95 protein-coding genes and 7 tRNA genes (1 of these 102 cut by a window edge) are annotated in these 115,343 nt (G+C 41.6%); 54 read left to right on the top strand and 48 right to left on the bottom strand.

What is annotated here, in order from left to right:
- A protein-coding gene (gene recN, locus F994_RS09165; protein WP_004650033.1) for a DNA repair protein RecN crosses the window boundary here: on the bottom strand, window positions 1-848 show its 5' portion. Its footprint begins 814 nt before the window's first position; 848 of the gene's 1,662 nt are visible here — the first part of the coding sequence; the start codon lies at window positions 846-848; its stop codon lies beyond the left edge, outside the window.
- A 581-nt stretch (window positions 849-1,429) separates the two neighbouring features.
- On the opposite strand from recN, the gene ppnP reads away from it, so the two are divergent.
- The 3 genes from ppnP to F994_RS09150 all read left to right on the top strand — a co-directional run bounded on the left by ppnP (window position 1,430) and on the right by F994_RS09150 (window position 3,586).
- Window positions 1,430-1,753, top strand: a complete 324-nt coding sequence (gene ppnP / locus F994_RS09160) for a pyrimidine/purine nucleoside phosphorylase (RefSeq protein WP_004650032.1) — start codon at window positions 1,430-1,432, stop codon at window positions 1,751-1,753.
- A 131-nt stretch (window positions 1,754-1,884) separates the two neighbouring features.
- Window positions 1,885-2,634 carry a 23S rRNA (guanosine(2251)-2'-O)-methyltransferase RlmB gene (gene rlmB, locus F994_RS09155; protein ID WP_004650031.1) on the top strand — a complete coding sequence of 250 codons (750 nt, stop codon included), beginning with the start codon at window positions 1,885-1,887 and terminating at the stop codon, window positions 2,632-2,634.
- Window positions 2,635-2,668: 34 nt separating this feature from the next.
- A complete protein-coding gene (locus F994_RS09150; protein WP_004650030.1) occupies window positions 2,669-3,586 on the top strand; it encodes a DMT family transporter in 918 nt (305 codons plus the stop codon).
- A 15-nt stretch (window positions 3,587-3,601) separates the two neighbouring features.
- Here the strand turns inward: F994_RS09150 and coaE are convergent, their stop codons facing one another.
- From coaE to pilB, 4 genes are read right to left on the bottom strand one after another with little or no spacing between them, the layout of a single operon-like run.
- Window positions 3,602-4,192 carry a dephospho-CoA kinase gene (gene coaE / locus F994_RS09145; RefSeq protein WP_004650029.1) on the bottom strand — a complete coding sequence of 197 codons (591 nt, stop codon included), beginning with the start codon at window positions 4,190-4,192 and terminating at the stop codon, window positions 3,602-3,604.
- Window positions 4,193-4,206: 14 nt separating this feature from the next.
- Window positions 4,207-5,067 (bottom strand): prepilin peptidase, encoded by an 861-nt coding sequence (locus F994_RS17950; protein WP_004650027.1) that lies wholly within the window; start codon window positions 5,065-5,067, stop codon window positions 4,207-4,209.
- The gene (locus tag F994_RS09135) at window positions 5,067-6,293 is read right to left on the bottom strand and encodes a type II secretion system F family protein (protein WP_004650026.1); all 1,227 of its coding nucleotides are present in this window, start codon (window positions 6,291-6,293) and stop codon (window positions 5,067-5,069) included. Before F994_RS09135 ends, F994_RS17950 begins: the two co-directional genes overlap by 1 nt.
- 29 nt (window positions 6,294-6,322) lie before the next feature.
- Window positions 6,323-8,038, bottom strand: coding sequence for a type IV-A pilus assembly ATPase PilB (gene pilB / locus F994_RS09130; protein WP_004650025.1), 1,716 nt, complete (start codon window positions 8,036-8,038; stop codon window positions 6,323-6,325).
- Window positions 8,039-8,318: 280 nt separating this feature from the next.
- Here pilB and tpiA point away from each other — a divergent pair, with 280 nt between their 5' ends.
- The 10 genes from tpiA (at window position 8,319) to F994_RS09080 (ending at window position 15,426) form a co-directional block, all read left to right on the top strand.
- The gene (gene tpiA, locus F994_RS09125; protein WP_004650024.1) at window positions 8,319-9,110 is read left to right on the top strand and encodes a triose-phosphate isomerase; all 792 of its coding nucleotides are present in this window, start codon (window positions 8,319-8,321) and stop codon (window positions 9,108-9,110) included.
- A gap of 13 nt (window positions 9,111-9,123) precedes the next feature.
- A complete protein-coding gene (gene secG / locus F994_RS09120; protein ID WP_004650022.1) occupies window positions 9,124-9,453 on the top strand; it encodes a preprotein translocase subunit SecG in 330 nt (109 codons plus the stop codon).
- A gap of 53 nt (window positions 9,454-9,506) precedes the next feature.
- A tRNA-Leu gene (locus F994_RS09115) sits at window positions 9,507-9,591 on the top strand.
- Window positions 9,592-9,637: 46 nt separating this feature from the next.
- Window positions 9,638-9,714, top strand: a tRNA-Met gene (locus F994_RS09110).
- A gap of 72 nt (window positions 9,715-9,786) precedes the next feature.
- Window positions 9,787-9,863: transfer RNA gene (locus tag F994_RS09105), tRNA-Met, on the top strand.
- 91 nt (window positions 9,864-9,954) lie between these two features.
- Window positions 9,955-10,031 (top strand) — tRNA-Met (locus F994_RS09100).
- A gap of 211 nt (window positions 10,032-10,242) precedes the next feature.
- The gene (rimP, locus tag F994_RS09095; RefSeq protein ID WP_004650021.1) at window positions 10,243-10,767 is read left to right on the top strand and encodes a ribosome maturation factor RimP; all 525 of its coding nucleotides are present in this window, start codon (window positions 10,243-10,245) and stop codon (window positions 10,765-10,767) included.
- A gap of 39 nt (window positions 10,768-10,806) precedes the next feature.
- A complete protein-coding gene (gene nusA, locus F994_RS09090) occupies window positions 10,807-12,291 on the top strand; it encodes a transcription termination factor NusA (protein WP_004650020.1) in 1,485 nt (494 codons plus the stop codon).
- A gap of 10 nt (window positions 12,292-12,301) precedes the next feature.
- Complete coding sequence (gene infB, locus F994_RS09085; RefSeq protein WP_004650019.1) at window positions 12,302-15,022, top strand: translation initiation factor IF-2; 2,721 nt, start codon at window positions 12,302-12,304, stop codon at window positions 15,020-15,022.
- A complete protein-coding gene (locus F994_RS09080; RefSeq protein ID WP_004650018.1) occupies window positions 15,022-15,426 on the top strand; it encodes a ribosome-binding factor A in 405 nt (134 codons plus the stop codon). Before infB ends, F994_RS09080 begins: the two co-directional genes overlap by 1 nt.
- Before the next feature lie 320 nt (window positions 15,427-15,746).
- On the opposite strand, the gene F994_RS09075 is transcribed toward F994_RS09080, so the two are convergent.
- The 14 genes from F994_RS09075 to F994_RS09010 all read right to left on the bottom strand — a co-directional run bounded on the left by F994_RS09075 (window position 15,747) and on the right by F994_RS09010 (window position 31,645).
- Window positions 15,747-16,124, bottom strand: a complete 378-nt coding sequence (locus F994_RS09075) for a Na+/H+ antiporter subunit G (RefSeq protein WP_004650016.1) — start codon at window positions 16,122-16,124, stop codon at window positions 15,747-15,749.
- A gap of 11 nt (window positions 16,125-16,135) precedes the next feature.
- Window positions 16,136-16,411 (bottom strand): monovalent cation/H+ antiporter subunit F, encoded by a 276-nt coding sequence (locus tag F994_RS09070; RefSeq protein ID WP_004650015.1) that lies wholly within the window; start codon window positions 16,409-16,411, stop codon window positions 16,136-16,138.
- Window positions 16,408-16,929, bottom strand: a complete 522-nt coding sequence (locus F994_RS09065; protein WP_004650014.1) for a Na+/H+ antiporter subunit E — start codon at window positions 16,927-16,929, stop codon at window positions 16,408-16,410. The genes F994_RS09070 and F994_RS09065 overlap by 4 nt, the downstream gene beginning before the upstream one ends.
- Window positions 16,930-16,931: 2 nt before the next feature.
- Window positions 16,932-18,740 (bottom strand): monovalent cation/H+ antiporter subunit D, encoded by a 1,809-nt coding sequence (locus F994_RS09060; RefSeq protein ID WP_004650013.1) that lies wholly within the window; start codon window positions 18,738-18,740, stop codon window positions 16,932-16,934.
- Window positions 18,740-19,105: a Na+/H+ antiporter subunit C gene (locus F994_RS09055; protein ID WP_004650012.1), complete on the bottom strand. Its 366-nt coding sequence runs from the start codon at window positions 19,103-19,105 to the stop codon at window positions 18,740-18,742. Before F994_RS09055 ends, F994_RS09060 begins: the two co-directional genes overlap by 1 nt.
- 1 nt (window position 19,106) lies before the next feature.
- Window positions 19,107-21,950: a monovalent cation/H+ antiporter subunit A gene (locus F994_RS09050; RefSeq protein ID WP_004650011.1), complete on the bottom strand. Its 2,844-nt coding sequence runs from the start codon at window positions 21,948-21,950 to the stop codon at window positions 19,107-19,109.
- A 364-nt stretch (window positions 21,951-22,314) separates the two neighbouring features.
- Entirely contained in the window at window positions 22,315-23,682 is a 1,368-nt protein-coding gene (locus F994_RS09045; RefSeq protein WP_004650010.1) for an AAA family ATPase, read from the bottom strand.
- Between the two features lie 30 nt (window positions 23,683-23,712).
- Entirely contained in the window at window positions 23,713-25,218 is a 1,506-nt protein-coding gene (locus F994_RS09040; RefSeq protein WP_034696991.1) for a UvrD-helicase domain-containing protein, read from the bottom strand.
- 10 nt (window positions 25,219-25,228) lie between these two features.
- Window positions 25,229-26,011 (bottom strand): bifunctional phosphoribosyl-AMP cyclohydrolase/phosphoribosyl-ATP diphosphatase HisIE, encoded by a 783-nt coding sequence (hisIE, locus tag F994_RS09035; RefSeq protein ID WP_004650007.1) that lies wholly within the window; start codon window positions 26,009-26,011, stop codon window positions 25,229-25,231.
- Between the two features lie 251 nt (window positions 26,012-26,262).
- On the bottom strand, window positions 26,263-27,342 hold the full coding sequence (locus tag F994_RS09030) for a patatin-like phospholipase family protein (RefSeq protein ID WP_034696965.1): 1,080 nt from the start codon (window positions 27,340-27,342) through the stop codon (window positions 26,263-26,265).
- A 161-nt stretch (window positions 27,343-27,503) separates the two neighbouring features.
- The gene (locus F994_RS09025) at window positions 27,504-29,123 is read right to left on the bottom strand and encodes an ABC1 kinase family protein (protein ID WP_004650005.1); all 1,620 of its coding nucleotides are present in this window, start codon (window positions 29,121-29,123) and stop codon (window positions 27,504-27,506) included.
- Between the two features lie 12 nt (window positions 29,124-29,135).
- Complete coding sequence (locus F994_RS09020; RefSeq protein ID WP_004650004.1) at window positions 29,136-29,816, bottom strand: ubiquinone biosynthesis accessory factor UbiJ; 681 nt, start codon at window positions 29,814-29,816, stop codon at window positions 29,136-29,138.
- A gap of 11 nt (window positions 29,817-29,827) precedes the next feature.
- On the bottom strand, window positions 29,828-30,772 hold the full coding sequence (gene ubiE / locus F994_RS09015; protein ID WP_004650003.1) for a bifunctional demethylmenaquinone methyltransferase/2-methoxy-6-polyprenyl-1,4-benzoquinol methylase UbiE: 945 nt from the start codon (window positions 30,770-30,772) through the stop codon (window positions 29,828-29,830).
- A gap of 162 nt (window positions 30,773-30,934) precedes the next feature.
- Window positions 30,935-31,645 (bottom strand): DUF8198 family protein, encoded by a 711-nt coding sequence (locus F994_RS09010; protein ID WP_004650002.1) that lies wholly within the window; start codon window positions 31,643-31,645, stop codon window positions 30,935-30,937.
- Between the two features lie 205 nt (window positions 31,646-31,850).
- On the opposite strand from F994_RS09010, the gene pap reads away from it, so the two are divergent.
- A complete protein-coding gene (gene pap, locus F994_RS09005) occupies window positions 31,851-33,287 on the top strand; it encodes a polyphosphate:AMP phosphotransferase (RefSeq protein WP_004650001.1) in 1,437 nt (478 codons plus the stop codon).
- A 58-nt stretch (window positions 33,288-33,345) separates the two neighbouring features.
- On the opposite strand, the gene F994_RS09000 is transcribed toward pap, so the two are convergent.
- Complete coding sequence (locus tag F994_RS09000; RefSeq protein ID WP_004650000.1) at window positions 33,346-33,852, bottom strand: hypothetical protein; 507 nt, start codon at window positions 33,850-33,852, stop codon at window positions 33,346-33,348.
- Window positions 33,853-34,059: 207 nt separating this feature from the next.
- Between F994_RS09000 and F994_RS08995 the strand changes: the two genes are divergently transcribed.
- The 3 genes from F994_RS08995 to recD are packed head-to-tail and all read left to right on the top strand — an operon-like array spanning window position 34,060 to window position 43,287.
- On the top strand, window positions 34,060-37,752 hold the full coding sequence (locus F994_RS08995; RefSeq protein ID WP_004649999.1) for an exodeoxyribonuclease V subunit gamma: 3,693 nt from the start codon (window positions 34,060-34,062) through the stop codon (window positions 37,750-37,752).
- Between the two features lie 6 nt (window positions 37,753-37,758).
- On the top strand, window positions 37,759-41,469 hold the full coding sequence (locus tag F994_RS08990) for a UvrD-helicase domain-containing protein (protein ID WP_004649997.1): 3,711 nt from the start codon (window positions 37,759-37,761) through the stop codon (window positions 41,467-41,469).
- A 54-nt stretch (window positions 41,470-41,523) separates the two neighbouring features.
- Window positions 41,524-43,287: an exodeoxyribonuclease V subunit alpha gene (gene recD, locus F994_RS08985; protein WP_004649996.1), complete on the top strand. Its 1,764-nt coding sequence runs from the start codon at window positions 41,524-41,526 to the stop codon at window positions 43,285-43,287.
- 679 nt (window positions 43,288-43,966) lie between these two features.
- Here recD and F994_RS08980 read toward each other — a convergent pair.
- Window positions 43,967-45,265 carry a serine hydrolase domain-containing protein gene (locus tag F994_RS08980; protein WP_004649995.1) on the bottom strand — a complete coding sequence of 433 codons (1,299 nt, stop codon included), beginning with the start codon at window positions 45,263-45,265 and terminating at the stop codon, window positions 43,967-43,969.
- 243 nt (window positions 45,266-45,508) lie between these two features.
- Between F994_RS08980 and rpsO the strand changes: the two genes are divergently transcribed.
- The 3 genes from rpsO to F994_RS08965 all read left to right on the top strand — a co-directional run bounded on the left by rpsO (window position 45,509) and on the right by F994_RS08965 (window position 49,557).
- Window positions 45,509-45,778 (top strand): 30S ribosomal protein S15, encoded by a 270-nt coding sequence (rpsO, locus tag F994_RS08975; RefSeq protein ID WP_004649994.1) that lies wholly within the window; start codon window positions 45,509-45,511, stop codon window positions 45,776-45,778.
- A gap of 260 nt (window positions 45,779-46,038) precedes the next feature.
- Window positions 46,039-48,126: a polyribonucleotide nucleotidyltransferase gene (pnp, locus tag F994_RS08970; RefSeq protein WP_171065335.1), complete on the top strand. Its 2,088-nt coding sequence runs from the start codon at window positions 46,039-46,041 to the stop codon at window positions 48,124-48,126.
- A gap of 195 nt (window positions 48,127-48,321) precedes the next feature.
- Window positions 48,322-49,557 carry a magnesium transporter CorA family protein gene (locus F994_RS08965; protein WP_004649992.1) on the top strand — a complete coding sequence of 412 codons (1,236 nt, stop codon included), beginning with the start codon at window positions 48,322-48,324 and terminating at the stop codon, window positions 49,555-49,557.
- A gap of 95 nt (window positions 49,558-49,652) precedes the next feature.
- Here F994_RS08965 and F994_RS08960 read toward each other — a convergent pair whose 3' ends face one another.
- The 6 genes from F994_RS08960 to F994_RS08935 form a co-directional block, all read right to left on the bottom strand.
- A complete protein-coding gene (locus F994_RS08960; RefSeq protein WP_004649991.1) occupies window positions 49,653-49,919 on the bottom strand; it encodes an HP1242/YdcH family protein in 267 nt (88 codons plus the stop codon).
- Between the two features lie 95 nt (window positions 49,920-50,014).
- A complete protein-coding gene (locus tag F994_RS08955) occupies window positions 50,015-50,353 on the bottom strand; it encodes a chaperone modulator CbpM (protein WP_004649989.1) in 339 nt (112 codons plus the stop codon).
- A gap of 10 nt (window positions 50,354-50,363) precedes the next feature.
- Entirely contained in the window at window positions 50,364-51,332 is a 969-nt protein-coding gene (locus F994_RS08950; protein WP_004649988.1) for a DnaJ C-terminal domain-containing protein, read from the bottom strand.
- 232 nt (window positions 51,333-51,564) lie between these two features.
- Entirely contained in the window at window positions 51,565-52,440 is an 876-nt protein-coding gene (gene hslO / locus F994_RS08945) for an Hsp33 family molecular chaperone HslO (RefSeq protein ID WP_004649987.1), read from the bottom strand.
- A gap of 50 nt (window positions 52,441-52,490) precedes the next feature.
- Window positions 52,491-54,332 carry a monovalent cation:proton antiporter-2 (CPA2) family protein gene (locus tag F994_RS08940; RefSeq protein WP_004649986.1) on the bottom strand — a complete coding sequence of 614 codons (1,842 nt, stop codon included), beginning with the start codon at window positions 54,330-54,332 and terminating at the stop codon, window positions 52,491-52,493.
- A gap of 59 nt (window positions 54,333-54,391) precedes the next feature.
- Complete coding sequence (locus F994_RS08935) at window positions 54,392-56,614, bottom strand: primosomal protein N' (protein WP_004649985.1); 2,223 nt, start codon at window positions 56,612-56,614, stop codon at window positions 54,392-54,394.
- A gap of 152 nt (window positions 56,615-56,766) precedes the next feature.
- Between F994_RS08935 and gspF the strand changes: the two genes are divergently transcribed.
- The 3 genes from gspF (at window position 56,767) to F994_RS08920 (ending at window position 59,068) form a co-directional block, all read left to right on the top strand.
- On the top strand, window positions 56,767-57,972 hold the full coding sequence (gspF, locus tag F994_RS08930) for a type II secretion system inner membrane protein GspF (protein ID WP_004649984.1): 1,206 nt from the start codon (window positions 56,767-56,769) through the stop codon (window positions 57,970-57,972).
- A gap of 39 nt (window positions 57,973-58,011) precedes the next feature.
- Window positions 58,012-58,449, top strand: a complete 438-nt coding sequence (gene gspG / locus F994_RS08925; RefSeq protein WP_004649983.1) for a type II secretion system major pseudopilin GspG — start codon at window positions 58,012-58,014, stop codon at window positions 58,447-58,449.
- 283 nt (window positions 58,450-58,732) lie between these two features.
- On the top strand, window positions 58,733-59,068 hold the full coding sequence (locus F994_RS08920; RefSeq protein ID WP_004649982.1) for a hypothetical protein: 336 nt from the start codon (window positions 58,733-58,735) through the stop codon (window positions 59,066-59,068).
- 209 nt (window positions 59,069-59,277) lie between these two features.
- Here F994_RS08920 and lnt read toward each other — a convergent pair whose 3' ends face one another.
- Entirely contained in the window at window positions 59,278-60,837 is a 1,560-nt protein-coding gene (lnt, locus tag F994_RS08915; RefSeq protein ID WP_004649981.1) for an apolipoprotein N-acyltransferase, read from the bottom strand.
- Window positions 60,834-61,673 carry an HlyC/CorC family transporter gene (locus F994_RS08910; protein ID WP_004649979.1) on the bottom strand — a complete coding sequence of 280 codons (840 nt, stop codon included), beginning with the start codon at window positions 61,671-61,673 and terminating at the stop codon, window positions 60,834-60,836. The genes lnt and F994_RS08910 overlap by 4 nt, the downstream gene beginning before the upstream one ends.
- Window positions 61,674-61,874: 201 nt before the next feature.
- On the opposite strand from F994_RS08910, the gene tusA reads away from it, so the two are divergent.
- On the top strand, window positions 61,875-62,132 hold the full coding sequence (gene tusA, locus F994_RS08905) for a sulfurtransferase TusA (RefSeq protein WP_004649978.1): 258 nt from the start codon (window positions 61,875-61,877) through the stop codon (window positions 62,130-62,132).
- Window positions 62,133-62,181: 49 nt separating this feature from the next.
- Here the strand turns inward: tusA and F994_RS08900 are convergent, their stop codons facing one another.
- Both F994_RS08900 and F994_RS08895 read right to left on the bottom strand, forming a co-directional pair.
- A complete protein-coding gene (locus tag F994_RS08900; RefSeq protein WP_004649977.1) occupies window positions 62,182-64,038 on the bottom strand; it encodes an ATP-binding protein in 1,857 nt (618 codons plus the stop codon).
- Between the two features lie 70 nt (window positions 64,039-64,108).
- Window positions 64,109-65,821: an electron transfer flavoprotein-ubiquinone oxidoreductase gene (locus F994_RS08895; protein WP_004649976.1), complete on the bottom strand. Its 1,713-nt coding sequence runs from the start codon at window positions 65,819-65,821 to the stop codon at window positions 64,109-64,111.
- A 190-nt stretch (window positions 65,822-66,011) separates the two neighbouring features.
- Here F994_RS08895 and F994_RS08890 point away from each other — a divergent pair, with 190 nt between their 5' ends.
- The 5 genes from F994_RS08890 to F994_RS08870 all read left to right on the top strand — a co-directional run bounded on the left by F994_RS08890 (window position 66,012) and on the right by F994_RS08870 (window position 70,467).
- Entirely contained in the window at window positions 66,012-66,638 is a 627-nt protein-coding gene (locus F994_RS08890) for a DUF1285 domain-containing protein (protein ID WP_004649975.1), read from the top strand.
- A 47-nt stretch (window positions 66,639-66,685) separates the two neighbouring features.
- A complete protein-coding gene (gene murI, locus F994_RS08885) occupies window positions 66,686-67,558 on the top strand; it encodes a glutamate racemase (RefSeq protein WP_004649974.1) in 873 nt (290 codons plus the stop codon).
- Window positions 67,559-67,691: 133 nt separating this feature from the next.
- On the top strand, window positions 67,692-68,720 hold the full coding sequence (locus F994_RS08880) for a DUF4062 domain-containing protein (protein WP_004649973.1): 1,029 nt from the start codon (window positions 67,692-67,694) through the stop codon (window positions 68,718-68,720).
- A 67-nt stretch (window positions 68,721-68,787) separates the two neighbouring features.
- Window positions 68,788-69,801, top strand: a complete 1,014-nt coding sequence (hemH, locus tag F994_RS08875) for a ferrochelatase (RefSeq protein ID WP_004649972.1) — start codon at window positions 68,788-68,790, stop codon at window positions 69,799-69,801.
- 21 nt (window positions 69,802-69,822) lie between these two features.
- Window positions 69,823-70,467 (top strand): MBL fold metallo-hydrolase, encoded by a 645-nt coding sequence (locus tag F994_RS08870; protein ID WP_004649970.1) that lies wholly within the window; start codon window positions 69,823-69,825, stop codon window positions 70,465-70,467.
- Window positions 70,468-71,054: 587 nt separating this feature from the next.
- Here F994_RS08870 and F994_RS08860 read toward each other — a convergent pair.
- Window positions 71,055-71,240: a DNA gyrase inhibitor YacG gene (locus F994_RS08860; RefSeq protein ID WP_004649968.1), complete on the bottom strand. Its 186-nt coding sequence runs from the start codon at window positions 71,238-71,240 to the stop codon at window positions 71,055-71,057.
- An 84-nt stretch (window positions 71,241-71,324) separates the two neighbouring features.
- On the opposite strand from F994_RS08860, the gene F994_RS08855 reads away from it, so the two are divergent.
- The 3 genes from F994_RS08855 (at window position 71,325) to F994_RS08845 (ending at window position 73,693) form a co-directional block, all read left to right on the top strand.
- The gene (locus tag F994_RS08855) at window positions 71,325-71,999 is read left to right on the top strand and encodes a class I SAM-dependent methyltransferase (RefSeq protein ID WP_171065333.1); all 675 of its coding nucleotides are present in this window, start codon (window positions 71,325-71,327) and stop codon (window positions 71,997-71,999) included.
- Between the two features lie 7 nt (window positions 72,000-72,006).
- Window positions 72,007-73,209, top strand: coding sequence for a TIGR03862 family flavoprotein (locus F994_RS08850; RefSeq protein ID WP_004649966.1), 1,203 nt, complete (start codon window positions 72,007-72,009; stop codon window positions 73,207-73,209).
- Between the two features lie 73 nt (window positions 73,210-73,282).
- The gene (locus F994_RS08845; RefSeq protein WP_004649965.1) at window positions 73,283-73,693 is read left to right on the top strand and encodes a GFA family protein; all 411 of its coding nucleotides are present in this window, start codon (window positions 73,283-73,285) and stop codon (window positions 73,691-73,693) included.
- 398 nt (window positions 73,694-74,091) lie between these two features.
- Here F994_RS08845 and F994_RS08840 read toward each other — a convergent pair whose 3' ends face one another.
- Window positions 74,092-74,673 carry a hypothetical protein gene (locus F994_RS08840; protein ID WP_004649964.1) on the bottom strand — a complete coding sequence of 194 codons (582 nt, stop codon included), beginning with the start codon at window positions 74,671-74,673 and terminating at the stop codon, window positions 74,092-74,094.
- 10 nt (window positions 74,674-74,683) lie between these two features.
- Window positions 74,684-75,466 (bottom strand): class I SAM-dependent methyltransferase, encoded by a 783-nt coding sequence (locus tag F994_RS08835; protein ID WP_004649963.1) that lies wholly within the window; start codon window positions 75,464-75,466, stop codon window positions 74,684-74,686.
- 122 nt (window positions 75,467-75,588) lie between these two features.
- Here F994_RS08835 and F994_RS08830 point away from each other — a divergent pair, with 122 nt between their 5' ends.
- Entirely contained in the window at window positions 75,589-76,860 is a 1,272-nt protein-coding gene (locus F994_RS08830) for a hypothetical protein (RefSeq protein ID WP_004649962.1), read from the top strand.
- Between the two features lie 664 nt (window positions 76,861-77,524).
- Entirely contained in the window at window positions 77,525-78,478 is a 954-nt protein-coding gene (locus F994_RS08820; RefSeq protein ID WP_004649959.1) for a 2-hydroxyacid dehydrogenase, read from the top strand.
- Between the two features lie 47 nt (window positions 78,479-78,525).
- On the opposite strand, the gene F994_RS08815 is transcribed toward F994_RS08820, so the two are convergent.
- The 5 genes from F994_RS08815 to glyQ form a co-directional block, all read right to left on the bottom strand.
- On the bottom strand, window positions 78,526-79,023 hold the full coding sequence (locus F994_RS08815) for a hypothetical protein (RefSeq protein ID WP_004649958.1): 498 nt from the start codon (window positions 79,021-79,023) through the stop codon (window positions 78,526-78,528).
- Between the two features lie 207 nt (window positions 79,024-79,230).
- Window positions 79,231-79,620, bottom strand: a complete 390-nt coding sequence (locus tag F994_RS08810; RefSeq protein WP_004649957.1) for a hypothetical protein — start codon at window positions 79,618-79,620, stop codon at window positions 79,231-79,233.
- A 76-nt stretch (window positions 79,621-79,696) separates the two neighbouring features.
- A complete protein-coding gene (locus F994_RS08805; RefSeq protein ID WP_004649956.1) occupies window positions 79,697-80,686 on the bottom strand; it encodes a DUF4062 domain-containing protein in 990 nt (329 codons plus the stop codon).
- Between the two features lie 69 nt (window positions 80,687-80,755).
- Window positions 80,756-82,825 (bottom strand): glycine--tRNA ligase subunit beta, encoded by a 2,070-nt coding sequence (gene glyS, locus F994_RS08800; RefSeq protein WP_004649955.1) that lies wholly within the window; start codon window positions 82,823-82,825, stop codon window positions 80,756-80,758.
- On the bottom strand, window positions 82,825-83,808 hold the full coding sequence (glyQ, locus tag F994_RS08795) for a glycine--tRNA ligase subunit alpha (protein ID WP_004649954.1): 984 nt from the start codon (window positions 83,806-83,808) through the stop codon (window positions 82,825-82,827). The genes glyS and glyQ overlap by 1 nt, the downstream gene beginning before the upstream one ends.
- A gap of 314 nt (window positions 83,809-84,122) precedes the next feature.
- Between glyQ and F994_RS08790 the strand changes: the two genes are divergently transcribed.
- Window positions 84,123-84,929 (top strand): transglutaminase-like domain-containing protein, encoded by an 807-nt coding sequence (locus F994_RS08790; RefSeq protein WP_004649953.1) that lies wholly within the window; start codon window positions 84,123-84,125, stop codon window positions 84,927-84,929.
- Between the two features lie 261 nt (window positions 84,930-85,190).
- Window positions 85,191-86,294: an HPP family protein gene (locus tag F994_RS08785; protein WP_004649952.1), complete on the top strand. Its 1,104-nt coding sequence runs from the start codon at window positions 85,191-85,193 to the stop codon at window positions 86,292-86,294.
- 64 nt (window positions 86,295-86,358) lie between these two features.
- Here F994_RS08785 and F994_RS08780 read toward each other — a convergent pair whose 3' ends face one another.
- Window positions 86,359-86,628, bottom strand: a complete 270-nt coding sequence (locus tag F994_RS08780; RefSeq protein ID WP_004649951.1) for a PspC domain-containing protein — start codon at window positions 86,626-86,628, stop codon at window positions 86,359-86,361.
- Window positions 86,629-86,940: 312 nt separating this feature from the next.
- Here F994_RS08780 and F994_RS08775 point away from each other — a divergent pair, with 312 nt between their 5' ends.
- Window positions 86,941-87,567, top strand: a complete 627-nt coding sequence (locus F994_RS08775; protein ID WP_004649950.1) for a hypothetical protein — start codon at window positions 86,941-86,943, stop codon at window positions 87,565-87,567.
- A gap of 83 nt (window positions 87,568-87,650) precedes the next feature.
- Here the strand turns inward: F994_RS08775 and F994_RS08770 are convergent.
- The 5 genes from F994_RS08770 to F994_RS08750 all read right to left on the bottom strand — a co-directional run bounded on the left by F994_RS08770 (window position 87,651) and on the right by F994_RS08750 (window position 93,695).
- Window positions 87,651-87,726 (bottom strand) — tRNA-Lys (locus F994_RS08770).
- 152 nt (window positions 87,727-87,878) lie between these two features.
- A tRNA-Lys gene (locus F994_RS08765) sits at window positions 87,879-87,954 on the bottom strand.
- A 22-nt stretch (window positions 87,955-87,976) separates the two neighbouring features.
- Window positions 87,977-88,052, bottom strand: a tRNA-Lys gene (locus F994_RS08760).
- 187 nt (window positions 88,053-88,239) lie between these two features.
- Window positions 88,240-90,078, bottom strand: coding sequence for a long-chain-acyl-CoA synthetase (locus tag F994_RS08755; RefSeq protein ID WP_004649948.1), 1,839 nt, complete (start codon window positions 90,076-90,078; stop codon window positions 88,240-88,242).
- A gap of 173 nt (window positions 90,079-90,251) precedes the next feature.
- A complete protein-coding gene (locus F994_RS08750; RefSeq protein ID WP_004649947.1) occupies window positions 90,252-93,695 on the bottom strand; it encodes an Rne/Rng family ribonuclease in 3,444 nt (1,147 codons plus the stop codon).
- Window positions 93,696-94,454: 759 nt separating this feature from the next.
- Between F994_RS08750 and F994_RS08745 the strand changes: the two genes are divergently transcribed.
- The 9 genes from F994_RS08745 (at window position 94,455) to F994_RS08705 (ending at window position 104,384) form a co-directional block, all read left to right on the top strand.
- A complete protein-coding gene (locus F994_RS08745; protein WP_004649946.1) occupies window positions 94,455-95,390 on the top strand; it encodes an RluA family pseudouridine synthase in 936 nt (311 codons plus the stop codon).
- Between the two features lie 151 nt (window positions 95,391-95,541).
- Window positions 95,542-96,210, top strand: a complete 669-nt coding sequence (locus tag F994_RS08740; protein WP_004649945.1) for an HAD-IA family hydrolase — start codon at window positions 95,542-95,544, stop codon at window positions 96,208-96,210.
- Between the two features lie 74 nt (window positions 96,211-96,284).
- A complete protein-coding gene (locus F994_RS08735; RefSeq protein WP_004649944.1) occupies window positions 96,285-96,998 on the top strand; it encodes a helix-turn-helix transcriptional regulator in 714 nt (237 codons plus the stop codon).
- Between the two features lie 49 nt (window positions 96,999-97,047).
- Window positions 97,048-97,653, top strand: a complete 606-nt coding sequence (locus F994_RS08730; protein ID WP_004649943.1) for a glutathione S-transferase family protein — start codon at window positions 97,048-97,050, stop codon at window positions 97,651-97,653.
- A gap of 737 nt (window positions 97,654-98,390) precedes the next feature.
- A complete protein-coding gene (locus tag F994_RS08725) occupies window positions 98,391-99,200 on the top strand; it encodes a fumarylacetoacetate hydrolase family protein (RefSeq protein ID WP_004649942.1) in 810 nt (269 codons plus the stop codon).
- A 37-nt stretch (window positions 99,201-99,237) separates the two neighbouring features.
- Window positions 99,238-100,146 carry an acetaldehyde dehydrogenase (acetylating) gene (locus tag F994_RS08720; RefSeq protein ID WP_004649941.1) on the top strand — a complete coding sequence of 303 codons (909 nt, stop codon included), beginning with the start codon at window positions 99,238-99,240 and terminating at the stop codon, window positions 100,144-100,146.
- A gap of 11 nt (window positions 100,147-100,157) precedes the next feature.
- Window positions 100,158-101,177 (top strand): 4-hydroxy-2-oxovalerate aldolase, encoded by a 1,020-nt coding sequence (dmpG, locus tag F994_RS08715; protein ID WP_004649939.1) that lies wholly within the window; start codon window positions 100,158-100,160, stop codon window positions 101,175-101,177.
- Window positions 101,178-102,004: 827 nt separating this feature from the next.
- Window positions 102,005-103,243 (top strand): OprD family outer membrane porin, encoded by a 1,239-nt coding sequence (locus F994_RS08710; protein WP_004649938.1) that lies wholly within the window; start codon window positions 102,005-102,007, stop codon window positions 103,241-103,243.
- Window positions 103,244-103,526: 283 nt separating this feature from the next.
- Complete coding sequence (locus F994_RS08705; RefSeq protein ID WP_004649937.1) at window positions 103,527-104,384, top strand: alpha/beta fold hydrolase; 858 nt, start codon at window positions 103,527-103,529, stop codon at window positions 104,382-104,384.
- A gap of 166 nt (window positions 104,385-104,550) precedes the next feature.
- Here the strand turns inward: F994_RS08705 and F994_RS08700 are convergent, their stop codons facing one another.
- Window positions 104,551-105,228 carry a DUF1345 domain-containing protein gene (locus tag F994_RS08700; RefSeq protein ID WP_004649936.1) on the bottom strand — a complete coding sequence of 226 codons (678 nt, stop codon included), beginning with the start codon at window positions 105,226-105,228 and terminating at the stop codon, window positions 104,551-104,553.
- A gap of 279 nt (window positions 105,229-105,507) precedes the next feature.
- Window positions 105,508-106,416 (bottom strand): DNA-binding transcriptional regulator HcaR, encoded by a 909-nt coding sequence (gene hcaR, locus F994_RS08695; RefSeq protein ID WP_004649935.1) that lies wholly within the window; start codon window positions 106,414-106,416, stop codon window positions 105,508-105,510.
- 283 nt (window positions 106,417-106,699) lie between these two features.
- Here hcaR and hcaE point away from each other — a divergent pair, with 283 nt between their 5' ends.
- The 8 genes from hcaE to F994_RS08655 all read left to right on the top strand — a co-directional run bounded on the left by hcaE (window position 106,700) and on the right by F994_RS08655 (window position 114,741).
- Complete coding sequence (hcaE, locus tag F994_RS08690; RefSeq protein ID WP_004649934.1) at window positions 106,700-108,067, top strand: 3-phenylpropionate/cinnamic acid dioxygenase subunit alpha; 1,368 nt, start codon at window positions 106,700-106,702, stop codon at window positions 108,065-108,067.
- Entirely contained in the window at window positions 108,064-108,582 is a 519-nt protein-coding gene (gene hcaF, locus F994_RS08685; RefSeq protein ID WP_004649933.1) for a 3-phenylpropionate/cinnamic acid dioxygenase subunit beta, read from the top strand. The genes hcaE and hcaF overlap by 4 nt, the downstream gene beginning before the upstream one ends.
- Entirely contained in the window at window positions 108,582-108,908 is a 327-nt protein-coding gene (gene hcaC / locus F994_RS08680) for a 3-phenylpropionate/cinnamic acid dioxygenase ferredoxin subunit (protein ID WP_004649932.1), read from the top strand. Before hcaF ends, hcaC begins: the two co-directional genes overlap by 1 nt.
- A 2-nt stretch (window positions 108,909-108,910) precedes the next feature.
- A complete protein-coding gene (gene hcaB / locus F994_RS08675; protein WP_004649931.1) occupies window positions 108,911-109,726 on the top strand; it encodes a 3-phenylpropionate-dihydrodiol/cinnamic acid-dihydrodiol dehydrogenase in 816 nt (271 codons plus the stop codon).
- Between the two features lie 408 nt (window positions 109,727-110,134).
- Window positions 110,135-111,100: a 3-carboxyethylcatechol 2,3-dioxygenase gene (locus F994_RS08670; RefSeq protein ID WP_004649929.1), complete on the top strand. Its 966-nt coding sequence runs from the start codon at window positions 110,135-110,137 to the stop codon at window positions 111,098-111,100.
- A gap of 12 nt (window positions 111,101-111,112) precedes the next feature.
- Window positions 111,113-112,357, top strand: a complete 1,245-nt coding sequence (hcaD, locus tag F994_RS08665; protein WP_004649928.1) for a 3-phenylpropionate/cinnamic acid dioxygenase ferredoxin--NAD(+) reductase subunit — start codon at window positions 111,113-111,115, stop codon at window positions 112,355-112,357.
- 312 nt (window positions 112,358-112,669) lie between these two features.
- Window positions 112,670-113,608, top strand: a complete 939-nt coding sequence (locus F994_RS08660; RefSeq protein WP_004649927.1) for a cation diffusion facilitator family transporter — start codon at window positions 112,670-112,672, stop codon at window positions 113,606-113,608.
- A gap of 77 nt (window positions 113,609-113,685) precedes the next feature.
- Window positions 113,686-114,741: an MBL fold metallo-hydrolase gene (locus F994_RS08655; RefSeq protein ID WP_004649926.1), complete on the top strand. Its 1,056-nt coding sequence runs from the start codon at window positions 113,686-113,688 to the stop codon at window positions 114,739-114,741.
- Window positions 114,742-114,754: 13 nt separating this feature from the next.
- On the opposite strand, the gene F994_RS08650 is transcribed toward F994_RS08655, so the two are convergent.
- Window positions 114,755-115,156 carry a DoxX-like family protein gene (locus tag F994_RS08650; protein ID WP_004649924.1) on the bottom strand — a complete coding sequence of 134 codons (402 nt, stop codon included), beginning with the start codon at window positions 115,154-115,156 and terminating at the stop codon, window positions 114,755-114,757.
- Window positions 115,157-115,343: the final 187 nt, after the last annotated feature.

The following is a 115,343-nucleotide window of genomic DNA, read 5'->3' as shown; positions in this document are numbered from 1 at the left end:
CGCAAATTCGCCGTGGCATCTTCAATTTCACTTTGTGCATTGAGTAACGAGTTATAAATTTCGGACAGTTGTTCGCTACGACCCGCATGCGATTCAAGGCGGCGAATAATGGTCGAGATATCTTGAGTGATGTTTTGCTCAGCTTCATCCAAAGCATCTAAACTATAGCTACAATCTTGCATGATATGTTCATGATGGCTTAAACGGTCGAACTCTTGTTCAATCTCTTTATAGTCAATTGGGGTAATTTCTTCGAGTTCTTCAAGCTGCAAGGCTAAAGTTTCGATGCGTTGTTGTCGTGTCGCCTGTGCATCTAAGGCCGCTTGATGCTGACGAATGTCTTTTTGCCATGTGCTATAGGCCTCTCGGACAGCCTGTGCAGGTTGGTAAAAGTTGCTGTAATGATCAAGCCAATGTTTCGGATAGGGTGGTTCGAGCAATTGTTGCTGGCTGTGCTGACTATACAGTTGCACCAGTAAACGTCCAATTTCTTTGAGTTCAGACAGACTACTTGGGCGACCATTAATCCACGCTTTGCTACGACCTGTAGCAAAAATCACTCGTCTTAAATGAATTTCACCCGATTCATCATCCAGCTCATGGTTTTTTAACCATTCGGCTTCTGCACTGTGCGCTTGATAACTAAAAATGGCGGTGACATCGGCTTTATCATGACCAAAACGGACGTAATTGGTATCCGTACGTTCGCCTAAACATGCCGAGAGGGCATCTAATAATAAAGATTTACCCGCACCTGTTTCACCCGTCAGGACATTGAAACCTTGTTCAATATCAATGGCTAAATGATCGGCTAAAGCAAAATTGATCAGAGTTAAATGTGTCAGCATAAACGCATCCGAGCTGCGAAAAGTTTTAATTTAAGATAGTGAAATTTTGTTTGGGTCACAAGACAACTTTTATTTTAAGATGACGTAAAACATCATTATTTTACCTGATATTGATGATAAAAATGAAACTACCTTTGTTTGAAGATACGCTATAAAAGCCACAGAGGTAAATTGAATTGCATTTTAGAGCCTATTTGATGGTTTTTTATGTGATCAAATAGAGTGAAAATACATCAATTTATTGATCAATCCATATTTTAGAGACGCTGTCAGAGCAAGAGCAATGATATTGTAATGTCGCTCTGTAGCAAAGGTTTGTAGCCATGATTGGGGTTCAATATTCTCGCTTGGGGAAGGCTCATTGACCTTTAGTCGAGGAAGTATAAAAACTTATTTGTGCTTCTGCTGCGCTTGTTTTAGACTCTCGCTAACAAATGGAAAAGCTTCTAAATATGGATATAGAAAAGTATCTATTTGGAAAATATTAATTTAGCTTTATGAACATCGATTGATTAGTTTAATGCTCAGCTTTAAACTACATCCATCAAAAATTATAAATGCGCATTATCTGGAGAATACGCATGTCAAATCAGTTTGATCACGTGTCTGTTATCAAAAAATCGAATGTTTATTTCGGTGGGCTATGTATTAGTCATACGGTTCAATTTGAAGATGGTACAAAAAAGACTTTAGGGGTCATTTTACCAACGGAACAAGCACTGACTTTTGAAACGCATGTCCCTGAACGTATGGAAATTATTTCAGGTGAATGTCGTGTACACATCGCAGATCGCACTGAAAGTGAATTATTTCGTGCTGGACAGTCTTTTTATGTCCCAGGCAATAGCCGTTTTAAAATTGAGACAGACGAAGTGCTCGATTATGTCTGCCATTTAGAAGGCTAAGTACAAGTCGTATTAAGGCAAAGAAATTTTAGCCTGAATCAGTTAAACTAGATTTAAGCATCAATCCTGTAAAGCCAGCTTTGCAGGATTTTTCTTTTTTGCATTGTATATATCTATTTTAGAGGCCGTTCATGGCAAAAACCGAATATTTTTATGGCGTTCACTCAGTGGAGTCATTACTTGAGCTTGAGCCAGAGCGTGTACTGACATTATTTACACTCAAAGGTCGTGACGATCAACGTTTGAAAAACGTTTTGGCTTTGGCAGATCCTTTTGGGATCAGCGTACAACAAGCCAGTCGTGAAAAATTGGAAAAATTGGCGGGTCAGCCTTTTCATCAGGGGGTGGTTGCCGCAGTTCGTCCGCATCCAACACTGAATGAACAAGATCTGGATGAATTGCTGAAGCAGAATCCTCAAGCCTTATTGCTTGCTTTAGATCAAGTGACAGATCCACATAACTTAGGTGCATGTATTCGTACAGCAGCAGCTATGGGTGTCGAAGCGGTGATTGTGGCGCGTGATCGTTCGGCAAGCTTAACCCCAACAGCACGTAAAATTGCTGCTGGTGGTGCAGAAAAAGTGAAGTTTATTCAAGTGACGAATTTGGCGCGTACTTTAGGCAACATTAAAGAAGAATTTAATGTTCGTGTGGTGGGTACGATGCTGGATGAAAAAGCTTTACCGGTAAATGAATTTGATTTTACTGGAACAGGTATTTGTGTGGTGATGGGTGCTGAAGATACAGGCTTACGTCCAATTACACAGTCACAATGTGACCAAACGGTTTATATCCCAATGGCGGGTAATTTACAGAGTTTGAATGTCAGTGTCGCAACAGGTATGGCTTTGTATGAAGCGTGCCGTCAACGTAATGTGTAATCCTTTTTGATTTAAAATTTAAAAGTTGTTGGTAATGTCTCCTCGGTCTCAAGGTTATGTCTTCGTTGTAATTACCATGTGTATTTGGGGAGGGTTTACCATTAGCTCTCGCTTAAGTGCACAGTGGGGAATTAGTGCGTGGGATATTACCGCATTACGTTTTGCTTTGGCATTTTGTATTTTAATGCCAATTCTGATCTATAAAAAAGACACCGCTTTTCTATGGAAAAAACAGCCTTTTCTTTTGGCAATGATTGGTGGTGTGGGTTATTGCCTGACATCTTATAGTGCTTTTCATTATGTACCCGCAGCACATGCAGCCATTTTTTTAAATGGTTGTCTTCCGTTGTGTACCGCAGTGGCTGCATTTCTGCTGTTTAAAGAACCCTTCGATAAGCATACATGGCTCAGTTTAGTCATTATGCTAAGCGCCATTAGTGCGATGAGCTTTTTAATGTACCGAGAAACAGGTGTGGCCTTTGGTTTTGGCGATATGTTGTTTTTCTTCAGTGCAATTTGGTGGGGTGTTTTCACCGTCTTATTGCGGCAATGGAAACTGTCCGCATGGCATTCCATGGCCGGCGTTGCGATTTGGTCTGCGGTTATTTATATCCCGATTTATTTGATTTTTCTTCCGAAAAATTTGACTGGGCCTGAGCCTATCCATTTGTTGATGCAAACAATTTTTCATGGTGTGTTTGTGGTGATTGTTGCAACAATAACCTATGTAGAGGCCATTAAACGACTCGGTGCATTTAAGACGGGAAGTATTGTGACACTGGCACCATTTATTGCAGCCATTCTCGCTGTACCCCTTTTGGGTGAGCCTTTAAGTCGAGCCATTATGTGCGGTTTGATTGGTATGGCAATCGGTGCTTTACAGCCGTGGCGTTGGGTCATGCATAAAGACAGTTTGCAGCAGCAACTGGATCAACAAAAAAAACAGTCTTAATCGACTGTTTTTGTTTTAGCGTTTTAAATAGCGTTGATGCAGTGTTTTTAAATGACGGTATAGGTGCTCAAGATGACCATCATTGAGCACAATATCATCGGCCAACTGTTGTTTTTGTTGGCGTGGCATTTGTGCCTGAATAATCTGATGAATTTGCTCAATGGATTGACCATCACGTTGGCTGGCACGTTGAATTTGTAATTCCTCGGTCGCATCAATCAATAAGGTATGATCAGTTAATTCATGTTGATTGGTTTCAAACAGCAGGGGTGAAACCAAAATGACATAGGGCGTTGTCGCGCTTTGCAGCTGATGAATAATCGACTGGCGAATTGCAGGGTGAGTAATGTGCTCTAGTGTTTGACGTGCATTTGGGTCTTTAAAAATATGCTCGCGTAAAGCTCGGCGATTCAGTTCACCATTTTCAAGTAAAACCCAATCACCAAAAGCGACATGAATTTTTTGCAAAGCGGGTTGGCCTTTTTCAACCACTTCACGCGCCACGATATCTGCATCAACAACAGTGATACCTTGGGTTTCAAACCATGTACTTGCAGCAGATTTTCCACTGCCAATGCCGCCTGTTAAACCCAAGATAAATGTCATAGATTTGCCTAAAATTATTGTCCTAAATATGCTTTCATAATTGGTTCACCCCAAATAAATGCAATCCAACCCGCAATGGCAATATAAGGGCCGAAGGCAAAAGGTTGATTTTCTTTACGTATTTTAAGCAAAACAATACCAATAATTGCACCAACTAAGGATGAAAGCAGCACAATCAATGGGAGCATTAAAGGTCCCATCCAAGCGCCTAAAGCAGCCAGCAGCTTGAAATCGCCATAGCCCATGCCTTCTTTACCGGTAATGATTTTAAACAGGTAATACACAATCCAAAGGCATAAAAAACCAATAATATAGCCCCAAATCGCAGAAGTGGGTGAGATATAAATGGCATAGCTATTAATGCCTAAACCCAGTGCTGCTAAGGTTAAGGTGTAACGGTCAGGCAGGAGCTGGGTATCAAAATCGATAAAGGTCAGTGCGATCAGCATCCACGTCAACAGTAACCCGAAGAGCATTTGTAGGGTTGGACCAAATACACTGACAATCACCAATGAAGCGAGTGCAGTCAGCAGCTCAATCAATGGGTAGCGTATGCTGATTGGATTTTGGCAAGAACCACATTTGCCACGTAACACTAACCAACTGATGACGGGAATATTTTGATACCAACGAATTTCAGTGCGGCATTTAGGACAAGTTGAAGCAGGTTTACTTAGGGTTAGTTTGGATTCATCAATAATCGCTTGCTCAGGATGAAGAAACATTTGGCAATCTTGTCGCCATTCTTGTTCCATCATTTTTGGCGTGCGATAGATAACGACATTGAGAAAACTACCAATACATAAGCTAAAAAGCCCAACGGCAATATACAGTGCGGTTGGGTTGTCTATAAAATAAGCGATCAATTCTTGCATTAAACCACAGAACCCATTTGGAAGATTGGGAGATACATGGCGATAACCAGACCACCGACCAGTACACCCAGTACGGCCATAATCAGCGGTTCCATCATCGAGGTTAAACCGTCAACAGCATTGTCCACTTCATTTTCAAAATGGGTGGCAACTTTGTCGAGCATTGAGTCGAGTGCACCTGACTCTTCACCAATCGCCACCATTTGTACTGCCATGGATGGAAATTTATTGGTGACGCGCATGGCAAATTGAAGTTGTTGGCCTGTTGCAACATCATCACGGATTTTAAGCACCGCTTCTTCATAAACGCAATTATTGGTCGCGCCAGCAGTCGATTCTAAGGCATCAATCAGTGGAACACCGGCAGCAAAAGTGGTGGCCAAGGTACGACTATAACGGGCAATAATTGCCTTATAGACTAGGTCACCAAAAATAGGCGCTTTCAGTGCTGCTTTATCGAGAAAATCACGGAATTTTTTACTGCGTTTTTTGGCTTCAAGGAAGCATGCAATAATGACACCAATCACAATAATTAAAATAAACCAGTATTTTTGCATCCATTCCGACATATTGACCACCATTTTAGTAAAGGCTGGAAGATCTGCGCCGAATGAACTGAATACATTTTGGAATACTGGAACAACTTTGACCATGAGAATAATGGTCACCACAAGTGCAACCACAATAACTGCTGCGGGATATTTCATGGCTTTTTTAATTTTTTGTTTCAGTAATTCGCTTTTTTCTTTGTAAATCGCGACACGGTCAAGCATGGTCTCTAAAGCACCAGACTGCTCACCCGATTCAACCAAGGAACAAAATAAATTATCAAAATATTGCGGATATTTGCGTAAGGCACCAGCAAAGGTATTCCCGCCTTCAACTTCCCCTTTAATGCCTAAGACTACTTCACGCATAGAGGGGTTTTCAAGACCTTCAGCGACAATTTCAAAACTTTGCACTAAAGGTACACCGGCTTTCATCATTGTTGCGAGCTGACGAGTAAAGATGGTGATGTCGAGTGTGGAGACCTTTTTTTTCATTAAACCTTCGAGAATATTTTTTCGTTTTTCTCGAATGGTCTTAATGGTAATTCCTTGCTTACGTAAAGTCACTTTCGCCAGTGCCATGTTACGTGCCGGTAATTCGCCCTTAAGTTTAGCCCCTTTACGATCAACTCCTTCATAACTGAAGGTTGGCATCATCTGTGCTTTTTTGACAGCCATGAATTTATCCTTATTTTTAAATACTTTATCTATTCGCTAGTCACACGATTAACTTCTTGAAGAGAAGTTACCCCCTGCATGACTTTCATTAATCCTGAACGACGTAAATTATTAAACCCCGATTTTTCCGATGCCGCTGCAATTTCAAGTGCATTGCCATCTTCCATAATAATTTTCGAAATTTCAGGTGTTACTTTCATTACTTCATAAATACCCACACGGCCTTTATAACCATCACGACATTCTGAACAGCCTACAGGTTGATAAACTTGAAAATCTGGATGCCTTAAATCTTCTTCTTGAAAGCCCATTTCCAATAAACTTAGGTTTGGAATATCTGAAGGAATTTTACATTGTGGGCATAAACGTCGAGCTAAACGCTGTGCAATGACTAAGTTTACAGAGGTTGCGATATTAAAGGAAGGTACACCCATATTTCTTAAGCGTGTAAGTGTTTCAGGCGCACTATTGGTATGGAGTGTGGACATCACCATATGTCCCGTCTGTGCGGCTTTAATGGCAATTTCTGCGGTTTCTAAATCTCGAATCTCACCGACCATCACAATATCTGGATCTTGGCGTAAAAATGATTTAAGGGCGGCAGAGAAGGTTAAGCCCACTTTAGCATTGACATTGACCTGATTAATTCCCTCTAGATTAATTTCGACGGGATCTTCGGCCGTTGAAATATTGGTATCTTCACGGTTGAGAATATTTAAGCCCGTATATAAAGAAACCGTTTTACCCGAACCTGTGGGACCTGTAATCAATAGCATGCCTTGAGGTTTGTCCAAAGCTTGCATAAACAATTCTTTTTGTGCAGGTTCATAACCGAGCGCATCAATCCCCAACATGGCACTGGATGGATCTAAAATACGCAGCACCAGTTTTTCACCAAATAGAGTGGGTAATGAGTTGACACGGAAGTCGATGGCTTTACTTTTTGAAAGTTTAAGTTTAATGCGTCCATCTTGAGGTAAACGTTTTTCAGAAATATCCATCTGAGACATGACTTTTAAACGCGAGGCTAAACGGGTGGCAAGCTGTAAAGGCGGGGTGGCAATGTGACGTAGTACGCCATCGACACGATAACGCACGCGATACATTTTCTCATACGGTTCAAAATGTAAGTCCGAAGCACCCATACGAATGGCATCAATCAGCAGTTTATTGATGTATTTGACAATCGGGGCTTCATCTTGTTGTTGCTCGTTGTCGTCATCATCATCTTTATTGCTAAGATCTTCTTGCTCTAGATTTAAATCGATATCATCATCAGAGAATTGAAAACTATCCGCTTCGGCAAAATTTTGTTCAATCAGTTTTTCTAGTTTTGGATGCTCAACAATAATCGCTTCAATGTTCATTTTACTATTGAAGCGTATCGCATCCATGGCATCGATATTGGTTGGATTGCTGGTGGCGACGTAGAGTAAGTTGCCGCGTTTAAAAATCGGTAAAATACGATGTTTGGTAATCAGTTTTTCGTCAATGCCTTCACGGATAATTTGTGCAGAATCATAGGTACTGAGATCAAAAAGTGGTTCGCCAAACTCTTGAGCGATTTTTTCTGCAATATCTAAAGACGAAATTTTTAATTGATCAATTAAAAAAGGAACAATATCTTGATTGGCTTTTTTTGCATTTAAGATCGCATTCTGCATATTTTCAGCAGAAATGAAGCCTTCTTCAACTAAACGTCGATTGAAACCGGTAAATCTAGGTGAACCTTTTAATGCTGTCATGCTTTAATATGCCTACGAAATCAATTTGTTTATAATTGGTATTTTTAAATTATACTTTTGTTCTATAAAAATACCATATCTTAAAATGTTGTCATCTACTTAATATCACATAAAACTTTGAACCAGTCGTATTTACAAGATGAAGTTTTTTTTCAGAATGTCGTGATGTATTTTGAAAAATAAGTTTGCTATAAAAAAGCCGTGCGAAAATTATCTAAAAAAGATTGAATTCCGTGTAGAATGTGCGCGGTTTAATGAATTGTTTTTAATAGGTTACTGTATGTCGGGTTCGGCTATTACTCCTTGGGTTGTCGGCAATTGGAAAATGAACCCAATGCACGCAGATGCCAAAGAGCTGTTAAGTGGTTTTAAAAAATTATTGCAAAATAATGAAATTAAAGAAGAAAATTGTCATATCGGTATTGCACCGAGTATGCTTGCTTTGACTCATGTTCAAGCGGAATTGGTAAGCTCAGTGCGTCCGATTTACACCGTTGCTCAGAATGTTTCTCGTATAGCGGGATTGGGCGCTTACACGGGTGAAGTGAGTGCTGAACTGTTGAAAGATCATCATATTGATTTTGTACTGATTGGTCATTCTGAACGTCGTGAAATCTTTAATGAAACAGCGCAAATACTGAATGAGAAAGTTAAAAATGCTTTAACTGCTGGATTAACCATTATTTATTGTGTAGGTGAAAGCCTAGAACAGCGTGAAAATGGCCAAGCAGAGCAGGTGGTATTGCAACAAATCTGTGATATTGCTGCGGTGGTTCAAGCCGAACAATGGCAAAAGATTGTGATTGCCTATGAGCCTATTTGGGCAATCGGTACGGGCAAAACAGCATCACCTGAAGATGCTCAAGCGATGCATGCTAAAATTCGCGAAGGTTTAACTCAAATCACACCATTTGGTGCAAGCATGGCTATTCTGTATGGCGGTAGTGTTAAAGCCGAAAATGCAGTAGAGTTGGCGACCTGTCCAGATATTAATGGTGCGCTGGTGGGTGGAGCATCTCTAAATGCAGCGTCTTTTTATGAAATTGCTCAAGCTTTTGCAAATACAAAATAATTAGGAGTTCAGCATGCAAACTTTTGTGCTGGTAGTACATATTATCTTAGCCATTTTAATGATTGTATTGATTCTGGTACAACATGGTAAGGGTGCAGATGCTGGCGCATCATTTGGTGGCGGCGGTGCTGCAACTGTATTTGGTGCGTCCGGTTCAGGTAACTTTTTAACGCGTTTGACTGCCGTTTTAACCGCACTGTTTTTTGTCACCAGTTTAACGCTAGCTGTATTTGCCAAAAAACAAACCACCGATGCTTATAGTTTGAAATCGGTACAAACCACCACGACTGCACCTGTAAATTCGAATGAAACTTCGCCAGTTGCACCGAAAACAGGCGAATAACCTGATTTAGTTCTTTCTTTTTGGAGATGATCCGACTAGAATGCGACACAGCTGCGGTGGTGGTGGAATTGGTAGACACGCTACCTTGAGGTGGTAGTGCTTTCGGGCGTGGGGGTTCAAGTCCCCCCTTCCGCACCAACTTGTAATCCAGAACATAAGTTGGTGTGTGCAGCAAATCTGTTGATGCGGGATGGAGCAGTCTGGTAGCTCGTCGGGCTCATAACCCGAAGGTCGTTGGTTCAAATCCAGCTCCCGCTACCAATACTATTTAGAGGCAAACTAAATAGGCGATTTAAATTAAATTTTAATCGTGATTGAATTTTTGCAGGTTGATGCGGGATGGAGCAGTCTGGTAGCTCGTCGGGCTCATAACCCGAAGGTCGTTGGTTCAAATCCAGCTCCCGCTACCATTTTTGATTAAGGTGCAACTTAATCAAGCAACCATTGAAGATTTTTTGATTGAAAATGTTCAGTGAATTGTATATAATTTTTGCACGTTGTTGCGGGATGGAGCAGTCTGGTAGCTCGTCGGGCTCATAACCCGAAGGTCGTTGGTTCAAATCCAGCTCCCGCTACCAAGTTTCTAAAAGGCTCACAAAAATGGTGGGCCTTTTTGCACAGTGGACTTTGGTTTTTCTGTGTACACAGGGGCGATTACGCCCTTTTTTATTGGCTATCGTGTAGTGTCGACATCCATTGGTCAAATTGTCATGTTTCACTACTAATATAGTTGAGTTAGTCTGAACCGGTCACAGCGACTATTGAATCGCACAACAATGACGAGAGTAAATGAAGCTATCAAATAAAACTCAAGCACTTCAAGACCTAATAACTCCTGCAGTGCAAGCTTGTAATGTAGATCTTTGGGGAATCGAATTTATTCCTCAAGGTAAACGTTCTTTATTGCGTATCTATATTGATAAAGCGAACGAAAATAACACGCAACCTATCATGAATGAAGATGGTGAGCTTGAGCAAGGTCAGGGTATTGGCGTACAAGACTGTGTTCGTGTAACCCAGCAAGTAGGTGCAATGCTTGACGTGCATGATCCAATTTCTGGTGAATACTCACTTGAAGTTTCTTCGCCGGGTTGGGATCGTCCATTCTTCCAACTTCACCAGATGCCAGCTTATATTGGAAAGCAAATTGCTTTACGTCTGATTAGTGCCGTAGAAAACCGTCGTAAATTTCAAGCAAAACTGATTGCTGTTGATCTTGAGAATGAGATCATTCAAGTTGAAGTTGAAAATCAACACGTACTTGAAATAGACAGTCATAATATCGACAAATCAAATTTGATCTACCAAGATTAATTCATTCAATAAATAAGAATCTGAACGAATAGGTGACTTATGGCTCGTGAAATTCTTACCGTAGTAGAAACGGTTAGTAACGAAAAAGGTGTAAGTCGTGATGCAATTTTTGAAGCACTTGAACAAGCTTTAGTTGCTGCGACTAAAAAGAAATTTTACGAAGGCACACACGCAGAAGAAGCACGTTTACGTGTAGAAATTGATCGTAAAACGGGTGATTACCGTACTTTCCGTCAATGGGAAGTGGTTGCTGATGAAGATCATGAAATGCCTGCATGTCAGGATGCAATCTCTGATTTAGATCCTGAACAATGGTCTATCGGTGATATTCGTGAACTTGAAGTTGAATCGATTGATTTTGGTCGAATTGCTGCACAAATTGCCAAACAAGTGATTGTGCAAAAAATTCGTGAAGCTGAGCGTGCTTTAGTTGCTGATGCATATGAATCTAAAGTCGGTGAGCTCATCTACGGTGAAGTGAAAAAACAAACCAAAGATGGCTTTATCATTGACTTAGGTGATAATGCTGAAGCATATCTTTCACGTGAAGAAATGATTCCGAAAGAAATTCTTCGTCCTAAACAACGTATGAACGCTATTCTATATAGCGTGAACCGTGAAGGTCGTGGTGCACAATTATTGTTGTCACGTGCGCGCCCTGAAATGCTAATGGCATTGATGAAGAAAGAGATTCCTGAAATTTCTGAAGAAATCATTGAAATTAAGGCCGCTGCCCGTCAACCGGGTGTTCGTGCTAAAATTGCTGTGAAAACAAACGATCATCGTATTGATCCTGTTGGTGCTTGTATTGGTATGCGTGGTACACGTATCCAAGCGGTGCAATCAGAGTTAAATGGTGAGCGTATTGATGTGGTGGTGTGGTCTGACGATCCAGCACAGTACATTGCCAGTGCTCTAGAGCCTGCTGATGTATCGAGCATTGTGATTGATGAAGATGCACATACTGCGGATATCATTTTCGCAGCTACTGATCAATTGGCTCGCGCGATTGGCTCGCAAGGTCAAAATGTCCGTTTAGCATCTGAATTAACAGGCTATAAACTGGATATGATGCTCGAAGAAGAGTTTTATGCGCGTCAACAAAATGAAGCTCAACAATATTTAGACATGTTTGTAAGTCGTTTAGATATTGAAGAAGATTTGGCAATGGCTTTGGTTGAAATGGGCTTTACTTCTTTGGAAGAGATTGCTTATGTTCCAGCTGAAACATTTGATGAAATTGAATTAGATGCTGAAATTGTTGAATTATTGCAAAGCCGTGCAAAAGAAATTACATTGGCTGATGCATTAAAACAACAAGAAAACATCCAAGATCCAAGTGCAGAACTTGTTGCAATGGACGGGATGACGCAGGAAATCGCGTACGCACTTGCGGCTCGCGGTGTGGTAACAGTAGATGATTTGGCAGACCAAGCGACTGACGATATTGAAGATATTGAAGGTTTAGGTGCTGAAAAAGCAGGCCAACTCATTATGAAAGCGCGCGAATCATGGTTTAACTAGGAGGAAATATATGACGGACAAGTCGATTAAAGAGTTAGCTCTCAGCGTAGCACGTCCAGTTGAGAAGCTCCTAGAGCAGGTTCGTGACGCAGGTTTACCGCAACGTAAAGCTGAAGATATTATTTCCACTGAACAACAAGATACCCTCGTTAACCATTTGAAGAAAGTTCATGGTCAAGACGATGGGCATGCAGGAAAAATCACGTTGAAACGTAAAACAACCAGTACGGCTAAAGTGGCAAGTACCTCAGGTAAGGCGAAGACAATTAACGTTGAAGTGCGTAAAAAGCATACTTTTGTTAAGCCGAATCCAGAACAAATTAAAGCAGAAGCTTTAGCGAAAGCAGAACAACAATCACAGACTGAATCTCAAGGTCGTGATCAAGTGCAACAAAATACACGTCCTGATTCTAGCGCGAATACTCAAGGTGCCTCTAAAGCGAAACAAGCTTTAGAAGCAATGCGTGCTGCTGCTCAGCAACAAACAGCGAAGCAAGAAGTTTCAAAAGCGGCCGTTGTAGTAACGCGTAAGTCAAATAACAAACCGATTGTTAAACAAGCGGTTAAAGTGACTGAAACAGCTGAACAAAAGAAACTTCGTGAAGCTCAGGCTGCACAATTAAAAGCAGTAGAAGAGGCAGCACGCCGTAAATCGGCTGAAGAAGGGCAGCAACGTACGCTTGAGCAAATGCGTCAAATGGCGTCTAAATACTCTGCTGAAGATACCACTGCAACGATTCGTGTTATTGATGATTCTCCACTTGCTGCTGGCCTTGTGGGTCAGGCATATGAAGATTCATTTGCGAAAGAAGACCGTGAAATTAAACGTGGTGGTAATACGACCAGCACACGTGCACCGAAGAAAGGTGGACGTCGTGGTCAGGAAGAGCAATCTTTCAACCATAACCAACATAAACGTGGTTTGAAAACCAGTCAGTCAAATAAACATGGCTTTGAAAAACCAGTTAAAAAACAAGTTTATGATGTTGAAATTGGTGAAACCATTGTTGTTGCTGATCTTGCAGCGAAAATGGCGATTAAAGTTCGTGAAGTTATCAAATCACTGATGAAAATGGGTGAGCTGGTTACGCAGAACCAAGCGATTGAGCAAGAAATTGCAGCGCTCGTGGTTGAAGAAATGGGTCATAACCCAGTTCTTGTATCTGATACACAAGCTGAAGATAACTTACTTGAAGCTGCTGAAGAAGCGCGTGGTGTTCAAACCACTCGTGCGCCAGTGGTAACCATCATGGGTCACGTTGACCATGGTAAGACATCACTTCTAGACCGTATCCGTCGCACTAAAGTCGCAGCGGGCGAGGCTGGTGGTATTACACAGCATATCGGTGCTTATCACGTTGAAACTGAGAAAGGTATTATTACTTTCCTCGATACACCGGGACATGCGGCGTTTACTTCAATGCGTTCACGTGGTGCCAAAGCGACTGATATCGTGGTCCTTGTTGTTGCAGCTGATGATGGTGTAATGCCACAAACAGCTGAAGCGATTGATCATGCACGTGCTGCGGGTACACCGATTATTGTTGCCATCAACAAAATGGACAAAGAATCTGCTGATCCAGATCGTGTATTAAATGAATTGACGGTTAAAGAAATCGTGCCTGAACAGTGGGGCGGTGACGTACCTGTTGCGATGGTTTCTGCACATTCGGGTCAAGGTATTGATGAACTTCTCGACCTTATTTTAATTCAATCTGAACTTCTTGAATTGAAAGCGTCTGAAGAAGGTGCTGCACAAGGTGTGGTAATTGAAGCACGTGTTGATAAAGACCGTGGTGCAGTTGCTTCTATTCTTGTACAAAACGGTACATTGAAAGTGGGTGATTTAGTCCTTGCTGGCGCATCTTACGGTCGTGTTCGTGCGATGGTCGATGAAAACGGCAAACGTATTAAATCAGCAGGTCCTTCAATTCCTGTCGAAATCCTTGGTCTTCCTGAAGCGCCAATGGCGGGTGATGAAGTTCTTGTGGTGAACGATGAGAAGAAAGCACGTGAAGTTGCTGATGCACGTATGTCTCGTGAACGTGAAAAACGTCTTGAGCGTCAAAGTGCAATGCGTCTTGAAAACATCATGGCATCTATGGGCAAGAAAGATGTGCCTTATGTCAATGTGGTGCTTAAAACTGATGTACGTGGTACGTTAGAAGCATTGACTGTTGCTTTGCAAGCATTGGCAACGGATGAAGTGCGTGTTCGTGTCATTGGTTCAGGTGTGGGTGCAATTACCGAGTCTGATGTTACCCTTGCTGAATCGTCTGAAGCTGTACTTCTAGGCTTTAACGTACGTGCTGATAATACTGCGCGTCAAAAAGCCGATGCAGATGGCATCGACATTCGTTACTACAGTATCATTTATGAATTGATTGATGATGTGAAAGCAGCAATGAGCGGTAAGCTTGCGCCTGAGCATCGTGAAACGATTCTGGGTGTAGCTCAAGTGCGTGAAGTGTTCCACTCAAGTAAGTTTGGTGCGGCTGCGGGCTGTATGGTACTTGAAGGCATGTTACACCGTAATAAACCGATTCGCGTATTACGTGATGACGTGGTGGTATTCCAAGGTGAGCTTGAATCTCTTCGTCGCTATAAAGAAGTGGTTGAAGAAGTTCGTGCCGGTATGGAATGTGGTCTTGCCGTGAAAGGTTATAAAGACATTAAAGTACTCGATAAAATCGAAGTCTATGATGTTCAATTGATTAAACGGAGTCTTTAATGGCGGGTAGTCAACGTCTTAAGCGAATGGCGGATACGGTACAACGTGAGTTGTCAGAACTGATCCGTCAAGAACTGAAAGATCCACGCTTAGGTGGTCTCGTGACCATCTCTGCGGTGAAAGTCAGCGCAGATTTAGGCTATGCAGAAGTTTACGTCACCGTTATGGGACGTGAACTGGGCGATGATCAAAGTGAAGCAGCAAATAAAGAAACTTTAGCCGTGTTAAATGGTGCTTCTGGTTTCTTGCGTCACGAATTGGGTCGTCGTATCAAGACACGTATTACGCCAAGATTGCGTTTTCATTATGACAAAACCAATGCATACGGTAACTATATGTTTGGTTTGATTGCTGAAGCAGTGAAGGATTTACCTCCTGAAGAAGCAAAAAAAGATGATGAATAATAATATAGCGTAAGTTATATGCAAAAAAGCCACCTTCGGGTGGCTTTTTTTATGGATGTATCTGTCCCATCCTAAATAAAGTAGATACTTTCTAAAGCTAAATGGTGAGCGTGTTATCGGCTTGGCTTTAAACAGGTTGTTGCTGCTCATCAAATTGGGCAAGATGAAAGACATGACAGGTAATATTGTCGATATTAAACATCAGATCAGTTTAACAATGATCAATTTGATAAGGCTTTATGCATGTGCTTGCGCAGAAGCATGAGAAATGTATTGATTTGAATTATAAAAAAGGAGCCGAAGCTCCTCAAGGATAAAGACTATTTTTTCTGATAGTGGCGGCGAACTCGCGAACGTTGCCAAGGGAGTGGTCGGTCTAAACTTTCAGGGACTTCGCCACTGGTGGAACGTAAACGTAAATGCAGGGCTGCTTGCGCCATCAGGTTGGCCGATACTGGTGCAGTAATAAAGGCGAATAAGGTAATCAGTATTTCAGCGAAACCAAAACGCCCATTAAAGGCAGCAAAAATAATGGCAGCAATTAAAAAACTACCCAGACCTAAAGTGCTTGATTTGGTTGGTGCATGTAGCCGCATAAATAAATCGGGCAGGCGCACCATGCCAATTCCGCCCACCAGTGTAAAGAAAGCACCAATCAATAAAAAAATTGAAACCAGAATTTCCATAACAAGTTGCATGATTTTTACTCCTAATCCACGACATGACCAGTGGTAAAGTAGCGCGCGAGGGCTGCCGTTGAGACAAAACCAAGCATGGCAACCAAGAGTGCCCCTTCAAAAAAGGAGGTGCTTGCCCAATAAATACCCAGAATGACAATTAAACAGGTGGCATTGAGAAAAAGAGTATCCAGAGCCAACAGCCGGTCAACAATAGAGGGGCCGACGACTAAACGAATCAGACAAAGGAACATTGAAATGGTGATGGCAACCATACATATGCCCAGCGTATAAGGCAAAATGCTCATGTGTCGTCTCCTGATTGCACGTTAAAAATCATCATTAGTGCTTTTTCATAACGAGTTTTAATGTCTTGTATGTCGATTTCTGTATTATCACTGCTTAATGCATGAACTAAAATATCGCCACGATCTTGGTCAATCCCCGCAGTGACCGTACCGGGGGTTGTGGTAATAATTAGAGCAAGCAAAACATTGACTTGTTCATGCTGGGAGTCTAACGGGACTCGAAACCATTTAGGATGCAGTTTATGCGTAGGGCCAAGAACTAATTTGGCCACTTTAATATTACAAATAATGATGTCCCAAAGCACCACAAAAAATAATTTGCATGCCAACAGCCAGTTGATATTTGGTGTACGGGTAGCAAAGGGATTGACTAAGCGTGGAATAAAAATTCCGAGCAGCACAGCCATCAGTAATGTGGTTGGGTCAATACTATGCGCAAGCATGATCCAGCTTAAAGCCACAATGACGGAAACAAATGGATGTGGCAGCCAGTTTTCCCAAAACGATGTTTTTTGCATAGTTAAGGCTCCATAGGTTTCAGTTTGGCATCATCTGGATGGGCCGGTTCTTGTACGATTTGTTGATTGATTTGGCGTTGTTTATATTCTGAAATATGTTCACCGTTTAAAGTGTTTTCAGAAATAACATAAGGAATCAGATGTGCATTTGGATCGAGCGTTTCACCGCCATATTTGGTTTCAGGTAAATTTTCTGGATCATACGGTTGTACGCTGATGGCCTGATTCAGATGATCCGTTTTCAAAATTCTGCTTTCATATAAAGCATTATTTTGTATTTGTTCAGCCGTTTTAAACATGTATTGCTGAATTGGGCTGGCACAGACCATATACAGAATTAAAGCTGAAAGCAGTAAATAAATGGTCTTGTCATTTCGAGCAGGGGCTTGATCTGGCAAGGCTTGATAGGCTTTATATTCTGCTGAATTTGGATTGTCTTCGGGTTGTGTGGCACGCCAGAACAGTACAAACCCGATGCGGGTAAAGGCAATAATACTGAGTAAACTGACAATTAACACCACAATAATAATCAGTAATTGATAAGGTGAATGCGATGTGGCTTGTAAGATAAAGACTTTACCTAAGAAGCCACTAAATGGAGGTAAACCTGCCATCATTAAAGCAATGACAAAGAAGGTTAATGAAACAACTCTCTGTTGTTTCATGTGCGGTGCAACTTTGAAATGATCTTTAAATGCCCCGCGTTGTGAGGTAATCCAACCAGAGAGCAAATAAAATGCAGCAGCAATTAGGGTGCTATGCACTAAATAATACAGTGCAGCGGCCCATGCCAAGGTATTAAACAGCGAAATGGCGATTAAGATGGTGCCGATAGACGACAGAATCATAAATCCGACGAAGCGGCGCAGTCGTTCTGCGCCAATTGCGCCAATTACACCATAGACTGAAGTAATGAGGCCGATCGGCAATAGCCAAGACACCAAAATGCTTTGACTTAAATGATCGTCAAATACCGTGCCATTAATCCGTAAAATGGCATAGATGCCCACTTTGGTCATAATGGTGAAAATCGCAGCGACGGGTGTGGTGGCAACGGCATAGGTTTTAGGCAGCCAGAAACCTACCGGTAGCATCGCGGCTTTAATGCCAAACACCACAAAGAGCAATAAGCCACCCGCCACGGCAAGCTTATGTTGATCGGGTTCTAAAAGCGGGATTAAGCGTGCTACATCGGCCATATTTAAACTGCCGACACTGCCGTAAATAATGCCGAGACCAATCAAAAAGAGCGCAGAAGCCAGTAAGTTAATGGTGACGTAATGAATGCCCAGTTGAAAACGTGCTTTGCCTTGTCCGTGTAAAAGTAGGACATAGGAGGCCATCAACAGGATTTCAAAGAACACAAATAAGTTGAATAAGTCACCTGTCAGGAATGCACCGCATAGACCCATCAATAAAAAATGGAACATGGCATGGAAATAACGTCCACGTGCATCCCACTCATGACTTGCATACCATAAAATTGGGGTGGCTAGGGCATACGTGAGGACAATCATCAGGGCAGAAAGTTGGTCTAGCACCAAGACAATTCCAAATGGTGCAGCCCATTCACCTAAATTGTAAACACTGATTTTCCCACTACTGGCGGAGATTAAATAAAGAATAGCCGTGGCTAAACCTAAAATTGAAGAAATGTAACTAATCCCACGACGCCAAGGTTGGCGCCAATCGTGTGCTAATGAGCCTGCGCCTGGATTACCAAGTAACACCAATAAAAAAGCAGTAAACGCTGGAATTAAAATGCTAAAAATTGGGGTATGTTCAGTCCAGAATTGGATGACAGCATTCATTAAGGCTCATCCTCACGTGGGTCAATAGGAATAATATCTTCTTTAGAGTCAACGTGATCGGTCCCTGTTTCATAACGACTGCGTAGCGCAAGTTGCACAATAAACGCAGTGGTGGCAAAACCAATCACAATGGCGGTTAACACCAAGGCTTGCGGTAGGGGATCGGTGACCTTGCTGGTTTCGGTAAGTACTGCGGGTGCATTGATTTTCAGCCGACCCATCGCAAACAGAAATAAGTTGACGGCATAGCCAATCATTGCCAGACCGAGGACCACGGGAAAAGTACGTGCCCGTAGAATTAAATAAATTCCCGTTGCTGTAAGTAGCCCAATGGCAGAGGCAAGTAAAAATTCTAAGCTGATCATTTTATTCCCCCTTCGGTACAATTGGACCGGTCATGCTGGAGTGACGCGAATCACCTAACACTGAAATCAACAGCATGGTTGCACCAACCACCGTGATATAAACCCCAAGATCAAACAGCGCAGCGGAGGGAAGATGCATTTCACCTAAAACAGGTGCAGAGACATAAATATGCGCGCTGGTCAGGAACGGACGCTCCCAGAACCAAGCCCCTAAGCCTGTGAGCCCAGCAATCACCAAACCTAAACCAATCCAGATTTCATATAAACGTCCTGATTGGGCTTTTAACATTTGCTCAGCTTGATCTTGACCCAGTGCAATGTATTGAATGACCAAAGCCAATGAGGTAATTAAACCGGCAATAAATCCGCCACCCGGTAAGTTATGTCCACGCAGGAAGATATACAAACTCACCACCAGTGCTAAAGGTAAAATCCATGAAGCGGTGATACGGAACATCAAGGGTGATGGATTAAAGCGATAGGTTAAACCTTGGGTAATGGTGGTGCCGTGCGCACGCATGCCATCCATTAAGCACAGAGCGCCAATCGCAGCAATACCCAGTACGGTAATCTCTCCAAAGGTATCGAAACCACGGAAGTCGACTAAAATGACATTGACCACATTGCTACCACCACCCAAAGGAATGGATTGCTGGATAAAGAACCATGAAATTGAATTGTGGTCACGGGTTAAAATCAGCCAAGCAATCCAACCAATACCGAGGCCAGCGCCAATCGCAATGAGGGCATCCCGCCAACGACGTGATCCACTCGATTCATAAGGGGTGAGTTGTGGCAATAAAGACAAACTCATCAACAGTAAAACGGTGGTGACGACATCGACGGTAATTTGCGTTAAAGCAAGGTCTGGTGCAGACAACGTCACGAACACCATGGTCACCACTAAGCCTATAGCACCACTAATCAGTACGGCTTTAATGCGTTCATGGTGGAACCACAACATCATCCAGCAGGCAGAGAACAAGAGTAACCACAGCACAATTGCAATGGCTGGGGCATGGGTTAGTTCACGCGTACCGGTGGTTAAACCTTGGTTGACTAGCGGCATGGCAACCAATGCAATAGTAAAAGCCACGATCCAGATTAAATAACTTTGCAGTGAACCATTTTCAGTTTTACGTTTGAACTGACGTGATTTCAGCAGTAAATGTTTTAAAAATAAATCGAATAACACGCGACCTTGGAATTTACCCAGCATTGGATCAAGGTTAATCTCACGAATAGTTCCGCCTTTGGCCAAAGCAAAGTAGAAGCACAACCCGCCTAAAAGTGCGATTGCACTCATCAGTAATGGCAGATTAAAACCATGCCAAAGGGCAAGGTGAGTACCAGTAAAATTTGGTAATTGTGTGCTGGCACGTGTGGTTGAATTAACAATGTTTTCAACCAAAAGGGCAGGCAGAAGTCCGACTAAAATACATAAAATGGCCAAAAAAGTCGCCGGTGCACGCATGCCAAAAGCAGGCTCATGTGCGTCTTTATTGGGCACAGCTTTGCCTAAAGGCCCGTCAAAGAATACGCCATGAACCAGTCGTACTGAATAGGTCACCGCAAAGATTCCGGCTAAGGTTGCTACAATAGCCGAGCCAATTAGTACTGGACCAGAAAGATGAGCCAAGAGTTCGGTAAAGAACATTTCTTTGGATAAAAAACCATTGGTCAGTGGTACACCCGCCATTGAGGCAGCAGTGATCATGGTTAAAGTGGCAGTGAACGGAAGTAGCTGCCAAACCCCACTGAGTTTACGTAAATCACGCGTCCCTGTTTCATGATCAATAATGCCGGCAATCATGAATAGGGCGGCTTTAAACGTCGCATGGTTAATAATATGGAAAATGGCTGCGGCAATGGCGAGAGGAGATCCAATCCCCAATAAGCAGACAATTAAACCTAAATGACTGATGGTTGAATAGGCCAATAAGCCTTTTAAATCTTCTTTGAAAATGGCAAAAAAGGCGGCCATACAGAGCGTAAATAAACCCACGAAGGTCACAATATTGTGATACAGCGCAGCACCGACAAAAATAGGCGAGAGTCTTGCAAGCAGAAAAATACCGGCTTTGACCATCGTTGCAGAGTGTAGATAGGCCGATACAGGCGTTGGCGCTGCCATGGCATTCGGTAGCCAAAAATGGAACGGGAACTGCGCACTTTTGGTAAATGCGCCGATTAAAATAAGCAATAAGGTCGGCACAAATAACGAATGACTTTGAATTTGCTCAGTCATGGTGAGAATTTGGTCAATTTGATAAGTCCCAGTGATTTGACCTAACAAAATGAAGCCACCCAGCATGGCTAAACCACCCATGCCGGTAATGGTCAGTGCCATACGTGAGCCACGCTGTGCGGCTTCATAATTACTCCAATAACCCACCAGCAGAAAAGAAGAAATACTGGTCAGCTCCCAAAAAATGAGCAGCAAAATTAAATTATTGGAGAGCGAGATGCCCAGCATGGATGCCATGAATAACATGAGCAATACATATAGCTTGCTCAGTGAATTCTTCGGACTTAAATAATAATAAGCGTAGATATAAATGAGTGTGCCGATACCGCTAATCAGCAAACAAAATAACAAACCTAAAGCATCCAAACGGAAACTTAATTCGATACCTAACTGAGGTAACCATGACCAACTTTGCGTGATCGTTGCGCCATTAAAAACATCTTTTGCTTGAGTCAGTAATAAGATGAGGCTGCTTAGACTGACCCCAATTGCCCCTAAGGCTGTTACCCCGCGCGAAAAATTTTTCAGCCACGAGACAAGGGTAGTGCCAAGTACTAACGGTAACAAGATAATAATCGGTAGCACACTCATATCCATTGTCGTGAATTAGGTTTATCAAAAACCTAAGGGTGAATGTTATCTTTCAAGGACTACAGGATCGCAAAGAGCAATCCAAACTTTTAAATCTTGAAAGCCAATCGGAGTTAAAAATATTGAAAAACAAGCTGTGTTGCGCAACTTGTAAAAAGTAATAGTAAAATCGGATTTTACTATAAAACTTCACATATCCTCGATCTTATTACATGAATAAAACAACATCAATTATTTTTGCGCATACGTAACATATTATATGCCCATCCCTACAATCTTGGTGTAGCATGCTTAAGCAGATGAAAATCAAGCACTCCACATTTTTACAAATTGAACTTTTTTGAGTGCAATTTAAGCGGTTAGGTTTGTGTTATGGCAAAGATTGCTGTGAAGAGGTGTCATCTTGCGCATTCATTAAATCGAGTAATTCATTTTGTTGCTCTGGGCTTAAATGCTGTTGGATGTGTTGCCATAGGCTTTGCGGTGTGACACTGTCTAATACGGGTTCAAGTAAACGATCGGTTTCCATCACTTCATCATTAAACGCCAAGTTTTCATAAATACGATCAAATTTGTCCTGTAACGGTTGCAGCTGCATATCAAAAATTTGTTTATTTTCAATTTTTAAGCATTGGTATTCGGCTGCATGTTCCAGTAATTCACTGCGATTACCTGTGGCAATAATTTGTAGCCGCGGAAAAGCCTGATGTAAGCGCGGTAAAATCACTTGAGCCGTATTTTGATCCAGTTGATGATCAATCGCATCGATCAGTAAAATGCCGTCGCCTTCAAGGCAGGGATATAAACTGTTCGGATTGAGTAAGCATAAACGCCGGACGATATCGCCGACCAAGGCAATCCAATTTTTCACGCTATTCGACAGTTGTTGATAGAGCATGCTTTTGCCTTGATAACGGACCATCAATTGTAATTTCGGTTGGTACTGTACAAAAAGATCTTCTAAAGCAGGAATGACTGTCGTTAAGGCTTGTTTTAATGCATCTAAATGGGGGCTATGCATCTGCTTTTGTGCATGAAATAAGTGCTGTAAAAAGTCAGGTTCTTTGTTTTTCTGAAGCGAGGGATTGGAGAGCAGTTGTTGAAACAATTGTGCGATCTGGGCATTTTCAATATCACTCACTTCACGCAACCACTCAAAAAAACGGCTAAAAGTGGTAAAGGGAATCGCTGAAATTTCATAAGCATGTGCGCTTTGAAAAATGAGAGGATTGTTCTTACTCAGAATATTCATTTCATTGACAAAGCGTTCTGCGGGATAATAAGCAATTAAGGGTAAGCCTTGGAGCTGATCATGTTTGATGGCATTTTGATACAGTTCGACTACGTTATCTAAGTGTTGGGTTTCGGCTTTGCTGCTGCCAATGCCATGACTATTTAAGGTTTTATACAGTTGCCAATCACAATAACAAGGCGCTTGGTCTTGTGCTTCACTGGATTCCGTTAAGCGACCAATATCATTGGGGATCTGCACCCGAATATCAATTTTGGATTGTAAGCGGGTCAACATAATGTCTTGATCAAGCATGACTACGCCTGCTGCACGTAAGTCTTTATAACGCGCTGCAAACCACGTCAGGGCTTGATAGGTGAATTTTAAAATGGTGGTTTTGCCAGCGCCTTGATCACCCATAATTAAGGTGATGGGTTGATCATTAAATTTCAGCTTGAGATCGGCAAAATGAAGGGTATGTTTGAGTTGAAGAGTATCGATTTTCATAAAACACCTACATTGCACAATGAGCTGAAATTATTCTCCCACAGCTTTACGCAACGATAAGGGCATTTGCTTTTTGAGTTGTTGCACCAAATCGTAAATGTGGTGAATATTTAAACTTACTTTAGCACGTGTGCAAGCCACGTAAAGCAATCTTAATTCTTCATCACTAATTTTATGGTCTTTTTCGTTGACCTTAAATTGATAGTCATCTTCGATATGTACACGGTCCCATTCCAAGCCTTTGGCTTTGTGGGCCGTTGAAATAATATAGTCGGCATGCTCAATTGGACTGATTTTAGCTAAGGCACGTTTCAGTGGATCTGTACCGTGATCATCCACCAATTTCACCAAAGGTTTAATGTCGCTGCCGTCATTGGTTTCACAATATTCATGTACATCATGCCATGAGTTAAACCAAGCAAGTTCAGGTACATCGGTCACTCGTTTGCCTTGTTTGAGCATACTTGCAGCATCGACAAAACGGTTCAGTTTGACATGATCAGCCTGCAAACTGACTTTATCGCCATGCACTAAACCGGCGAGCAATAACTCCATCGCTCGTGCATTGGTGCGACATAAAATGGCATCACGTTGTTTAGTATGCGGTTTATTGACCACTTTAGAATGCAGATGCGGATTGCCCAATAAAGGAACTGTTTCATTTAAAGCACCCAAAATGGCATTCGCATTCAATGCAATTTCTTCACCAAAACGGAAAGACGTGGTTAAGCGAGATTCAGGTAAAGGGAGCTGTTGCATGGCATTGACTGCACCGCGCCAAGCGTAAATTTGTTGATGGGCATCACCGACATAAATCACTTGGGTATTTCTTTGGCGCAGTAAAATGCCCAACATCAATGGGTCGGCATCTTGTGCTTCATCAAACAGGACATAATCGGTTGGAATATTCGGTTCAGACAATGCCCAAAGTTTCAGATAAATATCGTGACCAATCCCTGCTTGGTGGTTGGGATCAATCGATTCTAACCAGCGTCGTTCAATGGCGGGATAAAGATGCGTTTGTAATTCAGTAATATCATCGGGATGCAGCCAGCTTGGTGCTTGTAGATGGCGTGGTGCTGGATATTGCGAACTGGTGGAACAAAAATAACTCACCGCATTGGCGACCAGACTGGCCAAACGACTGGGCATCATCACATATTTTTCGTAACGTCCACCCATCATCCGGCGTAAGGTAATGGGCTGGAGTCGATATTCTTTGGCGATGAAACTCGGGCTTAAACGCGGCAGACGCAGTTTATCGGTCACGCCACGTGGCACGCTACGAAATGCCAGCGAGTGAAAGGTACGACAGTCGACATTGCGATGAAATTTACTTTGCGCCTCACTTGCAATGGCTTTATTAAATGCCAGATACATACCACGCCGTTCAGGCATGGCATCACTGATCATTTGCAAAGTTGTGGTTTTACCTGTGCCTGCATAAGCAATCACTTTAAAGGATTTGCCTAAACGCGCGTTGTCGATGGCAATGGCTTGCTCATAGGTGGCGCTTGGTTTTTTGGGATCAGACACAGTCATTGGCTTAGTGTTGACGATTGGCTTTTTCAACCAAGCCGGATAAGCCTTGGCGACGCGCGAGTTCGTTTAAAATTATTTGTGGTTCAATGTCGAAATAACCGAGCATCACAATGGTGTGAAACCATAGGTCAGCCACTTCATAAATTAAATCGTTTTTATTGTCTTCTTTCGGCTCAGCTTTAAAATCTTTGGCGGCAATAATGCTTTCAATACTTTCTTCGCCGACTTTTTCTAAGATTTTATTTAAGCCTTTATGATACAGCTTAGCCACATAAGATGAGTCTGGATTGGCTTTTTTGCGTTCTGCCATCATCTGACCTAAATAAGCCAAAATTTCAACCTGTTCAGATTGAGCCGTTGAAGCATTCATTGCCAGTGTATGTGGATTCGTCGATTTTTCCGCATAAATTTGGCTTGGATCTTTCAATTGGGCATCGACTATTTCCCAGCCATTTGCAGTCAATTTACGGTAGAAACACGATTCACGACCGGTATGGCAAGCAATGCCACCATGTTGTTCAATTTGCAACACAATCACATCGGCATCGCAGTCCAAACGGATTTCATGTACGGTTTGGAAATGCCCCGATTCTTCGCCTTTATGCCATAATTTTTGGCGTGAACGGGAAAAGTAAACCGCTTGATTTTTTTCAGCAGTTAAAGCCAAAGCCTCGCGGTTCATCCATGCAACCATCAGGATACGACCGGTTTGATGATGCTGTGCAATGGCAGGAATGAGACCTTGTTCGTTAAATTTTACTTCATCGAGCCATTGCAAATTGTTCATGATAATTTCACCAAAAATATGTTCAAAATTTAAAAGAGCGACTTAAAATCGCAACTCCATAGTGTACGTGATTAGCGACTGTTTGAGAAAAAAATATACACATGATCATCATCGAATGATCTGAATACGCATCTTATGTTTGATTTTAAAAGTAGCGTTATTTTATTTTTATAGCGCAAAATCAGTTAAACATCACCTGAATGAAGCTCGAATGAAAGCCTATGGTTAGATAGACTTCAGTTCGAGTTATTTTATAAATCCTGCATCACCTCAGGAAAATGTTGCTTTTCCACCAGCTCTAAAAATTCATCACCCAAACGCTGACTTTCAGCCACAGATTGGTTCCACATCTGAATGCGCTGTTTTTGATCTAAACCTTTTAAGGTGAAATCTTTACGATCGGGTAAACGTCCAAGGGGTAAGGATTGCAAATAGTCTTGCGAAGGCGAAAGCAATAAGGTTCGCGCCTGATTTTCAGGATTGGCTTTACGCTTTTTCAACATTTTGTCGAACCAACCGGGGGTAATGCTGTCGCTAAAGTGTGGATACAGCACAATGCCTTGACTCTCAAAGGGCAGGTCAATGTGATAGTCAATTAACCCCCCATCACGGTAACTGCCTTTTGGTGCATCTGGAATGTCACGAATAGCCGCCATGACACCGGGAATAGAGGCTGATGCCATTAACCAAGGGATGGCATTGTCCCGATTTAAGCTTTGATAATGGGTGACAAAGTCATCCTCTACTTTAAATTGCTGACCAGATGAGGGTTGGCTAATCACCCGTTGCATAAACAGACGATTGTGCTTACGACCCAGTGCATTACTGCCCATAATACCTGCCACAGAGGCAAGTAAGGGAAGGGCCAGATCACTTTGGAAAATGTGTTGGGCTTTAATTGAAATCACTGCAAGGTGATAGTCAGGATGATCAACCAGTTGTTGTTCTTGACCTTGAATCAGCTCAATCAACATGCCTTGGCAAATGTGAGCGACTTCCTGACGTGACATTTTTTTATGAAAGGAGAGGTTGGTATATAAATGAGATAAGCGTTCAGTGCCTTTTTTTGCACCCCAAGCCAAAATACTGGCAAAACGCCAACTGCCAATCGATGAACCTATCAAGGTTCTGCGCTGTGGAGCTTGGGCAAAAAAATCACCAAAAATGGCTTGGTCTAAACCTTGAATGCCAATGCCTTTTGGACCACCTGCCGCACCGGGAACAATGTCAACGTGCTGTGCATGTAAACCTTCTTTTTCAATCAGTTGGCGTGCAAGATGACCTGCACGAATCGTCAGAGAAGGGCGGTGTTTTTGCAGAATTTGCATCATGGCCTAGGATAAATATACAAGTGTGTTGTTATTTTAAGCTGCTAGGCTTTAGCGACAATGGCGATATTCATCACTTGTTGACTGATCAGTCATTCGATGGAAAACAGCCTGATCATTTTCATCATCAGGCTGCTGAATATTCAAAACTTATCAAAATTGGGTTATTTCGCGATGCGCCAAATGGCAAGGATGCTTGAGCATACAATCAGCAAAATGGATACATACCACGGTGCAATAATGGCAATGGCTAACAAAATCGCCATGACACTACCGAACATCCAACTACGTTTTTGCTGATGTTCCATTTGCAAACGCATGCTTTGGAGTTCATTGAGTTGTTTGGAGTGCCAAGCGGACTGATTTTTTAAACCATTGAGGCTGTCAATCATCAGGCTAGGTAGGTCTTGTGCACCGAGTAGCAGATCTGGAATTTGCTGACCCAGTTCTTTCATATTTTTGACTGGACTCATATTGGCTTTAATCCAATCGGTCAAAATCGGTTTCGCCAGTTTCCAGATATCCAGTTCTGGATACAGATCTGTGCCTAACCCTTCCACATGTACCAAGGTTTTTAACAACAGCATCAATTGTGGTGGAATTTCCAAATGGAAACGGCGTGCAATATCCATCACTTGAATTAAAATGCCGGCAAAATCCAGTTCATGCATCGGTTTTGAAACCATTGGCCCAACCGTACGACGCATTTCACGCGCTAAAGCATCTTGATCGGTGCCCGGTGGAATCCAACCTGCTTGATGCACCACCAGAATCAGTTGCATAAAGTTGCTGTTCATGACTGCAAGTAACATGCGTGCCACGGTCATTTGGTCGTGTTTAGACAACTCACCCATAATGGCGCAATCCAGTGCAATAAAGCGAGGATTGCTTGGGTTAATCGTTTCGACAAAGACGTTGCCGGGATGCATATCGGCATGGAAAAAGTTGTCACGAAACACTTGGGTGAAAAAGATGGTTAGCCCTTTTTCTGCCAATTCCGCACGATTCATGCCCATTTTATCAAAGGTCGCGATATCGGAAATCGGCACACCAGTGATCCGTTCCGCCACCATCACATCTTTGCTGTCCATATACACTTCAGGCACATACATCATGCTTGAGCCAGTGAAGTAGTGGCGCATACGGCGGGTATTGTCGGCTTCTAAAGTCAAATCCAATTCATTAAGAATAATTTGACGATAGTTCTGAATAATTTCAGATAAATGTAGTGCTCGTGCCGCTTCTAGACGTTTTTCTAACGCTGCACCGAGCCAATCCAGAATTTCAAAATCGTGTAAAATTTGCTGACGAATATTGGGGCGCGTGACTTTCACCACCACTTCACGGCCATCATGCAAGGCTGCAGTATGTACTTGCGCGATTGAAGCGGCGGCAAGCGGTTGCTCATCAAAACGAGCAAACAGGGTGTTTACATCGGCTTTTAAGGATTCCTGAATGCGCATTTTGGCAACATGGTTGTCAAACGGTTTGACGCGATCTTGTAATAACACCAATTGCTGTAACACTTCAGGTGCAATCAAATCACGGCGGGTAGAGAGCAACTGGCCAAGTTTAATTGCCAGCGGTCCCATTTCCTCTAAAGCGAGTTTCAGCTTGAGTGGATTTTTGCGCTCACGACTGGACCATGCCGCAGGGTGCATGCGAATCAGGCTTAACGCATGACGGGCTTTTTCAGGTAATTCTTCCGCAGGAAACAACGTGTCGAGTCTATAGTGCGCGGCGATGCGCCAAAGTTCGAGTAAACGTGAAACGTGCGGAATCATATATGTTATTACCTAATCTTGAGGTGAAGCAGAAGTTGCAGCTGCATCAATGTGTGCTTGAAGCTGTTGAATTTTGGCTTCAGTACGATCTAAATTTTGATTGAGAATACGCGTATCTTGATTTAAGTCATCCATCTGCCAGCGTGGGGCAAATACGGCTAAATCTTCTTTTAAGGCATCTTCAGCAAAGAACAAGTGACTTTGCAGTGAGCGTTTTAAATGTTGTGGTACGCGCTGAATTTTACCCAGTTCATGTGCAAGGCTTGGGCCAATCCAAGGACTTAAATGTGAGGCTAAATCAGGTTCGGCTTGTTGCATGATGCGTTGAATATCTTGCAACAAGTGATAGTCACCTTGCAGGGGGATATTACCGACATCATCCGCAAACAATAACTTTAAAAGTTCAACCACATTTTTAACCTGTAATGTGGCCGTCGCTTCAGAAAGCTGTTGATTTTGATCAAATGGACGTTGTTCAAAAATAGATGCTTTTTCACTTTGCCCTGTGACGGTAGGTTCAAGGCGAACTTTATTTTCATCAAAAAACACATCGACAGACAGTTGCGGGGCATCAATGACCACCCGCAACATTTTGCCTTGCAGTGCATTGAGCTGGATACGAGTAAGCGCATCCAAATCAATGACATAATGAATGAATCGTTCAACTGCACCCAGTGCCAGAATCGACCACATAGCGTCAACCCTTACAGTTTAAAGCCGCGGTGAACCGCAACAATACCACCGGTTAAGTTGTGGTAGTCACAGTTTTGGAAGCCTGCCTGTTCCATCATACCCTTGAGGGTACGTTGGTCGGGGTGCATGCGAATTGATTCTGCTAAGTATTTATAGCTTTCTGAGTCATTGGCAATGATTTTGCCCATGATTGGCAACGCCGTAAATGAATACAAATCATAAAGCTTAGAGAACGGTTCAAATACAGGTTTAGAGAATTCTAAAATCAGTAAACGACCGCCCGGCTTAAGTACACGGTACATGGCAGCAAGTGCTGCATCTTTATCGGTCACGTTACGTAAACCAAAGCTGATGGTCAGCAAGTCAAAACTGTTGTCTGCAAATGGCTCTAAGGTTTCAGCATTGGCTAAAACGAAATCGACATTGGTACAACCGGCATCGATTAAACGGTCACGACCCACATTAAGCATCGATTCATTGATGTCAGATAACACCACATGACCTGTAGGACCGACTTCACGGCTAAAGACTTTGGCTAAGTCACCTGTGCCGCCTGCAATATCTAAAACATGCTGACCACGACGCACGCCAGACATATTAATGGCAAAGCGTTTCCATAAACGGTGAATACCGAACGACATCAAGTCATTCATGATGTCGTATTTGCTGGCAACAGAATGGAACACTTCAGCCACTTTCTGTGCTTTATCATCACTGCTGACCGTTTGATAACCGAAGTGTGTAGTTGCACCGACATTGCCAGTATTGGCACCACGTGGCAGATTATATTTAGGTACTGAACCTGTAACAGGGGTATTTGTCAGCTGTTGTTGTAAGGATTGTTGCTGACCTTGAGCAGTACCTTGTGGAAGCGGTTCGGTTAAGAAAGGACTTACTTTGTCTGTATTTGGTGCCGACTCAGGGGTCGAAGTAGGCGTTTGATTTTCATTAGACATAGAGTCACTCCTAACATAAAAATAGGGTTAATGTTGCAGTGCATGCATGATGACAGATTCTAAGACGTTGTACAGCAATCAGCATGCAATTGTTATGAATAATATACAGAAATCTATTCTTTATTTTTATTCATAGTTCAATTTGTGATTTCCATAACAGCATCATTGATACTGAAATGGATTTGGATCGGCTGCATGAACTTGATGGATAATTTGGCGTTCAACCGCGGTAAAATCTTTGACAAATTTCTCTGCCGACTTTAACGGTTTCATCGCTAAAAAGCCATCCTGCATAAATTCATACATCACTTGAAAGTTGTATTTGCTGGCTGCACCTTTACACATTTTAAATGCGGTATAGACCATAAATGAGCGCATATATTTATCTAAGCTCAAGCCCAGTTGATCGAGTAAATCCAGCTGTTGAAGGCGTTGTTGTCCTTGATCCAGTTTAAGATAGGTCAAACGCATCATTTCATCGGTTAACTTTTCATGCGGATGGTAGTCTTTGAGCAATTGCATCGCGACTTGTTCATCCAACTGTACGGCTAAAATAGCCAAAGAAACGCCTGATGTGCCTGTTTTGATGGCATTTTCAGGAATCAGTTTTTCTGCTTTATGGGCATATTTCATTAAACGCGCAATTTGCCCCGCCAACGCGTCAAAATCTGAACCGCCATATAAGCGATTGAGAAAATACTCAGACATTAAAATATTGTGCTTTTCAGCAAACTGTCGCAAATGCGTGCTTTGCATGCGCGTTTTTTGCCACGCTTGCACGTCTTGTAAACGCTGAAAAATGTCAGGATTTTGATGGTAATTCAGTTGATAATATAACTCTAGTAAGTCATCCAATGCAGCCAGTTTTGACATCAAGCATCTCTATTATTTTTTAGATGGTTAAATCTTAGAGCGAGATGGGCAAACTCGCTATGACAATCTGTGATAAAAATGACTAAAGAGAAGTCAGTTTAATGTAGAAAGCAGCAATTTCACGCAACATAAAATGCATATTTTATGATTCAGCGTTGTTCTATGCTTGGATATACTGAAATAAATACAAAGATTTGGAAGCCATATGTCTACAGAAAAAACAGAAAAAATAGCAAAAACTGAAAATCAGCTGTTGGATGAAGCTGAATTGGCCTTGAATTTGATTGAAGCACAATATTTTCTAAAAAATAGCCGCGACCAAAAAAATGCCAAAAGTCTGGTGATTTTAGTCAACGGCATTGAATTGGCCGGTAAGGGCGAATCTGTTAAGCAGCTACGTGAATGGGTCGATCCGCGTTATTTACGCGTCAAAGCCGATGCACCGAATATATTTAAGCAAAATCAAACTTTTTGGCAACCGTATGCACCCTTTATTCCTGCTGAAGGGCAAATTATGGTGATGTTTGGCAATTGGTATAGCGATTTATTAATAACGGCTTTGCATGTGTCCAAACCATTAGATGAAACCCTGTTTGATGCCTATGTCGAGGACATGCGAACCTTTGAACAGGACCTAAAAAATAACCATGTTGATGTGGTGAAAGTCTGGTTTGACTTGTCATGGAAATCTTTGCAGAAACGACTGGACAATATGAAGCCGAGTGAAGTGCATTGGCATAAATTACATGGTTTAGATTGGCGCAATAAAAAGCAATATGACAATGTACAAAAACTGCGTCAGCGCTTTACCGATGATTGGATTGTGATTGATTGTGAAGATGAAAAACGACGTGATCAACAATTTGCCCAACATATTTTACGTGCTTTAGAGCATTGCCCAGAACATTTAAGCCAAAATAAAACCAAGTGGAAACAGGCGACCGTTCCTGAACCTTTATTAGCGCCAGCAAATAAGGCGGTCAATCAAGATAACTACAAAGCAGAATTTAAAAAACTGTCACTTAAAGTGGCTGAAGTCCTGCGCTTCGATGATCGTAAAGCGATTATTGTTTTTGAAGGGATGGATGCGGCGGGGAAAGGTGGCGCGATCAAGCGCATTGTGAAAAATCTTGATCCACGTGAATATGATATTCACACCATTGCGGCACCTGAGAAATATGAATTACGTCATCCCTATTTATGGCGTTTTTGGACCAAATTACAGACCGATGAAGATATTACCATTTTTGACCGTTCTTGGTATGGTCGGGTATTGGTCGAGCGGGTTGAAGGTTTTGCCAATGAAGTCGAATGGCAACGCGCTTATGAGGAAATTAATCGTTTTGAAAAAGATTTGGTCAACAGCCAAACCGTGGTAATTAAATTTTGGCTCGCCATTAGTAAAGATGAGCAGGAAGTACGTTTTAAAGCACGAGAAGAAACACCGCATAAACGCTTTAAAATTACCGCCGATGATTGGCGTAATCGTGAAAAATGGGACGCTTACTTAGACGCTGCCGCAGATATGTTTGAGCGAACTAGTACGGTGCATGCACCGTGGCATATTATTGCCACCAATGATAAATATATGGCGCGCTTAGAAGTGCTGCGAACCATTTTAAAACAGCTGAGAGCGGATTAAGCTCTCAGCAGCGAGATCATTCAGCCTTACTTAATGGTCAAGACTTATAATGGTTTGCTTAACCGACAAGCTGCGCATTTTGTTTTTTCTGAATGTCTTTGGCAAGGCTATAACAATCTTCCACATGCGCTGCCGCGACTTTTTTCATGACCATATAGCCTAAACTTGCGGCAATAATTTGCCCGCCTAGGGGAATGAATTTAGTCACTTGTTTGGTAATGACTTTGGCAGCAATATTGTTGAAGGAGCTTTTAACCGCAGTACGCGTAATCACCAGTCCTGAGAACTCGACACCACGTTTGCGCAGTTCATGCCAATGCACTTGTTTGGTTTCGGGGTCATAGACACTAATTTGTTCGGGTGCTAAACCAAAGCGCGCATTCACTTCTGGAATGAGTTGTGACAAAATTCCGACATCGATGACAACATCCAGAAATGGCACAGGTACGACCGCAGCACCCGCAGAAATGTAAGCGCGTTTTTGCACCAGTTCTAAGCATTCGGCACGAATGATGTCTAAATCTAATGCTGGGTCTATGGAGTCTGGAATTTTATCTATTTTCATAATCTAAATACCTTAAACTTCGTGTTGGTTTTTCTATTTAATGATTAGGGGCTGAAATGTCAAAAGACCCTATTAAGGTACGAATTTCAAAGCATTTTTGAATCGAACCGAAAGCTCAAAGTGACATAGACAGATGCAGATGTATAGTAAATAATTTTTATGCTTTTGTAGGCATTGTATTTTAAAAAAGAGTGGAGTAGATCATTCATGGCAATTCATGTGATTCAAAGTCAGCGTATTGATGTACTGGTTCATGCCATGTTGACGACCGTGAATAAGCCTGCTGCAACGCCTTTTCAGGTGCTGAAAACCCAACATTTTATTGTACCGTCACATGCAGTTGAAGCATGGTTAACGCAAAAATTAGCCGAACAAAAAGGCATTAGTGCCAATACCCAATTTCATCATCGTATTCGTGGTTTTCAATGGTCAGCTTATCAATGGGTGTTGGTCGAACAAAAAGAACAAGTCCGTAAAGCCAATATTCCACGGATTATTATTAAGTGGCGCATCTTTCAAGCCCTAAAAACTTTTATTCAAGCGGAACACAATCCTTTAACCACAGATCATCCTTTACATTCGATTGTACAGCGCATTTATGACAGTGCTGACCGTTTGGAGCAAGGGGTGGAAAAGCAGCTGAAAAAGCAAGGCATGCTGTATTGGGTGTCGGAACAAGTCTCGCGCTTGTTTAGTCATTACATGGAATATCGTGGGCATTGTCAGAAAAATTGCCCAGCCAATCTGTGCAACTGTCCAAGCAATTGGTTGCAGGCGTGGGGACAAAATAAACCACTGCCGATTGAACAGATGTTTTTTAAAACCAATAGCGAAATTTCTGAATTTACCTTGCATCAGGCCCATGAATTAGAAACATGGCAGCGTTGGTTATGGCAGGAAGTCTTTCATCAAGACTTTGAGCAAATGCAAAGTATTGATGCGATGTTTTGGGAAATTTTAGATGATCCTGAGACACGGCAAGCGGCTTTAAAAAAATTACCATCTCAGTTGGTGATTTTTACTTTGCTGGATTTGCCGCCCATGCAACTGGCATTTTTACGCCGTTTGGGGCAATACATTGATATTTATATTTTGCACTACAACCCTTCGCAAGAGTATTGGGCCGACAGTGTCGATCCCAACTGGAAAGCGCGTTACGACGTTGGGGTGAAAGAACGTTTTATTGTGAAAAACCCCAAAGCCAGTGATGCCGACATTACAAAATTCTTTCAGGAATTTACCTTAAATTTTAATGCAGAACAGCGTGAATCACGCCATCCGTTACTGACGCGTTTTGGTAAACAAGCGCGGGATCATTTTTCCTTGTTATCCAATTTATCTTCAGGTGAAGATGGCATTTGGGCAGATGCTTTTGTCGATGATTATGCAAACCATTTACTGGCTAAAGTACAGTCTGATGTGTTGTATTTGGTCGAACCGGAACAGCAGCAATATGTGTTGGATGAGCAGGATGATTCGATTCAGATTCATGTCTGTCATTCCAGTTTACGCCAGCTCGAAGTTTTAAAAGAACAACTGATTCATTGGTTGGCACAAGGCAGCAAAGATGCACCGCGCAGACCCAGCGATATTTTGGTTTTAAGCCCCAGTTTAAGTGAACTTGAACCTTTAATTCGTAGTGTGTTTGCACCACCACCGAGTGAACGCGATCTGATTCAGCAAAAAACAGGCAGTAGTCATCAACTGTCCAAAGACAGTATTTATGTGCCGATTAAAATTGCAGGGGTCACGCAGCTAGATGCACTGAATGCTTGGAAAGCCGTTCTGGGGCGTATTGAGTTAATTCAAGGGCGTTTTAGCATTGAAGATTTTGCCGATTGGCTCAGTCTGAATGCAACTCAACAATTATATGGCTTAGAAATCAATTCGATTGAGCGTATGACGGAGTTGTTGATTGATGCCGGTTTTAAACGTGGCTTAGATGCACAGCATTTACAGCGCAGTCTGTCCGCAGGTGACGAGGATTATCGCTTTAGTTTTAAATTTGCGCTCGATCGTTTGGCTTTGGGCGTTGCCATTCCTGAACATACTTTATTTCAAGGCACGCTCAGTTTTGCCAAAGTGTTACCGAGTGATTTTGAATTAATCGCCAAACTGATCCAGATTTATCAAGATGTTGATGCACGCCGCGACTGGATGACAGCGCATGAACAAGGCGAACGTGTGCCAGTTGAAACATGGCTGAAACGGCTGATGCAAGACATTACTGAATTTGAAAATGCTGGGGTCGAATCGTTAAGCAGTGTCTATAAAATTATTAAAAAACAACAACGCATGCTGACACTCGCCAGTTTTTATGATGAGCACGATCATCATGCCTTACGCGCGTTGAGTTTGCCATTACCGTACTTATTGGCTGAAATTAACAGTACTTTGGAAACACAATTGGAACATGCCGAACCGACGGGGCAAATTACCTTTAGTCAAATTGGTCAGATTCGTCCTGTGCCGTATAAACTGATTGTGATGCTCGGACTGGACAGTGGTAAATTTCCAAATCGTAGCCAACATTTGCCCTTTGATTTAATGGATTTGCTGAAACCGCAATTGGGCGATCGTTCACGCCTAGAAGATGACCAAGGTGCATTTTTAGATAACCTGCTTTTGGCACAGGAAAGTTTGTGGCTGTTTTATAACGGTTTTGATATTAACGATGGTGAAGTGCGTGATCCATCAACCGTGTTGCAGGAATTGATTCAACATCTGGCATTTATTGTGCAGTCGAAACAACCTGATGCAGCGATCAACCAAACCGTGAATATTCATGGGGTTGAAGTTCCTGAGCAACTACAATCGCTTTATCACGTGCATCCTTTATTGCCGTTTGATCCGGTTGGTTTTGAATCCATAAAGCCTGTGCGTTATCAGGACCAATGGTTCAGTGTGGCTGGGCAAATTCGTCATGCGACAGGGCAACGCTCGGCTTGGGTGAATACGCCATATCAACATCTACAACAAGACGTACAAGTATTGGATAGTCATCAGTGGATTCAGGATGTGACTTTTCCTGCACGCTTATATTTAAAAACCTTGGGCGTGGACAATTTACGCCCTGAAGAGCTACCCGCAGTGCAAGAACCGTTATTGCTGGATGGTTTAGGACGTTATGCCGTACGTCATTTTTTACAGCAGCATGAAGGTGAGGCAAAACCTGAATTATTGCTGGATCAGTTGCCGATTGGAAAATTGCAACACAGCAGTTGGCAAGTCAGTGTGTTAGAACAACAGCGGCTAAAAGATCGCTTATTCAGATATGCCTCTGAAACCACACCGACGACGCAGCAGGTCTGGAAGGTCAATGATCAGATTTATATGAACATTCGCCTACCGAAAAATAGTGCCGAACACTGGGTCAGTCTGGAAGCTTCGAGTGCGCGTGCCAAACGGCGTGCCAAAGTGTGGTTGGAGTATTTACTTTGGCTGGCTTACCTCAATATGGGCGAGGGCGGTGAAAAACTGACGCGAATAGTGGTGTTTAGTGACCGAACTATTTTATGTCAGGGGGTCAGTTCCAATCAGGCGCGGAAATGGATTGAGCACTGGTTAGCGGCGTGGAAATATGGACAAACTCAGCCTTTGGTTTTACCTGCGGCTTTGCTGCTAAAAGTTGCTGAAAAAGACAAAGCGCACGACTGGCAAGCCAATGATCAAAATCAAATGTGTATCGAAGATATGGACGTGATTTATAAAGATTGGCATGAGGATGGCAAATTTACCGGTTTTTCAGTTGCCGACAATGAAGCGACCAAAATGCACCGTGACTGGCAATTTATTTTACAGGAACAAGATGCCACCGCTTTGCTTGAACAGGCTTGCACACAATTTTCCTATCATTTATATCAGCCGGTCTTTTGGCATCAATCTGTGATTGAGGAATAAAACAGCATGAATCATCCTCAAACCTTAACAAAAATATCCTTCAACCCGATTGTCGATATGCAGTTTAAAGGATTGCACTGGATTGAAGCGTCGGCAGGCACAGGCAAAACCTTTACCTTATCCAGTTTGATGGTGCGGATTTTTCTCGGTGCTTATTTGCCGAATCAGGTGATTGCGACCACGTTTACCCGTAAAGCTGCCGCAGAGCTCAAAAACCGTATTCGGCTGCGTTTGCTTGAAACCTTACGCTATTTCGAAGGCTGTCAATCGCTCACTGAAGCTGAAATTCAAGCCAAAATTACAGGCGAAACGGATCCTTTATTGCAAAAGGTTTTGCAGGATTATGCTACGCGTGTGGATTATGCGCGCGAGCGTTTAAAACTGGTGCTTGATCAGCTGGATGAGCTATTTGTCGGCACATTGGACAGTTTTAGTCAAAAGTTATTGCGTGAATTTTCCTTTGAAAGTGGCAGAATTGAACGTGCTGATATTACCGATGATGCCAAGAGTTATACTCAACAATTAATTCACGATGTACTGCGGGAATGGATTCAACTGCAACCGCAAAATGTTGTCGATTATCTGTTGCTTAATCAAAAACTCAAATCACAAGAAGCTTATATCCCTGTGGTGGAAAATACCCTGAACTTTGCTTCGGCACAGTTTCAGGAAGTCACGCCGCCAGAACTGGATTTAACTCAGTTTGAACAATTGGTCGATGATTTTATTCAGCTTGATTTAAGTTTGATTCAAACCTTAAGTGAATATTATCAGCCAGAAGGACAATATCATGCCGTGATTGGGAAAAAATGGCGGACTGATGGCTTAATGCAACGGACTTTGTGTCAGGATTTGCCCGCTTTTATTCAGGCTTTGGCTGAGCAAGGCAGCTATGCTTTATTTGCGCCGCATTTCGAAAAAACACTGAAAAATCTGACCGATCTGGCGACTAAAAAAGTTTTAAATAAATGTGCTGAAGATGTGCTGAATCAGTTTGATCAGCATGTGCTGCTGCAAAGCTTACGCCGCTTTTGTGAAGCGTTGTCCAAACTCAGTGTAGATTTGGATGTACTGGATGCGTATTTAAAGTTTTATTTAAGCCGCGAAGTGAAAAAACGCTTACCGCAAGTATTACAACAAAAAAGTGAAACCACGTTTGCGCAGCAAATTCGTACCTTGTCTGAAGCATTGCAAGGTGAACAAGGTTTACGTTTCGCCAAGTTTGTACAGGCGCATTATCCACTGATTTTGGTGGATGAATTTCAAGATACCAACCAAGATCAAGATGATATATTGGCGCGAGTCTGGCGTGATGCCAAGCGCTATAGCCAAAGTTGCATGATTATGGTCGGTGATCCGAAACAAGCGATTTATGGTTTTCGCGGTGGCGACATGCTGACCTATAACAAAGCCCGTGCCGATGTCTTAAGTAAGCAAGGTCAGGAATACAGCCTGAGACATAACCATCGTTCCGTTAAAGTCTTGGTGGAAGCGGTCGATGCACTGTTTCAACGGCAAATGGATTTTGGCGAAGAGGTGATTTATAGCCCCGTTGCAGCCGGTGTTCGTCCACATCCAGCACTGGTCGATGCGCACGGTGAAAATCATCAACCGCTACGTTGGCTATTATTAAATGATAAAAAAGATGAACCCATTCAGGTGGCATGGAAAATTCGCGACTTACTGAATCAGGGGATTGAAGAACAGCTTTATCTGGCGGAGCAGAGCAGTCCTCGATATTTGATTGAAAATGACATCGCGATTTTATCGAAAAACCATGATGGTTTAGATAAAGCCCAATATGAATTGGAACGTCTAGGCATTCGGGTCAATCGCCCTTCAAAACGCAGTGTGTTTGATCATCAAGTTGCCAAAGATGTCGGGGCTTTGCTGAGCGCGATTATGCATCCTTATGATGAAGCTAAAATCAAACGGGCTTTATTAAGTCGATTATTGGGTTTTAATTTACAACAGTTAATGCAACTTGAAGCGCAAGCCGATGGCTTAAGTCAGTTTATTTATGACTTTGACTGCATTCGTGAAATGTGGCTGCAAAAAGGCTTTTTAACCGCTTGGCAATATTGTTTGAATTTATTCCACGTTTGGAAAAATGTGGTGGCAACCCAAAGCCGAGATAATGAACGTAGCGTAGTCAATTTACGTCATCTGACTGAATTGCTCAGTCAGCACAGCGAACAATATCAAGGTGCGCAAAAGCTCTATCACTGGTATTTAAAACAACTGCAATCGCCAGCTGAACGTGAATGGGAACTGGAGCGCAAACTGTCGAATGAGGCAGGCATTCAACTGATGACCATTCATCAGTCTAAGGGATTGGAATTTAAAATTGTTTTTCTGCTCGGGGCAGATAAAGATTTCAGGGAAATGAATAAGACCCTAAATTTTTCCACCGTAGAGCATATTCATCCGGTGACGGGTCAAGTGGAACTGCAACGTGTGGTGGCGGTGAATGATAAAAATTTGTTGGATCAACATGCGATTGATCAGCACAATGCACGCGCTGTCGCAGAGCAGCACCGACTTTGGTATGTGGCACTGACCCGAGCGAGCCACCGTGTCTATGCCATGTTGCAGGATCAGGAAGGCAAGTCAGTCAATGGCTTGGCATTTTGGCGTGGACAAGCTTTTGTTCATCCGGCCAGTGCCGATGAAGCTTTACTGCATGAAAAACCCATTCAATTACAGATTAAACAAATACAAGCAGCGCTACCTTTACAGGCATTGAAATTTCCAACCCAGCGTTTTTATCCACGCGCCAAAACCAGTTTTAGTGCTTTGGCACAACATTTAACGCGTAAACAAGTCATGGATGTTTTTGCTGTGCAGACGGAAAAAATGTCGAGTGCGGCAGATGAAATTCATCTGACAGATGCCATGGTAACAACCGCAATACAACCCTTGTCATGGATTAAACGTCAGTTTCCGATGGGAACGGTCGCGGGAACATTCCTGCATGAAATTTTTGAACATATTGATTTTAAAGACCAACAGGACTGGGCTTTGGAAATTCGTCGCCGTTTTAAAAATGATTATCCAAGCTTATGGGCAGAACTTTCGGCAAAATATGCGCAAGAATTTCAGCAAGCAGATGAAGAACAATTAATTGCTTGGATGAGTGAATGGTTACAGCAAGTTTTAGCCACGCCGTTGCATCAAACCTTTAAATTGGATCAGCTGACCGAACATGAACATTTAGCCGAATTTCCTTTTTATCTGTCATTGTCAGATCATGTGTTAGCGATCCAGCGGATTCATCAGTTATATGCAGAATATGGTATGGAAATGCTGGATTTTAACTCGGCAAACGCTGCGCGCTATTTAACTGGATCGATTGACTTGGTTTATTTTGATGGTCAGCAATATCACATTGCCGATTATAAAAGTAATTTTCTGGGTACAGATCAAATCCATTATTCTGCCACGGCCATTCAGCAAAGTATGTCGCAAGCCAGTTATTGGTTGCAGGCCGGCTTATATCTGGTGGCATTGCACCGTTATTTAGCGGTTCAAATGCAGGACTATAACATTGAGCAGCATTTGGGCGGCGCGAGTTATTTGTATTTGCGCGGCATGAATGGACAAGCGGAACAAGGCTGCTACCACTGGAAACCAGATGCTGAATTTGTGCTGCGTCTTGATGCTATTTTGGGCTATTTTGCGGAAGATAAAACCAGCAAAATTGTCGAGTGGATATAAATTAACAGTGTTTAAACAATAAATTAAGTTGTGGATAACTTTGAGGATAACTGTGTGGAAAATAAACAATCTAAAGAGGGTCAAAGCGCTGAATGGATCAGCACTTGGAGTCGGTTTATTCGCCAGAAGCCTTTGAGTCATGCGCCACAGCAGGAAACTGGCAGCGATATTATTGAGCAAGTGCTTGAGGCCATTCAACAGGGTGACAGTTGTATTTCTGCAAGTTCGGAACAAGCCGAGACTTTAAATGATTTGGTGGTTTCAGTTGCTCAGATTGAGCAACAGATTGCGCCGTTTGTTTTTGATGAACAGCGCTTGTATCTGTATCGTTATTGGGCTTTGGAACAGTCTTTGGCGCAGCAAGTGGCACGCTTAAAAAAGCAAAAAATAGCGGCGGTTGATATCTCGGTTTATCCTAATTTATTGACCGATGAACACCAAATTCAAGCTTTAAGCATGGTTGCCAAGCAGGGGCTAAATATCATTACTGGTGGGCCGGGGACAGGAAAAACCTATACTTTGGCTCGGATTATTGCCGTACTGAATCAAGCGATGCCGAATATTCGTATTGCGATGGCAGCGCCGACCGGGAAAGCGGCACAGCGGATGAAAGAAGCGCTGCAAAACTCTTTGAATGATGAAAAACTTCAGGATTTGGTGACGGATGAATTAAAACAACTGAATCCAATTACCATTCACCGTTTATTGGGTTTAGGCAGCAATGCTCAGCCACGTTTTCATGCCCAACAACCTTTACCTTATGATGTGATTGTGATTGATGAAGCTTCAATGTTGGACTTAAGTTTGGCCAATATGCTGTTGTCTGCTGTGCCTGATCATGCTCGTGTCATTTTGTTGGGCGATGCCGATCAATTGGCAGCGGTCGATGTTGGCTCAGTGCTTGCCGACCTACAACAAGTTCCAGCTTTAGCAGAAAATCGCGTGCATTTGCGCAACAGTCGTCGTTTTAAGCAAGATGCCTTAATTGGGAAAATGGCGCAATTTATTCAAGCGCAACAGCCGAATCAAAACGCTGCTGCATTGCTCGAAAAATTTGCTGCGCAAGTGGTTCATCCAAGTGAAATAAAAGCCATAGCACTCACAGCGGAAATGGAAGACCAGCTTCAACTGGAATATTTGCCCATTAATATGCCTAAGCAATCGGATCGAACTCAATATTACGACAAATTGATGCTCGGTTATCAGCACTATATTGATGTCCTAAAAAGCTATTTAACTGCCGATGAGCCAGAGCTTTGCATAGCAGAAGTGGTTAAGCTTTTTGATGATTATCGAATTTTGACCGCGATTCGACATGGCGCTTTAGGCTTGTCACAGCTCAATATGCAAATCGAACAACGCTTACTGGAAGCTTTATCATTGCATATGAGCAAGCAAGGCGATTGGTATGTCGGACGACCAGTGATGATGACCTATAATGATTACCAACTCGGTTTGTCGAATGGTGATATTGGGATTTGCTTTAAACGCAGTCGAGATGGCCAGTCACAATTCGAAGTGTATTTTCCCAGTTTAGAAAAATGGGTGCCTGCGACACGTTTACCAAAAAGTATTGAAACGGCATTTGCACTGACGATTCATAAATCACAAGGTTCCGAATTTACCCATGTTGCGGTGGTGTTAGATGAGGCTGCGAAAAATTTATTGAGTAAAGAATTGCTTTATACCGCTATTACACGGGCAAAAAAGGTGGTCAGTTTACTCGCAGATGCAGACGCTTTACTACAATCTTTGACGCTTCGAACCTCAAGAAAGAGTGGTCTGTTAGATAAAATTAACAATGTAATAAATTGTTAATTAGAAGTAAATAATATTTGCTTTTGTACGAAATTGCTTACAGTGATTCGAGAAATTAGCGCATAGAGCTTTATCAGGGTTTTTGAGATGATGGCTTCACATAAAAAGCTCAACACGGATAGTTGGGTATAATCGCCATAACATAATAATAATGTCTTCAGACAGCGAACTTACAGTGAAGTAAGATAAAGAGGAAACTTACAGCCGCTAAGCCTTGTAGTTTTGGGAGAGACTACAAGGCTTTTTTATATCTGAAAAATAGTTTTGTTATCCAAAGACTTACTTAATCTGACACACTCCATCCAAGTACTTTAAAACGCACCGATAGATTGGGATAGCACGGTTTTTTGCAGCCCATTAATATGGATGTCGAACTGAACCTTTGTCTTTAAATCAGAGTAAGTGATTGCCAGCGTTACATTGTTAAAAAAAGATTAATTAATGTACGTAAAAGCTTACACGGAGATACGAAAAAGCCGACTTCTTTACAGAAGGCTTTATGGCAAAATCTATCAGATAAGGACGTAACAAGTTGACACATGGATTGTTTATTATAAAAAACGCGGAATAGCGAATATGATCACTATAAATAAAACAACAACAACTAAAATATAAGAACCTACAGCGCAAAAAAGCCCAAGCCTAGCTTGGGCTTTTTTTATAAGCTTCGTTTAACTATTTAAACTAAATCGGTTTCTGTACGATCTGTTGCAAATAATGAACGACGTTGGTTTTTCGGAATTTTTGGACAGTTGGTTGAAATTTGATAGAGCGTTTTTGCGAGCACAGGTAAATGGGTGCCCACCACAGATTTTCCTGTGGTTAACAGCGATACACTAATATCACGTTCTGGATCAGCCCAACATAAAATATTGGAAAAACCGATATGTCCAAAAGCTTGTCCCGTCATTGGTCCAAATAAACCGATAGGATTACTGCCGAGCATTGGACCTAATGCATAACGCATGGGTGCTAATAATGTTCGATCTAAGCTAATACCTGAGGTGGGTAAGGTCGAACGGAATACCGTTTGGGCACTCATAATTTGTTTGCCTTGGTATTCACCTCCACTCAAAAGCATTTCAAAGAAACGCCCCACTTGCTCAGCACTGGTATAAATATTTCCAGCAGGGCAAATGGTGTCCATAAAGCGGGTGTCATTGGTAACATCTACGGCAAGCTGTAAGCCACCACCCAGTACACGATGGAGATAATGGTCTGTACCTAAACTGGGATGCATGCCTGTGGCATAATTTAACGCCACATCTGCACGATATTCAGGTTTTAAACCATAGTTGAAATAATCTAAGCCCATCGGTTTTTCAATCTGTTCATGCAAAAATTGTCGAACACTTTGTCCTGTGACGCGCTGAACAATTTCACCCAAAATATAGCCTGCGGTGACGGCATGGTAAGCAAGGTGATTACCAGAGGGCGAAACCGGTTTAGCGGCATAAAGAAGTTTTAAAATTCTTTCTTGGTCAAAAAGCAGCTCTGGGGTGACTTCGCTGTCAATGCGCGGAATACCACCGCGATGGGAGAGTAAATGGAAAATGGTGGCACGACGTTTACCATTCACACCATATTCAGGAATATAGTAGCTGATCGGATCGAGTAAATTCAGATCACCCCGTTCATCCAGCATGTGGATTAACATTGCCGTAATCATTTTAGACGCTGAAAATAAACAGACAGGTGTGTCGGGTGTACCAATCTTGGCATCGGGTGCTAAGCCATCTGGCGAATTGCCTTGTGCATAACCAATACTACGATTTAATAGAATTTTCCCCTGACGACGTAAACAAAAAGTGGCTAAAGGGTAATTTCCTGTTTGATAAAGAGCCTCGACACTGTGCCAGATTTTTTGAATTTGTCTTTCCGTCATTCCTCCTAATTCTGCTGGAACTTCATCTTTAGAGTGAATCACTTGATTCAGGTCTTTTGGTACATAACAGGTATTGGTTGATAAAATTTTCACATTCCCTCGCAATATTTTTTATTTTCTTTGGTCTTTGTTATAGATTGAAAACAGACCAATGTTAGTTTGCCTATTTTAATCAACGCTGTCAGTTGCCGAATTGCCGGCGAAGTTAAAACATTTTTGCAATCACCTGACTTTTCCCTTAAAATAACGCACTTGCTGTAGTGATGCACGGCAGTCAATTGAGTAATCAATTGATTTCTATCATACGTAATTTTTTAAGCATCTCGGAGAAATCGAATGGCTTTAACAAACGCAGATCGCGCAGAGATCGTTGCTAAATTTGCTCGCGCTGAAAACGACACTGGTTCACCTGAAGTTCAAGTAGCTTTATTGACTGCTCAAATCAATGAATTACAAGGTCACTTTAAAGATCACAAACACGACCATCATAGCCGTCGTGGTTTGATCCGTATGGTTAACCAACGTCGTAAGCTTCTTGATTACCTTAAAGGTAAAGACGCTACTCGTTACAGCGCGTTGATCGCTGCTTTAGGTTTACGTCGTTAATTCGATTAAACTTATTTTTCGGACTATTGCATTTTGAATGCTTTAAGACTGAAAAAGAAAGTCTACCTAGCTTCGGCTAGGTATTGGGAAGGGGCGATGTTTCGCTCCTTCTTTGTGTCTTAAATTGGTGTTTATTCTCTAGTGAGGTCGGCTTCTAAGCTTTGTCATTTATAGTTACATGCGGTAATGTGAATGCCAAACCTTAGGGGTCTCCACTAGAATAACTGTTCAAAAGAACTGGGAAATAAAAATACATGTCGATGTTTAATATTATTCGTAAAGAATTTCAATATGGTCAACACACTGTTGTTTTAGAAACAGGTCGTGTTGCTCGTCAAGCAAATACTGTTGTGATTACGATGGGCGGTGTAACCGTACTTGTTGCGATTGTTGCTCAACCAAAAGCAAAAGCAGGTCAAGACTTCTTCCCGTTGACTGTTAACTACCAAGAAAAACAATATGCTGCGGGTCGTATCCCAGGTGGTTATGGCAAGCGTGAAGGCCGTCAGTCTGAAGCTGAAACTTTAATTTCTCGCCTGATTGACCGTCCAATTCGTCCGTTGTTCCCAGAAGGTTTCTATAACGAAATCCAAGTGACAGCAACGGTTGTTTCTTCAGACAAAACCATGGATGCTGACATTGCTGCAATGTTGGGTGCTTCAGCTGCAATGTCAATTGCGGGCGTTCCATTCCGTGGTCCAATCGCTGGTGCGCGTGTTGGTTTAATCAACGGTGAATACATTCTTAACCCAAACAACGAACAATTGAAAGAGAGTGATCTTGATCTTGTGGTTGCGGGTACTGAAGCTGCAGTATTGATGGTTGAATCTGAAGCGAAAGAGCTTTCAGAAGACCAAATGTTGGGTGCTGTGCTTTTCGGTCATGACGAAATGCAAATCGCAATTCAAGCGATTAAAGAATTTGCTGCTGCTGCGGGCGCAGTTGAATCAACTTGGGTTGCGCCAAGCAAAAACGAAGCACTTTTAGCGCAATTGAAAGATGCATTCGAAGCGAAAATTTCTGAAGCGTATACCATTGCTGTGAAACAAGACCGTTATGCGGCACTTGATGCGCTTTATGCTGAAGCCGTTGCACAATTCGTTCCTGAAAATGACGAAACCGGCATTGCAGACGAAGTCAACGAACTGTTCGAAGACCTTAAATACCGTACCGTACGTGACAACATCTTGTCTGGTAAACCACGTATTGATGGTCGTGACACGAAAACTGTTCGTGCCATTGATGTTCAAGTGGGCGTATTAGGCCGTGCACACGGTTCTGCATTATTCACACGTGGTGAAACTCAAGCGTTAGTTACAACGACACTTGGTAATACACGTGATGCGTTGATGGTGGATACGCTTGCGGGTACTAAAACTGACAACTTCATGTTGCACTACAACTTCCCTGCATACTCTGTAGGCGAAACGGGTCGTGAATCTGGTCCTAAGCGTCGTGAAATTGGTCACGGTCGTTTGGCACGTCGTGGTGTTCAAGCTGTTCTTCCTGCGGCTGACCGCTTCCCGTACGTGATTCGTATCGTATCGGATATTACTGAATCAAACGGTTCATCTTCAATGGCTTCTGTTTGTGGTGCTTCATTGTCACTTATGGATGCGGGTGTTCCATTGAAAGCACCAGTTGCGGGTATCGCAATGGGTCTAGTGAAAGAAGGTGAGCGTTTCGCAGTTCTTTCTGACATTTTAGGTGACGAAGATCACTTAGGTGACATGGACTTTAAAGTAGCCGGTTCTGCAAACGGTATTACTGCGCTTCAAATGGATATCAAGATTGAAGGTATCACTGAAGAAATCATGGAAGCGGCATTGAACCAAGCGTATGCGGGTCGTATGCACATCCTCAATGAAATGAACCAAGTGATTTCACGTGCGCGTCCTGAAATTTCAATGCATGCACCGACATTCCAAGTGATCAATATCAACCCTGATAAGATCCGTGACGTGATTGGTAAAGGTGGTGCAACCATCCGCGCCATTACTGAAGAAACTAAAGCTGCGATTGATATTGAAGATAACGGTACAGTTCGCGTATTTGGTGAAACGAAAGCTGCTGCTGCCGCTGCGGTTGCAAAAATCCAAGCACTGACTGCTGAAATTGAACCGGGTACAATTTACGTTGGTAAAGTAATTCGTATCGTTGAATTTGGTGCGTTTGTTAATATCATGCCAGGTACTGACGGTCTACTTCACATTTCGCAAATTTCTAACGAACGTATTGCCAATGTTGCAGACGTATTGAAAGAAGGTCAAGAAGTGAAAGTACAAGTTGCTGACGTTGATAACCGTGGTCGTATCAAGTTAACCATGAAAGACATCGAACAAGTATAATTGTTTCTTGTTTAAAAAAAGCCCGCCTCATGCGGGCTTTTTTTAAATTGTAATCAAGTCAGAATCAAGCAACAAAGCTTGATCTGATTGCTTAAGTTTTCTGCACAGCACATCATTTTACAACGGGTCGATTGTAAGTTTTAGCTCAATTTCTATCGAGTAAACAACAAAAAAGCACAATAGAGAATTGTTTTAATGCAAGTTTATTATTTTTACCAGCATCCAACAGAACATCATATTTTTGTACAAAAAGAGCTTCATGCCGAAGCAGAGCTTGAATTCTTATGGGTCGATTGCACACGAGATGATGTGGTGAATCGTGCAGATGCATGGCAAAAAGAAATTTATGCTCATACCGATATTGCACTCAATGAATTCCATGTCAAAGATATTCTGAATTTAGAACATCCATGTGCGTTTGATACCATGGATGATTATGATTTACTTATTTTTCGTAAACTCATCACCCCAGATGATACAATTAAAGCCGGTGAGCAAGCACTGGAGCAGCATGAAAAATTCTTTGGTTTAGCCACCACACCGATTAGTTTTATGATTACACCGCAAGTCCTGATTACTGTACGCGAACAGGGCAACAAGGCGATTGAAAATTATATTTCACGCATGGAAATCATACTCATGCGTCCACTTCCAGAGCAGAATAAACCGCGAAAACTGGCAGTGACACCGCTCGATTTAGCACTACGCTTATTGAATAGTATGGTGGATGGTTATTTAGATTTACGTGTGCCACTGACCCGTCGGGTTGAATTTTGGCAGCAAGAATTATTGCAAGGTCACCGCCGCTTTAGCAAATGGAATCAGCTCTTACAAGAGAATATGGCATTTCAACAAGTCGAAAACCTCTGTGAAGAGCAAATTGATGCTTTACAAGAATTACGCGATGAAATTGTAGATAACTACCCACATTTGAAAGGCAAGAAAAAGCCTGAACGACAGGATGTGATGTTGATTCGTATGGATGATTTGGTCAGTCATATTGAGCGAATTCAGAAACATACTGTTCGTCTTCGCGCTGCTGTTCAAGCGGCAATGGACTTGCATTTTTCAGCCATTGCCAATCAAACCAATGAAAATATGCGCATTTTGGCCATTATTACCGCAGTGTTTGCACCACTGACTTTACTGACGGGCATCTATGGCATGAACTTTGAATTTATTCCCGGCTTAAAGTCGCCCATCGGGTTTTTGAGTATGTTACTGGTGATGCTCATCACCACAGTCTTGTTAGTCTATTATTTCTATCGTAGACATTTGGTTGGGCGTGGCGAAAAGAGCGTGATTGATATGTTGGCTCAACAGCATAAAGATCAGCATATTAATTTATTGTGGTTTTTAGATTATGAACCGATTAAGCAATCCGTTAAAGAAACCATGAAGGAAGTTGAAAAGTTGACCAAGCTTAAATAGCAGTTCTCTTTTCATCAAAGGAAGCTTATTTTTAAGCACAACAATACAACGCTGACTTAAACTAAACGTAAAATGTGCTGATCTATGCTTAAACTTTAAGAAAAATCACCTGCTTGGGCATTTTTCGTCAGTATTTTATAGATTTCATCTTTCATTTTTAGTTTTTTACGCTTCATTGACTCAATATCGTCATTAATTAAATTGACCGGATTGAGTTCAAGCTGGATGATTTCTTTATCCAATTCTTGATGACTCTCAAATATTTTTGCAAAATGAGGGTCATCATGACGGAGTTTATGGATCAAATCCTGATGTTCAGGAAACATTCGTTTAATCTTTTTATTGCATTCTTTCGTTTTCATAAGCCTAGATTATTCTCTCAGAGTTAATTTATGATAGAAATATCAACCGCATATTGGTCGATATAGGGCAATACGATTCGCTTTTAAAGCCTCAGTTAAGAGTCTTTGATATCCATGTGTTTTACTTGCTGGCGCAATTGTTGTACTTCATCAATTAAGTCGAGCATCATGGCGACCGCAGAAAAACTGGCATCAAAGTCACGTTGTAAACGGTAAGCTCGACGTGCACGAGAAATATCATCACCAAAAAACTGATGAATTCTCTCTTCTGGACGCGTATCTAAAATATCGTATTCTAGAAGTTGTAAAACCCATTCAGGACTCTGTCCGCAGGCATCAGCGAAATGCTTTAAATCAAAACTATGATGCTCATCAATGACTTCGGCATGATTGAATCCATCACATATAATTTCACGATAATGAATAGTGGTCATGATTCTCTCCTTAAGCATTACGAGGCTTAAATGTTGAAAAGGCTTCCGCGAAAGCTTGATAAGCCTGCTGTTCATGTTCAGTTTGTGCAGTTGGATACACAATATTTAAAACCAAAAATAGATGACCGGGTGTTTTACTTGGTATTCCTTTGTCTTTTAACCGTAACTGTTGACCTGTTTTTGCATTTTTAGGTAAATTTACTTGAACTTTACTTCCTTCAGGGGTTAAGACTTCAATGCTTTGGCCTAATGCTGCCTCCCAAGGTGCAACATGAATGGTGTAATAAATATCAGCGCCTTCGACTCGAATTTGCTCGGTGTCTTTATAGTGAATCTCAATATAAAGGTCGCCATTTTTACCGCCATTGATGCCGCTTTGTCCTTGTCCTGCCAAACGGATTTGTTGACCTTCCTTCATTCCCTTAGGAATTTTGACCTTTAATGTTTTACGTTGAACTTCGGGTTCTCCATAAGCATTCAAGGTTGGAATTTGTAGGGTAATATTTTGGGTTGCACCATGAAAAGCAATGTCAACATCGACCTCTATATTGGCATGTTGGTCTTCACCTTTATAACTACGTTGTTGCTGTCTGTGTTGATTTTGATAGTGATGATTTCCTCCACCAAAGCCTGAACCGAAACGTCCAAAAAGATCTTCAAAACCACTAAAATTTGAATGCTGCTGTTGATTAGATCCTTGACGATAAAATTGTGTATGGTCAAAACCATCCGTTCCTGTCTGTTGACCCGATTGATAAAAGGCTTCTGGATGATCCAACTGAAAATCGTATTCAGTTTTTTTCTGCTCATTACTTAAAGTGTCATAAGCCACATTAATGGCTTGCATATTCTCCTCGGCATTCGCTTCTTTGCTGATATCGGGATGGTATTTTCGAGCTAATTTTCGATAAGCTTTCTTAATTTGATCTGGGCTGGCATTACGCGTAATACCCAAAATTTCATAATAATTTTTAGTCATAAAATGGGAAGCTAAAATTGGTTATGTTTTAATCATTATTATGCTTTTCATAAAATTGAAATAGTATAGATCTGTACCTTATTGTTTCAAATTATGACAAAAAAAAAGACTCCTTAAATCGGAGTCTTTTAGAATCATCAATAAGATCAGTATTTAATCCACGTTACACTGCATCTAATCATTGAAAAGAGCGGCTCATCTTGCCACTCTTTTTTGACCGACTGAACTTATATTAGCTAAGATGTTTGCCAAATAAACCAAACGCTTCTTCCGCAGTAAAGCTATAGCGAGTGCTACAGAATTGGCAGTCCATGGTAATTGGATTTTGAAATTCGAGGGTTTCACGTACTGCTTCAACGCCGATGTGGATCAGGGCATTGGCACAGCGGTCTTTAGAACAGGTACAACCAAACTTTAATTCCTCAACCTCAGGTAAACGCACATCTTCTTCATTGTACAAACGATAGAGAATTTCTGTGGCATCAAGATTGGTCAGTTCTTCAGGTTTTAAAGTTTCAGTCAACATGGTCAGGCGCGGCCAGAGGTCTTCATCGACACGTTGCTGTTCTTCTTCACTATTTCGCGGTAACAGTTGAATGAGTAAACCACCTGAGCATTCAGCCGTACTGGCTAACATGATTTTGGTTGGAATTTGTGCGGATAAATCGTAATACTGCATCAAACAAGCGGCTAAGGTGTCGTGTTCAAGCGCAATGATGCCTTGATAGCGTTCACCAAATTCAGGTTCAATGTTAATAAAAAGGACAGGATTGACCAGTGCTTTAAAAATGGTACTGCTGTTTTCTGCCTGAGCGAAGTGCGAATCTTCTTCATAATCTGCCGATGCACGTAATTCACCTAAATGGTTGCATTCCGCCATCGCCCATTTGAATGTACCAGCAGCTTGAATTTGAAGGCTAATACGACCTTTAATTTTAAGGGTACTGGCAAGCAATGCGGTGGCACTCAGCATTTCGCCCAAAAGCACTTGAATGGCTTGAGGATAATCACGTTGAGCAAGAATCGTTTGTAACACTTTTTCCAGATGGACTACTTCACCGCGAACTGGGCAATTTTCAATATAAAAGCGTTGACGTAATTCAGACATAAATTTCTCCAATAGCCCGTGTTAATGGTGTCTACATTGTAAAACACAAGCTAGTTACTATCATCTCGTGTGACATCAATACGCGGATGCGCTAAGCCGCGTTGTAAATTGACGCCAGTGGGTTCTTGACGAATTTGAGCATCACTTTCAAACAAGTGTTCTAGCTCTGCTAAAGCATTACGATGGGTTTCATAGATCTTTTGTTCATCGGTATAGATACGTTGTTGCTGAATTAATAGCTTTTCATCGTAATCACGGAACAATTCAATACTTTTATACGCATCTTCTTCACTAATATCCAATTCACGCAAGGCACGATAGGCCATACCAAGCGATGATAAATAGGTTTCACGCCAGATCTGTTCGACGCCTAAATCACGTAGTAAATGGACATGATGACGATCACGTGCACGGACCAATAGCTTCAGATTCGGATAATTTAACCGAATATGTCGGGCCACGTTCATGGAGTCTTCAATATCATCAATCGCCAAAACAAAAACTTTAGCATGTTGAATCCCTGCCGAGCGTAAAATATCGGGTTGCGTAGCATCCCCATAGTATAACGTACCACCATACTGACGCACGAAATCAACTTTCTCTAAATTGCTGTCAATCGCGGTAAAGGATTGATGTTGTAAGTGGGCAATACGGGCAATGATTTGTCCAAAACGGCCAAATCCGGCAATGATCATCGGGTTATGAATATCTGGAATTTCGTCATAAACAGGGGCTTTTTCTTTATCAATCAGTGGAATAATCCATGTGCTAATCAGCCAGTACAGCATTGGTGTGAGCACCATGGATAGCGTCACAATAAGAGTCAAAGGTTCCAAAATGGCTTGGGTGATGACTTTTTCACTACTGGCAACTTTCAGCACCACAAAGGCAAATTCACCTCCCTGAGATAAGCAGGTCGCAAGCAGCAAACTGTTACGCCATGAATATTTTAAATAACGGGCAATCGCCGTGAGCGTGATGCTTTTCACCAAGATTAAAATAAATGCCCCGCCAATAATCAGCCACGGCATATCGACCAAGAGTGACAATTGTGTGGTCATGCCCACAGTCATAAAGAACAGACCGAGTAAAAGCCCTTTAAAGGGCGCAATGCTAGCTTCCAGTTCATGGCGGAATTCCGAATCTGCCAATAACACTCCCGTTAAGAATGCGCCCAAAGTGGTGCTAATGCCGAGTACATCCATTAGCACGACAACGCCCAAGACAATAAATAGCCCCACAGCCGTAATCAATTCATGGGCACCACTTTTAGCGACAAAGCGAAAAAAGGGACGCATCATATAACGGCTAAATAAAAATAAACCGCTAAAGGTGGCAATAATTGCGGCGAAATAGGCAATACCGTGATGGGTCGATTCGCTGCCTGCCAATAATGGAATAATCGCCAGCAGGGGAATGGCAGCAATATCTTGAAACAGCAGTACAGAAAAAGATTGTTGTCCGAAGGTGGTATTGAGTTGTTGTTTTTCGGCCAGTAGTTGCAGAACAAAAGCCGTCGATGACAGCGCGAGTGCAGTACCAATGACAAAACTTGCAGCAAGGCCTTGTGATAAGGCAAAAAAGACAACGATGGCAAGAATAATGCCAGTCATGCCGACTTGTAAGCTACCCATCAAAAAGATGGATTTACGCATTTCCCACAGCCGTTGTGGTCGCAGTTCTAGCCCAATAATGAACATTAACAGAATTACGCCAAATTCAGCCAACTCTTGGATGGATTCAGGGTCACTGGCAATATTGAATACACTGGGACCCAGCAAAATGCCTGTAAACAAATAACCGAGTACGGTGGCAATTCCGAAGCGTTTGGCTAAAGGCACCAACAGTAAGGACGCACCAAGGAAAATCGTAATTTGTAACAGTAGCGACATCAGCCTGTCCTAGAATTTATTTGAGTGCCAAAAAATTGAAGCCAAAGCTGAACTTTAACTTAGCTTAATTCCTGAGGGTCTATATCTAAGGTAAGTTTCATGGTTGAGGGCTTTTGATGCAACATATTTTGCCACCAAGCACGAATATAAAAATGTAATCTCGCCCGATCTTGGGATAGCAGCACCATATGCGCTTGATAACGTCCGGCTTTGCGTTCCATAGGGGCTGGAATGGGGCCCCAAATATCAATCAGGTTTTCTGAAACCTGTCTTAAGGCTTGGGCATGTTGTTGTAGGAACTCTTGGTTTTGTTCCTGACTTTTCGATTCACAACGAATCAGTGCCGCATAGCGAAACGGGGGGAGTAAAGCCGCGCGACGTTCTTTTAAAGTTTGTTTGGCAAAATGATAATAATCCTGTTGGATTAATGTCGTGAGTAAAGGATGATCGGGTCTGAGCGTTTGTAAATACACGTCACCTTTGCGTTCGCCGCGACCTGCGCGACCTGCCACCTGAACAATCAGTTGCGCAGTACGCTCTGTGGCGCGAAAATCGACACTAAATAAGCCCGAATCAATATCTAAAATGGCCACTAAGGTTACGTAAGGAAAGTGGTGTCCTTTCGCCAACATTTGTGTGCCGAGCAAAATAATCGGTTCACTTTTTTGGATTTTGTCATAAATTTTTTGCCAGCTCCCCACGCGACTGGTGGAATCACGGTCAACTCGTATGACATCAAATTTCGGGAACAATTGTTGTAAATGTTCCTCAACTTTTGCCGTTCCCAGACCAATCGATTTGAGTTCTGTATGCTGACACTGTGGGCAATGATCTGGCATGCGGTGAATCGTACCGCAATGGTGACAATGTAAATGCTGATACGGTTGACGATGTACAGTGAAATTGGCATCACAATGTGGGCATTTTGCTTGCCATGCACAACTTTCACAAATCAACACGGGCGCATAACCGCGTCGGTTTAGAAACACCAGAACCTGTTCTTTTTTATCGAGGCGTTTTTGTATTTCATCAAGCAGGCTTTGGCTAATGCCATTTTGCTTTTGGGCAACTTTCAGGTCAATCAGATGAATTTTGGGCATGAGTGCCACACCTGCGCGCTGACTCAATTCTAAACGGGTCATTTTGCCTGCATCCACCAGTGCATAACTGTCGATGCTTGGAGTGGCTGAACCTAAAATAATCGGACAGCTTTCTAAATGTGCACGATACATTGCGACATCACGTGCGTGATAGCGAAAGCCTTCTTGTTGTTTAAAGGACAGATCATGTTCTTCATCTAAAATGATTAAACCTAAATTGGGCAGCGGTGTGTAAATGGCGGAACGGGTGCCCAAAATAATCGAGGCTTTGCCTGTTTGCGCAGCTTGCCATGCTTGTAAGCGTTTGGTGTCATTCAGCCCTGAATGCAGTAACACGATATTGCTGTGAAAACGCGATTGAAAGCGGCTAATGGTTTGTGGTGTTAGACCAATTTCAGGCACTAGAACCAAGACTTGTTTGCCTTGTTTCAGTACCTCTTGCATGATCTGCAAATACACTTCAGTTTTGCCACTACCAGTTAAGCCATCGAGTAAAAAGGCTTGATATTTCTTCTGTGCCTTGAGCACGTGTTGAATGGCTTTCTTTTGCTCGTCATTGGCGGTTAACGGCATTTGCGCTAGGGTAACGGGGTGGGGAGAAAAGTCTTGCTGTTCTAACACACATTCTACAATGGCTTTTTTTTCTAAAGCTTTTAATGTAGCTGTTTCTATACCAGCCAAATTTAAAATATTTTCTGTGGTTCCGGTTGGGTGTAATTTGAGTATCTTATAAGCTTCTTGTTGTTTTTCCGAACGGGTGACTTTTGCTTCGGCATGCAAGTCTAAAACATTCCACATGCGTGCCAATAAATTATATGGTTTGCCTTGGCGTAAAAAAGTCGGTAAGGCACTTTGAAACACCTCGCCAATCGGGAATTGGTAATATTGCGCTGACCATGTCAATAAACTTAAAATTTTCTGATCTAAAATGGTCTGTTCATCAAGCAGTTCGGTAATGGCTTTGAGTTTAAAGCGTGGATCAATCGGGGTGTCAGGCGCTAATTTTTCCACAATAATCCCGATTAAGTTTTGTCGCCCAAACGACACTGCAACACGTGCGCCCACTTGGGCTTGTTGGTATTGTTCTGCACTTAGCATGTAATCAAAGCAGTCATAGATATGCACAGGCACGGCAACACGAATGCGATAAATATTGGATGGAGTCGATGTTGTATTTGGCATAAATAAGGGTCAAATCGTCCTAATCAAATTTCGTCGTGCTCAAGATCGAGTTATGTTAGAGTGAGCAAATCATTTATGTCTCAGAATATGAATGATTTTGGTGGTCAGACGCAACAGCGCTGAAGCAAATTTTGGAAAATTAGAGCATTACAATGCCTGCATATCAATTTACTGCCATTGATGCTTCAGGGAAGCAGCAAAAAGGCGTGTTAGAAGGCGATTCCGCGCGTCAAATTCGTCAACAGTTAAGAGACAAAGCACTCATTCCTGTGACGGTCGATCCTGTTGAGCAAAAAGATAAGCATCGCTCAGAACGATGGTTGCAGAAAAAAGTCACCGCTTATGATTTGGCCTTATTTACCCGTCAACTTTCAGTTTTGGTTGCCGCTGCAATTCCTTTAGAAGAAGCACTGCGTGCCGTGGGTAAGCAAAGTGAAAAAGCGCATGTGCAAAACTTGTTGATGTCGGTACGCTCAAAGGTCATGGAAGGACATTCACTTGCCAATGCCTTACAACAAGCAGGGCGTTTACCCGATTTATATATTGCCACCATTGCTGCGGGTGAGCGTTCAGGGCATCTGGATTTAATTTTAGACCAATTATCAGATTACACCGAAAACCGTTTTGCCATGCAAAAGAAAGTGCAGGGTGCGATGATTTATCCGATTATTTTGATGTTAATGTCTTTTGCCATTGTGATGGGTCTGATGACTTACGTGGTGCCAGATATTGTAAAGACTTTTGATCAAAGTAAAGATGCATTGCCTTGGATTACCGTAGCCTTGATGAAAGCCAGTGAATTTATTCGGGTGGCATGGCCATTTTTGCTTGTCGCAGGTGTGGTGGGTTTTATTGCATTGGTTCGATTTTTAAGAACTTCGGCTGGGCATTATGCTTTTGATCGTTTAACACTCAAACTGCCATTATTTGGTAAATTATCGCGTGGTATAAATGCTGCACGTTTTGCCAGTACCTTATCGATTTTGACCAAGTCTGGCGTACCGTTGGTGGATGCACTGAAAATAGGTGCAGCGGTCAGTAATAATTGGGTGATTCGCGATTCTGTTAATTTAGCGGCAGAAAAAGTAACGGAAGGGGGCAACCTTGCCACGCAATTGGAGCGCAGTGGTTATTTCCCGCCGATGATGGTACAAATGATCAAAAGTGGTGAAGCCTCGGGTGAACTGGATCGCATGCTCGAGCGTGCATCAACTATGCAAGATCGTGAAGTCAGCACCTTAATTTCAACTTTACTGGCACTGCTTGAACCCTTAATGTTGGTGGTGATGGCGAGTATTGTTTTGGTGATTGTGATCGCGGTGATGTTGCCGATTGTTAATATGAATAATATGATTTAACCCATTTTATAAAGATAAAGATTTTTGCGAGAGAGTTATATGCAAGCTAAAAAATATCAAGCGAAGCAATCAGGCTTTACCCTCATTGAAGTAATGGTGGTGATTGTGATTTTAGGGGTGTTGGCTGCGCTGATCGTACCGAATGTGATGGGGCGTGGTGAGAAAGCTAAAGTAGATACCTCTGCCATTACTTTAAAAGGTGTTGCGGGTGCTTTAGATCAATACAAGCTTGATAATGGTAAGTATCCTTCAATGCAAGATGGCGGTTTGGATGCGTTAGTCAATCAACCTGCTTCTGCAAAAAACTGGATGCAAGGCGGCTATGTGAAAGGCGGCTATCCAAAAGACAGTTGGGATAATGATATTCAATATGTGATTCCGGGTGCCGAAGGTCGTGCATTTGATTTGTATTCTTTTGGTGCGGATGGTAAAGAAGGCGGTGAAGGGACAGATACCGATATTTATTATCAACCTTAATTGAGAATCATTGTTCTTTTAGATTTGTAGAATATATCACTTCACTTGATTTAATTATTCAATACTAAGTGAAGTGATAATAAATCTTAATACGTAAATATATATTAAAATATTGAATTTTATTAAAATAATATAATAGTGTGTGTTTGAGAGTTATAATAAGAATTATTTCCATATTTGATGGTTACAATAATGATTCAATGTGTAGATAAATAGCCTTTTTATTTATTAAAAAGCTTGCATAATGTTTGAAATGGCAACGATTTTGCCTATGGAGGATAGAATGAAAGCATTAATGATAGCGGATGAAATTGGTCAATTTCATTGGGCAATGCTCAAGTCTGTTCTTTTGATTTTGAGTTTACTTCCCATGAGTCAAGGCATTTTAACCTTATGGCATGCGACAGAAGGAAGTAGCCAAATTATGGTTGGCTTTTTTGCCATCAGTGTATTCAGCGCATTATTGGTACTGTGCTTTTGGTCTGCATTGAAAGCGACTGTATTAAGCTTAAAACAACAACAGATTTCAGCTTTAGAACAGCGTGTGGTCAAAATTTATTGTTATATCCCGATGCTGTTTTTAGCAGCCATGATGTCTTATTTAGTGACTCAGTTATAAAATAAATTGCATAAAAAACCGAGGCATTGACCTCGGTTTTTTTGTTGCATTTTAAAAGCCCCTCGCTTGTTAAAAGGGAGCTTGGCAGGGATTGGTATATGTTTACTTCCTAAGCCGCTATTGGATTGCGGAAATATTTAATCCCGCTAAATCCCCTTTATTCAAAGAGGGACTTTTTCTTCCTTTAAGAATGGAGATAGAATGGAATTTTAACGCCGTGATTTAAACGAAACATCCACCTGACGTGGACGATAAATCCAACCTAAAATTAACAATAACAATGAAAAAACCAGAATAGGCCAATCACTGAGGCGCATATATAAGGTTTCACCTTGCATGGCTGGTAGTTCACCACGAAGAACCGCTGTTTGATCCGTAGGTGCTTGCTTCACAATATGCCCGTGATGATCGATAAAGGCCGTCACACCAGTATTGGTAGCGCGAATAAACCAACGGCCATTTTCTTTGGCGCGCATTTGCACCATTTGTAAATGTTGCCAAGGTCCCGCTGTGCCAGTAAACCAAGCATCATTGGAGACAGTCACCAAGAAATCACTTTGACGGGCATTACGACGCGTCAGGCTTGGATAGGCCACTTCATAACAAATAGCCGCACCTAAATGATGGTTTTTTACCTGCAATGGCTTTTGCTCACGCGCACCACGCGAAAAACCGCTCATCGATGGATCATTTTGTAGTGCAGGCAACACCCAACTAAGCCAACCAGATAAAGGAATATATTCACCAAAGGGCACTAAACGCTGCTTTTTATACAAACCTGTAGATTCATCACCTAAAGCCATGATGCTGTTGTAATACATCGGATGTTGCTCAATTTGAGATTCTTTGAGATCCCAATAAGGAATACCGGTGACCCAAGCTGTGCCTGATTTTTCTGCCTGAACTTTCATGGCATCAAGGAAGGGTTCAATATCGGTTTGGAACAGCGGAATGGAAGATTCAGGCCAAACAATGAGATCACGTCCCCATTCAGTTTTGCTTAAATTGGCATAGATGATCAAGGTTTTCACTTGATATTCGGTCAGCCATTTTAAATCTTGAGGAATATTGCCTTGGATTAAAGAGACAGAAAGTGGTTTGGTGTTTTTAGGCTGAACAAAGCTTAGATAGGACGCACCCCAAGCACCCAAGAGTAACAGGGCTGAAGGAATGAGCCAAAACAGCCGTTTATTGAGAATTTCAACCAAGGCACAGGCTAAAATAATCACCACAAACGAGACACCAAAGATCCCGAACAACGGTGCATAGTGATCTAAAAAGCGTTCAGTGAAGGCATAACCGACAAATAACCATGGGAAACCGGTAAATACCCACGTTTTCGCCCACTCAAAAAACACCCAAAGCGGTGCAAAGGTCAGCGGTGTTTCAGGAAAGAAGCGACGATATAGAAATGTCTGTAAGGCAGTAAATAAGCCCATCAGCAAGGCCATGAAGGCAATCATCAGCACACTTAAAAAAGCACTGGTGTCGCCATAAACATGGATAGAGGTATAGAGCCAAAATGCACCGACAAACCATAAACCAAAGCCATAAGCCCAACCAATGCCAAAGGCTTGTCGAGCAGAGCGTTTACGTAGCGAAGCATAAAGTAAAGCGGGTGACAGCAGTGCCAGCCACCAGTAGTAATAAGGTGCCAGCGCAAAACTGAACATGGCACCTGAAAATAATGAAATTAAAAAGGGGTAAATAAACGGGAGCTGTTTTTGTTGTTGGGATGAATTGAACAGCTTATTAAAGTAAGTTCTCATTTACGGACAGCTCGAATCAGATGAATAGTGCGGGCATCTGCTTCTATAATGGTAAATTGCCAATTCTCAAGCTCAATGATTTGACCTTGTAAATCGCTGACTAAACCCATTTCTTGAAGCAATAAACCGCCAACAGTTTCTACTTCATCATCGGAAAAATCAGCATCTAAAACATTGTTAAAGTGTTCAATTGGTGTAAGTGCTTGAACTAACCACGTATTTGCCGTTTGAGGATCATTGTCAGGAATGATGAATTGTGCTTCTTCATCGACCATATCGTGTTCATCTTCAATTTCACCGACAATTTCTTCTAAAATGTCTTCTAAGGTGACCAATCCAGACGTTGTGCCATATTCATCAATCACCACAGCAATATGGGTCTGGGTATTTTTTAACATCCGCAGCACTTGGTCAGATCGCGCACTTTCAGGCACAAAGATCGGTTGGCGCATCAAGGCACGAATATCGACTTTATTGCTCGGTTCAGTCAAATAAGGCAGTAAGTCCTTTGCCAATAAAATACCCACCACGTTGTCGGGTTGGTCGGATGAAAATACTGGAAAACGAGAATGTGCTGACTCGATAAGGGTATGTAAGATATCCAGTAGCTGATCATCTTCTTGTAAGCTGATCATTGCAGTTCGTGGGGTCATGACCTCACGAATTTTTGTTGCAGGAAGGTCAAGTACGCCTTCAAGCATTGCAACAGTATCGGGTTCTAAAAAACGACGTGAATCTTGTACTAATTTTAGCAGTTCGTCGCGAGTTTCGGGTGCAGTGCTTAGCCATTTGCGTAAGCCACGCATGCCCCACGACGGGCCTGATTCCTCGTGCATGATCTTTCCTAAAGACTCTTAATATCTAAAAAAACGAATTTTATCATACCCGAGAAAATCTAGATGTCTATCTCTAAAATTGCTGTATTGCATGAATGTATAGGTCATTCTGCCTGCTTGTTTTGAACTGTATTTTTAAGCAAATGACGGCATTTAAGTTTATGTTAAAATAGCGAGGATTTTTTAATACTGAGTTTACCGATGTCTGAACCGCTTGTTACGCCAACTATTCAGCTAAATACACGAGGACTGCGTTGTCCTGAACCTGTAATGATGTTGCATCAAGCGATTCGTAAATCCAAATCGGGTGATGTGGTTGAGGTGTTCGCCACCGATAATTCAACTTCATGGGACATTCCAAAATTTTGTATGCATTTAGGCCATGAATTATTATTACAAGAAGAAGTGCTGGATGAAGCAGGTAATAAAGAGTTTCATTATTTGGTCAAGAAAGGCTAATTTACTTTGTGATTTTCCATAAAAAATCCCTGCACTTGGCAGGGATTTTTTATGAATTCTGAATTTTTAAAAATGTATCTCTAAAATCAATTGGTACTAACATAGTAAAGTCATCAAAAATTTTATTAATAATTTCTAACTTTAATTTGTGTTCGCTATTTTGTTTGATTTTCTTTAGTTCTGGAATTTGGGTGATGATTTTCGACTCAAGTTCATGTCCTTGGTGATGTGTAAACCATTCAGGAGTATTTATTGTTACTCCGCTTATTAATTGGATCGATATTTGATTTTGATTCTGAGTTTCAAATTGACTGGAAATTTTATTAAGAATCCAATCATGAATTTCTTGTAAGCACTTTGCTGAGTTATAATTTAATGAAATATAACGATGACTTATTTCATATTGTGACCCTGTCTTCAAGCCTAGTATTAATAATCCAATAAATAAAGGATTCAGTAAACAGTTTTCTATGCTGTACTGGTTATTTAAAGCATTAACTACAATTCCTTCTTCTCTTTGTTGATTAGTTAAATCCCAATCAATGATACCAAAACAGCTCTTATTACCATTTGTACGCATGGTTTGAGTAATTTTTTTTACTTGAGAGCAGTTAGCAACAGGATCACCATTTGGATCTGTTCTTGAGTCCCCTGAAGAAATAAAATTTAGTGAAACCTCTTTATTTAAATACGGGCTTAAAATTTTATAAATTGCATCGTAATATTTTACATCGTAAGGACTTTCTACGAAAACTTGTTTTCGATTCTCATAATTTATACTTAAAGATGGGACACCAGCAGTTAAAACAGATAATGCTTCGTCTTTGCTACATTTTCTAATTCGCTGTTCCGAATTTTCAACTACGAAAATATCTTGTTCATCTGCTAAGGCAACAGTGCTTGGTGAGTGTGTTGTAATAATGACTTTAATGCCTAAATCTTTTACGAAAACATTTTTTAGAATGTTTAAGTATTGTTTGGCCATTGAAGGGTGAAGAGATGCATCTGTTTCATCCAGTAAAAGTACTTTAGGCAATTGGCTCGCATGTTCTTTGTTATAAAGAGCAAATGCTAAAGATATGAGAATTTTTTCGCCTGAAGATAAATCAGAAATTTTCACTACATTTTTACTGCTTTTTTTAATGAATTTAGGCTCGTATATCATATTGGAGTCATAATCAACTGGAACTTCAAACTCATAATCCATCATGGCCGTTTCAAGAATACTATTGATGTTTTCCCAAGGAGGATTTCCATGAGTCTTTCTAAACTCTTCATCTACTAGGTATTTGATATTTTTATCTTTATATTTATTTAAAAATTCATTGAATAAATTTTTAAATTCTAAATTTTGATAGTTTTTAAATATTGTTGAAAAATTTTGCGTAAAAATATCATGTATTTGCGGATGATAACCTCTCTGAAAATTATCTCTAAAAAAGTCAAACTCATTAGGTCTGTTATTTGGATTTTCTTCTATAAAGGATTTAATTTTTTTAAATTGAATCAAATTAATTGATAAGTGACCATAATCCTGATTGGTGTATTCTTGAAAATTTTCAAAAGTTGCAGGAAGTTGTTTATATTGGGTTTGATAATTTAAAAGATGAGAATAGGTAGGGAAAAGCTGCTCATGTAATTCCATGTCATATGAATTATCATATGAATGTCGATCTATGGCATGAATATCATTCGGAATTAATAATTTATCAATATATCTAATTTGATGAACTGGAACATTGAAACCAGCTATAAAAATTTTAGCTAAACCATTATTATTTTGATTTAGAGCTTGGAGAATTTGAGTTTTCCCAACTCCATTAATTCCCGTCAAAATCACAAAATTAGGTAATTCTTTTTCAAAAGGTTCTAATAATTTGAATTTAGATTCTAAAATATATTTCATTATCTTATAACAATAAAAAAGCCTCTAAAATAATCAATTATTTTAGAGGCTTATGCAAGTCAATTAGACATTACATATTCGGATAGTTAGGACCACCGCCACCCTCAGGTGTGACCCAAGTGATGTTCTGAGAAGGGTCTTTAATATCACAGGTCTTACAATGAACACAGTTGGCAGCGTTAATTTGGAAACGCTTCGAACCGTCATTTTCTTCCATAATTTCATACACACCAGCAGGGCAGTAACGCTGAGCAGGCTCATCCCATTTTGGCAAGTTGACGTTCACTGGAATAGAAGCATCGGTCAGTTTCAAATGCGCAGGCTGATTTTCTTCATGTACGGTATTGGATACAAATACCGAAGACAAACGGTCAAAGGTCAGTTTGTTATCAGGTTTTGGATAGTTCGGTTTGAATGTAGATGCATCTACAGTTTTCAAGGCGCTGAAGTCAGGGACTAAGTCATGCAATGTAAATGGTACTTTAAAGATGTTTTGATCGATAAAGTTAAATGCACCACCCATCCATTGACCAAACTTGTGCATTGCAGGACCAAAGTTACGTGAGTTATGTAACTCTTCTTTTAGCCAGCTATTGTTAAACTTGTCAGTATAAGCTGTTAACTCTTTAGCAAAGAAGTCTTCACCTTCAGTCACACGGGCAATGGCAAGATCACCGCCTTTTTCTACACCGGCAGCAATCGCTTCAAACACCGCTTCTGCGCAAAGCATGCCAGATTTCATTGCAGTGTGAGAACCTTTGATTTTAGCAAAGTTCAAGAAACCTGCATCATCACCAATGAGCGAGCCACCCGGGAAGGTGAACTTCGGTAGGGCATTAATTCCGCCTTTGGTAATGGCACGTGCGCCGTAGGAAATACGTTTACCACCTTCAAGATATTGCTTGATTAGTGGATGGGTTTTCCAGCGTTGCATTTCTGCAAATGGATACATGTTTGGATTGGTGTATGACAAATCAACAATCAAACCTAAAGTCACTTGGTTATTTTCAGCGTGGTATAACCACCAACCGCCTGAAGAACCAGTTTCATTTAACGGCCAACCTGCACCGTGCATCACCAGACCAGGCTTATGTTTCGCAGGGTCGATTTCCCACAATTCTTTAATCCCGATACCATAGTGTTGCGGATCGGCATCTTTGTCCAAATCAAACTTAGCGATTAAGCGTTTGCCTAAGTGACCGCGGCAACCTTCAGCAAAAATGGTGTATTTGGCATGTAATTCATAACCCGGCGTAAAGTTATGCGTCGGTTCACCATCTTTACCAATACCCATGTCGCCCGTTTGAATGCCTTTAACTGTACCATCGGCATGGTAAAGGATTTCAGCAGCAGCAAAGCCCGGGAAGATAGATACTTCAAGCTCTTCCGCTTTGGTACCTAACCAACGAACCACGTTGCCTAAAGAGATGACATAGTTGCCATCGTTATGCATGGTTTTCGGCACCATCCAATGTGGCGCTTCTTGTGATTTTTCATCAGACAATAAGAAATATGTTTTGTCTTCAGTCACTGGAACATTTAAAGGCGCACCTTCATCGACCCAGTTCGGGAATAATTCATTCATGGCACGTGGTTCAAGCACCGCGCCAGATAAAATGTGCGCACCAACTTCAGAGCCCTTTTCCACGACACAAACGGATAAATCTGGAAGGTTGTTTTCAATTGCAAGTTGACGAATTTTGATTGCCGCAGAAAGACCAGCAGGTCCTGCACCAACGATGACTACGTCAAACTCCATCGATTCACGTTCGATGTGCTCCATGTAGGACTCCTCATAGTGTTTGAAGGTGGCAACCGTAGTGATATTTCACTCGGTGCTGCCATGAGTGTTCTTAATGCCCAGACACAATTTTATTATCGTGTCTTTTATATTGTGGGCTAGTATAGTTTTAAACCTTGATCTAGCCAATTGGCTGAATCATATTATTTTTCCGTCAGCAGGGTCTTCATTTATGATTAACCAAAATATTTCACCAAATCCGACGAAAGAAGTAGCTATTGCTGATGATAAAAATTTAATGGGTATTGCACAATACTTAAAAGATGCACAGGCCGGTCACAAAAGGTCAATACCCCCTTTAGAGCAATTTAACCCAAAGCATTGTGGCGCAATGGATTTAAAGGTTAAAGCCAACGGAGAATGGTGGCACGAAGGTCAATTGATCAAACGTCAGGCCCTCATTAATTTGTTCTCTAGCGTACTTTGGAAAGAGCAGGGTAAGTTCTATTTAAGAACGCCGGTCGAACAAATTGAAATTGAGGTGGAGGATGAACCTTTATCGGTGAATCAGGTCGGTCGAGTGGAAATTGATGGGAAAAATTACCTCCAGCTGACCACCACTACGCAAGATATCGTTATTGTGGATGCTGAACATTCTATATTTATGCGCGACTATGTTGCCAGTGATGGACAGGTCGAACAGCGTCCTTATGTCCATGTACGTTTTGGTATTAATGCTTTAATTCAACGTGCTGCTTTTTTTCATTTAATTGAAATGGGGCAACTGCTTGAAAATGAGCAAGGTGATACCATTTTAAGCCTACAAAGCGGTGATTTTTACTTGCAATTAGGCACCTGAGGTTTAAGCTTTGTTCTACCCCTTTTTGCACTGCTGAAAGTGAAGCTATGACAGCCATCTATCCTATTTATCCTTTAATAGATCCAATGCCCAAGGCACAATCTCATGCGCCGATCGGAATTTTTGACTCTGGAATAGGTGGGTTGTCGGTGGCACAGGACATTGCTCGCTATTTACCCAAAGAGCGCATTCTTTATTATGCCGATACTGCGCATGTGCCTTATGGGCCACGTGACGATCAGAATATTCGTGAATTGACGGCTCAAGCGATTGAATGGTTATATCGGCAAGGTTGTAAAGTCGCGGTGGTGGCATGCAATACGGCATCTGCCTTTAGCCTTGATTATTTACGTGATTATTATGGTGAAGATTTTCCCATTATTGGCTTGGTGCCTGCTTTAAAACCTGCGGTCTTACAAACAAAATCAAAAACGGTGGCTGTACTGGCCACGCCAGCGACTTTTCGCGGCAAACTGATTCAAGATGTCATGCAGCGTTTTGCACTTCCTGCTCACGTCAATGTCATTCCTGTGACTTGTCTCGATTTGGTGCCCTTTGTTGAAAGTGGTGCGCAAATGAGTACAGCATGTTTAACCACTTTAAAAGCAATATTACAACCTGTGGTGGATCAAGGGGCTGATTATTTAGTCTTAGGTTGTACCCATTATCCCTTTCTAAAACCTGCGATTGAGTCTATTTTTGGTCAGAAACTGACATTAATTGACTCTGGTGTACCAGTTGCGCGACAAACAGCCCGAATTTTAATTAAAAATGAGTTATTATTTGAGCAAGATCAAAATGACGGTGTGCGGATTGAATGTCATGTCAGTGGCAATAACGCAGAAAACTTAAAAACTGTGTTGCAATACCTGATTCAAGATGATTTAACTTGGAATATTCGTAATATTGCTGTTGAATAAGCAATCAAACGCGAATAGTCTTTTGAAATATAGTACAAAAAATAAATTTTAGATTAGGTCATCGGATTACAACACAACTGCTCAGCATAGCGACAGTTGGGGGGTGTAATGTGCAATTGGAAGAGGATAACCAATGCTCGATAAGCGTTATCAGGTTTTTATTTCTATGTCTGGCAGTGAAATGCAGCCAGAGCGTATTGTTTTGGCTCAAACTTTGGTGGGCATGGGATTCTTTTCGTGGGGATTGGAGCAAAGGACACCTTTAAGTACTGCATTTGCACGTCGCCAAATTGATGATTGTGACTATGTGGTGATTCTTTTGGGCAGTCAATACGGTGAGCAATCGGTGTCCGGTGTCGGCTATATGCATTTAGAATATATCTATGCCGTCACCAAACAAAAACCCATTATTGTATTTATGCATGAAGACCCATTATCTCGGGATTTGTCTTTGCAGGATCAAAAGCCAGAACTACGCGAGAAGTTTTTAGAATTCCGTAAATTACTACAACAAGAAGCGGATCAAATTTTTACCTATCGCAGCATGCGTGATTTGGAAATGGCGGTACGTTTTAATATGCCACAAATGTTAGAACGCTATCCTGTTTCAGGTTGGGTAAGACCACAGAACACCCAATTGCTGCATGATGAAATTGATCAACTGAAAGTCAAAATTGAGCAACTTGAAACTGAAGTGGGTAAGCGCGAGGTCGATCCGTTCTTAACTTTGCCAAAAGTTTCCATGCATGAAGTTTTTGCTTTTGAATATCGCATGCATGCCTATCAGGACGGTAATTTTAAAGAACTGAAAATTCAAAAGAAACTGACTTGGGCACAGTTACTGAGCATTTTAGGCACCATGTTTCTTCATCCGACACCAGAAGAATATTTTTCTAAATGTATGAATGAATATTTAAATGATAATGGTTTGGCGGATGCACGACTTGAAATGCCTCGTGCGCATGCGGTTGCACGTTCACAAATCAATATTCGGGCATTGCACAGCATTAAAATGCAAATGCGTCAAAATGACTGGATTATTCAATCTGGACGAGATGACCGTCAACGCATGTTGTGGCAGTTAACGCCGAAGGGACAGAAATTGCTGGAAAGTAATTTGCTTGATAATAATCGTGTTTTTCAATTTAATTCATCCTATTAATGCATATGGCGAAGGTGTAGAAAACTGTTAAAGTAAACCCAGTTTATTCATCTTGGAATAGGGTTTGATGTTTTCTGCACCTAAAGCAAAAGTCACCATTATTTTGGCCAATTTGGGTACGCCTGACGAACCCACTGCTGTTGCAGTTCGCCGTTTTTTGAAGCAGTTTTTGTCTGATCAGCGTGTGATCGAAATTCCCAAACCAATTTGGCAAATCATTTTAAGACTCTTTGTTTTACCTTTTCGCCCAAAACGCGTTGCACATGCTTATGCCATGGTCTGGGGGCAAGATTCACCGATGCGTGAAATTGTCTTGCAACAAGTGCAAGCGGTGCAACAGCAATTGATTCAAGACTATCCGCAATTTGAATTAAATGTGGTGCCTGCCATGAGCTATGGCAATCCGGGGATTCAAGATCTACTCCAAAACTTAAGTGAAAATGTGCAAGATCACATTATTCTTTTGCCTTTGTTCCCTCAATATTCGGCCACTTCTACCGCGCCACTTTATGATGCCATTGCCAAATGGATCTTGACTCAGCGTAATTTGCCGGGCTTATCGATGATTCGTGATTATTATCAGCATCCTTTATATATTCAGGCGTTGGCGCAAAGTGTGCGTAACTATCGCGCCGAGCATGGCAGTGCCGAAAAATTATTGATGTCATTTCACGGTATTCCACAGCCCTATGCCGATAAGGGCGATCCCTATGCCGATCGTTGCCGTATTACAGCGCAATTATTAGCGCAGGCTTTGAATTTAACAGAGGATCAGTGGGCGATCAGCTTCCAGTCACGTTTTGGTAAACAGGAATGGGTCAAACCTTATACCGATGCCACATTGCAGCAATGGGCAGAGCAAGGCGTAAAGTCGGTACAGATTATGAGTCCTGCTTTTTCAGCAGATTGTTTGGAAACGCTGGAAGAATTGGCGATTCAAAATGCAGACTTGTTTAAGTCGGCAGGGGGGCAAGACTACGCGTATATTCCCGCTTTAAATGCCGATGCAGATCATTTGGCATTGCTCACAACTTTGCTTCAAGCTAATCTTGATGCCTTAACGCAAACATTAGCTCACTAATTTCACCGAGGTTTCGCCATTATGTTGCAAGTCAAAATTGTTCCTGTTACGGCATTTCAACAAAACTGTTCAATTGTCTGGGATTCTGAAACCAAAGAAGCGATTTTGATTGATGCTGGTGGTGAACCTGAAAAGTTACAAGCCGAAGTCGATGCTTTGGGTTTAACGGTGAAAGGCTTATGGTTAACGCATGGACATTTAGACCATGCCGGAGCAGTGGGCGCATTAAGTAAGGTTTGGGATGTGCCTGTGATTGGGCCGCATAAAGAAGATGCTTTTTGGCTCGATATGATTCAAGAGGTATCTGCAAAGTATGGTTTTCCTATTCCAGAAAAAGTGCAGGTGAATCAGTGGTTAGAAGGCGGTGAAGTATTAAAACTGGGTGATGAAGCGTTTGAAGTTCGCTTTGCGCCGGGGCATACCCCAGGTCATGTGATGTTCTATAATAAAAATTATGGTCTGCTTTGGACGGGCGATGTCTTGTTTAAAGGTTCAATTGGCCGTACAGATTTCCCTCGTGGTAATCATCAACAACTGATTGATTCGATTAAACGTGAATGTTTTAGTTTGCCAGACGCAACGCAATTTATTTCAGGGCATGGGCCTTTAAGTACCATTGGTTTCGAAAAACAACATAATCCCTTTGTTGCAGGTAAGGCTGGTTAATTTTTCTCTTTTCGTCGATTGATGAACCCATTTTCATCAATCTCGACGAAATGGGTTGCTATTGTGCTTCTTTAATTCTAAGACGATGATTATTGCGGCAAAACAAAATAAGATGCCAATTGCCATAATGATGACATCATGGTGATAAATTCCAAAACCCAAACTCGCCATACTCAGTAAGGCAAATAAAAAAAATAGAATTTTTAAGTACGATGGTTCCATTTTTATTTCCTTTTCTTATATTTATCACATCATTATAGTTTAAAAAATGAGTCATGATTATTCTTTTATCAGCTATTCTTTTTATCAGCAAACAAAATAATTTTTAATTGTTCTCAATAAGATGCGGTGTAATCTTTTTTCATCGATGAACGCTTAGCGCTATGTTGTTTATGTTTAGCGTCATGGCATGAGGCAGCTTTGGTTATTACCATTTAGCGCTGTCTATGATTGCAATCGGTATGCTTCTTATTTTTAGTTTTAAAATATAAAAAGCTGGATTCGAATTTATGTGGTAAATGGTTGATGAGCATCATTCATCAACCGATGGCTTGGTTTTTTGCAAAGGCAATTTTAAAAAAGCACCCTTAAAACTGATCTTCTTCACGACCACCATCGGCTTGCGGTGCATCTTGAGTTGGAAGTTTATATTCATCATTGGCCCAAGCGCCTAAGTCAATCATTTTGCAGCGCTCTGAACAAAAAGGACGGAATTCATTGCCTTCCCAAGTTGAAACGTCACCACAGCGTGGACAAGGAAAAGTACGAGGCATGTTGTGCTCCAGATAAAAATGATGATTCGATTAGGCAAATACAGTTGCTCTTGCTAGACTTGAGCCGATTTTTGTTAGTTTGATCTGATTATGCCAATTCGTCAATTTCAAGCACAGCGTATGCATGCGCCTCGTGATTTTCAAATGATCAGCCCAGATCCCATTTGTGTGGAAATTGGCGCGGGTAAGGGCAAACATGCCTTGTTGTTTTCGGGACAACATCCTGAAAAAAAATTAGTGGCGATTGAACGTACCCGTGAAAAATGTCTGGCTATGCACAAGCAGCATGTTCTAGAAGGACAAGCGAATTTACAGCCGATTCATGCCGATGCAATGCCGTGGATTGTACATGCGTTGAATCCTGCTCAAGTGCAGCAATTTTTTATTTTATATCCCAATCCTGAGCCACATAATCCAGCGCAGCGCTGGTTAAATATGCCCTTTTTTGAATTTTTATTGTCACGTTTGCAGGTTGGTGGAACAGTCACTTTAGCCAGTAATATTGCTGAATATATTGCCGAAGCAGAGCAGCAGTTGATTGAAGTGTGGAAACTCCCGTTTGTTAAAGAAGTGATTGCTGAAACCTCAGCCCGCACACATTTTGAAATTAAGTATTTGCAGCGCGGTGAATTGTGTCAGCAATTGATCATCACCAAGCCAGAAGGCTATCGCACCCGTTTTGATGATTTTATGCCTTTACAGGGGCAGAATGCAGCTCAGCAAACCGATTTAACTGCTGCACCTGAAAAAGCTGAATGAGTAAGTCATGAAAAAGCGTGTTGCAATTATAGGTGCTGGCCCTGCGGGTCTTATGGCTGCGGAAGTTTTAAGCCAGTCCGATTATGAGGTGCATGTCTATGAACAGAAACCTTCGGCTGCGCGTAAGTTTTTAATGGCCGGTAAAACAGGCCTAAATATTTCCCATGCTGAACCTGTGGCGCAATTTATTGGGCGCTATGATCAAGCGGAATGGCTTGAACCGTGGGTGAGACAGTGGGATGCGGTTTGGATTCAAAACTGGATGAAAGATTTGGGCATTGAATCCTATATTGGTTCATCTGGGCGGGTTTTCCCCATTGAAATGAAAGCCGCCCCGTTATTGCGGGCATGGCTTAAACGCTTGCAGCAACAGGGTGTTCAGTTTCATTATCGGCATCAGTGTTTAGAGTTAAATGCAGCGGCACTGACGGTCAAAGATTTAGTGAGTGAACAGCTTGCAGTGCAGCATTTCGATGCAATCGTACTGGCCTGTGGTGCGCTGTCTTGGTCAAAATTAGGCAGTGATGGTGCATGGCAGCAATGGTTGGCAAAGGATGAAATTGAAGCCTTTCAAGCCAGTAATGCCGGCGTTGAGCGTCAGTGGTCTACGTTTATGCAACCTGTCTTCGGGCAGCCGTTAAAGCGCGTTGAAGCATGGGTGGATGATCAAGCCAAAACCATGGGTGATATTGTGATTAGCTATTATGGTTTAGAAAGTGGTTTGATCTATAAGCAAGGTCGTGCCTTGCGTGAACAAGTAAAAAATGGTCAGACCATGCAGTTATATTTGGACTTGCTGCCCGATCAAACCATTGCGCAATTAGCCCAAAAATTACAACCCAGTAAAAAACAGTCGCTCAGCAATGTCTGGCGTAAGGCTGGCTTAGATACAGCCAAAGCCAGTTTAGTGCGTGAATTGGTTGCTAAAGCACTCTGGAATGATCCTTTGGCGTTGGCGCAAAAGGTCAAACATCTGCTGATTCCTTTCAGTGGTTTTCGCCCAATCGAAGAAGCCATTAGCTGTGCTGGCGGCATAAAACGCGAGGTACTGACCGAACAACTGCAATTACGTTCCAATCCACGGGTCTTTTGTTGCGGGGAAATGTTGGATTGGGATGCACCGACGGGTGGCTATTTGCTGACGGCTTGTTTTGCTACTGGTCGTGCCGCAGCTGAAGGCGTGCAAAATTATCTTTCTGCGCAAGAATAGACGTTGATTTTTTGAAGCATGATTAGAAATATGCTAGCTTAAAAACTCCCTCATGATAAAAATGAAGTCGTTTATGGCTGAAGAAAATCGATATACAGGAAGTTGTTTGTGTGGCGGTCTGCGCTATGAAATTCAAGGTGAAATTGGCGATATTGTGCAATGTCATTGCCGAAAATGCCGCAAAGCCAACGGTAGTGCTTTTGCAACCAATGCACCCATTCAAAAAGCAGATTTTAAAATTGTACAAGGTGGGCATTTACTGAAAAAGTTTCAATCGACAGCAACCACACAGCGTTGTTTCTGTGCCGATTGCGGCTCACCGATTATCAGTATTAAAGCGGAAACACCAGATGTCTACCGTTTACGTATAGGCACATTGGATACAGCACTGACCCAAACGCTAACACAGCATATTTTTGTGGCCTCTAAAGCAGAATGGGACACCATTTGCGATACTTTGCCGCAATATGCTGAACGACCATAATGTTTCGCTATTAGCTGCCAAAAGGGATCAAGAGATCTAATGCCAATCAGTTAAGGGTTTTAGAAATAAAATCCTTAGTTTTTAGTTGTTCATGACGGAGTCTTATATTTTAAAATCAAAAACTTGGAGCTCCTATATTACTTTGGATAAGCCCAAATGAGAAACTCAAAATATATTTTGAGTTCGCAAGAAAGGCATCTTGCGGCGCAGTGCGCCTCACCGCAAAACTCGTCAAATTCCTTTTATTGATTAATAAATCGCAGAAACCTTATTTTTTAAAATAGTTTTGCCTCGAACAGTTGCGGATGACGTTTCCGCGTATCGAATAACATCATGAATTTAAAATAAAAAAACAGGCAATTTCTTAACTGACTGGCATTAATCAAGAGATCCCTTTTTTATGGGGCTGATTTTGTTGATTCAGATTGCGTCATTTCAGGATATTGCGATTGCCAATGTTCAAGCTGTTCTTGGGCATGTAAAAATTCACCTAAGCCTTTGTCTTGATCCTCTGATTTTTTGGTCTCTGCTTTGGGTTCTTTGTTCTCATGATAAAGCTTGGCTTGTATTTGCCAATATTCTGCAATCAAGCCTTGAATATAGCGACCTTGCGCCGTTTTTAAATCCAGTTCTTTCAACATGTTGAGTGCCGACTGAATATTGTCGCGTTTGCGCTGATGTGCAAATTCATTGGTGAGCGAACCTGCTTCTCGCATTTTGCTCAGTTCATCTTCCATGTCATCGCTCATTTGGGTAAAACGCTGATCAAAGTCGGTCAGTAAAGCAATATCATGTTGATCATTTGGCGTTTTTTCAAAAGCTTTCACTGGTTCAGTAATCAACTCCTGCATGACCTTATCTTCAGGTTGAATTTTATCGTTTTCGGCCATGCTATTTTTACTGTTATCACAAGCACTGATCAGCAGGCTTGAGCAGAGTAAAAAAGGAAAACCCAGTTGTTTCATTTGAAGTTTTTTCATGATCATTCCTTTATTGCGAATCAGTTTTTTTAAAGTCATAAGCATAGGTTAAATAGGGAAAAGCAATTTCATCTTGCGGCTGTTTTCCAGTGTACTTGAAAACAATCTGTTCAAATTGGGCTTTTAACTGTTGCTGTTCATGTTCTGGCATTGCGGCAATGAAACTGCTGGAGAGCAAGCGTTTAGACACGACATTTTCCACAGTGCCAATATGCGCTTGTTGAAAGGTCTGTACATGATCCAGTTGAAACAATGTTTGCTGCTCAAAGACCTTTTTCCATTGACCACTATGATAACGAGGTGTGTTACCCTCCAAAGGTGCAATCACATCCGCAAGGGCTTTGACCCAATCGACCTGAATATCACGTTGATTCCAAATTAAGGCCAAATGTCCGGTAGGTTTGAGCACATGATGAATTTGCTGTAATGTTTCAAGATTGGCAAACCAGTGAAACGATTGCGCACAGATGACAGCATCAAGGCTATGTCTGGTTAAGGGTAGCTGATCGCTCGATGCTTGCAGCGTCTGCACGTCTGGATAGGCACTTTGTAATTGTGCCAACATTTCCTGAATCGGTTCAATTGCGGTAATGTGTTTTGTGATGTGTTGTAAGTAAGGTAAGAATTTGCCAGTACCTGAACCGAGATCAATCACCTGTGATTTTTCGTCAAGTTGGAGCTGATCTTGCAGCCAATGTATGATGTCTGGTGGATAACTGGGGCGAACCTGTTGATAGAGTTCTGCTGCTGAACTGAAGCCTTTTTGAGCGGCTGGATGTAGTGATTGTGTCATATTTTGCGCTTTTTAATCTTCTGAGCATCTATAAAATAACATACTGGCTTTTGGTAAATAGGCACACTGTCTATTTGTTTTATTGACTCTAAAAACAAGGGCCGATTTGCTTCGGTGTGGAAATGGAAAAACACATTATTTTTGAAGACGAACAAATTCGGGCAATTTTTTTAAGAGGCTCATCAGATGAGTTGATTTTCTCTTTTGGCGATTTAATTACGCGTGCCAAAGGGTTGTCGATTAATGCTGAAAAGTCACTGCTTAAACATGATTTTAATGTCATTGGCATTATGCCGAAGCAGAAATCGTGGTTTCCTGAAAGCTCAATGCGTCAGATGTTTGCCGAAATTGAAGACCTGATTGCACCCTTTAAAACCCGCATTGGCTATGGCGGTTCAATGGGCGGTTATGCCGCAATTAAATATTCCAATTTACTCGATTTAAAACGTGTGGTTGCCTTAGTGCCACAGTATTCAATTAATCCTGACGATGTTGAAGACCCGCGTTATAACATGTTCTTTCATGCAGAACTGAATGCCAACATGCAAATCCAGCCGCAAGATGTTTCGGCTGAGCGTGAATACATTGTGGTTTATGATCCCTATTGCCCAGAAGATCGTGCGCAATATATAAAGCTTGAACAAGTGTTACCGCACATTTATACCTTGAATTTACCTTTTACTGGGCATGATGCGATTGCAGTACTGGCCAGTTCAGAGTTATTGCATGACTTTTTGTTGCATGATTTCGATGCCACTTACTTTTATCAGAAGATCCGTCAGGTCAAAAAGAACAGTAAGTTTTATTATCGTAAAGTGATTGAAAATTTATTGCCACGCCATAAAAATGCTTTAGGTTCAATTTTAATTAACAATGATTTACAGCTTGATAACCAGTTTTTTGACGCAAAGTTGAAACAACAGTTATTAAGAGAATTGTTGAGTAATAAGCAAGTCAGTCAGCAAGATTTACTGAAACTGGGCATACAGGTCAATTTACCGCAGGAAAACAGCAGCCAGTTACTCGACTCTTTTGGTCATGGCTTGGTGTTTAATGTCATTAGCCAAAAAATTGAAAGCTATGCAGCCAGTGCGATTGCTTTAAATCATAAATTTTTGATTCCAATTTTTGCCAAGGGCAGTGCTCTGGTACAGATTACTTTAAATGATGAGCGTTATGTTGTGGCGATGAATGATCGACACATCATGAAATTATTTAAAGAACACGAGCCTTTAAGCGCAGGCATGCACCCGATTGTGATGAAAAAATATAGTGATTTTTATGTGCTCAGTTATAAGCATTTAAACTTAAATAATAATGAATATGGCAGTCATGATTTTATTGAAGAGACCCCTGAAACCGCTCAATTCGTGACGCAACCGCTCCATCCTTAAGCACGATTGATTAGCTTATTATTGTTTAAAATAAACTCGACTTTAGTCTGATTTTTGACCACTTGCTTTATATTTTAATCGGTCTAAGATAGAAAATATAAGGCAAGTTCAACTTGCTAAATGTCGAAGAATAAACAATAAAGGGTGCTTAAGGATGAAACATGATTTTATACCGACTGTGCTTTTAGCCATACTCGCTCTGTTGCTACCTTCCTATGCATTTGCCCAGATTCCAGATAGCACTTATATCATTATGGGTAGCGGATTGCTTTTGGTTTTCGCCTTAGCAATGTATGTGTTTAGTCAAATACGCAAGTCTATTCAAGTGCATATGAATAAACCCACTAAATAGTGTAATGCTGATTAGTTAACTATTTTTAATCCTCCCTTGCGAAACAGTGTTTCTCATCCTTTTTCAAAGGAGGGAGTATCTGAAATTTAATAAGATATTGAATACTATATTGTCCCCCTCTTTTTTAAAGAGGGGTTAGGGAGGATTTATCAATAAGTAATCATTAAATTACCCTTAACTGACTGGCGTTAACTAAATAGTGGGTTTATTTATAACAAGTGCTTAAATTGATTTGAAAAATATGACAAAGTTGGCTTTGAATCTCTAAAATGAATTTGTAGATTTCTCTTAAAATTAGCCAAGGAATGCTTGATGAAAGCCGTATTTTTAGATTATGAATCACTGGATCAACATGATTTGGACTTGAGCGCACTAGAGGCCAGTTTTGACACATTAAGTTTATATCCAAGTACCAGCCAAGCGCAGTTGTTAGAGCGTGTGCAACATGCAGATGTCATCATTAGCAATAAAGTCATAGTCGATGCAGCAACCATTCAGCAATGTCCAAATTTGAAACTGATTTTAATTTCTGCAACAGGCACCAATAATATTGACCTGATTCAAGCACGTGCGCAGGGCATTGTGGTGTGTAATTGTCAGGGCTATGGCACTTCTGCTGTGGCTCAGCATACCCTAACTTTAATGTTGGCTTTAGCCACCTCATTGCTTCAATATGATCGTGCGGTGCAGCAAGGGCAATGGAATACATCGCCCATTTTTTGTTTGTTGGATTTCCCCATTGTTGAACTGGAAGGCAAAACTTTAGGGATTTTGGGCTATGGTGAATTGGGGCAAGCGGTAGCTAAGTTAGCTGAAGCCTTTGGCATGAAGGTTTTAGTGGGATCTTTGCCAAACCGTCCGAGCGATAGCAGTCGTATTCCTTTTGCCGAATTATTGCCACAAGTCGATTTCCTCAGTCTGCATTGTCCATTAACAGAAGATACCCGTGATTTGATTGATGCCAAGGCCTTTGATGCAATGAAACCAAGTGCATTTTTAATTAACTGTGCACGCGGTGGAATTGTCACTGAACAGGCGCTTGCAGATGCATTAACTCAAGGAAAAATTGCAGGTGCAGCGACTGACGTATTGACGGTTGAACCCCCGAAAGAGGGCAATGTTTTGTTAGATCCTCATATTCCCAACTTAATTGTTACTCCGCATAGTGCATGGGGCAGTGTGGATGCACGTCAGCGTATTGTGCAGCAGATAGTAGAAAATGCTGAGGCTTTTAAAGCAGGTCAGCCCATTCGACAAGTGAATTAACCGACGCTCTGCGTACTGCTCTCTCAAAATAAAAGAGAGGGCATGTATTATAAATTTATGCTGCCTTTGTTTGGGGGCTGGGGTGCTTCTGTTGTCGGTGTTGGAGCGGGCACAGGCTCAACATTGCTAGATGACTGGCTTAAAGGATGTGAAACAATGGGTGCAGGCTGTGCATTTGGACTGCCGATGATGCCATCCTTGGTTTCATTTATTTTTTTGTTGACGGTTGCTGCCGCTTGCTGAGATTTTTCTTTTGCAAGCACGGATGTTTCAGTTGCCAGTGCTTTGCTTTCTTCCCACGCATTGTCAACTTTAGGTTTTACTTTGGCGATGCCTTTTTGCGCTGCATGATCGACTTTATTCGCCGTATTTTGTGCAGCTTGTTGCGCCTTATGTCCTAACACTTCAAAAATATTGGGATTGTCGCCATAAGTTGGTGTTGTTTTGGTGACTGGCGCTGTTTCTGCTGCCGATGTGCTTTGGATAAAAAGGCAAGTGGAGGTTAAAATGACACTGCTCAATAGCGCTGTTTTCATCAGTTTCATATCGGTATTTATTCCTTTTCATTGTCGCAATCATATACATTCTGAATTTATTGTAATCGTGAATGAAGCGGTTAAACAAAAAAATGCTGAAATTGATACAGCCTTACAACATGCTTATACATTTACTCTTGCAGTGTGAATGGTGTAATAAAAAAAGCCCTCATTTTCTATAAAAAAAAGAGGGCTTTTTACCACATCAGAAACCGATTATTCGCATTGTGCGAGTGCTTCTTTGGCAAAGTAGTTACGTAGTGCAAGGAAGTTTTTTTGTACCGTTGCATCGTGTAGGTCGAAATTGGTTGCGGTACTTGTACCATCTTTTGCAAAGCTGGCAGAGCCACCTGAAATAAGGGTTAAACTTTTAAATGACCATTGTTCTACGGCTTTGCCTGCTTTAAGGTTGCCAGTAAATTCAATCACGCATTTGTCACTGAATTTAGTCAATTTGGCTTTGTTATTGGTGGTGTCTGGGTAAACGTCTAAGTTTTTTACTTCTTGTAATACGCCAGTTTCAAGTTGTGGGATTTTGGGTGCAGATGTACATGCAGTAAGGGCAACGCTAGCAAGACCAGTCAAAATAAGAGTTTTAAGTTTCATAATATTCTTTCTTGTTGAGTATTGTTAGTTTGAGTATATGAAATTGAATGAATATCTCCTATAGGTTTATTAGTTTTTAAATGTATTTCCATTTAGATAAGCCAATGGTTGTTCTGAGTTCATTAATATCATTTAAAAAAGCCATATTTTTGTCATTCAAGTGAGTGATTGAGCTACTATACGAATTGCTAGATATTGGTAAGTGACTAGATACTCTATGTATAAAATCGAAAGGGTTTTCGGACATCTTTAATATAGAAATTAGTTCTTCAATTTGATTACTATTCAATGTCTTACCATCAAATAAATAACTCACAATGAATAAATTATGAATATGTTCGATTAGTTGTGATTTAGAAATTTTTTCATTTTCTTTTTGAATAATATTTTGTGTTTCTAAATTTTTATCAGCATATAACAGTACTTCTAAGTAGTTTTTGAGAGTTAAATTAAGAGTTTCTAAGTGCCTAATTTGACTTTGTAAAGATTCTAGTTTTTTAATATTTCCTCTTTTAATTAAAAAGTCTTTAAATAAACCTGCCCATTGATCTCTAAGCCATTCCTCAATTTCATTATATTTTTCAAATGAAAAAATTGGATTGTTATTTGGTTTTTTATAAATATCGTCAATGAGTCTAAAAATATTAATATTATCTACATGTGCATATTCGATATCTGTATTTTTTTTATTGCGTTTATAAGTTTGATATTCAGCATAAACGCCTTTTTCAATTAAGATATATGTTGGAATATGATTTTCACTAGCTGTTTCATATTCTTTACGTGTGATACTGTTGTAATTAGTATATTGGCTTTTATCACCATCAATTTTCTCTGTACTAGTTTCTGAGCCATAACGCCCACCAATAATTAGTACAAAAATATCTGCGGTTTCAGCCTCTCGATAGCAAGAAATATCAAGAGGATCATCGCTGACAAAGGCAATTTGTCCTTTTTCGAATAGAATAGATTCATAACCAAGAGAATCAATAAATAAGCTTAATGAAGCACGAATATGTTTTAAATCATAATAAGTAGAACTTACAAAAATACGTGGCTTTGCCATCATTTATCTCAAAAAAAAACCCCACTAATTTATAGCGGGGTTTCTCTTAAATTACAATTATTTAAGACTTTAGTGCTGTAATACCGAAATATCCGCTACACTGGTAAACAAGCCACGTAATTGAGCCAATAAACGTAAACGGTTGGCTTTCAATTCTGCATCATCTGCCATGACCATGACGCCTTCAAAGAATGCATCCACAGGCGCACGTAAAGCAGCAAGCTTAGACAATGCAGTGGTGTAATCTTTGGCAGCAAATAATGGTTCAACTTCAGGCGTAATTTTAGCAAGTACAGCGAATAATGCTTTTTCAGCCTCTTCAACCAAGTTTGCTTCAACCACTGCACCTGTTGGTTCAGATTCTTTGGCCAAAATATTCGCAACACGCTTATTTGCAGCAGCCAGTGCAGCAGCTTCAGGCAATGCACGGAAGTGATTCACCGCAGTTACACGCTTGTCAAAATCTAAAGGTGATTTTGGCGACAACGCTTGAACCGCTTGAATCACATCAACTGCAACGCCTTGGTCTTCATATTTGGCACGGTAACGACCTTCAAGGAATGCAACAGCATCCGCTAAAGTCTTCGCGTGATCCGCGACTACATCGCCATAAGCATTTAATGCCAACTTGATGAGATCTTCAATCGACACATCAAGATTGTTCTCAGTCACCAAACGTAAAATACCAATCGCAGAACGACGTAGTGCAAACGGGTCTTTAGAACCTGTCGGTGCTTGACCAATACCAAAAATACCGGTGAGCGTGTCTAAACGGTCAGCAAGGGCAATGGTTGTGCCTGTTTTGGTTTGTGGTAAAACATCGCCTGCAAATTTAGGTAAATACTGTTCACCTAAAGCTTCAGCCACTTCATGGTTTTCGCCTTCAATACGTGCATAGTAAGTGCCCGCAATACCTTGAAGTTCAGGGAATTCACCCACCAATTCAGAGGTTAAGTCACATTTAGCAAGTAGTGCTGCTTTTTCAGCATCAGCCGCAGTTGCACCCGTGATGTTCGATAAAGCCACAGCCAACTTAGCAATACGTTGTGATTTATCCCACAGCGTACCCAATTGTGCTTGGAACACCATGTTTGCAAGTTTCTCTTTACGAGAAGCTAACGGTTGCTTTTGATCTTGCAAGAAGAAGAATTCAGCATCCGACAAACGTGGACGAACCACTTTTTCATTGCCTTCAATAATTTGAATCGGATCTTTAGACTCAATATTTGAAACAGTAATGAAATAAGGCTGTAGCTTGTTATCGCTATTCACCAAACAGAAGTATTTCTGGTTGTCTTGCATCGTGGTAATCAAAGCTTCTTGCGGTACAGCAAGGAAGCGTTCTTCAAAACTTGCACGTAGCGCAACAGGCCATTCAACCAATGCGGTCACTTCATCACGCAGGTCGCTTGGTACAATCGCAATCGCATTGACTTCATCAGCCAAAGCTTTGACTTGTTGGTCAATGATGGCTTGGCGTTCTGCAAAGTCAGCAACCACATAAGCCGCTTTTAACTTAGCAAGATATTCATCTGCATGAGCCAAAGTAATCGCTTCAGGCGCATGAAAACGATGACCATAAGTCACATTACCTGCTTTGTGGTCTTGAATAGTGGCTTCAATCACATCATTGTCTTTGAGCAACACCACCCATTTTACAGGACGGACAAATTCAGTACGGCTTGCCGCTGAACGCATACGTTTTGCAATTGGAAGGTTATCCAAAGCTGCTTGTAAAATTTGTGGCAGTAAAACCTCAAGGCTTTGGCCTTTAACATCTTTTAAATAGCAAACTTTTTCAACTTTACCGGCTTGGAACGTGGTGACTTGATCCGCAGTGATGCCTTGACCACGCATAAAGCCTTCTAAAGCTTTAGTTGGTTTGCCTTCCGCATCAAAAGCCGCTTGTTTTGCAGGGCCGTCAAAGCGTTTTTGTGTATCAGGCTGAGCGCCATCAATATTCACAATTTTAAGTGCCAAACGACGCGGTGCTGCATAAGCTTCGATAGTATCGAAAGCCAGACCTGCATCTTTTAAGCCCTTGATGGTTTCTGCATGCAGTGCATCACGTAATTTTTTGAGGCTTTTTGGTGGAAGTTCTTCACAGCCCAATTCGAACAAAACGGTATGTTTAGACATTATTTGCTCTCCTTGTTTGCTTCTTTCGCTTCTGCTTCAACTTGTGCTTTTAACTGCGCCAAAACTTCATCACGTAATTCAGGTTCTGCCATTGGGAAGCCAAGCTTGGCACGTGCCGCCACATAACTTTGTGCAATTGAACGCGCCAAAGTACGCACACGTAAAATATAGCGTTGACGTTCAGTCACTGAAATTGCACCACGTGCATCAAGCAAGTTAAAGCTATGCGATGCTTTAATCACTTGTTCATAGGCAGGCAATGGAAGTTCAGCTTCAATCAAGCGCGTCGCTTCAGCTTCATAGAAGTCGAACAGTTCAAACATTTTTTCGACGTTGGCATATTCAAAGTTATACGTCGATTGCTCAACTTCATTTTGATGGAATACGTCACCGTAAGTTACTGTACCGAATTGACCTTTAGTCCAAACCAAATCGTAAACAGAATCGACACCTTGCAAGTACATGGCAAGACGTTCAAGACCGTAGGTGATTTCGCCTGTCACTGGGTAGCATTCAACACCACCCACTTGTTGGAAGTAAGTGAACTGAGTCACTTCCATACCGTTTAGCCAAACTTCCCAACCTAAGCCCCAAGCGCCTAGTGTTGGCGATTCCCAGTTGTCTTCAACAAAACGAATGTCGTGAACGAGGGTATCAATACCAATGGCTTTTAAAGAATCTAAATAAAGCTGTTGGATGTTGTCTGGATTTGGCTTCAATACCACCTGAAATTGGTAGTAGTGCTGCAAACGGTTTGGGTTTTCACCATAACGACCATCTTTCGGACGGCGTGATGGCTGAACGTATGCAGCGTTCCACGTTTCAGGGCCAAGTGCTCGAAGGAAGGTTGCAGTGTGGAATGTGCCTGCGCCCATTTCCATATCGTAAGGTTGTAAAATGACACAACCTTGTTCAGCCCAGTAATTTTGTAAGGCAAGAATTAAGCCTTGGAAGGTATCAATATGCGATATGGCGCGACTCATGGTCATCCACTTAAAATTAGAGAAAAATTGTGCTCAATTATAAGGAGTTTCAGGGAGAGTGGCAAAGGGTTAATGCATCGATACTTTTTTGAAAAAAATCAAAATCACGCTAAAAAAGATCAGGCATCTATTTCAGCCGTGCACTTTACTGTTTTATGCGCGCTTTAAGCTGAATTGAAAAGCAAGAATAAATCAGATGGATGTCATCATTTAAATAAAATTGTGATAAAGATAAAGCAATCTTATCCGTTTATTTGCGTGAAATTGGTTTAATCTGCATACAGTGAAATACTGCTTAAAAAATAAGGACGATCATGACAACTTGTAAAATTCAGTGCCATTTAAAATACAAGATTGTCCAAGCCACAGAATTTGTTTTTCTGATTCATGTTGCTGATCATCCCGATCAAAAAATCATTGCAGAACAACTCAGCTTTTATCCACTGGTGACATGGCGTGAATTTCACGACCCAAGCCAGCAAAACCGTTATGTCAGATTGCATGTTGAAGCTTGTGACGCTTTTGAAGTGAACTATAGTGCTACGGTTGAACGTCATCCTGTGATCAATGCTGATGTTCTGCACAAACTTAATGAAGTTGCGATTCCCGATTTACCCGATGAGGTGCTCCCTTATTTATTGGCCAGTCGATATTGTAATTCAGACCTTGTCGTGGATATGGCGAACCGATCATTTGGATGGATGCAGCAAGGGTATACACGAGTCAAAGCCATTGAACAGTGGATTTATAACAATATTTTTTATGTTTCTGGTAGCTCTAACCAATTTACAACGGCGACCGATGTACTCATCCATCGGGCTGGGGTATGTCGTGACTTTGCTCATTTAGGGATTTCGCTCTGCCGTGCTTTGGGGATTCCGGCACGTATGGTGGTCGGTTATGTCGAAATTGAAAAATTTCTACCCGATTTTCATGCCATTTTTGAAGCCTATTTGGAGGGAGGATGGGTGTTGTTTGATCCGACCCGATTAGCACCTGTAGAAAATTTAGTTCGAATTGGTACAGGAATAGATGCTGGAGATGTCGCATTTTCTACCTTCTATGGCGAGATCGAGATGCTTAAAATTGAACCCATCATTACGGATAAGCTGGATGATTAGTCAGCATAAAAAAGCAGTAAAAGTGTTGCGAAGTACAATGAATTTAAACACATATATAGCGTTCGTTGTGTATCGTTATCTGCTTTAAAGTGTTGTGGAGAATGAATCACAAAGGGAATTCATCATGACGACTCCAAAGCGTCGGGCTATTTTTAGGTCGGACAGGATCAATCAATAAATACAAGATATAAAATAAATACACCTTATCGTTGCATCATTCTATAATTCGTCAATCAACTCCAACATAACCAAAGGCGTGCTGTGTTTCATTCACAACTTAGATGGCTCAATATCTTAAAACCCAATTTTAAAGTTCTTCCGTTAAAAGAGCGCTTATTGTGTGGCATAGGTGCATTGTTAGGGCTGCTACTTTCATCGCTAATCAGTTGGTTGGTGTTGGGTGATATTAACGCATGGTATATCGCGCCTATGGGGGCATCATCGGTCTTGTTATTTGCAGTACCTGCCAGTCCATTGGCGCAGCCGTGGAATATGGTGATTGGCAATACCATTGCTGGAATTATTGGCGTGACTTGCGCCATGTATATTCCAAATTTAACAGAAGCCTTTAGTGTCGCCGTTGGGCTGTCTATTGTGTTAATGATGACCACAGATTCGCTGCATCCACCCAGTGGTGCAATCGCGATTACCGCTGTATTGGGTGGCGAAGCTGTACATCAACTGGGGTATCACTTTATTTTTTATCCCGTTCTATTGAATTCTATTTTATTGTTAGTGATCGCAATTGTCTTTAATCGCATGCTGGGAAAACAATATCCGCAAGTTGCACAAATCAATCAACGCTCTAAAGACCCAACGCCCACCCAAAAAGTCACCATTCAACCGCAAGATATTCAAGCCACTTTGGATCAACAGACTGAGCTTTTAGATATTAGTGAATATGACTTACAAAAAATTATTTTAGCGGCACAGGAAAAAGCCAATGCGAGGGGCGTAAGTCAGTTTAAGTGTCAGGATATTATGAGTAAACATGTCGTGAGTTTAAATGAGCAGGATGATATTCATTCGGCGCTAGATAAATTTAAACAAATGAATTTAATGAGCTTACCTGTGTCCAATGCTGAGCAGCAATTGGTGGGAACATTGGCTTTATATGAAGTGGTGGAATGGTTTAAACGTGCCAATGATATGAGAACGACATGGGAGCATCAAGTGAAACATATTATGGTGCGTCAAGTGGTCACGGTAAAACCAGAACAACCGATACAGGATTTGGTGCCTTATTTTGTCGAACGCTCATTTAATTATATTCCTGTGGTCGAGCATCAAAAAATAGTCGGAATGATTAGTCGTGCAGACATGATTGCTGCATTGAATCAACAGCTAAATCAGGTCAAGGCATAGCGAAATACAGGCAAAAAAAAGCTACGACTCTTGGGGAAAAGTCGTAGCCGAAAACTAAAAATGATTAACGGTATGGATCATTAGGATTTTGATTGACCGTACGAACGGGATTTTGATAGCCTTGAGCAGGAGCTATTTGAAACTGTTTTTTCGGCATAATCAGCCACAAAACCAAATAGACTAAAATTCCTGGGAATGCAGCGCTCATTAGAGAAACAATGACAAATATAATGCGAAGCAAATTTGCATTCCAACCAAATCGTTCAGCAATACCGCCCATTACACCTGCGATCATATTTTGGCGGTTAGAGCGATACAAGCCAACATTGGCCATCGAAGTCTCCTTAAAATTAAAAATAGCTGAGTTAAAACAATTGACTCATACTAATAAAATGGTGATGTAAATCAGTTTTTAAAGGGTTGCGGGCTAGAAAAATAGTTAAGTTATGTAACTGAATACTTATTCTTATGAGGTGAACACATAAAATGGATTAAGTTGAAAATAAGCTGGATTATTGTTAGTCATAATCAATTAAAGATCAGTGTTTTATGCTTATAAAGCCAATACTTTTTGGTGGTGTCTATCGTAAGTCATTGAATATTTGCCAAGAATAAACAAATGAACGTGCTGAGACAGGAGGGATGCGTGTTTCGAAATGCTAAATATGGTTACTGTGTTCTTGTTGCAATGTTTACAGGTCTTGTCGGCTGTAATAAGTCATTAGAAGATTCTGTCGCTGAACAAATACAATCAGAAACTGAAGCGACTGATCTGGCCATGAGCAATATTCAAGGTAAAAAACTAACTGAGGTGGCGGGGCAAGCGACATTACCTGTAGCCAAAGCCATAGCGGATACCCCACATATGATTCCTCAAAATGCTGAGCCTTATGTGGGACGTTATCAGGCGGTGATTAGTTGTGATGATCCCTTTGTGGCGTGTGATAAGGGGACAGCCGATTTTATTGTCAATTTATTGGCCGATGGTACGGCATATCGTACGATTGTCCATTTGGGACAAATGACTTTTGCTTCGAATGTTCAATATCATCAAGATCATTGGTCTTATGATTCAGAGCATCATCAAATTATTTTGCATCGTGGCAATAGGGTAGAGTTTTTTTATCAGATTGATCCAGATCAAAGCTTGGTCATGGATTTAGCTAAAATTTCCAATCAGACTCAGCGCAATAGACAATATTTTGCGCAGGGGAATGCTTTTCCTAAACAGGCATATCGCCTAGTGAAAGAGCAAGTTAGAACAAGCTTATGATGAGATGCAAATAATAAAAAAATCTCCAAATGCGGAGATTTTTTATGGCATGAAGATTAATGTGCACTGATTTTGATTAAATTTGGTGGGTTGTGAGGGGCTTGAACCCTCGACCAATAGATTAAGAGTCTACTGCTCTACCCACTGAGCTAACAACCCTGAACCTATTTAAACCATGCTTTTAAATAAAGTACAAGCTGAAGCAAAATTTTGACAAAGCTGAAGTGGTCAAAATAGCAGGGCGTATTGTATTGGGGGATTTTCAGGTTTGGTTTCTGATGAGGATAACAGAAAGAAAATTTAAGAATAAATGGTGGGTCGTCCGCGATTCGAACGCGGGACCAACGGATTAAAAGTCCGCTGCTCTACCAGCTGAGCTAACGACCCATCTCTAGGTGATCAAAATAAGTGGTGGGTCGTCCGCGATTCGAACGCGGGACCAACGGATTAAAAGTCCGCTGCTCTACCAGCTGAGCTAACGACCCTGAACCAACATTCAAGTATTCGTTGAATGTGCAGTGCAAGAAAATTTTTCTAAACACCACTTCGTTTTGATGGGCGTATTGTAGCAAGTTATGAAACGAGCGCAAGTAAAAATTAGCAAACTTGTTGATGTTTGATTATAAATGCAACAAATTTGCTATATCTAGTCAAAAAACATGCTTTTTTGAATTAGAAACGGTACTGATACGTTTGAATATTGTTGAATATTTCAGCAGTTAAATCACAGTATTCGGTTGCATTTGGCAGTAAAACCAACAAGCGTTCATCTGTTTTATTCGGATCAAAGGCTTGCTCTTTTAACTTGTTTTTCTGGTATTTAAAAGTACCTGTGGTTTCAACGTGTACTTGAATGCGTAAAAACACAGGAACGGCATAAGCTGGCAAGCATTTTTTAAATTCAGTCGCCATTTGCTGTAAATCTTGTTGAGTAAATTCAGCATGATCTGCCAGTGTAATGGCTGCCATGCCAGCACGACCATTGGTATTGGGAATTTCTACCCCGTAAACCACGGCTTCAGCAATTTTTTCATATTCGCTGACGGCATTTTCGACTTCAGTCGTCGATACATTTTCGCCTTTCCAGCGGTAGGTATCGCCTAAGCGGTCAACAAATTGAGCATGACGGAAACCAATATCACGCACCAGATCGCCAGTATTAAAGAAAGAGTCACCCTGAGTAAAAACATCTTTCATAATGACCGATTTATTTTTTTCAGGATCGGTGTAGCCGTCAAATGGCGAACGACGGGTAATTTTGCCTACAAGTAAGCCAACTTCACCTTTTTTGACTTTTTTACACCAGCCTTGGGCATCTTTGACCGGGGCATTGCTTTCTTTATCAAATTCAATAATCGCATAAGGTGTCGGTGAAAAGCCGACGGTATTATCAAAATTAAAGATGTTGCTGAAACCCACATTGCCTTCGCTTGATGCATATAACTCAAGAATTTCTTCTACACCAAAACGTTGTTTGAATTTGTCCCAAATATTCGGACGCATGCCATTGCCGATCATTTTTTTGACTCGATGCCCACGTTCAAGTTCAGAGCTTGGTGCATCCATGAGGTAACGGCATAACTCCCCGACATAGCCAATGGCAGAGGCATCAAATTTTTGAACATCTTTCCAAAAAGCAGAAGTTGAGTATTTACGTCGCAAGGCCAGTGTTGCACTGCCTGCAATCACACCACACCAACAGACCACAATGCCTGTTGCATGGTAAAGCGGTAGGGTGCAATACATCACATCATCACTGGTTAAAGCTAGGATATGACCATAGGTGCCGTATGCCAACGTCCAACGGCTATGGGTGAAAATGACCGCTTTAGGTAAACCTGTCGTGCCTGAGGTATAGATGTAAAAAAGACCATCTTTGCCTTGAATGCTATGCGTGGTGGGTGTGTTGAATTTAGGAAAGTGAATAATTTTTTCTGCTAAATTCGTCCAGCCTTTTGGTGATTTACCCGCATCAACTAAGGTTTCCTGATCTGCAAACCAGTGAAAGCGATCTTCTTTAAGCAGTAAGTCTTGACGTACTTCATCCACTGCGGCACGGCATTCTTCCCCCAGAATAATGGCGATCGGTTTGACTAGGTTAATGCTATGCGTTAATGCTTTACCGCTTTGCGAGGTATTGACTAAAGCTGCGGTGACCCCAATTTTGGCCAAAGCAATCACGGTTGCCACCAGTTCAGGGCGATTCTCCACCATGACGGCAATCACATCACCTTTACGTGCCCCAATTGACAAATAAAAGTGCCCAATTTGGTTTGCCCATTCATTGAGTGCTTGATAGGTAAATTTTTGCTCTTCGAATAATAAAGCATTTCCTTGAGGATTGCGTTTGACGGCTTTTTCAAATGCAATGCCTAAGCCAGCAGGGGTATTGGGGGTGCGTAAATAGGCTTGTTTGAGTCCACTCAATAAATGAGGCACTTTACTGATAAATTTAGGTAATTTTGCTGCGACATCCGAAATACTAATCAGATCATTTTGTGTGTTGTGCATAAGAATCCTATTTATTTTTCATAATCCAGTATGTCTATTTATTTGTAGTCATCTGTACAGTTGTCTTTTTAGTGGTTTAACCCTAGAGCAATCAACCTAATTTGCTCAAAATAACAAAAAAAACCTAGTCACCGAAATGACTAGGTTTTTTTATTTTGCTGCATTAGAGCGAATTATGACTCATTTGCAGGAGTTGCTTTCTTTGGTGGACGACCGCGAGGGCGACGAGGGCGGATTGGTTTGTCCTCATCATCTTCGGTTTCGTCTTTGTTTGCATCGGTTTTTGGCTCTGCTAAAGCCTGTAGGTCTTGCGCAACGTCTACAGCTGTTTCAGCTTGTACAGGTTTTGCTTCAACAGGCTTAGGCTCTACTACTTTTGCAACAGGTGCAGGTTTTTCAGCCTTAATGACGGGTTCAGCCGCTACTTTAGGTTCATCCACGACTGCGACATCTTCGATGGCAGTGACTTGTTCTGTCACAGGCTCGATTTCAGTCACGACTGTTTCAACCACTTCAGGTGCGATTGTCACCACGTCTTTAGTTGCTTCAGGTTCGCTATGCGCTTGCTTGGCTTGCTCTAAAGCTTGTTCCGCTGCAAGTTTTGCTAAACGACGACGTTCACGTGGATCGTTGGCAACACGCTTATCTGAAATAGCAGTCGGCGGTGTTAAGTCCAATACCGGTGCTGGTTCAGCCTCTGGAGCCGCTTTGGTGACCGCAACATCGCGTGTAACAGGCTGTGCTGCTTCTGCCTCAGTTGCCTGATGCACGATGGTCGCAGCATATTGCTCAGTGAATTTGACCAATGCACGATTGAACGTTGGGATTAAACCAAACTGCTCGATCAGCACTGAACAATCTTCACCATACACATGGCGAATTAAACTGCCCACGGTATATTGACTCAAGGTTGGCACCTGTGATGGATTCAACTTTGGTGCTGGAGCGTGTTGTTTCGCTTGATTTTCACGTTTTTGGCGACTACGCATGCGTGGGTCGTTACTTGCACGTCGATCAGCAGAACGTGGCTTATGTGACTCTTGTGCTTTGGTCGTTGTTGCCGGCTTTTCTTCCTTCACAACCACTGGTTTTTCTATGACCGCAGCTTTGGTTTCTGCCACAGCGACAGGTGCCGCTTGTACAACCGGTGCTTCAACAACAGCAGCTGCCGTGTTTAATGCAATGATTTCGCTTTTCGCTTGATCGACATTAATCACTAATGCTGTCGGCATAACCTCTTGACGCGGTGTATCAATCACTTCGACTTTGGGTTGTTGCTCATTGATGACAGGCGCAGCAGCAACCGCTGGTTGAGGTGCTTGTTCGTTCAATACGCTTTGATCGCGGTGACGATTTGGGCGGTTTGGACGTTGCTGATTATTGCGGTCACGGCGTGGAACAGCATTTTGCTCAAGTTGAACTTCAGCATTTTGTTGTTCTGGATGTTGACGTCGAGTCGGGCGCTTGTTGTCACGCGGATCTTGACGTTGCTCCTGACGCTGTTCTTGGCGTTGTTCCTGACGAGAGACTTGAACAATTTCTTCATGCACTTGGTTTTGTTGATTGTCATGCTGAACTTGTTCGCGTTGCTCTTTTGGCTTGTTAACGCGCTTTTTATTGTGACGTTGCGTTTTTTCTTCTTTATCAGAATATTTATCCGCAACTTCACGCTGTTCCTGTTTCTGAGTCACAGGTGTATTTGGCGTTAAGTAAGCATTGCTGTTTGCAGTTGCAACAGGTGCGCTTTGCACAGGTGCAGCCGTTGTAACTTGGCCCACTTGACCAAATTGACCACGACTTACAGCACCACCATTGACCATTTGTTCAATGGCTGCGGCAGCATTGTTTGCTGAACGTGCTTGATCAACAGTCTTTGCTTGCTTTTGCACAAACAAGTTTTCTAACCATGCACATGGGCTTGCTGACGCTTGAGCAACAGCTGCAACTTGAGTTGGCTGTTGTTGCTGTGCTTCTTGAGCAGCTTGTTGTGGACGGCGTTGTTGCTTGTTGTTTTGGTTTTTGTCTTGCTGCTGAGCTTGTGGTGCAGCTTGAGCTTGTTGCCCATCTTCTAAATGCCATTCAGAAGATTCATAACCCAACTCTTTTTCACTTGAACGTGTCGCTTCAGTACGTTCATAGCTGGTTGGTGCAAAACCTTCAGCATTATAAGTAATTTCATAATGCGGCGTTTCTAAATGTGGGTGTGGTAAAACAGTCACACGAACATTTGAAGTTTGTTCTAGGTAAACGAGGCTGTGACGCTTTTCATTCAACAAGAATGCTGCAATTTCAACAGGCACTTCCACTTGAACTTCACCATGACGTTCACGCAGCGCAATTTCTTCCACTTTACGCATAATCGAAAGTGAAAGAGAGCGTAAGTCACGTACCATACCTGTGCCATGACAGCGTGGGCAAACGTAACCCGTTGCTTCTTCTAACGAAGGGCGTAAGCGTTGGCGACTCATTTCCATTAAGCCAAAACGAGACAATTGACCGAATTGGATACGGGCACGGTCGCTTTGCGTTGCTTCACGAAGTTTTGCTTCAACCATACGTTGGTTACGGTCTTTGGTCATGTCGATAAAATCGATCACCACCAAACCACCGATATCACGTAAACGCAGTTGACGCGCAATTTCTTCGGCTGCTTCTAAATTGGTATTTAAAGCCGTGTCTTCAACATCGTGACCACGTGTCGATTTCGCCGAGTTAATGTCGATAGACACTAAAGCTTCGGTTTGGTCGATGACGATTGAACCACCAGAAGGAAGTTTAACTTCACGTTCATAGGCCGTTTGAATTTGGCTTTCGATACCGAAGTGAGCAAATAAAGGCTCATTTAAAGTATAGGTTTTTAATTTTTCTAACTGACGTGGCATCACAGCTTTCACGAAGTTATACGCTTCGTTATAAGCTTGTTCAGAGTCAATTAAAATTTCAGCAACATCGTCACGTAAATAGTCACGAATCGCACGTGTGACCACGCCAGCTTCTTGATGCACCAACATTGGTGATGGACCAGAACTTGCAGTACTTTGGATTTGTGCCCAAAGGTCTAGCAAATGCTGTAAATCAAGTTGTAATTCTTCTTGAGAGCGACCAATTCCTGCGGTACGAACAATTACGCTCATGCCACGCGGTGTATTGAGTGACGCCAACATTTCTTTCAATTCTTCACGAACTGAACCCGAAATTTGACGACTAATACCGCCACCTTTTGGATTGTTTGGCATCAGCACCAAATAACGTCCAGCCAGTGAAATAAAGGTCGAAAGGGCAGCACCTTTATTGCCACGTTCCTCTTTTTCCACTTGAACCAAAAGCTCAGTGCCTTCAGTGATCAATTCGCGGATATTTGAAGTTTGACGTGGATCTGCTTGGTAGTATGAGTTTGCGATTTCACGCATAGAGAGGAAGCCTTGACGACCTGCACCATACTCAACAAAAACAGCTTCTAACGAAGGCTCGACGCGAGTCACGTGACCTTTATAGATATTGGATTTTTTTTGTTCACGGGTACGATTTTCTAAATCAAAATCGTAAAGACGCTGACCCGTGACAAGTGCAACGCGAATCTCTTCGGCATGTGTTGCATTAATCAACATACGTTTCATGGGTATACACCTAACTAGTGATACACAACAAAACATCGCTATTCACGTAGCGAACATCACATATTACGGATCAACACTCAGATCTCAAAATAACACCTGTGGTCTGAGCTTTTTTACCGGCCTTTTTTGTTCGGCTTCGGTTTTTGATTCACGTATTGATGATGGCAATACGGCTTCAATCTTTCAACGATTAAAGTCACCTGAACGGATTCACTGGCGGACAAACGGTGCATTAGATGTGAGTAACTTTCACTGTCACGTAGCTTGAAGATCATCCCTTCGTTTAAGATAGAGTGTCTTGATACGGAATTATCATCGTATCTTTGCTTTATGTGCAGATCCAATGCATCAACGTTGTAGCCTGAATGCGACTTCAGGTTGCGACTCATTTGATGTGTATCAGTTTACGTTTAAAAACCAACTCAAAGTTGGCGACATATTTTTGGGGCAAACTGATTTATGTACATTAAGTACAATTAAACGCAACAGTTTGCTTTTTTGCCGATATAATAAGCCTTCGGCGTCGGCATATTCTTTAGGGACCTTTCCGTATTTAGTATGAGTTGTGAAATTTAATGTTTAGCTTCAAAAATATTGAAGTAATTAAATTTTTTCATACTAACGGTGGTATCCGTGCGCTGACTATATCAAACCTTGCATCATCTGCCTATGGGCTAAGCTTAAATTTCTTGTGTAAAGCATAGCCTAAGTGATCAGTTTTTAATCAATTTTAGTATTTTTTTGGGTCATCGTAACTGTATGAATTCTACGCAAGAATGGCAAAGTGTCACTTGGTTTGAAGTGGACGAGCATCAATCGGGCCAACGTATCGATAATTTTCTATTTTCTAGGCTCAAAGGTGTGCCTAAAAGTCGGATTTATCGCTTGATGCGTGAAGGGCAAGTTCGGGTCAATAAAAAACGCATTAAAGCTGAAACTAAACTGGCAATTGGCGATCAAATTCGTGTGGCCCCGATTCGTTATGAACCTAAAGATGAAACGGCTGCACCCGTGTCAGACAAAGTTGCACAGAGTTTACTCAGCCGTGTGATTTATGAAGATGAAGGCTTGATGATTGTAAATAAACCTTCAGGCATTGCCGTGCATGGTGGAAGTGGCGTGGCTTATGGTCTGATTGAAGGTTTACGCGCAGCCACAGGTAAAAAATATTTAGAGCTGATTCATCGTATTGACCGTGATACCTCTGGTTTAGTGATGATCAGTAAAAAACGCAGTACGCTTAAAACCCTGCAAGATTTATTGCGTGAACATAAAATTAAAAAAACCTATGCTGCGATTGTCAAAGGTCAGGTCAGTTTGGATAAACAACTGATTGATGCGCCTTTACATCGTTATGAATTGGCCAATGGTGAGCGTCGTGTACGTGTATCTAAAGAAGGTAAGCCAAGTCAAACGCAGTGGAATGTCGCAGAGCGTTTCCGTCATGGTACTTTGGTTTATGCGTCACCACTTTCGGGACGTACACATCAAATTCGTGTGCATGGTTTAAGTATTGGTCATCCTTTAATTGGTGATGATAAATACGGCCATGAAACTGAATATAAAGGCCCTGCGGCACGTCGTTTGTGTTTACATGCCTTGCGTTTAGAAATTCCGGGTTATCCAACCATTGAAGCACCTTTGCCTGAAGATATGCAGAATTTGGTGGCGCAACTGCGTGCGCAGTCTAAATAGTCCTTGCTTACTTTTGAAAGATCAAAAGGAACAAAAATCTTTGCTTGAGCAAGCAGCACATTGTTGTGCTGTTGCTCAACAGTGGCATTCATGCCACCTAACGAGTATCAACTGTTTTGATTCATGAGAAAATTGAAATAATGAGAGCGAAATGAATAAACCTGTAGAACTGATTGTCTTTGATTGGGATGGAACTTTGTTTGATTCAGTGGGGCAGATTGTGGCAAGTCTACAGTTTGCAGCGCAGCAATTTGAGCAACCGCTAACCCCTGAAGCGGCAAAAGGTATTATCGGTTTAGGTTTGCCAGAAGTGGCTCAAGTTTTATTTCCTACAGTGCCTGAATTACATACTGATCTTTTGAAGTGTTATGGCGATCATTATGTTGCCCATTCAACGGGTGATGCTTGGTTTGCGGGCATTGCTGAAATGTTGTATGGACTCAAAAATCAGGGCGTTCAGCTTGCGGTGGCGACGGGTAAAAGCCGTAGAGGTTTAGATCGTGTGCTGGCTCAAACCAATAGTCATGATTTGTTTGAGATTACGCGTGCGGCAAGTGAAACCAAGTCCAAACCTGACCCGCTGATGTTGGCCGAAATTTTGGCGTTCACCGGGGTAAAAGCTGAACAGGCGATTATGGTCGGAGACACTTCTTATGACTTGGAAATGGCGCAAAATATTGCCATGCCAAGAGTCGGCGTCGCCTATGGTGTACATAGTAAAAATGTCTTGCAGCAGTTTAATCCTTTGACCATTGCAGATGATGTCGCAAGTTTAGATCAGTTTTTAAATCAGCAAGTGAATGCTTCCGATGTGGCTTAAGCAAAGTTGATCATTTTTCAGGGCGTATAAGGATATGCGCCTCAAATTAATTTTGAATAACAAGAAAATACGCTATGAGTCGTTCCATTCGATTACTTCATTTATTACAGCATCTGCGTGAACAGCGTTACCCTGTTACTGCGCAACGTTTGGCTGAACATTTACAAATCAGTGTGCGAAGTGTTTATCGAGATATTGAAAGTTTACGTGATCAAGGGGTCAATATTGAGGGGAGTGTAGGTTTAGGATTTCAATTGAAAGAAAACTTTCTCCTTCCGCCAATGAGTTTGGATGAATCAGAAATTGAAGCGATGTATCTGGCATTACAATGGGCTAAATCTATTCCTGATCAAGCATTACAGCAGGCTTCACATTCGGTATTAAGCAAATTAAAAGCCGTATTGCCACAAAGAAAACAAGAATTTTTGAATGATACTTATCTAAAATCCATTCATTCATGGATTGAGGTTGATCAAACCATTGTTGAACAAGTGCGTATCGCAATTCGTTTACAAACTAAAATTCAGATTGATTATGTTGATGAGCAGAAACAGATTTCACACAGGCAATTATGGCCCTTTGCATTGGGATATTTTAACGACAAAATGTTGTTGGCTGCATGGTGTGAACTGCGTGAAGATTTTAGAAATTTCCGTTTAGATCGAATTCAAACGCTAATCTTCACTGAGCAAATCTATCCGCAATTTAAACGCCATTTATTTCAACAATGGTGTCAAAAAGAATTTTCAAGTTCAGAAAAATCACCCAGCACTACTGACAAAAACTGACACAGCTTAGTTCTATGCTAAAAAAACAATAAACACAGAGGATAGAACAATGGCTTTAACTTTATATACCAATACGCAATCTCGTGGCGTTGTGGTGGATTGGCTTATTCTTGATTTGGGGATTGAGGTCGAGCGCATAGAAGTCGCATATGGCACAGAAATGAAATCACCCGAATTTTTAAAACTCAATCCTTTTGGCAAAGTGCCGATTTTGGTCGATGGCGATGTGGTGATTTATGAGCTAGATGCCATTTGTGCGTATTTGGCAGATAAATTCGCTGAAAAAGGGTTAGCCCCAGCACTGAATGATCCGAAAAGAGGTTTATATTATCGTTGGTTGTTCTTTGGCGCAGGACCTTTTGCAGCAGCCTCCGACAATGAACATTTAAACATTCAAGTTGCACCAGAACAAAAAATGTTTATGGGCTATGGTGATTATCAAGATACCTATCAGGCGTTGATTCAAGGTTTAGAACAAGCAAGCCCTTATTTATGCGGTTCACAGTTTACGGCAGCAGATATTAGTTTAGGGGCAATGATTATGTGGCAACTAAAGATGAATCTATTACAGCCACATCCTGCGATTGAGCGCTATGTGTTGGCCATACAACAACGTGAAAGTTTAAAGAATAATCCTGCTTTATTTGCAGCATAAAACCATTTTATTAAAATCAGCCTCTTATGAAAGTAATGCCAGTCAGTTAAGAAATTGACTGGTTTTTTTATTTTAAATTCATGATGTTATTCGATATGCGGAAACGTCATCCGCAACTGTTCGAGGCAAAACTATTTTAAAAAAGTAAGGTTTCTGCGATTTATTAATTAGTAAAAGGAATTTGACGAGTTTTGCGGATGACAAATGCTTTTGATTACTTTGGGCTTATCCAAAGTAATAGATGAGCTCCAAGTATTTGATTTAAAAAATATAAGACTCCGTTGTGAAGAACTAAAAAGCTAAGGAATTTATTACAAAACTCCTTGGCTGACTGGTATTACTTATGAAAAGAGGCTTATTTTTTGTTGTAGATTTATACAAATAAACGTCACGCTTATTATCTTTTAGTCGTAGATGAAAAGTTTAATCAAAATATACAGAGCTAAACTCTAAATGATTGGGTCATTTTTCTCTTTGATTTTTCTACGCTGTTTATGTTGATGGATAAAACAAAAAAAGATTTATAGGTTCTAACTATTGTAAAAAATAAAATAAGTATTGGCGTAAAGTCGCCATTTTTCCGATGCTTAAACTGTTTATACACATACGCGTTTTATAGATGACCAGATACAGCTCGTCTGTCGCAATTGATCTAGTCGATCCGAGTTTTAAATCTTACTCAGTCATTTTTCATCTAAAACAGTATAAGTCCATTTTTGCAGTTTAAGGAAACATTGATGTCGAATTCTGCTGTTGTTGAAACGAGTGTTGAATCCGTTGCTTTAGCGCTTAGAGAAGCTGAACTGTCAAAAGTTGCGGTTGCCCCGATTCGTCCACAATTGGGGGGTGAAAGTGCCGATGTCGATATCGCCTATGCCGCTCAAGAAGTGAATACCCAGCGTGCGCTTGCTGAAGGGCGTCGTTTAGTTGGACGCAAGATTGGTTTGACTTCAAAAGTGGTACAAGCGCAACTCAGTGTAGATCAACCTGATTTTGGGATGTTATTTGCCGATATGGCCTATGGTGATGGTGAAGCCATTCCTGCTGGTTTGCTCATTCAACCGAAAGTTGAGGCTGAAATCGCCCTGATTATTAACAAAGATTTAACCCAAGAAAAACACACCTATGCAGACATTATCAGTGCGACTGACTATGCATTGCCTGCGGTAGAAGTGGTCGATAGTCGTATCGAAAATTGGAAAATTTCCCTGATTGATACGGTTGCAGATAACGCTTCATCTGCGGCTTATGTTCTAGGCTCACGTCCAGTGAAACTGGAAAATTTAGACCTTGTGAACTGCAAAATGGTGATGACGCGTGGTGACGAAGTGGTCTCTCAAGGTGTGGGTAAGGCATGTTTGGCAAACCCTTTAAACGCGGCAGTGTGGTTGGCTGACGAAATGGTTCGTCGTGGTCGTCCACTGTTGGCCGGTGACATCATCCTGACAGGTGCGCTTGGCCCAATGGTTGTCGCAAACCCCGGTGACGAATTCAAAGTTGAGATTGAAGGCTTTGGTTCAGTTGTTGCTGCTTTTGCTGCTGAATAACGTTTTTGTATAAATCGGAATTTTAGAGAGTACATTCATGAAAAAGATTAAATGTGCATTGATTGGTCCGGGTAATATCGGCACAGATTTGCTTTACAAACTGCAACGTAGCGAATGGTTAGAACCTGTCTGGATGGTGGGGATTGACCCCACGTCTGAGGGTTTGGCACGTGCTGCGAGCATGGGTCTAAAAACCACAGCAGAAGGCGTTGATGGTTTATTGCCACATGTATTGGCAGACAATATTCAAATTGCTTTTGATGCAACCTCTGCCTATGTGCATGCTGAAAACAGCCGCAAGCTCAATGAACTTGGCGTACAAATGATTGACTTAACGCCTGCGGCGATTGGTCCATTTTGCGTACCACCGGTAAATCTTGCTGCATTGCTTGAACAAGGTGAATTGCCAAACGTCAACATGGTGACGTGTGGTGGTCAAGCCACGATTCCGATGGTGGCTGCCGTTTCACGTGTTCAGCCTGTGAGCTATGGTGAAATCATCGCAACGGTATCGACTAAATCTGTGGGTCCGGGCACACGTAAAAACATTGATGAATTTACCCGTACCACTGCGGGTGCGATTGAGAAAGTTGGCGGCGCGAAAGCGGGTAAAGCGATCATCATTATCAATCCTGCTGAGCCACCACTGATGATGCGCGATACGGTTCATTGCCTCGTTGAAGGTGAACCCGATCAGGCTGCGATCACTGCATCCGTGCATGCCATGATCAAGGAAGTTCAAAAATATGTACCGGGTTATAAACTGGTCAATGGTCCAGTCTTTGATGACAACCGCGTTTCTATGTATTTAGAAGTTGAAGGTTTAGGCGATTACTTGCCTAAATATGCCGGTAACCTCGACATTATGACAGCGGCAGCTGCACGCACTGCGGAAATGTTTGCAGAGCGTTTAATTGCACAACAAGCAACCACTGAAGCGGTATAAGGAGCAACCACATGTCTAAGATTATTGTTCATGATATGACTTTGCGTGATGGTATGCACCCACAGCGCCATCAAACGACTGTTGAGCAAATGATTGCCATTTCAACTGCCCTTGATGATGCAGGTGTACCTTTAATTGAAGTGACACACGGTGATGGCCTTGGTGGTTCATCGGTGAACTACGGTTTTGCTGCGGCAACCGATGAGGAATATTTGTCTGCGGTTGTGCCACGGATGAAGAATGCGAAAGTCTCGGCACTTCTTTTGCCTGGGATTGGTACGGTTGACCATTTAAAAATGGCACATGAAATTGGTGTTTCAACCATTCGTGTGGCAACGCACTGTACAGAAGCAGACTGTTCCGAACAGCACATCACGGCTGCACGTCAATTAGAAATGGATACTGTGGGCTTTTTAATGTTGGCTCATATGGCAACACCGGCTCAATTGCTTGAAGAAGCGAAAAAAATGGTGTCTTACGGTGCGAACTGTATTTATGTGACTGACTCTGCCGGTTATATGCTGCCACAAGACGTGACTGATCGCGTTGCTTGTTTGCGTGACAGCCTTGATTCAAGTATTGAGCTGGGTTTCCATGGTCATCATAACTTAGGTATGGGGGTTGCCAATACCGTGGCTGCTGTTCAAGCGGGTGCGATACGGGTTGACTTGGCTTCTGCCGGTTTAGGTGCAGGCGCAGGCAATACACCACTTGAGTTATTCATTGCCGTTGCGAATCGCATGGGAATGGATACAGGTGTTGATTTGTTTAAAGTTCAAGATGTTGCTGAAGATCTTGTGATTCCGATGATGTTGAACCCGATTCGTGCTGATCGTGATGCAGCAACTTTAGGTTATGCAGGCGTTTACTCATCATTCTTGTTATTCGCCAAACGTGCTGAAGCCAAATATGGTGTTTCTGCTCGTGAAATTCTGATGGAATTGGGTCGCCGTGGTACAGTGGGCGGTCAGGAAGACATGATTGAAGATTTAGCTTTGACCATGTCGAAAGCCAAAGAACTGCAAGCCTAGAATTTTAAGCTTCGTTGTCGTACTGATTTTTCAGTTAGAAAAGCACCTTTATATAGGTAATACTGATCAGCTAAGGAGTTTTGTAATAAACTCCTTAGCTTTTTAGTTCTTCACAACGGAGTCTTATATCTTTAAATCAAATGCTTGGAGCTCATCTATTACTTTGGATAAGCCCAAAGTAATCAAAGGCATTTGTCATCCGCAAAACTCGTCAAACCCCTTTTGTTGATTAATAAATCGCAGAAACTGTACTTTTCCAAAGTAGTCTTGCCTCGAACAGTTGCGGATGACATTTCCGCGTATCGAATAACATCATGAATTTAAAATAAAAAAACCAGTCAATTTATTAACTGACTGGCATTACCTTTTATAGGTGCTTTTTATTGGCTGATGTAAAGGTATTTGATTAAGCATGGGGATAGTCATCTGCTTTTTTTAATGCAAGACGTGACTCATTGTTTAGAAAAATACAAAAAATTAATAGATAAAAAATATCATGCCATACGCCAGTTATATTAATTTTTTCAAATATTTAGCGGATAGAAAAGTGCAGTTAAACTTAAAAGCGATCAGTTGTTTTTATTTGGCAGAAATATCGCTGTTCTTTTATAAAAATAAGCCTGTGAACAATAGCTTATAAGCGGTTGCATCAAATAGCTGCAAAAGATCTTATTGTTTTAAGTTCTAAGCCCGCTTGGCATATAGATTTAGAAAGTCGTAAGCATGCGTTAAAGGTATTAAAGCTTAATACTGTAGTCGGATTTCGCAACTCAGAATTGTTGAGCATGATGGTGTTATAGCTTAATTTGATCACTGGGAATTTAGCCATGCATCGTCAAACACTATGGATAGCAATCTGTGCTGCTGCGGCAACACTAGGTACAACTGCAACGAATGCAGAATTTATCGACGATAGCCAAGTCCAATTAAAATTTAAAAACTTTTATTTAGATCGCCAATACGCCGATCTTCCACAAAACAACTGGGGCAGTTGGTCTCAAGCCGTGACTTTAGATGCTAAGTCTGGTTATGCCGATTTAGGTGCTATAAAAGTGGGCGCTGACATCTTGGTTCAACATGCTGTACGTTTGAATGGTCGGGATAAAAATCCAGATTGGGTTTTACCGCATGATGGCGAAAAACAAGCACGTGACTTTGGTAAAGTGGGGGCAACTTTAAAAGCCAAAGTGTCGCAAACTGAATTGAAAGTGGGTGAAATTTTACCTGTTTCACCGGTCTTGGTTTTTGACCCATCGCGTCAGTTGCTGACCACGTATAGCGGTGCATGGTTAGAATCAAAAGAGATGAAAGATACCAAGTTAACCTTGGCGTATATTGATGGCATTAACAACCGTTACGACAACCAATTCCGCGAATTAACGAAATTTGCACCACCTGCCTATGACAATGGCGCAAAAGCGGATGGGATGTACATTGCGGGTATTGACCATCAATTTAATCAAAATATTGGTGCAAGTTACTGGTATGCCGATGTGCAAGATATTTACCAACAGCATTATGTCGGTGTGAATTACAAAACCACATTGGGTGCAAAGGCAAAATTAGAGAGCCATATCCGTTATTTCGATAATTCGGAATCTGGTGATCAATTGTATGGAAACATTGATAATCAGGCGCTATCTGTAGGCGCTAAAATTAATCATGGCGCGCATACAGTAGGTTTGGGCTATCAACAGATGTTTGGTCAAAATGCATTTCCAACCATTGGCGGCTGGGTGCCACAACCTTATTTAGTGAACTGGGGTGTAGCGACATTTACCAATGTGAATGAAAAATCATGGGGCTTTACTTATGCTTATGATTTCTCTGAATTGGGTGCAAAAGGCTTAAATGCTACAGCGGTTTATTTCACGGGTTCTGATGCCGATGTGGCGGGTAAACAAGCACAAAAATCGGATGAAATTAATATGATTGTGAATTACACCCTTCCAGAAGGAAAGTTCAAAGGTTTAGGCATTCAAGGCATGTATATTGATGCGGACTTTGACTGGAAAACGGACTTAAAAGAGTACCGTATTGCGACAACTTATACTTATAAATTCTAATCATTTGATGGAAAAAGAGCAGCTGTTAATCGGTTGCTCTTTTTTTTCAGCTTAAGCCTATTGAGCTTGAAATAATTGAGCTGAATGGTGGTGGTAAATTTATTTTAAATATATTAAAAACAAAGACTTAAATTATCGTTTTTTTGTAGTTTATCATCGTTATTAAGTATCAGTTTGTGCTTGATGAACATGTAATATTAGGCTGTAAAATTGTCGAATTTATTATCATTCAGCGTGTCATTGAGTCAATCAAACACGTACCAATGCTGCATGAGGAGTATGTATGAGCACTGTCCAAATCCCTGAATATACAACCGATTCATTCTTTGGCTTAGAAGATAAGTGGATTGAAACTGCGCAAGGTGAGTTAACGCATTATCACGAAATGGGTGAAGGCACGCCTATTCTTTTCTTGCATGGTTCAGGTACGGGTGTATCTGCTGCGGCAAACTGGTGGTTGAACTTGCCACAAATTGCTGAACAAGCCCGTTGCATCGCAATTGACACTATTGGTTATGGTCAAACTGTTGTGGCACCGGGTACAGCCTATGGTATTCGTGCTTGGGTCGATCATGCCATTCGTACTTTAGATGCTTTAGGCATTGAAAAAACTTGGGTGGTGGGTAACTCATTGGGCGGTTGGTTAGCATTCCAAATGGTCTTAGATTACCCTGAACGTGTGCTCGGAATCGTATCAATGGGGACAGGGGGGGCGAAACAAACAGCAGCACTTAAAGCACATGCAAATCCAGTTTTAACCGAAGAAGGTATTAAGCAAACTCTGTCGATGTTTGTCGTGAACAAAGATTTGATTACCGATGAATTGGTTAAAGTCCGTTTTGATTCTGCCAAAAATGACTATGCATCTGACCGTTTGATGGATGTGGTTGGCGCACGTGACCGCGACCGTTTTGAGTTTCCACTCGACTTTGAAAAAATGAAAGACATTACGGTTCCCGTCTTGCTGATTCATGGCGTACAAGATGTGGTGATTCCGGTGTCTCGTTCATGGGATATTTTAAATATTGTGCCACATGCGGATGCACATATTTTCAGTCAATGTGGTCACTGGTCTCAAGTTGAAAAAGCGGAAGAATTTAATACCGTGATTAAAGATTATTTAACGGCGCGCGGCGTGTAATCTACTTGAATTCAGTGATAAAAAACAGGGTGGCTTTTGCCATCCTTTTTTATTGCTTAGATTCTCAGACGAAGTCCATGTCGATCAACGATTTGTACAGCCCATTTTGTTTAGCAGATAACATATCTTGATGCGAGTTATTTGGAGTGAAGGTATAAATTTGACTTTAAGCCATAATAAAACTGGCTGCGACATTAATACTGATCGCCAAAATCGTGGTGTTAAATCCATATGCCAAGATTAAGTGTAAGGTGTTTAATACACGCATCGATTGGCTGGTGACTGAAACATCCGCCGTTTGAGCAGACGTGCCAATCACATAACTAAAATATAAAAAGTCGGGGTAGGTCGGTTGCGGCGATTTGGGGAAATCTAAACCACCGTCTTGATGTTTTTCCAATGCCAAATAAAAGTCATGTGCATAATGAATGGCAAAGATGGTATGCATAAAGAACCAAGCGGAAATAATGGTCAGGATGGATAAAATTAAGTGTCCTACTCGAATGGTGGGGTCTGTGGGTAAATGATTAATTTCAATAATAATGGCAATAAAGCACATGATTAAGGTCATGAATACCAGCAGTAAAATGATCCATTTACTGGCATCTTGTTGCAGAGCGCGCTGCAAAATATGCGCATAATCTGTGTGCCAGAGTTTTTTTATGGTTAAGTATAAATAGTTATAAATGGAGATATTCCAACTGATTAAAAGACAGCTAGACCAACTCCATGGCGTCAGCCATTGTAAAAAATAATACAGCACTGCTATGGATGGAAAGATGATAAAAAAATAAGGGTGGTATTGAACGCCTATTTTGATTCGATGCAGTGAGTGTATTTTCATAAGGCTCTCTAGATCTGTGTCTATTTTTATCAATACATTTTTGATCAATACAGCAGGATGTTTATTAGACTTAAGTTGTAATTTTTTGATTATGAGATATTTTTATGCATGAACGAAGGAAAAGTTATACGTTATTTCCCATCGAAAAAGGCTTTTTCATCAATAAATAGTCTAAGACTGAAGTCTTCGCAGGACAAAATAAATAGAAAAATAGGCAAAACACGCACACCATTATTTATCAGAAAAATAATGGTGCGCTTAATTTAAAAAAGAAAGGGGCTAAATGGCTGAATTACGATTGATATTCAGATAAAACACGTGGGTGAGTAATTCAACAAATTTATGAACGGCGCTAGAGCTACTGTTTTTGTGGTAACTGACATATAAGTCCAAATACGGCAGTTCAACATCCAGCGCACGAATGACCGTATTTTTCATGGTCAATGGCGCAACGTAGCCGGGCAAGATGGTGCAACCTAAGCCCATGCCAATCGAGTTGATATTAAACAAGATATTATCGGCTTTTTGTACAATGTTAAATTCAATGCCATGGGTTTTGGCAAACTCTAGAATGGTGTTATGTAGCGTCAAAGATTGTTCTGCCGCAGGAATGATAAAATCAACACCATGCAATGCTTTGACTGGAATGCGTTCATATTTTGCTAAAGGATGATTTTCCGGCAAAATAAAAATCAAGGGTTCACGAAGCACAAATAAGCTTTCGATTTCATCACTGTTTAAATTCTGACGGGTAAACGTGACATCCAGATCACCTTTTTTTAACAGCTTTATTTGCTCAGTATTATTGAGACTAAGCAATTCAATTTTTAAATCTGAATTTTGGACTCGTAGATTGGGTAACACATAAGGAAAGATTTTCATCTCTGCCACAGGCACAAAACCAATCCGCAGCATTTGCTGTTTGGCTTGTAGGACTTGGCGTGCCATAGCAATGGCTTTGTCTGCTTGAGCCAATGTGAGGCGAGCTTGTTCTAGAAATACGGCACCTTCTTCCGTCAGTTCAACTTTACGCTTGGTACGATATAACAGTTTTACGCCGACATCTTCTTCGAGGTCTTTAATTTGCTGACTTAAAGAGGGTTGGGCGGTATAAAGCTTTAACGCAGCTTTACTAAAGTTAAGTTCTTCTGCAACGGTGATAAAATATCGAAGGTGTCGTAATTCCATATAATCGAGTCCAATGAGTAATCCAAAAAATGTCTTACTATAATTTGGCAAGAGTATAATCTATAAACAACTATGCCGTGAAGATGATTCTGCCATTTAGAAAATAAATGGTTTTTAATTTTTCATGACCATTTAAGTATAAGAAAAAAACACGGCGAATAATCCATAAAATATCTTAATTGAAACAAAAAAAATATTTCACTAAACGTCGCTAAAAAACCATTATCCACTAAAAGTTGAGTCTATTTACTTTGTGACAGAGTACGTCACAGGAGAGCTTCTCATGAGTGGAAAAATTGATGTGCGTGAAATTGATGCTTTAGTCGATGCACAAAATGGACGTATCTCGCCATATATTTATACCGATCCAGATTTATATGAATTAGAGCTTGAACGCGTTTTTGGTCGTACTTGGTTATTCCTTTGTCATGAAAGCCAAATTCCTAAAGCAGGCGACTTCTTCAATACCTATATGGGTGAAGACCCGATTATTGTGGCGCGTCAAAAAGACGGCTCAATCAAAGCATTTTTAAATCAATGCCGTCACCGCTCTATGCGTGTGAGCTTTGCAGACTGTGGTAATACGCGTGCATTTACTTGCCCATACCATGGATGGTCTTACGGTGTTGATGGTTCACTCAAAGATATTCCATTAGAAGATCGTGCCTTCCCGCAAGGGGCGTGCAAAGAAAAATGGGGTCTGGTGGAAGTGAATCGTGTTGAATCTTATAAGGGCTTAATCTTTGCCTGTTGGGATGAAACTACACCTGATTTAATTGAATATATGGGCGACATTGCTTGGTATTTGGATGGTGTGGTGGATCGTCGTCCGGGCGGCACCGAGATCATCGGTGGTGTGCATAAGTGGGAAATTGAATGTAACTGGAAGTTTGCCGCTGAACAGTTTGCATCGGATCAATACCATGCCTTGTTCTCTCACGCATCTGCCATCCAAGTGTTGGGTGCAAAACCAGATGACGAGTCTTCTAAAAAATTAGGCGCTGCACAAACAGCGCGGCCAGTATGGGAAACGGCTAAAGATGCCATCCAATACGGCTCGCGTGGTCATGGTTCAGGTTTCTTCTTTACTGAAAAACCCGATGCAAATGTCTGGGTCGATGGTGAAGTGGCGAATTACTTCCGTGAAACCTATGAGGAAGTCAAACAACGTCTAGGCGAAACGCGCGCATTGCGTTTGGCCGGTCACAACAACATGTTCCCCACCATGTCATGGTTAAACGGCACGGCAACGCTTCGCGTATGGCACCCACGTGGGCCAAATAAAACGGAAGTCTGGGCATTCTGTATTGCCGATGCTGAAGCGTCGCAAGAAGTCAAAGAAGCCTTTGAGCGTTCTGCAACACGTGCCTTTGGCCCTGCGGGTTTCCTAGAGCAAGATGACTCTGAAAACTGGATTGAGATTCAAAAAGTATTACGCGGTTATAAAGCACGTAATAACCAACTGATTATGGAAATGGGCTTGGGGAATGAGAAAAAACGTGAAGATGGTATTCCGGGGATTACCAACTACATTTTCTCTGAAACTGCGGCACGTGGCTTATATCGTCGCTGGGCAGATCTGTTGATCCATGACACATGGGAAGAGGTCGAAAAAGCCGCTGAGCAATACGAGAAGGAGCTCATAAAATGAGTCAGATCAGTTTAGAACTTCATCATCAAATTAGTCAGTTTCTGTATCGTGAAGGCAAAGCGCTGGACGATTGGAAATTCCGCGATTGGCTGGATATGTTGGCGGACGATATTTCTTATACGCTACGTACCACGCCAAACGCACAAACTCGTGACCGTCGTCGTTCAGTTGAACCGCCAACCACTTGGGTATTTAACGATACCAAAGATCTTTTAGAGCGTCGTGTTGCACGTCTTGAAACAGGTATGGCATGGGCTGAAGAGCCGCCATCACGGACCACACATATGGTGTCGAACGTGATTATCGAGCCGACTGAGGTGGACGGTGAATATGATGTGTATGTTACATACTTGTTGTACCGTACCCAAAAAGAGAAAGATGTAACGATCTACTGCGGTAAACGTCACGACAAATTACGTCAAGTTGAAGGTGGCCTCGGCTTCCAAATCTTCAAGCGTAAAATTACCTTAGATCAAGTGACTTATAACTCACATAACCTGAGTGTGTTCTTCTAATGAATAAGATTTTTGTTTGCCAAGTTGATGAATTAGACGAAGGCGAAGTGCTAAAAGTAGATTGCGGCGTGAACGGCATTGAAGCGTTGGCTGTATTTAACAATGGCGGAGAGTTCTTCGCCATGAATGACCGTTGTTCACATGGTAATGCCTCAATGTCTGAAGGTTATCTTGAAGATGACGGTACAGTTGAATGCCCATTGCATTCAGCACGGTTCTGCTTAAAAACAGGTGAAGCATTGTGCCTACCAGCAACAGATCCAATCAAAACCTTCCCTGTAATTGTTGAAGATGGTCAGTTGTTTGTAGAGATGGTAGGAGAGTAAGCATGGCTTGGCTACAAGGTGAAGTTGCACTGATTACTGGCGGTGGTTCCGGTTTAGGCTGGGCCTTGGTTGAGCGTTTCTTGCAAGAGGGCGCACAGGTTGCAGTTCTTCAACGTTCAAAAGCAAAAGTGGATGCCTTGCAAGAACACTTCGGTGGTAAAGTTCTTGCGATTGAAGGTGATGTAGCCAGCTATGCAGACAATGTCCGTGCTGTTCAAGCGACCGTTGAGCGTTTCGGCAAGCTGGATTGCTTCGTTGGGAATGCGGGTATTTGGGATCATTACGCTGATATCGTCAATACTTCTGGCGAGCAGCTGGAAAAAGCCTTTGATGAAATCATGGGCATTAACACCAAATCACTCATTTTGGGTGCCAAAGCTGCGCTAGATGAATTGGTCAAATCTGAAGGTTCAATCATCTTGACCTTGTCTAACTCTGCGCTGTATTCAGCAGGTGGTGGTCCAATTTACACCGCATCTAAACATGCGGGCGTGGGCATAATGAAAGAACTGGCCTATGAACTTGCGCCTAAAGTACGCGTCAATGCCGTTGCGCCATCAGGCATGAACGTCAATATCAAAGGGGCGGCATCACTTGGTCAGGAAAATCTGGGTCTACTCGATGCGCGTGACCCTGAGAAAATTGGCCGTGGCATGCCATTGGGTTTCTTACCTGAACCTGAAGATATGACCGGCTCTTATGTCTTGCTGGCATCTCGTGCCAATAACCGTACCCTGACGGGTGTTTTAATTAATGCGGATTGTGGTTTGGGGATTCGTGGTTTGCGTCAGCCGCGTGCAGGTTTCTTTGACGAGTGATTTCTTCACTGAACTATTCATCATTTAAAGATCTTCTTAACTTTGAAAAGTAAGGAAATCTCGAATCTAAATTAAATTAGGTTTGAATGAGTATTTCAAAAATCTTTGGTACGCGGAAACGTCATTCGCAATTGTTTGAGGCAGGACTAGAGCTAAAACGAAATGTTTCTGCGACCTGCTAATGTCGTGATGGTCTTTGCCGAGTTTTGCGAATGACAATGGTTTTGCCTACTTTTCCTAAAAGAAAAGTAGGTCGAACCGAAGGTTACTCCGGAAGTTTATGCTTTATTGGAAAGACGCCGCTTAAACATTTCAACGCTTAATTTTGACCCAGTCTTTATATTGAAATCTTTGCATATGTTAAGGAAATACAGTCACTAAGCGACAGTTTCTATTTCGGAGTAAAACATGCCTGTTAAACTCATTTGTGCATCGCACAGTCCACTCATGGAATTTGCTTCGCCACAGCGTGCAGAACAGGAAACCAATGTTCGTGCTGCATTTGAAAAAATGGCGGCTGAAGTCAAAGCCTTTGATCCAACTTTAATTATTACTTTTGGACCTGACCATTTTAACGGTTTCTTTTACGACCTCATGCCAAGTTTCTGTGTCGGTATTCGTGCCACAGCCGCAGGCGATTGGAATTATGGTGCAGAGAACAACAAAATTAATGTGCCGGAAGAAACAGCGCTTCATTTAGTGCGTCGTGTCTTGGATGAAGGGGTCGATGTTGCTTACTCTTACCGTATGCAGGCCGATCATGGTGTGACTCAACCTTTGCATTTCCTATGCGATGGTCAACTGGATCGTTACCCAACCATTCCAGTGTTTATTAATGGTGCAGCAGCGCCCATGCCAACGACTAAACGTACCGTTGCTTTAGGTCGCGCGATTGGTCAGTTCATCAAATCTTTAAACCTTGAAAATGAACGGGTACTGATTTTAGGTACAGGGGGATTGTCACATGATCCACCGACACCGCAAATGGGTTCAGTTCCGCCTGAAGTGGAAGAATTCCTGATTTGTGGCCGTAATCCGAGTCCGGAAGCACGTGAAATACGTCAGTCAAAAATTATTGCTGTCGGGCAAAAACTGGCAGCAGGCAATACCTCTGTTGCCGTGCCTTTGAATGCCGCTTGGGATATAGCCTTACTTGAAACCTTCAAAAATGCTGACTTTGCGGCAATTGAGGCGATGACTGAAGCTGAAATTCGCCGTGACGGCGGTCGTGGCGGTCAGGAGGTTCGTTCATGGATTGCCGCATTTGCCGCATTGTCTGAATTGGGCGAATACCACATGACCACGCAAGTCTATGAAGCAATCAGTGAATGGATTGCAGGCTTTGGCATTGTATCGGCAGAATTGAAAAACTAAGGAAGGATGGACATGAGCCAAACGAATATTGAAAGCATTGTGATTGTGGGTGCTGGTCAAGCTGGTGCCAGCGCTATTTTAGAACTTCGCGGCAACAAATACGAAGGCAAAATCATTTTGGTGGGTGACGAAACCCATCTGCCTTATGAGCGTCCACCGTTGTCTAAAGAGGTGATCCTCAATCCTTCCGATACCAAAATTGAAATTCTGTCAGAACAGAAACTGGCCGATTTGAATGTTGAGGTGATTCGCGGCAATGGCGTGGTGAAAATCAATAGCGACGCTCACAGCATTGAGCTTAAAAATGGTGACGTTGTTGCTTACGATAAATTATTGCTTGCAACAGGCGGTGCTGCGCGCCGTTTGCCAAACTTTGATGCTTTGGGGCAACACGTTTATACCTTGCGTAACCTTGAAGACTCTCAAGCCTTAGTCCCTGTGTTGCAAGCAGGCCGCCGTATCATCTTGATTGGGGGCGGTGTCATTGGTTTGGAACTCGCATCAAGCGCACGTTTCAAAGATTGTACCGTGACTGTGATTGAAATGGGTTCGATGGTGATGGGCCGTTGTTCACCGCTTATCCTGAGTGAATTTTTGCTTGAACAGCATCGTGCTCAAGGTGTCGATGTCCGTCTTGAAACTCAGATTACTGATTGCCGACTGGATCAAAAGCAGGATGGCGAAGAAGTTGTGGTCACTTTGGCTTCTGGTGAAGAACTTCGTGCCGATGCTGTAGTTTACGGTATTGGCATTGTACCCAATGCGCAACTGGCGATTGATGCGGGCTTAGACGTGGACGTGGCGATTAAAGTCAATCAAGATTGTCAAACGTCAAATTCAGACATTTATGCCGCAGGCGATGTTGCTACTCAATTACGTGACTGTGGTCATCACCGCCGTGTGGAAACTTGGGAAAATGCCAACCTGCAAGCGGGAATTTTTGCGCGTCATGTGATGGGTGTTGAACATCCTAAAGCCAATCCAGCATGGTTCTGGACCGATCAACTGGATATTAATGTCCAATTTGTTGGTGATATGGCAGCAAGTGAATGGCATGTCCGTGGTGAAATGGATGCAGCGAAGGGCGCAGACAATTCATTCGTGATGTACGGTGTGACTGACGGTCAAATTGTTGCAGGCATTACCGTCAATGCGGGTAAAGAAATGCGCCATTTGAAAAAAATGATCAGTAAAAATATCGTATTTGAAATGGAAAAACATTTGGATGTCGCACAAGATTTACGCAAAATAGCTTAAAGTGTGTAACGCGATCTTTGAACAGCCCTCTGTTTAGCAGAGGGCTGTTTTTTTATGCGTGTTTATGCTGTATTGATCATCAGGAATGTTGATCTGCTAGGTGATTTTGATATGCGCTATGTTCAAAATCACAGCTTGAGCACGTTTTGGTTGCATGAAGTAGACATATCAATTTGTCATTTTCACTGACGGACATTCACTTTTAAAAACAACAAAAAGATAAACCATATCATGCATGCTTTCGTTACTATAAATAGCGGGGAACAATCATGCTTGCGGTATTGGATAATAATAAATTCAGGACAACTTTAAATGTCTGACTCAAATAAAATGGTGGTGTATGCGGCTTTACTGGGTAATTTAGCCATTGCCTTGGTCAAGTTTGTCGCTGCATATATCACCAATAGTTCCGCCATGCTGAGTGAAGCTATTCATTCCGTCGTGGATACGCTGAATGAAATTTTACTGCTTTACGGCATAAAAAAATCGCAACAGCCTGCCAATGTGAAGCATCCGTTTGGTTATGGGCGTGAACTGTATTTTTGGGCCTTTATTGTTTCCCTGATGGTCTTTGCATTGGGTGCAATTGTGTCGATTTATCAAGGCATACAACATGTGCGTCACCCTGAGGAAATGCTCAATCCGAGCTTGAATTATATTGTTTTAGCGATTGCGATGGTATGTGAAGGGGCATCGTGGCTGGTGGCGTTAAAGGCTTTTCGTCGGGTCAAAGGTCAGCAAGGTTATTTTGAAGCTTTTCGCCGCAGTAAAGATCCAACCACTTTTACCGTATTATTTGAAGACACCGCAGCTTTATGTGGTCTGTTTATTGCGTTCATCGGGATTTATTTGGCACATCAGTTCAATATTCCTGAGTTGGATGGCGTGGCCTCGATATTGATTGGTATTGTGCTGGCTGTTTCTGCTATTTTATTGGCGCGGGAAACCAAAGGTTTATTGCTGGGTGAAACCGCAGATCCACAATTACGCAATAATATTTTACTGATTGCGCAAGAAGATATTGCAGTCTTTTCGGCGAATGGTGTTTTGACTGAACAGATGGGTGCGCATCAAGTGCTTGCATCTTTAAGTTTAGAATTTGAAGACAATTTGCAATCGGATGAAATTGAAGCATGCGTCAACAGAATTGAAGCGAAAATTAAACAAATTCATCCTGAAATTGTGGCATTGTTTATAAAACCACAAACGAAAAAAGTGTGGTTGGAACGTATGAAAGGACGTTTGGAATAAAAAACGTGATATACATGAGGGAACATTTGAAATATCGGATTTTGAATGTTTAAGTCACACTAAGAAATTGAATGTACATGAAGCAAAAGCCCGAACAATTACACTTTCAACTGCCTACACAAGAATGTTGGTCACATAGTTGGCGTCAGCCTGCATTGCAATTTATGCATTCGAACCAGCATGATGGTCAACGATTTTGCAATGCTTTACCGCGTCCACAAGGACGTGGACGTGTAGACCTATTAAAATGGCTATTCAAACGCAAGTCATCGACATGGAATGTCGATGTTGCTAAAGAACATGCAGAATTTCATGCTGTTAAACGGGCCATGCCGCAAGATCGTCCACAAGCCAGCATTGATGATTGGCAGGTTTGGTTTGTTGGGCATGCCACAGTACTTTTACAAATTGGTCCGTATAACTTATTAACCGATCCTGTATGGTGTGAGCATGTCGGTCCGAAGCACGGCAAAGGGCCAAAACGGGTCATGCCTGCGGGCATTGCGTTACAGGAATTACCGACCATTCATGCGGTATTGCTGAGTCATAATCATTATGACCATATGGATTTAGCCAGCTTACAGTGGTTGCATCATCAATTTGCCATGCCCATTTATACTGGCTTAGGTAACTCATGGTATTTACCAAAAAGTTTTCATGTCTTGGAAATGGACTGGTGGCAATCGGCTTTATTACAGGATTTAAAAATTATCTATACGCCTGCGCAGCATGGTTCAGGTCGAGGCATACGTGATCAAAATCGCGCACTATGGGGCGGTTTTTCTATTTTAGCAGGTAAAGATCATTGCTTCTTTGCAGGGGATACGGGTTACTCGCCGCATTTTAAAGAGATTCAAAGTCGTTTAGGCGCACCGCGTGTTTCACTCTTGCCGATAGGTGCGTATGAGCCACGTGAGCTGATGCGTTATATGCATATGAATCCACAAGATGCGTTTCAGGCACATCAAGATTTACACTCGAAATGTTCACTGGCGATCCATTACCGAACCTTTCAGTTGACCGATGAAAGTCGTGAACAACCTGAGCTAGATTTAAAAGTGGCGATGAAAAATACCTCTAAATTGATGACTCCTTTTTATTGCGTGCGAGAAGGGCGACGTTTGGTGGTTTGATGGTTTGATGGTTTTAAAGCGGACTGTTTCTGAGCTTTAAAAGTTGAATCGCAATGATTGACAGAACCATCATGGCAATATTCATCACCACAGGATTAAATGCCGTGCTGAGTTGTAACGGATCTGTGATCATTATCAGGAGTAATAATCCAGTTAAGCCCAAAATATTGAGCTGATGGATCAAGGCTGTTCTTTGCCACATCAGAAAAGTACAGCCAAACATGATTTCCAGCACACCTGATAGGGCAACACATATTTTTGCCATATCGAGTTCAAATCCCATCGTTTGCCAAATATTAATTTCAGCCTTGGATTGAAATAAAATTTTCGGTATCACGCCCTGATAGATCCAGAGCACAGCCAGTGTTAGCTGAATAAGTTGGAGTGGTTTTTCTAAGCATTGCTTATACATCATCAAGCGCGTGCTCCAAAAAGTGGCGCTTATTATCTAATGCTAGTCAGTTAAGCAATTGACTGGCTTTTTTATTTTAAATTCATGATGTTATTCGATACGCGGAAACGTCATCCGCAACTGTTCGAGGCAAAACTATTTTAAAAAAGTAAGGTTTCTGCGATTTATTAATCAATAAAAGGAATTTGGC

The sequence above is a fragment of the Acinetobacter bohemicus ANC 3994 genome (genome assembly GCF_000367925.1).
GTDB lineage: Bacteria > Pseudomonadota > Gammaproteobacteria > Pseudomonadales > Moraxellaceae > Acinetobacter > Acinetobacter bohemicus.
The sequence above is the reverse complement of the archived record's forward strand: the minus strand, read 5'-3'. Positions and strand labels throughout refer to the sequence as shown.

What these genes read in the sequence shown, in the direction of transcription:
- ppnP (WP_004650032.1), top strand. Translation starts at nt 1,430, where the DNA reads ATGTCAAATCAGTTTGATCACGTGTCTGTTATCAAAAAATCGAATGTT.
- rlmB (WP_004650031.1), top strand. Translation starts at nt 1,885, where the DNA reads ATGGCAAAAACCGAATATTTTTATGGCGTTCACTCAGTGGAGTCATTA.
- F994_RS09150 (WP_004650030.1), top strand. Translation starts at nt 2,669, where the DNA reads ATGTCTCCTCGGTCTCAAGGTTATGTCTTCGTTGTAATTACCATGTGT.
- coaE (WP_004650029.1), bottom strand. Translation starts at nt 4,192, where the DNA reads ATGACATTTATCTTGGGTTTAACAGGCGGCATTGGCAGTGGAAAATCT.
- F994_RS17950 (WP_004650027.1), bottom strand. Translation starts at nt 5,067, where the DNA reads ATGCAAGAATTGATCGCTTATTTTATAGACAACCCAACCGCACTGTAT.
- F994_RS09135 (WP_004650026.1), bottom strand. Translation starts at nt 6,293, where the DNA reads ATGGCTGTCAAAAAAGCACAGATGATGCCAACCTTCAGTTATGAAGGA.
- pilB (WP_004650025.1), bottom strand. Translation starts at nt 8,038, where the DNA reads ATGACAGCATTAAAAGGTTCACCTAGATTTACCGGTTTCAATCGACGT.
- tpiA (WP_004650024.1), top strand. Translation starts at nt 8,319, where the DNA reads ATGTCGGGTTCGGCTATTACTCCTTGGGTTGTCGGCAATTGGAAAATG.
- secG (WP_004650022.1), top strand. Translation starts at nt 9,124, where the DNA reads ATGCAAACTTTTGTGCTGGTAGTACATATTATCTTAGCCATTTTAATG.
- rimP (WP_004650021.1), top strand. Translation starts at nt 10,243, where the DNA reads ATGAAGCTATCAAATAAAACTCAAGCACTTCAAGACCTAATAACTCCT.
- nusA (WP_004650020.1), top strand. Translation starts at nt 10,807, where the DNA reads ATGGCTCGTGAAATTCTTACCGTAGTAGAAACGGTTAGTAACGAAAAA.
- infB (WP_004650019.1), top strand. Translation starts at nt 12,302, where the DNA reads ATGACGGACAAGTCGATTAAAGAGTTAGCTCTCAGCGTAGCACGTCCA.
- F994_RS09080 (WP_004650018.1), top strand. Translation starts at nt 15,022, where the DNA reads ATGGCGGGTAGTCAACGTCTTAAGCGAATGGCGGATACGGTACAACGT.
- F994_RS09075 (WP_004650016.1), bottom strand. Translation starts at nt 16,124, where the DNA reads ATGCAACTTGTTATGGAAATTCTGGTTTCAATTTTTTTATTGATTGGT.
- F994_RS09070 (WP_004650015.1), bottom strand. Translation starts at nt 16,411, where the DNA reads ATGAGCATTTTGCCTTATACGCTGGGCATATGTATGGTTGCCATCACC.
- F994_RS09065 (WP_004650014.1), bottom strand. Translation starts at nt 16,929, where the DNA reads ATGCAAAAAACATCGTTTTGGGAAAACTGGCTGCCACATCCATTTGTT.
- F994_RS09060 (WP_004650013.1), bottom strand. Translation starts at nt 18,740, where the DNA reads ATGAATGCTGTCATCCAATTCTGGACTGAACATACCCCAATTTTTAGC.
- F994_RS09055 (WP_004650012.1), bottom strand. Translation starts at nt 19,105, where the DNA reads ATGATCAGCTTAGAATTTTTACTTGCCTCTGCCATTGGGCTACTTACA.
- F994_RS09050 (WP_004650011.1), bottom strand. Translation starts at nt 21,950, where the DNA reads ATGGATATGAGTGTGCTACCGATTATTATCTTGTTACCGTTAGTACTT.
- F994_RS09045 (WP_004650010.1), bottom strand. Translation starts at nt 23,682, where the DNA reads ATGAAAATCGATACTCTTCAACTCAAACATACCCTTCATTTTGCCGAT.
- hisIE (WP_004650007.1), bottom strand. Translation starts at nt 26,011, where the DNA reads ATGAACAATTTGCAATGGCTCGATGAAGTAAAATTTAACGAACAAGGT.
- F994_RS09030 (WP_034696965.1), bottom strand. Translation starts at nt 27,342, where the DNA reads ATGATGCAAATTCTGCAAAAACACCGCCCTTCTCTGACGATTCGTGCA.
- F994_RS09025 (WP_004650005.1), bottom strand. Translation starts at nt 29,123, where the DNA reads ATGATTCCGCACGTTTCACGTTTACTCGAACTTTGGCGCATCGCCGCG.
- F994_RS09020 (WP_004650004.1), bottom strand. Translation starts at nt 29,816, where the DNA reads ATGTGGTCGATTCTGGCACTGGGTGCAGTTGAACGATTCATTCATTAT.
- ubiE (WP_004650003.1), bottom strand. Translation starts at nt 30,772, where the DNA reads ATGTCTAATGAAAATCAAACGCCTACTTCGACCCCTGAGTCGGCACCA.
- F994_RS09010 (WP_004650002.1), bottom strand. Translation starts at nt 31,645, where the DNA reads ATGTCAAAACTGGCTGCATTGGATGACTTACTAGAGTTATATTATCAA.
- pap (WP_004650001.1), top strand. Translation starts at nt 31,851, where the DNA reads ATGTCTACAGAAAAAACAGAAAAAATAGCAAAAACTGAAAATCAGCTG.
- F994_RS09000 (WP_004650000.1), bottom strand. Translation starts at nt 33,852, where the DNA reads ATGAAAATAGATAAAATTCCAGACTCCATAGACCCAGCATTAGATTTA.
- F994_RS08995 (WP_004649999.1), top strand. Translation starts at nt 34,060, where the DNA reads ATGGCAATTCATGTGATTCAAAGTCAGCGTATTGATGTACTGGTTCAT.
- F994_RS08990 (WP_004649997.1), top strand. Translation starts at nt 37,759, where the DNA reads ATGAATCATCCTCAAACCTTAACAAAAATATCCTTCAACCCGATTGTC.
- rpsO (WP_004649994.1), top strand. Translation starts at nt 45,509, where the DNA reads ATGGCTTTAACAAACGCAGATCGCGCAGAGATCGTTGCTAAATTTGCT.
- pnp (WP_171065335.1), top strand. Translation starts at nt 46,039, where the DNA reads ATGTTTAATATTATTCGTAAAGAATTTCAATATGGTCAACACACTGTT.
- F994_RS08965 (WP_004649992.1), top strand. Translation starts at nt 48,322, where the DNA reads ATGCAAGTTTATTATTTTTACCAGCATCCAACAGAACATCATATTTTT.
- F994_RS08960 (WP_004649991.1), bottom strand. Translation starts at nt 49,919, where the DNA reads ATGAAAACGAAAGAATGCAATAAAAAGATTAAACGAATGTTTCCTGAA.
- F994_RS08955 (WP_004649989.1), bottom strand. Translation starts at nt 50,353, where the DNA reads ATGACCACTATTCATTATCGTGAAATTATATGTGATGGATTCAATCAT.
- F994_RS08950 (WP_004649988.1), bottom strand. Translation starts at nt 51,332, where the DNA reads ATGACTAAAAATTATTATGAAATTTTGGGTATTACGCGTAATGCCAGC.
- hslO (WP_004649987.1), bottom strand. Translation starts at nt 52,440, where the DNA reads ATGTCTGAATTACGTCAACGCTTTTATATTGAAAATTGCCCAGTTCGC.
- F994_RS08940 (WP_004649986.1), bottom strand. Translation starts at nt 54,332, where the DNA reads ATGTCGCTACTGTTACAAATTACGATTTTCCTTGGTGCGTCCTTACTG.
- F994_RS08935 (WP_004649985.1), bottom strand. Translation starts at nt 56,614, where the DNA reads ATGCCAAATACAACATCGACTCCATCCAATATTTATCGCATTCGTGTT.
- gspF (WP_004649984.1), top strand. Translation starts at nt 56,767, where the DNA reads ATGCCTGCATATCAATTTACTGCCATTGATGCTTCAGGGAAGCAGCAA.
- gspG (WP_004649983.1), top strand. Translation starts at nt 58,012, where the DNA reads ATGCAAGCTAAAAAATATCAAGCGAAGCAATCAGGCTTTACCCTCATT.
- F994_RS08920 (WP_004649982.1), top strand. Translation starts at nt 58,733, where the DNA reads ATGAAAGCATTAATGATAGCGGATGAAATTGGTCAATTTCATTGGGCA.
- lnt (WP_004649981.1), bottom strand. Translation starts at nt 60,837, where the DNA reads ATGAGAACTTACTTTAATAAGCTGTTCAATTCATCCCAACAACAAAAA.
- F994_RS08910 (WP_004649979.1), bottom strand. Translation starts at nt 61,673, where the DNA reads ATGCACGAGGAATCAGGCCCGTCGTGGGGCATGCGTGGCTTACGCAAA.
- tusA (WP_004649978.1), top strand. Translation starts at nt 61,875, where the DNA reads ATGTCTGAACCGCTTGTTACGCCAACTATTCAGCTAAATACACGAGGA.
- F994_RS08900 (WP_004649977.1), bottom strand. Translation starts at nt 64,038, where the DNA reads ATGAAATATATTTTAGAATCTAAATTCAAATTATTAGAACCTTTTGAA.
- F994_RS08895 (WP_004649976.1), bottom strand. Translation starts at nt 65,821, where the DNA reads ATGGAGCACATCGAACGTGAATCGATGGAGTTTGACGTAGTCATCGTT.
- F994_RS08890 (WP_004649975.1), top strand. Translation starts at nt 66,012, where the DNA reads ATGATTAACCAAAATATTTCACCAAATCCGACGAAAGAAGTAGCTATT.
- murI (WP_004649974.1), top strand. Translation starts at nt 66,686, where the DNA reads ATGACAGCCATCTATCCTATTTATCCTTTAATAGATCCAATGCCCAAG.
- F994_RS08880 (WP_004649973.1), top strand. Translation starts at nt 67,692, where the DNA reads ATGCTCGATAAGCGTTATCAGGTTTTTATTTCTATGTCTGGCAGTGAA.
- hemH (WP_004649972.1), top strand. Translation starts at nt 68,788, where the DNA reads ATGTTTTCTGCACCTAAAGCAAAAGTCACCATTATTTTGGCCAATTTG.
- F994_RS08870 (WP_004649970.1), top strand. Translation starts at nt 69,823, where the DNA reads ATGTTGCAAGTCAAAATTGTTCCTGTTACGGCATTTCAACAAAACTGT.
- F994_RS08860 (WP_004649968.1), bottom strand. Translation starts at nt 71,240, where the DNA reads ATGCCTCGTACTTTTCCTTGTCCACGCTGTGGTGACGTTTCAACTTGG.
- F994_RS08850 (WP_004649966.1), top strand. Translation starts at nt 72,007, where the DNA reads ATGAAAAAGCGTGTTGCAATTATAGGTGCTGGCCCTGCGGGTCTTATG.
- F994_RS08845 (WP_004649965.1), top strand. Translation starts at nt 73,283, where the DNA reads ATGGCTGAAGAAAATCGATATACAGGAAGTTGTTTGTGTGGCGGTCTG.
- F994_RS08840 (WP_004649964.1), bottom strand. Translation starts at nt 74,673, where the DNA reads ATGAAAAAACTTCAAATGAAACAACTGGGTTTTCCTTTTTTACTCTGC.
- F994_RS08835 (WP_004649963.1), bottom strand. Translation starts at nt 75,466, where the DNA reads ATGACACAATCACTACATCCAGCCGCTCAAAAAGGCTTCAGTTCAGCA.
- F994_RS08830 (WP_004649962.1), top strand. Translation starts at nt 75,589, where the DNA reads ATGGAAAAACACATTATTTTTGAAGACGAACAAATTCGGGCAATTTTT.
- F994_RS08820 (WP_004649959.1), top strand. Translation starts at nt 77,525, where the DNA reads ATGAAAGCCGTATTTTTAGATTATGAATCACTGGATCAACATGATTTG.
- F994_RS08815 (WP_004649958.1), bottom strand. Translation starts at nt 79,023, where the DNA reads ATGAAACTGATGAAAACAGCGCTATTGAGCAGTGTCATTTTAACCTCC.
- F994_RS08810 (WP_004649957.1), bottom strand. Translation starts at nt 79,620, where the DNA reads ATGAAACTTAAAACTCTTATTTTGACTGGTCTTGCTAGCGTTGCCCTT.
- F994_RS08805 (WP_004649956.1), bottom strand. Translation starts at nt 80,686, where the DNA reads ATGGCAAAGCCACGTATTTTTGTAAGTTCTACTTATTATGATTTAAAA.
- glyS (WP_004649955.1), bottom strand. Translation starts at nt 82,825, where the DNA reads ATGTCTAAACATACCGTTTTGTTCGAATTGGGCTGTGAAGAACTTCCA.
- glyQ (WP_004649954.1), bottom strand. Translation starts at nt 83,808, where the DNA reads ATGAGTCGCGCCATATCGCATATTGATACCTTCCAAGGCTTAATTCTT.
- F994_RS08790 (WP_004649953.1), top strand. Translation starts at nt 84,123, where the DNA reads ATGACAACTTGTAAAATTCAGTGCCATTTAAAATACAAGATTGTCCAA.
- F994_RS08780 (WP_004649951.1), bottom strand. Translation starts at nt 86,628, where the DNA reads ATGGCCAATGTTGGCTTGTATCGCTCTAACCGCCAAAATATGATCGCA.
- F994_RS08755 (WP_004649948.1), bottom strand. Translation starts at nt 90,078, where the DNA reads ATGCACAACACACAAAATGATCTGATTAGTATTTCGGATGTCGCAGCA.
- F994_RS08750 (WP_004649947.1), bottom strand. Translation starts at nt 93,695, where the DNA reads ATGAAACGTATGTTGATTAATGCAACACATGCCGAAGAGATTCGCGTT.
- F994_RS08745 (WP_004649946.1), top strand. Translation starts at nt 94,455, where the DNA reads ATGAATTCTACGCAAGAATGGCAAAGTGTCACTTGGTTTGAAGTGGAC.
- F994_RS08740 (WP_004649945.1), top strand. Translation starts at nt 95,542, where the DNA reads ATGAATAAACCTGTAGAACTGATTGTCTTTGATTGGGATGGAACTTTG.
- F994_RS08735 (WP_004649944.1), top strand. Translation starts at nt 96,285, where the DNA reads ATGAGTCGTTCCATTCGATTACTTCATTTATTACAGCATCTGCGTGAA.
- F994_RS08730 (WP_004649943.1), top strand. Translation starts at nt 97,048, where the DNA reads ATGGCTTTAACTTTATATACCAATACGCAATCTCGTGGCGTTGTGGTG.
- F994_RS08725 (WP_004649942.1), top strand. Translation starts at nt 98,391, where the DNA reads ATGTCGAATTCTGCTGTTGTTGAAACGAGTGTTGAATCCGTTGCTTTA.
- F994_RS08720 (WP_004649941.1), top strand. Translation starts at nt 99,238, where the DNA reads ATGAAAAAGATTAAATGTGCATTGATTGGTCCGGGTAATATCGGCACA.
- dmpG (WP_004649939.1), top strand. Translation starts at nt 100,158, where the DNA reads ATGTCTAAGATTATTGTTCATGATATGACTTTGCGTGATGGTATGCAC.
- F994_RS08710 (WP_004649938.1), top strand. Translation starts at nt 102,005, where the DNA reads ATGCATCGTCAAACACTATGGATAGCAATCTGTGCTGCTGCGGCAACA.
- F994_RS08705 (WP_004649937.1), top strand. Translation starts at nt 103,527, where the DNA reads ATGAGCACTGTCCAAATCCCTGAATATACAACCGATTCATTCTTTGGC.
- F994_RS08700 (WP_004649936.1), bottom strand. Translation starts at nt 105,228, where the DNA reads ATGAAAATACACTCACTGCATCGAATCAAAATAGGCGTTCAATACCAC.
- hcaR (WP_004649935.1), bottom strand. Translation starts at nt 106,416, where the DNA reads ATGGAATTACGACACCTTCGATATTTTATCACCGTTGCAGAAGAACTT.
- hcaE (WP_004649934.1), top strand. Translation starts at nt 106,700, where the DNA reads ATGAGTGGAAAAATTGATGTGCGTGAAATTGATGCTTTAGTCGATGCA.
- hcaF (WP_004649933.1), top strand. Translation starts at nt 108,064, where the DNA reads ATGAGTCAGATCAGTTTAGAACTTCATCATCAAATTAGTCAGTTTCTG.
- hcaC (WP_004649932.1), top strand. Translation starts at nt 108,582, where the DNA reads ATGAATAAGATTTTTGTTTGCCAAGTTGATGAATTAGACGAAGGCGAA.
- hcaB (WP_004649931.1), top strand. Translation starts at nt 108,911, where the DNA reads ATGGCTTGGCTACAAGGTGAAGTTGCACTGATTACTGGCGGTGGTTCC.
- F994_RS08670 (WP_004649929.1), top strand. Translation starts at nt 110,135, where the DNA reads ATGCCTGTTAAACTCATTTGTGCATCGCACAGTCCACTCATGGAATTT.
- hcaD (WP_004649928.1), top strand. Translation starts at nt 111,113, where the DNA reads ATGAGCCAAACGAATATTGAAAGCATTGTGATTGTGGGTGCTGGTCAA.
- F994_RS08660 (WP_004649927.1), top strand. Translation starts at nt 112,670, where the DNA reads ATGTCTGACTCAAATAAAATGGTGGTGTATGCGGCTTTACTGGGTAAT.
- F994_RS08655 (WP_004649926.1), top strand. Translation starts at nt 113,686, where the DNA reads ATGAAGCAAAAGCCCGAACAATTACACTTTCAACTGCCTACACAAGAA.
- F994_RS08650 (WP_004649924.1), bottom strand. Translation starts at nt 115,156, where the DNA reads ATGATGTATAAGCAATGCTTAGAAAAACCACTCCAACTTATTCAGCTA.